We start from the raw sequence: 83,155 nt of genomic DNA on the forward strand, positions 1-83,155 counted from the left end.
CTACCTGCCCGGAATGCTCGCCGCCGGCATGCTTCTCTCCGGTGTGCAGAACCTCGCCGTCGATATCGCCGGCGAGAAAAGCGACGGCACCCTCAAACGCCTGGGCGGCACGCCGCTGTCCCCGCTGAGCTATTTCCTCGGCAAGATCGGACAGGTGTTCGTCACCGCAATTCTTCAGGCCGGCCTCCTGCTTCTCGTGGCGCGGCTGGTGTTCGATATCGCACTGCCGAGCGAACCGGAGAAGTGGGTAACCTTCGCCTGGGTTTTTGTGTTCGGCGTGATCACGAGCGCGTTTCTCGGCATCGCGCTGTCGGCGGTGCCTCGGTCGGGGCGCAGCGCCACGGCTGTTGTGGCTCCCGTGGTGCTCGTGCTGCAGTTCATCTCGGGCGTCTACCTGCAGTTCACGACGCTGCCCGAGTGGATGCAGAACCTGGCGAGCATTTTTCCGCTCAAATGGATGGCGCAGGGCATGCGTTCTGTCTTTCTTCCGGAAAGCTTCGCTGCTGCCGAGCAGAGCGGCACCTGGGATTTGCCCTGGGTGGCCGGCGCCCTCGGCGTCTGGCTGGTGCTGGGGCTCGTGCTGAGCCGGGTGACGTTTCGTTGGATTCGACGCGACGCGTGAGCCTGGCCTGAGGCCCGGGCGCTAAAGCAGTTTGCGCGCGAGCGCCCAGGCCGTCAGTTCATGGCGGCTGGACAGTTGCAATTTGCGCAGCACGGCGGACACGTGGGTTTCCACGGTCTTGGCGGCGATGAAGAGGGTGCTCGCGACTTCTTTGTAGCTGTAGCCGCGGGCGATGAGGCGCATCACCTCGGTCTCGCGGGCGGAGAGCCGGTCGAGTTCCTCCGTGGTTTCGGCGGTCTCGCCGGCGACGGCGCCGAAGGCGTCGAGCACGAACCCGGCCAGGCGCGGCGAGAACACGGCATCACCCTCGGCGACGCGGCGGGCGGCCTCGGAGACCTCGGCCCCGGAGGCGCTCTTGGTGATGTAGCCGCGGGCACCGGCCCGAATGACGCTCACCACGTCGTCGGCGGCATCCGACACGCTGAGCGCCAGAAACAGGGTGTGCGGGGCGTGCGGCGCCGCCTCGCGAATGACTTCGGCGCCGCCCCCGCCGCGGCCGCCGGGCAGGTGCACGTCGAGCAGCACGACTCGCGGCTGAAGTTCGATCACGCTCAAGATCGCGGCGTCGACCGTCGCCGCCTCACCAAGCACGACGATGTTCGCGTCGAGCTCGGCGCGCAGCCCCGAACGGAAGATGGAGTGATCGTCGACGATGAGTACGGGCAGGCCAGCGGATGCCGCGGCCGGCGTTGTGGCCGCAGGGCCGCTTTGGCTCGGGTCATGGTTGGTCATCGCACGCTCGTTTCGGTGTGCTGCTCATCATTCGTCTGCGTGGCGGCCGCAGCGGGCAGGGTCAGCAGAATCTCGGTTCCGGTGCCGCCGGGGCCCGGGCGCACGGCGGCGTTGCCACCAGCCCGGCGCATCCGCCCGAGAATGGATTCGCGCACGCCGAGCCGATCTTTGGAAATCTGGTCAAGCCGAAAGCCTGGCCCGCGGTCGGTCACGCTGAGTTCAACACCCCGGGCGCCGGTCTCGAGATACACCGATACCGCTCCGCCGGCATGCCGAGCCGCATTGAGCATGGCCTCACGGGCGGCGGCGGCGAGTGCTTCTCGGGCGTCGGCAGACGGCGAGTCGGAGCTGCCGGCCGATCCCACGCCCATACCCGCTCCGACCGTCACCACCTCGAAATGCACTGCGAAGTCCTCTTCGATCTCGCCCGCGATGCGGCGCAGCGCGGTGGCAAGGTCGGTCTCCGGTTCGCCGCTGCCGCCGCGAGTTCCGGTGAACAGCCACTCGCGCAGTTCGCGTTCCTGAGCCCGAGCGAGCCGCGCGACGTCACTGTGCGGGCCAGCCTTCTGCTGAATGAGCGCGAGAGTCTGCAGCACGGAGTCGTGCAGGTGCGCGGCAATGTCGGCCCGCTCGGCCTCGCGCGCCCGCGCGGCGCGTTCGTCGGCGAGGTCGCTCCACAGGCGCAGCAGCCACGGAGCGGTCACCACTGCCACTCCCAGCAAAACGGATGCCGCCGCCAAAATAACCGTCCACGCGTTCGGGTTGGTGCCGGTCACGAAAAATAACAGAATGCCGACGGCGACCAGCACGAGCGCCCCGAGAATGCGCACGAGCAACGCCGAGGATTGCTGCGCCGCACCACTGCGAATGTCAGCGAACTGGCGCCAGGCCAGCGCGGTTCCGGCGAGTACGACAATCGCGGGAACCACCACGGCGAGCGGAATGTCGGCGCCGAGGCGGCTCGCTACGAGGGCACCGCCGGCGGCCAGCAGGGCGAGCCCGAGCAGGATTTCGGTGACGGGCGCGGCGCGCGCGGAGTCGGCATCCGTTTTAACGGCGGGCCCAACGGGACTGGCGAACCGGGAGCCGCCGGGTGACACAGCGCCGGGTGACACAGCATAGGGTGACACAACATAGGGCGACACGACACCGGGAACCGCGGCGGAGCTGGCCAGGGGCGCCAGGCCGCCGGGTGACACCGACGAGACGCGACTTGCTCGGGCCAGGCTCGACTTGGGCAGCGGGTCGGCGTCCACCCCGCCCGACGGAACCGTGCCCCAGAGCCACGCATAGAGCAGCACGCCGAAACCGCCGCAGAGGCTCAGCAGCACGGTCAGCAACCGAACGGTGGCCACCGGAAAACCGGTGTGCTCGGCGAACCCCGCGCACACGCCGCCCACCAGGCGCAGCCGGGGCCGAGTCATCCGTTCTGTTCTCACGTGTTTATCCAAGCACGCCCCACCGACACGACGGAACCCGCGCAGAATCAATCAGGGTTCAATCAGGGTCATCCCCCATGGCCGCGGTTTGGGCGCGCTGCCAGACTCGAATCATGACCGACGCACCGAGGGCCCAAACACCTCACCCCGACCAAATCACCCGATTCTTCGACTGGATTCGCGGAAGCGGACTGGGCCGTGACGGCGACCGCTGGATCGCCGGCGTCTGCGGTGGCATCGCCGCCCGCACCGGGCTTGACCCACTGATCGTGCGCGGCATCGCCGTCGTGATCGCCATCCTCGGCGGCCCCGTCGTTTTCGCCTACGCCGTGGGCTGGGCGCTCATGCCGCGCGGCGCCGGCCGCATCTACGCCGAAGAGGCCCTCCGCGGCCGGTTCCAACCCGCCATGATCGCCATCGGAGCGCTGCTCCTGGTCACGGTCGTGCCGCTGTTCCGCGGCTTGTGGTGGAACGGCCCGACCGGATTCTGGGCCGTCCCCGACTGGCTCAACGGCATCTTCTCCTTCGGCTGGGGCCTGGCCGTTCTGACCGGCATCGTCTGGCTGATCGTGTATCTGGTGCGCCGCGCCAGGAAACCCGGCAGCACTGGCCCCGGGTTCGGCCCGCTCGCTTCCCCGGCCGGCCCGTTCGGCCCGGGCAGTGTCTACGATCCGAAACCGCCGTCGGGCACCGGCTACAGCCCGCAAACGGATGCCCCGGCCCCGCCGACAGCGACCAGCGCGTCCACCGAAACCGACCAGAGCAGCGCCCCGAGCACCGAAACGGCAACCGCGCCGACGCTCGCCTTCGCGGCCACGCCGGCTTCGACCCAGAACCCGTTCGTCACCGGCGCAGCCCCGGTCGGTGCAACTTATCCGCCGGCCACCCCGTACGCATCGGACTCGGCCCAGAACATCCGCTCGCAGCAGAATCGGGACTGGCAGGAGCAGAACCGGGCCCGCCAGGCTGCCCACCGTGCCCGGGTGCGTGCCCGCCGTCCCGGCGCCGGCTACAGCGCCATCGTGCTGGGGCTTGCTCTGGCCACGGGCGCGGTTGCCGCCGGTGTGTACTCGACCGGCGTCTGGTCGCAGGATGCAATTTTGCTCGGTGTCGCCTTCGCCCTCGGAGTGCTCGCGCTCGGCATCGTGATCGCCGGAATCCGCGGCCGCACCGACGGCGCCATGGGCGGGTTCGCCTTTCTGGCCGCGGCCACCCTGGTCGTGCTCGGCGTGTTTCCGCAGGGCACCCAATTCACTGCGGTCGGCGACACCGTCTGGCCGCTCAGCACCAATGACGCCGGCGTTGACTCGTCGACGAGCTACGTCATGGTTGCCGGGGAGTCCACGCTCGACCTGAGTGATTTCGACAACCCGGGGCTGGACGAGGATCGCATCTTCGACGTCTGGCTCGTGGCCGGCGTCACCAATATTCAACTCCCGACGGATGCCCCGGTGCGCGTCGAAACGCACTCACTGGTCGGCGGCGTGGAGTACTCGGGTCGGGCGGTGGACGCGGAGAACGGTGACCGCACCGGAGTATTCGCCTCCGATCAGCGCACCTTCAACGCGAGCAGCCGCAGCGACGGCCCGCTGCTGCGCATCTGGACCATCGCCGGCGTCGTCACGCTCGATTCCTCCAACGCCTAGGACCTCACAATGACCACTCCACTTTCTCCCGCGAACTCCCGATCCGACCACTCTGACGCACCGACCGAGGTCTTCGCCGCAAATTCGCCGGCAGGCGACACGCCCGCCACCGAAGCAAACCCGACCGCGCCTTACGCCGCCGCGGCCAGCCCCGCACCGGAGTCCGACCCGACGCCGAGCTTCTTCAGCCCGAACCAGGCCGCGCCGTTCGGCGAGGCGACACCATCCGCTCCCCGCTTGCGCCCCCGCTTCGGCACGATCCTCTGGGGCATTCTGCTGCTGGCGTTCGCGACTTACATGGTCGTGTTCACCCTGCTTCCGGTGCCGCCGGATCCCACGCTGTGGCTCCTCGGCGGCGTGATCGCGGTCGGGCTGGGCCTCGTCGTGGCCGGCATCGCGGCCGCAGCGCGTCGCGCCGACTGACCGGCCGCGTAAGGCGCCCTCACATCACCGAGCCGTGAGTTCACGTCACCCAGCCGTGAGTTTGAGCCCGTTTTTCGCGCAGAATGGGCTCAAACTCACGGCTCGGTGGAAGAAGGGGCGGCCGCCCCTGGCCGACTCGAAGCTAGAGCGTCAGGCCGACCAGAACCGGTTCGGGCTGCAGGTTCACGCCGAATTCGGCCTGCACGCGGCCGAGCACGTAGCGGGCCAGTTGGGCCACCTCTTCGGCGGTCGCGCCGCCCGTGTTCGTCAAGGCGAGGGTGTGTTTGCTCGACACGGCCGCCTTCGACCCGGGCAGCCGGAACCCGCGGTAAACGCCGGACTGCTCGATCAGCCAGGCGGCACTGAGCTTGACCAGGCGTACCGGTTCCGCGCCGGGAATCGGCCCGACACCCATATATTCCTCAATGGGAATAACTCGATCCGGCAGCTCCGTCGTCATCGGCCACTGTGGCGCCGATGCCGGCAGGGAACGCGCAAACGCCTCGGTTACGATCGGATTGGTGAAAAAGGATCCGGCGCTATACGTGTCGGGGTCGCTCGGGTCGAGAACCATACCCTTGCCGGCCCGCAGGGCCAGCACCGTGTCGCGCACGGTCTGCAGCGGCACGCGATCGCCGAGCTGCACCCCGAGCGCACCGGCGAGTTGGGCATATTTCAGCGGCTGACCGAGCGTACTGCCCAAAACGGATGCCTCGGCGGCGGTATCGTGCAACTCCAGTTCGATCGCCAGGACAACTCCGCGCACGCCCTGTTTGAGCACCGAGGTGCGGTAGCCGAGGCCCAGCTCGGCCCGTTCGAGGCGTTCGACCTCGCCGGTTTCATAGGAGAGAAAGTCAATCGCGACGAGGCTGTCCGAGATTTCCTGCCCGTAGGCACCGATGTTCTGCACCGGCGCGGCACCACACGATCCGGGAATGCCGGAGAGCGCCTCAATACCGGCCCAGCCGTGCTGGACGGCAGAGGCGACCAGCTCGTCCCAGGGCTCGCCGGCCTGCACGCGCAGCCGCACACGGTCTGCGGGACCGGCGCCAGCGGCATCCGCTTCGCTGGAATCATCGAGCACCTGGATGCCGCGGGTCACCACGTGAATGACGATGCCGTCGAAGCCGTCGTCGGCGACGACGGTGTTGGATCCGCCACCGAGCAGCAGCCAGTTTTCGTCCATGCCCCAAACAACGAGGGTTTCGTTGATGAGGTCCTGCTCGGCGACCGGTGCCACCCGTGCTGCGGGCGGGCCGCCGACACGAAAGGTCGTGAGCGTGCTCAGGGCAACGGGTTCAATCATGGGTTCAGGCCAGGTTGACGCGCGCCTGCGCCTTGCCGAGAACGGTCGCACCGTTGAAGGTCACGGTCAGGTCGATACGGGCCACACTCGCCTCGACATCGAGCGCGCCGACCTTGGCGACCACCATCACGACGGCGCCGACGGTGGCGTCAACGAAGACCGGACGGGTGAATCGCACCTGATAATCGACGACGCGGGCCGGGTCGCCAGCCCAGTCGACGACGGGCTGCACGGCCAGACCCATGGTGAGCATGCCGTGGGCGAGCACGCCAGACAGACCCACCGACTGCGCGACATCGTCGCGGTAATGAATGGGGTTGAAATCGCCGGATGCCCCGGCGTAATGCACGAGCGAATCGCGCGTCAGCGAGAAACTCGCCTCGGCGACGACGCTACCGACCTCGAGGTCGGCCACTGACCTGATAGATGAGGCGGGGATCATTCGTCTCCCCTGACGACGAGGGTGGAGGTGGCGGTCACAACGTGGCCGCCGGTCGCATCGACGATGGTGGACTCGGCCGTCACCATCGAATGACCGCCCAGCGACTTGATGCTCGTGACCGCGAGGGTCGCCGTGAGCTCATCACCGGCCACGATCGGTCGGGTGTAGCTGAAGCGCTGATCGCCGTGCACAACCCGGGTGAAGTCGATGCCGCCATCCGGTTCGGCCAAAAGCTGGGCCAGGGTGGCCTCCTGCAGGACCACAGCAAACGTGGGCGGGGCGACGACGTCGGCGTGGCCGGCCGCGCGGGCCGCTTCGGGATCGTGGTTGATCGGGTTGGTCGCGAACACGGCGCGGGAGAATTCGCGCACCTTTTCGCGGCCGACAAGATACGGTGCGACCGGCGGAAAGACCCGCCCCTGCAACTCTGGGTTCACTGACACCCGTCGAGTCTACTAAGTACACTCCCGCGGCCGGTCACGAGCACGCCTCGCCAGGGCGCACACTTATAACCGTGAAATGTGTATCCGTGCGCCTCGGTGATCCCGAGGTTGCCCCCCTTCTGCTTGACCTGCACCGTGAATATGAAACCCGATACGGCACGGGCGATTCCGTGCACGACGTCGACGGCACCGAGTTTGATCCACCCTTCGGCGGCTTCCTTGTGCTGGTCGACGGCGACACGACCGTCGCCGGCGGCGGCCTGCACCGGTTCAACGCCACGACCGCCGAGGTCAAGCGCATGTGGACCAACCCCTCCTTTCGCCGCCAGGGCCACGCGAAAACAATTCTGCGCGAACTCGCGATCCTGGCGCGCGGCCTCGGCTATGAGCGGATGCGCCTGGAAACCGGCTACGCCCAGCCCGAAGCGCTCGCCCTCTACCGCGGCCTCGGCTTCACCGAGATCGGCAACTACGGCATCTACGAGCACGCTTCCGGCTTCGAGCTCGACCTTTGCCCCGAACCGGCGTCGTAGCGCCCAACGTCGCGGGCCGACAGAAGTCCGCCCGCGGAATCCTGTGCTTGTCGACGAGGACCGCCCACCACCGACGCCGGTTCCGCACGATTCGCCGGTAGATCGCCGTCAGGGAACGGTTTCGATGGCTCAGGGCGCGCCGGGGAGGTAGCGTTAGAGGGCTATGCAAAACAAATTGACTCCGCACCCCGACCTTCCGATCGACAGCCCGACCGAGGAACGCATTCGCGCCGCCGTCGCGCACTACGGCGAGAGCGTCGTCATCGACAATTCCGTGGCCCTGCTGCGCGCCAAGAACGCCGGAAAAGACTTTCTGCTCTACGCCGGCGGGCGCCACGCCCTCGGCATCCTCGAAGGCGCTCCGGCCCTGTACTGGCCCGAGCTGTGGGGCGCCCGCGCTCTGCTGCACGTCTGGGGCGAGCAGGCGGCGCCGTACATCGTCGTCGGACTCAACAACCAGGCCTGGCGGGTGCGCGAAATGTGCGCCAAAGTCGTGCTGCTGCGCGGCCTGCAGGTCGTGCCCAAGCTCGTGCGTCTCACGACCGACGAGCACCCCCGCGTGCGCGCCGCCGCCCTGCACGCCCTCGCCGACCAGGGCACCACCGCCAACATTGCCACGATCGAGGTGCGCCTGCGCGACCCCGACAAGGAGGTGCGCCGCGCGGCCCAGCAGGCCCGCGACGCGATTCGCACCCGGCTGAAGTTCACCGATCCGGTTCCTGAGACGAGCGCCCCTGACACAAGCGCGCCTGAAACAAGCGCGCCTGAAACAAGCACCGAGGCGTAAGCGCGGCGCGGCGCCCGACGAGCAGTCCGTCGCAGCATCCGCTCTGCCGGAGGTCACGGGCGTCGGAGCAGGGCGCCCTCCTGCCGGCAGGTCGCCGCGGCGGTGAGCATGGCGTCGGTCAGCAGCGCCTGCCAGCCGGCGGCATCCTGTGGCACACCGCCGTGGACGATGGTGCAAACGGATGCCGCGAGCGTCGCGTCCCCGGCACCCATCGTGTCGACGATCGGGCCGTCAAGCTCAGCGATCGGCACACTGACCAGCTCATGTTGGCCGACGGCCACCGACGCGCCGAGGCGCCCGGCCGTCGCGAGCACGGTACCCGCCCCGGCGTCAACCAGGCGGGCCCGCAGCTCCTCGAGGCTGCTGTCGTAGAGCAGGTCGGCGTCTTCGTCGCCCACCTTCACGAGCAGGCTGCGAGCAGCGAGTACCTCGAAGTTACGCACAAACCGCGGCCCGTCGCGCAGCATGCCGGCGCGGGGATTGGGGTCGATCACGAGGCGCTTCTCCGGGTCGCTCACACAGGCGGCGAACGCCTCGGTCTGATCGGTATCGTCGAACGGAAAACAGCTCACGACGACCAGCTCGGCGGCGTCGAGCGCGGCCCGCTCGGCAGCCCCGAACTCGATGCGGCGCGCTTTCGCGGCGTCGTTGAAGAAGTAACGCGGTTCGCCGTCGGTGCGGTCCGAAACCGCCCGGGACGATCCGAGCGGGCCCGGTGTTGCGATCAGTTGCACCCCATGCTGTTCCAAAAACGCCCGGATCACGGCGCCATCGGCATCCTCACCGACCATCGCGATCAGAGTCGTGGGCACGCCGAGCACGGCCAGCCCGACCGCCACATTGAGAGCGGCGCCCCCGGCAAACTCGCGGCTCGCCTCCGAATCACGCAGCACGTCGATCAGCGCGTCGCCAACGACGACGACACGGGTGGGAGCGTTCAGTCCAGGCACGAGGTCCAATCTTGTCGCACGCCGCAGACGGCGAGCGCACAGGGAGGTGGTCGCACCGATTGTCAGGGGCAATCCACCGTGATTTTGCGTGCCTTGACTCTATAGTAAAAGTTCTGCCCTGATTGATTGAGTGGCGGCCGAGGCAGGTCCGGGCCGCTCACACCGCTAACACCGCTAACACCGCTAACACCCTGGAAAGTTACACCCATGATTCTCACAACGGATGCCGCGACGACAGTGACCGAAGCGAGCGCGGCATGAGCGGTGCCGTGATCGCCCTCTACGCCGAGTTCACAGCCCTGCCCGGTCAAGAGACGGAAGTCGCTCATTTGCTGCGCGAGCTCACCGCGCACGTGCGCCGGGAAGCCGGTTGCGTCCGCTTCGACCCGCATCAGCTGGAAACCAATCCGGCGGCGTTCTTCGTCTATGAGGAATACCGCGACCTCGCCGCGTTCGACGCCCACCGTGCCGCCGCCTATGGCGCCGAGTTCAACCGCGCGCTCGGACCGATCATCGAGGGCGACGGCTCGACCCTGACCTTTCTGGCCCCACTGGTCTGAATCCCGGCCCGGGCGTCACACAAAAACAGCCGACAGAAGGAGTCAGTCTCCTTCTGCCGGCTGGTGTCGATGCTACTGGCTAGGCGCCCTTGCGCCCCGACATTGACCGCATCAGGAACATGATCACCGCGATGATCGCGAGCACGATACCGACCCAGAGGAGAAACTGCAGAGACTGCACCAAGCCACCGGTAATGAGCAGCACGACCGCAACGATGGCCACAATAATTAGAAGCGGATTCATGATCCGACCTTTCCCTTCATGCGCGGGTAATTCCCGATTGCCCCGATCGTACCCCCGAATGAGGTTCAGACGCGGATACCGCACGCGGCATCCGCATCCTTGTCGCATTGGCTCGTCGTGCTCAGATCGAGCCCGCCGTCACTACGCGCCGAGGTACGCGTCGATGATGCGCGTCGATGATGCGGGGGTCGTTCAGCAGGTCAGCATCCTGCCCCTCGACCGTGGTGACGCCGCTCTCAATCACGTAGGCGCGGTCGGTAACCCGCAGCGTGGTGGGAGCGGGAATTGAACCCGCGACACCACGATTAGCTTGGGGTAACCATATCGCGGTCACCACGCGCCAAATCAATCCTCACAGCCTTGACTGCGTATGTGGTAAAGCACATACTGAAGGTGAACGGAGGCAGCATGTCGAAAGATTTCAAAGACCTCGCCACCCGTGCGAAAGCCGCGTGGTCTGAGGAGACACGAGCGGTGTACGAGGCCGTCAGCGTCTCCTTTGACGCCGAGCTTGCGAGCCGCGTTGAACTGGGCGCACTGCTCGCCGCAGCACGCAAGACCCAGGACCTCACCCAACCAGCCTTATCGAGTGTCACCGGGATTCAGCAGGCAGAAATCAGCCGAATCGAACGCGGCATCGGCAACCCTACGGCGGACACGCTCAGCCGCCTGGCCGCGGCCCTCGGTCAGAAAATTACGCTCACACCGATTCAATGACCGGCGGGTGCATGCTCAGACGCTGAGTCGGCCACATCGGTGCTTTGCGGACGCAATGGCCACGGTAACCATATCCCGGCAGGAGGTAGCCCTTTGCGTGCAAATTTCACCCGCGCAGGAGATATCTCTCCGATCCGACTGCGGCCGGAGCCCATCCGAACCCCGGGCTCGTTGAGTTTATTCTCGACCCACTGGCCCGGCCAGAGATCCAACCGCTCGGAGTAGCCCCCGGACACGACGGTCCGTACCGTCCACTCGAGGTCGTCCATAAGGTCTGTGACGTCATCATCGCAGGCGTCACAGCCGCAGACTGGAAAGTGGAAGTCATAAAGCAGACCGGCATGTAGAAAGATCCCCCGAAACGGCGTGAGAACAAAAGTCAACGAGGCCGCTGTTGGCTTGCGCGGAACAACCCGGACCGCTTTAGCGACATCGTCGGGTACGCGGAGAAGATCCGTCGCGACATCCAAATTCTGCTCGACATCCACGATGAAGGTTGCCTCCAGCCACTCGACGAGAGCGGTTGCCCTGCCCCCGACGACTGCCACGCGAGCGTTCCAATGCCCGGAACTACGGCGCTTACGAAAGTCGGCGACAGCAACTCAATCTGCGGGGTTTATGCGGGGTTGTGACAGTGAACATGCCGCACGATTGACCGCACCGAATTCCCCTCAAACAGGCCGCTCGGAGGTGGAAATATCCGTCTCAATGCAGCCCGGTGAAACGATGAAATCGAAAGAACCCGCTAATTCAATGTGCGGGGTTGATGGTGGCAAAACCGCATTTCGGCGAAAAAATACCCCGGACTTCCGCAGAAGTCCGGGGCGATTTTAGTAAATACCGTGTAGCGGGAGCGGGAATTGAACCCGCGACACCACGATTATGAGCCGTGTGCTCTAACCAACTGAGCTACCCCGCCGCGACTTGTCGGCTGTTCGCTTCCAAGCCTGAGCCCCCTGTGGGAATCGGACCCACTACCTCTTCCTTACCAAGGAAGTGCTCTACCAATGAGCTAAGGGGGCAGAGCAACCAAAAAACAGTAGCAATGCCGCGTTTTTGGCAACCTAGAAACTTTATCACCCCAGCAAGGCGATCGAGACCACTTAGCCCACACCGAGCATCCACTACCGATGCCGTAGCATTTAAATATGACTGGCACCAAACTGACTTCCGGCACCGAATGGTGGCGCACGGCCGTTATCTATCAGATCTATCCGCGGTCCTTCGCCGACGCAAACGGTGACGGCATGGGCGACCTCGCCGGCATCAGCTCGCGACTGCCCCAGCTCAAAGAGCTTGGCATCGACGCCATCTGGCTCTCTCCCTTCTATACGTCGCCGCAACGCGACGCCGGCTACGACGTCTCCGACTACTGCGACGTCGACCCGCTGTTCGGCACCCTGGACGACTTCGAGGTGCTGCAGCGCACCGCCCACGACCTGGGCATTCGCGTCATCGTCGACATCGTGCCGAACCACTCTTCGAGCGACCACGGCTGGTTTCAGGCGGCCCTCGCCGCCGGCCCGGGCAGCGCAGAGCGCGCCCGTTACACCTTTCGCGATGGCAAGGGCGAGAACGGCGACCTGCCGCCGAACAACTGGGAGTCCGTCTTCGGCGGCCTCGCCTGGACCCGCACGACCGACCCCGACGGCACCCCCGGCCAGTGGTACCTGCACCTGTTCGACACCAGCCAGCCCGACTTCGACTGGGACAGCGAATGGGTGCGCGAACAGTTTCGCGCGGTGCTGCGCTTCTGGCTCGACCGCGGAGTCGATGGTTTTCGAGTGGATGTCGCGCACGGCATGATCAAGGCTCCCGGCCTCCCCGATTACACGCCACCCGCCGAGGGCGGCAGCATGGGCGGCGCCCCGGCCACCCTCGAGCCCGGTATCAGCGCCGAATCGCCCGTGACCGCGCCCTACTGGGCGCAGGACGGCGTGCACGAGATCTACCGCGACTGGCACAAGGTGCTCGCCGCCTACCCCGGCGACCGCGTCCTCGCGGCCGAAGCCTGGGTCGACCCGCTGAGCCAGATGGCCAAGTGGGTGCGCCCGGACGAGATGCACCAGGCCTTCAACTTCGCCTACCTTGAGACGCCTTGGAACGCAGCAAAGCTCAGGAGCGTCATCGACGAGTCGATCGAAGCCTTCGGCAACGTGGGAGCCCCGAGCACCTGGGTGCTCTCGAACCACGACGTGGTGCGGCACGCTTCCCGGCTCGCCCTCACCGGCGAAAACCTGCAGGGGCACGGCATTGGGCCCAAGACCGTTGGACTGCCGGACACTGCGGTGGGGCTGCAACGCGCGCGGGCAGCATCCGCTTTGATGCTGTCGCTGCCGGGCTCGAGCTACCTCTACCAGGGCGAGGAACTCGGGCTGCCCGAGGCCGTCGACCTGCCCGACCACGCCCGCGAAGACCCCACCTGGTTTCGCACCAACGGTGAGCGGTACGGGCGAGACGGATGCCGCGTGCCGATTCCGTGGGAAGGTGCGAGCGCGTCGTTCGGCTTCAGCACCGGCGCGAAGAGCTGGCTGCCACAACCGGCTGAGTGGGCCGGACTGGCCCGCGACCAACAAAACGGTGTAGCCGGATCCACCCTCGAGCTGTACAAGCACGCGCTCAACCTGCGCCGGGAGCACTCCCTCGCCTCCGGCACGGTGGAATGGATCGACGGCTTCGGGCCGGACGTCGTGGCCTACCGCAACGGCGACGTGACGATCGTGGCGAACACGGGCGCGGCATCCGTTCAACTGCCCGCCGGCGACGTGTTGCTCGCGAGCGAAGACCTCGTCGGCCGCACCCTGCCCGGTGACGCGACCGCCTGGTTGCGCGCCGTAACAGCATGACCGACGCGCTCGACCAGCCAGACGATGCTGCAAACACCGCGCTGGGGACCATCGCCGCCATGCGCGAGCTCAAGCTCGAATTGACCCGATTCATGATGTCCTACAAGTTCGCGACCGACGAAATGCTGACCAAGATCAATATTTTGAAGGAAGAATTCAGCTCGATTCACGACTACAGCCCGATCGAGCATGTCAGCTCGCGGCTCAAGTCGCCGGAGGGCATTCTCAAGAAGGCCATCCGCAAGGGGCATCCGCTCGAGCTCGACGGTATTCGTGACAATATCCAGGACATTGCGGGAATTCGCATCACCTGCAGCTTCATCTCCGACACTTATCGCATTCGCGACCTGCTCGCCGGACAACGGGATGTCACGGTGCTGCAGGAGAAGGACTACATCCGGGAGCCGAAGGCGAACGGCTACCAGAGCCTGCACCTGATCGTGGCGATTCCAGTGTTCATGTCGGACCGGGTGCAGCCGGTCACCGTGGAAATTCAGATTCGTACGATCGCGATGGACTTTTGGGCCAGCCTCGAGCACAAGATCTTCTATAAGTACAATGGCGCCGTACCCGACACGCTCGTCGAGGACCTGCGGCAGGCAGCGGATGCCGCCAATCGCCTCGACGTGAAGATGGAGCTGCTGCACGACCAGGTCGTGGCGCGGGGGCCCGCTGCCGATGACGCCGACCTGTTCAGCTTTGACGGCCTGCCGCCGTTTCCGCTGCCAAAGGGCCTGCTCGAATCCTTCATGCGCGGGCGCACGGAACCGGAATAGCTAGTTCGTGTTGGCGTAAAGCCACTCGAGGGGGTCGATCTTGGTGCCGTCCTTGCCGCCGATTCGGATGTCCAGGTGGAGGTGCGGGCCGGTCGACATGCCTGTGCTGCCGGTCTTGCCGATGACCTGGCCGACCTTGACCAGGTCGCCCTCCTTGAACAGCATCGATCCGTGGATCATATGCGCGTAGACGGTCGTGACGAGCTCGCCGTTGATCATGTGGTCGATCATCATGTGCACGCCGAGGCTGGCTTCGCCGTCTTCGGCGTAGCTGACCACGCCGTCGGCGATGGACTGGATCGGTGCGCCGACCCCCGGGTTGAAGTCCTGGCCACCGTGGTTAGCGGAGCATCCGGAGCAATTGCGCGGGCCGAAGCGGTCGCCGATGTGCACACCGACGGCAAACGGCCACTGAATGGTTCCATTCGGGTTGTTGGTAAAGGTATCTTCCAAACGGATGCCGCTGGCCGCGGCCACCTCGGCGATCGAGCTTGACTCATACCCGTCACGTTCGACGGTGAGAGTGTCGCCGTCGGCCAGGTCCATGCTCTGAATGTCTTCGGCCGGCAGAACGCGCTGGGCTTGCAGAGCTGAGGCCTGCACGTCCTGCGCCGAGAGCAGCGCCTCAGCCGGAAGGGACGTGGCGACGGCCATCAGGGCGACGAAGGACATCGCGAGGATCGACGCACCCTTGGCGGCGCGCTTGCGCATGCTGCTGCCGAGCGGGCGCGACGGGGCCGCGCGACGGGGCAGCGTGCCGGCCGGAACGAAATCGCGGGCTGGCGCGAAGGACTCCCCCGCCGTCTGCTCGGTGCGCTGGCGGCGGCGAGGCCGAGCGCCGGCCGGGGGAATTACGGTCGGAATCGACTGGGTGGCACCGAGAACCAGCAACTTTTCGTAGTCGGTGGGCTCGGCATCGGCGACCGCGACGGCCGCGACGATGCGGTCGGTCTCGGTCACAACGGGCGGTTCGAGGTCGGGTTCGGTCAGGTCTGCAGCGACGATCAAATCGGCGGCAGGGCTGAGCCGCACGACCTCTGCGACGTTTTCGTCGACCGGCGCTGCGGTGGCGAATGCCACGCGCTCGCGCTCGCGCAACTGACGCCGGGTCAGGGCCGCAGGTTCCACGGGGGGAAAGACAGCGTCGTCACTCTCGCTGGACACGGAAGTATCCAAGGATGGAGTGTGACGTGACAAAATGCAGCTTTCGGCGAGGCGGACGGGAACTGGTGCTCGTACTGGACAACGCCAAACAACGACTGGCCAATATAACGAATTGATTAAGGATAGCGCGCAAACCTGAGAGTAGCAGAGGAACGCCGCGGATCACACCCCTAGTTGGGCAAGTGGGTAAAGAGTCAAGCTTCCTGCGCGGGAGCCGGAAAACGGTCGAATAGCTCGGCCAGCACCGGTTCGAACTGACCGTAGAGGCGGGGAGCAGCGGCGATGAGCAGGTCGCGACCCTCGGCATCCGCTTGCAGAGCGCCGACCCGGGCACCAGCCTCGCGGGCGATCAGGGCGCCGGCGGCGTGATCCCAAGGGTTGAGTCCGCGTTCGAAATAGAGGTCGAGCCGCCCGCAGGCGACCGAACACAGGTCGAGTGCGGCCGACCCGATGCGACGGATGTCCCGCACCTGGCCGATGAGACCACCCACGACGTTCGCCTGCCACACCCGACGCGCAGCCTCGTAGCCGAAGCCCGTGCCAGCCAGGGCGAGCGAGAGCGGTACATCCTGGTTCACGTGCAGGCGCTGGTCGCCGAGCCAGGCGCCCGACCCTTCGGAGGCGGTGAAGACCTCGCCGAGGGCCGGGTTGACGACCGCGCCGGCGAGGGTGTTCCAACTGGCCGGATCGGGATCGCCCTGCACCACAGCGATGCTGATGGCATAGAACGGGATGCCGTAGAGGTAGTTGACGGTACCGTCGATGGGGTCGACCACCCAGGTGAGCCCGCTCGTTCCGCCGGTCGCGTCGGATTCTTCGCCGTAGAATCCGTCGTTCGGGCGAGCGTCGGCCAGCAATGCACGAATGTGCCGCTCGACCTCACGGTCGGCCGCGGTGACGATGTCTTCCGGCGAGGACTTGGAGGCGGCGATCTCGACCCCCTCGGCGCGGCGCCGGTGGGCGAGCGCGCCCGCGGTGAGGGCGATGGTGCGTGCGAGGTCCAGCAGCTCGGTCGGGGCAGGATACGTCATGCCCCCACGCTACAGGTAGCTGTGTTAACGAGAACAGGCAGGCCCTGAGGCCTGCCTGTTCTGCTGGTGGCGAGTGCGAGGTTCGAACTCACGAAGGCTACGCCGTCTGATTTACAGTTTGTTCCAAGTCGGATTAGGTGGGTTCATCAAGTCTTAAAACGCCGTAAACACTGGGATCAACGGCACACCAATCGGGTCTATATGTTGCCTAGAATTACCTGATCGTGTGCCTTGTGTGCTCACAACGTGCGCACAAAACCCCCTGGTCGTCGTCATGACGGCCAGGGGGTTTCTGTCGCGCGGTCGAGGCTAGACCGTGGCGGCCTTGATCTTCTGGATAGCCGCGGGCTGCGTGAAGCCCCATGAGACGCGCATGGTGGCACGAATGGCGGTGCGGTCGCTGGTGAAGTAGGCCGACTTGTCCGTCTGCAGGTCAACGTCGTTGCGGCGCACGATGACCGAGCGAATGTTCGGGATGCCCCAGACGGTGCCCGTCGCAACGGCGAGCGACGTAATGAGCGGCACACCGAAGATCAGGCGCCGGGTCGGGTTGGTCGGGTCGGGGGTGAGCAGGCCGCGCTTGGAGCTGGTGGACTCCTTGAGCTTGGAGAGCAGCAGCACGTCGGCGGGGCTCGCGACAAAGCCCGTGAGATCGAGTCCCAGGCCCTCCGCGTTTGCGATTGCCTCCGCGAACGGGTCGAAGTCGGCCCAGGCGGCCGGCTTGACGACAGCGCTGAATCCCACGAGGTCTTCGAGGCCCGCAGGCTGCACGAGGCTCGCGCCCTTGGTGCCGAAGAATGCCAGGTCGATCTTCTTGGCGAAGTCGCGGGTGAGGCCGTCACCGATGATGCCGGACGCGGCCGGGGAGGTGTCGGCGGCGAGCTCGTTGGTGATGACGGTAAGACCGGCGATCTTGGCCGGCTCTAGCACGATGTCGTCGACGGTGGGATCGGATGCACCGATCTCGTCGCCCTCTGCGACCCACGAGACGGACGGGTCGGCGGTCACGCGCGGAACGTGTGTGCGGGTGGAGCTGGTGGGGATGATGGTCGAGACCTGCATGGCGACGGATGCGCGCTGCACGGGCAGGACGATCAGCTGAGTAATGGTGTCGGGCGAGATCGCCTTGGCGCCGGTCGTGGTGGTGGTAAGCATGAAAATAGCCTCCAAAAGGCAGTCAGAATGAGCTTCGAATGACTGCCTCGCATGGAGGCCGATCAGGTGGGGCGCAGGGCCTTACTTGACATAATACTCTGCACCCCCTGACATAGCTACCCGCCGATCACGTCACCCCAGCTCGCAGTCGGCGCGGTCACCTGTCCACCAGTGGGAGGAGTGCCCCCGGAACTCGGCGGCGCGACGTGCTGGGGGAAGTAGTGCGGCCGGTCGGCCTTGAGCGTGGCGAGCGCCGCGGTGACCTTCTCCGGGTCGATCAGTCCGTCGTCTCCGAGCACGTCGGTGACCTTCATTCGAGAGTCGAGGTCGTCGAGCGCCGAAGGGAGCACGCCGCCCGCCGCGGCGAGGGTGTGCAGGCTGTCGAGCTGGAATTTGCTCACAGTGCCGGCGAAGGCGTCGCGTTGGGTTTCGGTCTCGCGCAGTTTCGTGCGCACGCCCGCTTCGGCCTTGCGCTTGTCGCGGAGCATCTGCACCAGGCGTTCGACCGGCACGGCGGCCAGCTCGTCGTCTGCCACATCGTCGGTGTTCAGGTTGTCGGTCATCAGTTCCCCTTTCCAAGGGTTTCAGCGTTCTCGACGACATCAGGCCGTCGAAGTGTGTTTGAGGTGAAGGTGGCGAGGCTGAGGGCGCTCACGAGGTCGCCGTGGCCGTCGCCGGGGTTGCGGTGGTATTCGTAGGTGTCGCGGCCGGATGCGGTGATCTTCTGCCGAAACGAGGTGAATTCGTGCTCGAGCATGGGGCCGAGCGCCTGCCCCTCTGCCACCTTGAGATTCCCCTGTTGCAGCGGGACCAGGATGGACGCCATGAGGTCGTTCTTCGGGACGTTCCAACCGTTGCGCTGCAGCCCGCCCGTGATCGTCACGGCAATGGGCACGTTGCATCCGAAGTCGGCGCGGCGGTACTCGTCGCGGAACATGTCCATGACGGCCCGCCCCACGCCGGTCGCGTCGATAAACAGGATGCCGTCACGCATGGCCGGGCTGCGCATCAGGGTTGAGACGTCCGACACGATCGAGGGGTAAGGGGTGCCCAGCTCCCAGCGGCGCAGGTGACGCACGTGAAGCGCCTCCGCCATGGCAGGCTCGAAAACCTCCGGGCGTCGGTAATACTGCCCGATGGAGACCGACGGCGGGAGGGTCAGCACCCGCTCCACGACCACGAGCGCGGAAAAGTCGGCGCCCTGCCCCAGGTCAAGGCCGACAGTGAAACAGCTCATGTGAACTCCAATGGTTTGACTGCTCGCGAGAATGCGGCGCGTACGTGCTCAGTGCCGAATAGCTGGGTGTCGGTATCCCCGAAAATGCACTCATAGTCAGAGCCGAACACGAACGATCCGAGAGAGTCCCGAACCTCTTTGATCCGTGCCGGCGTGTACTGCTCCGACTCGTAGACCGTGACCTTGTGACGCTCCCAGGCGTTCACTGGATCCTCGTGCAGGTCGTAGAACCAGCCGCGGCGCCCCCACGGTGTAGAGAGGGCCAGAATCTGCCCGTCGCTGGCGACCATCGGGAGCACCGAGGCGAACACGTCGTCATCAATGCGGGATGCCTCATCGAGAATGAGCAGCTTCACGCCAGAGAAGCCACGGATGCCGCCCTCAGAGCCAGGGAGAGACACGACCCGTGAACCGTTCGCCAGACTCATCTCAGACGCGTTGTCGCGCTTGAGTCGAGGTTGCTCCCGCATCCCCTTGAAGAGGGATGACACCCGCAGCAGCATCTCGTCGGACTGGCGCTGAGTCGGGGACACGATCAGCACGTCACGCTTCGGGGTGTAGAGCGCCGTGTGCAGCGCCTTGTGACTGACCGTCTGAGTCTTGCCGACCTGCCGAGCACAGAGAACCAGGGCGCGCTTGGCCTGAGACCTCAACAGGCGTTGCTGCCACGTCTCCGCATCGAACCCACTGCCCCGGGCGAACACCACAGGATCGAGGGCCGACGCGAGGTCACCGGCAAGGGCGCTCACTGCTCCAGCTCCCCCAGGGCACCGGCAACCGCGAGGTGAGCTTCGGGGAAGGGACCGAGAGCACCGAGCAGCACCCCGCGCAGCTGCGACCACTCCGGGGAGGTCGAGACGTTCAGCACCTGCACGGTAGGCCGCTCGTCAAGCTCACCGGTTAGCTTGGCCAGCAGCTCCACAATGCCGCGCAGCTCACGGATAGCCGCGAGGGACAGCGACGCCTTGCCCTCCAACTGCGCAGCATCGAGCAGACCCTCAGCCTTGCTGTACAGGGCCTCAGCGCGGTCGATAGCCTTCACGGCACCGCCCGTCTCGCGCTGAGCTGTGACAGCCATGAGGGCCTTGGACAGGTGGGAGGCACGGTGCCGGCGCACTGCATCCTTCGACATGCCCCACCGCTCCCCCGCTGCCACGTTGGTCGTGCCGGTGGCCAGTGCCGCGTCGATCTTCTCCCGGTCAGAGTGAGCACAGACCTTGCATCGAGCCTCACTCACCGGGCGATTCCTTCGAGGGCATCGAGCCGGCCTTTGAGGTAGGCAATCCGCTGCCGATCGTTGACAGCCTGAACGCGCATAGCCGCGCACTCACCGCGCAGGGCGCGCACGTAGTCTCGGAAGGGTGCCGCGGCCTCGTGATCCTTGACATTCAGGGCCGCGATAGCCCGCCCGTACTGGCCCTGTAGCCATGCCAGGCGGCTCTTGCCCTCACGCACAAAGCGCGGATCGGCGCTCATAGTGCGCACCCCTCAGTGCCTGATAGACAATCAGATACCCGGCCTGAATCCCTTGTGTTTACTGGGGTCTGAGAGTCGGTGAGCACACTGTGAGCACAGCCCGAGTCAGTCGCTGCGCGGTCAGTGGGCGACTCTGCGCGGATAAGTGCGCCGGTTGCGCTCTCTTCTCCCTCTGCCCCAAGGACTTCGGCTGAGTGCCTGTCCCATTCGTCTCGTTCTGCTTGGGTGATTTGTTCGGCTGCCTTCTTGAATTCGGCGGCCATGCGGTCGATTCCTTTGAACACGTCTCCCCCTTCTTGGGCTACGAGGCCGTCGATCCATGCTCCGAGTCCGGGGCTCGTGACGGTCATGCTTGCTGCACGCTGTCGGGCTCGGTGGTGGAGTGGTACAGGCGGCCGTCTGCAGGGTCGATGTAGAAGTTCGGGACTGGCCAGCACTGGTAGAGCCGGTCCTTGACTGTCCCGTTCGTCCCGTCACCGATGTGCACATTCGCTTTGAAGACGTTGGAGGGCCTGGCGGTGACCGGCAAGGTGTCCACGTCGATGTCGATCTGTTCGCCATATCCGGGAGCGTCCGGGTCGTCATTGGTCCACAGGTAGTGTCCGAGCGTCACGAGTGCTCCTTCGGTTTTCTGATCTCGTCGGTGAGGGTGTCGAGCACCACAGCGAGGTTGCTGAGTGTGGCTATGGCGACCGAGGCCGCTCCCCGGTCGTCGAGTCCGATTCCTGCCAGGTGGGCGAGGATTGCTTCTCGTGCCTGATCGAGGTCGTGGCGTACACACGCGGCGGTCACGATCTCTTTGGTGAGCGCTTCGGCACGGCGGCTGATCTCGTCGAGGTCGACGAAGGCGAGGGGCATTCCCCCCTGGTCAGTGACAAGGATTGGTGTCTTCATGCTGCGAGCCTCCCGGCCTTATGTTCGTTGTCTCGTTTGCCGCAGATACCCGCGGTCTTGGATGCTGGGGCGAGTAGGGGAGCTGCGCAGACTCGGCAGGTCTCGCCGTCGGTCTTGGCGGCTCCGTCGGCTCCGTCGGTTCGAATCAGAGGGGTAACTCCCATGCGGCGCCAGGTCGGAGCGATCGTGCTGCGGTGGTAGCCGCGGGCGCTGTCGCCCTGGCGTTCAGAGTGCAGCTTGAACTTAGTCACCATCATTCGACCGAACCGCTGCACGGTGAGGTCCTTGCCGAACGTGCTTTCAGAGCTCCACATCTGGGGGTTGTGGTGAATCAACCGCTCTACAAGTTCCACTGTCGGGATGAATTGGAGGCTATCGGGCCATGCGGCGTACACGTCACGGAGCAGCGCTACGGCAGGGGGCACATTGTTGATGCCATCCTCGCGATCGAGTGCCGTGGCCGCTATGTCGCGAATGATGAGATCGTCAGCGATTCCGGCCCACTTCTCACTGGCTGCGGACGCAACCCGCTTGATCGGGTACCAACGTTCTTTGATGCGACCCACGGTCCCCTCCGGGATGCTCGGGCGGGCGGTCCGCACGAGTTCACGCACGGTCTCGGCTGCGGCTGCGAGGCGGGCTCCTAGCGCTTTCGCATCCTCTTCGATCTCTTCCCAGTCGGAGGACTCGACTACTCCTTCAAGGTCGGGGAGCAATAGCACGGTGATGCAGCGGGAACGGGTGTCATCGGGCAGGGCGGGCGAGTTGCCAGCCATTGCCACGGGGGAGAACGTGGACATCTCTGCAACCTCCCAGTTGCCACCCTTTACCGGAACGAGCACGGGGCGAGTTGCGCCGCGCTTGTAGCCGGAGTTCAGAACGGCGATCAGGTCCTCTACTCCCGGCTTCTTGGGATCGAGGGATCGGTCTACCTCGTCAATCAGGATCGTTCTCATGCCCGCGTTCAGCATCCGCGTGAGCAGAGCGGGAGAGGACAGAGACGCCGCCTGAATCGGGCTGAGGCAAAGGCGCGAGAGGTGCTCCAAGACCGTCGTCTTGCCTGAGCCGTGCATCGGAGAATCGAGCACGAGCCGGGGGGTCGAGTAGGTCTCGAAACACAGGTGCGTGTGGGCCGCCCAGAGAGTGAGTAGGTCGAGGTCGCGGTCATCCATGACGCAGACAAACCGCGCGAACCACGCTCGCACCTCGTCAAGGACCCTCCCTAATGAACCGACGGAGCCGACGGGACCGGCAGAACCGACGGCAGCCAGAACGGTGACCGAGCCGAGTGATTCTGTCGGGCTGGTCTTCGGCGCGGTCATCGTGCGCCGCCTGAATACAGCTCGTGTCGGGTCTTCTGAATGTCCACGTACGACGGTCCGATCTTGAGAGGCTTGCGGGGATTGAAGAGAAGCTGGTAATACCTGTCTGCGTCTGCTCGTGCCTGGTCGCGATCGATCTCCGCGCGGGTCATTTCAGGCAGCGTCGACGCCAGCGCGAGCCCGTGACCGTGGAGCACAAAACCCTGCAGTGCTGGCGTGAGATCGTCAAGCGCGATCGTGTCGGTTTGCAGTTGTTCGAGCACGACGGCGAGTCTCGTTTCGATGGTCGCGCCGATCAGCGCGGCCGCGGTGGTGGAGAGAGGAGCCCCCTGTAAGGCGCCACTCTCTCCCCCGGTCATTCGACAGCCTCGAGGCGGTCGGCGTAGGCGAGCAGCGCGGCCGCCAAATTTCGGGCATCTGCGGCGGTCAGTGTTCCATCCATGGCTACGCCCCTACTGTGATGAGGTATCGGCTGCGGTCGAGACTGCGTGCCTCGTCGGCGTTGCAGAGCGATCTGAGCAACAGGCTGTCGGGCTTGATGACGAGGCCGTCAGTCGTGGCGACCGTCGCATTCCTGCGCAGCTCTGCGCGCTTTGCGCAGGCGATTTCGTGCATCTCGTCGAACCGATCGAGGATCAACATCCATACGCCCTCGCGGTTATCGCGCATGGCAGACGACAGCAGCACGTTCTCGGGGTGCGGGTGCTCATCAAACCATGCCTGAGCGTCGCGCTGGTCTGCGGTATTGGAGGTTGTCGAGAGAGTGTTCATGATGTGCGGCTCCTGGTCGCTTGTGGCCGTGGTGGCCGGGTGGGTCAACGGGTGATGCCGAGTTGCTTCAAGACGGCGGCGATCGGGACAATGAGCTTCTTACCGATCCGCAGCGTGGGGATCTCTCCTCGGCGTGCTGCGGCGTAGCTCGAGGATGAGCCGAGGCCGTAGAACATGCGGCCGGCTGTCGGCACGTCCGTAGATGCCTCGCGCTTGAGGTCTTCGAGAGTGAGAGGCACCCTCACCGGTTCGAATGGAATGGTCATGTCAACTCCAGTTTCATGCGATATTCGGTATTTCCGCTTATTCCGCAATACTTGATAGTAGACACAGCGTCAGCAATATGTCAAGATACCGATACGAGGGAATTTCCCGAATATCGCAAAGGAGTCCAATGCCCACCGAAGACGAAGATCGAGGCAGCGATGAGATCGACCTTGAGAGCCTGGTTGCGAAGTTCCTCGAACGACAGCGCAGGCTGAACAATTGGACCTACGAAGAGTTGGCCCTGCGCCTGTCCCCGTACATCAAGGTCCATCCCAGCGCCCTTCAGAAGGTGGTCAAGGGCACCCGCAGAATTACCGTTAATGAGCTTGCCGCCTACGCGAAGACTTTCAGCGTTCCCGCGGTGAAGTTCTTGGATGAGGCCGCATGGAAAGAGCCAGTGAGGCCCAGCGCAGACCTGGTGAAGTACTCCCAGGATCAGCTTTACAAGATCAAGGCCACGATGAACCGGCGAACCCACAAAATCGAGCAGATTGTCGAGCAGCTCGAACAGATCCAAAAGGACGATGCTCAGGCCGATCGCTCGCTCGCAATCCAGATTCAGAAGATTGAATCGGCCAAGTTCGGCGAGGGAATAGTCAACTTCACCCCATTCGACGACAGCCCCGTGGCGGGTGAACCCAATGGCTGACCTCTCACGCCGTTGCGGATGCCGCGACGAGAACGGCAAGCAGTACGGCGCCAAGTGCCCGAAGCTCAAGAACAGCCGGCACGGCACCTGGGGTTATCGCCTGAGCGCAGGATTCCACCCCGAGACGGGGAAGCGGCGCTACGTCACCGAGTTCACCTTCGACAGTCAAGACGCCGCGAAGACAGCGAAGCTCGAGGCCGAAAAGAAGCTGCACGCCGGCACCTTCAAATTCGAGAAGCAGCTACTCGGGGAATATCTCACAGCGTGGATTCGACGCGCGATCAAGAACGGTGACCTCAAGCCTTCGACAGCGAATTCCTACGACCGGTACATAACGGCTGACATTGTGCCAGCGCTCGGTTCCCTTCAAATCACCGCCATGCGGAAATACCACGTGGCCAACTTCATCGACGACCTGATCGACAATGGCCGCGGCGCCACGACCATTCGACGGATTCACGCGACGCTGCGCAGCGCCCTGAATGACGCTCTCGAGCGCGATCTCATCGACTACAACCCAGCGGCACGGGTGAAGCTCCCTCGCGTGGAGAAGACGAAGCTGCGCCCGTGGGAACCGTCTGAGGCTGGGGTGTTCCTTGACGTAGCAGCAGAGCACCGGCTGAGCGCTCTATTCGAGACAGCGATTCTTACCGGACTGCGCCGCGGCGAGCTCGTGGGCCTCCGGTGGTCCGACATAGACCTGGCATCCCGCAAGCTCACGGTGAGCGTGCAGGTGGTCCGCGTCGGGAAGCAAGCCCTGGAGGGAAGCATCAAGACCGAGGCCGGCCAACACCGCGTCGTGCCCCTCGATGATCGAGTGGTGGGCGCCCTCGTCGCCTGGCAGATTCAGCAATCAGTAGAGCGCGACCAATGGGCCGAGCTCTACGAAGACAGCGGCCGAGTGTTCACCATGGAAAACGGTGCCGGGCTCCGTCCTGAGTATCCGTCCCGACTCTTCGAACAGCTGCAAGCGAAGACCTCCCTCCGATCTCAGCGATTCCACGACCTCCGGCACCTATTCGCCTCCCTCGCGCTCTCCAACGGCGAAGACATGGGCATTGTGTCGAAGATCATGGGGCATTCAAACAGCCAGATCACACGTGACCTTTACGCGCACCTGGTGGGCGACAAAGCACGCGACACGATGCAGGGCGTTGCGTCACTCTTACCGCCGCGGCGCCTTAGTGTGCTCACAAGTGTGCTCACGGAGACAAAAGAAGCCCCGCTCGGAACCTCCGTGGAGGCCCTTGCGGGGCTTACTTCCCAGTAAAACTGGGGGTGTGGCGAGTGCGAGGTTCGAACTCACGAAGGCTACGCCGTCTGATTTACAGTCAGATCCCTTTGGCCGCTTGGGTAACTCGCCAGACGCTCCCGACCAGGTGTAATCACTTGACCGGAGACGCGGGGTTAACAATACAAGACGAAATGCCTCACCGAGAAATCAGCACGTTTGACAAGGCGGGCGTCTACCCGGCGGGCGGCCCAACCATACCGGCCGGCGGGGTGCGCAGCTCGGTCGACGTGTCGCCGCCGAGGCCCGCGAGTCCGCTCGCGGTCTCGGTCTCGGAGCTGGCGATGGCGGCATTCAGATCGGCCAGAATCACCGTGTCACCGATATCGATTCCCGACCTGATCTCGGTCAGTTCGGAACCGACCGCACCCACCGTCACCTCGGTACTCATCGAAACGCCATTCTCGAGCAGATCGACCGTGTAAATCGCATCGGCCAGGTGCACGGCCGAAGTCGGCACGGTAAACACCTCGTCGAGGCTCGCCACCGCAACGGCGACCGCGGCCGAGCCGCCGTTCAACAGGGCGGGGTCGGTGCTCTCCAGCGCAATCTGCACCGTGTAGGACGGCGTTGACGACGATGACACGTTCAGGATTCCGATCGCGCTGACCCTTCCGGACAACTCGTCGTCAACGCTCGCGACATCGACGGCTGCGCTTTGGCCGACGACGACCCCGGCGATGTCGGGGAGCGAGACGGTCGTGCTCACCACGAAACCGTCCTCACCGATGATGGTGATCCCGGCACTGGACGATGACGCCGTGACGGTGTCACCGACCGCGAGGTCGACAGCCGCGACGGTGCCGGCGATCGGGCTGGTCAGCGTCGCCAGCGTCAGATTGCGCTCAGCGATCGCCAGCTCCGCGACGGCCGCGTCGATCTCGGCCTGGTCGGCCACAATGGTTTCGGCCGAGGCGACCGTTGCGGCCGCAGCGCCACCCGCGGTGGTGCTCGGCACTTCGGCAGCGGATGTCGCAGCCGCGCTGGTCGCCGACGCGGCGCTTGATCCGGCGCTCGCGCTGGTGCGCGGAACCGTGGCGGCGGCACTCCCCGTCGATCCGGACTTCGCCGTGCCGGCTACCGCGTTCTGTAGCGCGCTGACGGACTGGTTGAGGTCATCGACGAACGTGAGCACGCTGGCCTGAGCCTCGTTGGTCGCGGTCTGGCCGGCGAGCACTGCGGTGATGGCGCTCTGGCAGTCGGCGAGGGCGAGTTTCGCAGCCGCAAGCTTCTCGGCTGCGGTCAGGGGGGTAGCGGCGGTCGTATCGGTCGTCGTATCTGCAGTCGTATCCGCGGTCGTATCCGTGGTTGAATCCGCGGTCGTATCCGTGGTCGTATCTACGGTTTCATCCGCCGCAGCTTCGTCAAACGCGGCTTCCAGGAAAGGCAGGCACACGTCGGTCGTCGACGCGATGGCGGCGTCGGTCGCAGCGAGCGCGGTTACGGCCACGTCGTACTGGGCGAGCAGGGCGGCTTGCGCAGCGCCGACCGCCGTGACGGCTTCCGTCATCGCGGCCGAGACCGCGCCGGTCGAAGCAGAGGTCGAAGCAGAGGAGGTCCCCGAAGTAGCGCCGGCACCCGACGCAGCCGACGTCGTCGACGTGGCCGCAGCATCCGTGGTCGATGTCGTGCTCGTCGCCGTCTGCGAGTCGAGGTCACTCTCGAGAGTGAGCTGGGCGCTCGCGACATTCGCCTCTGCCTCGTCGATCGCGTCGTTCAGGCTAGCAACGTCGAGGGTGGCGAGGGTCTGCCCGGCGGCCACCGTATCGCGCAGGCTCACTGCCACGCTGCTCACCGTGCCGGCGACCGAAAACGATGCGTCGCTGCGGCTGGCTGAGGCCAGGGTCCCGACCAGGTCGAGCGATTCGCTGACCGAACCGAGCGCGGCTGCGACCGTTCGGTAGTCGCCGCCCTCGGCACGGATCAGGGCGTAGGCGACGCCACCGCCGGAGGCGACGAGCACGGCCGTGACCGTTCCCACAGCGAGCAACCGCCGGTGCTGCTGCCGGGCTGCCCACAGCTTCTTCGCGGATGGCTGGTGCTGCACAGCGGATGGCTGGTTCTCCACAGCGGATACCGCCGCGCTCGTGTTGGTCGCGGTGCGCTTACTCATTTGCGTCGCCACCCATTCGGCCACCGGGGCCGGCCATGGCACTCACGCAGCCGTCGTCGCCGGTCGCCGAGAGTGCGACAGCACTAGCCGCAAAGCTTCCGGTGTCGTCGGCCTCGCCCTGGGCGCTCGCGCACAGTCCGACCGAAAGCGCCGATGCATCAGAAGCGGATGTCTTGATGTAGCTGGTCGCGTCGTCGACCGTCACCGTCTCGCTCGCCACCACACCGTCAACGTCGGTCGAATCGACCGTGATGGCGGTTGCGGTGACCGCGGTGACGAGGCCGCTCGTGCGGGTACCGAAGCCGCCGGCATCCGCTGGCAGATCGGTCGGCATACCGGTCGGCGCGGTCCCGTCGGCACCCATCGTCATATCCTCGGGCATATCGCTTGGCATATCGGTCGGCATATCGGTCGGTGGCGTGCCACCGGGCATGCCACCGCCACCCAGTCCGCCCAGGCCCAACGCGCATGCGCCGTCGACCGCGTCGGTGACGGCGATGCTCGTCGCGACGGTTGCGGCATCCGTGCCGTCGGCCGCTGCCGCACTCGACAGATTCACGCACTGGCCAACAGTCACGTCGGCCAGTGTCGCGGCGAGCGTCGAGGTGAAGGTCGTGGCGTCGGAATAGGTCACCGCGGTCTGCGATTCGCCGTCCTGCAGCTGAAAGGTTTGCCCGGTCAGAGCCGCGATCTCGCCGTTCAGGCCGGGCGCGAGTCGCTCTTGTCGTGCAGCGGTATCGCTCGAGGTCGCCGCAGCGGCGGTGGAGTCAGAGGTGCCGGCGCAGCCCGAGAGCAGCAGCGCGCCAGCGAGGGCGAGTGCCCCGCCCGCGAATGCCGCCCGGCGCTTGAGTTTCATCATGTCAGTGGTCTCATTTCGTTCGAAAGCATGGAAGTTATTCACTGCGCAGGGCGTCAATGGGAGCGAGGCGGGCGGCCCGGGTTGCCGGGTAGACGCCGAAGCTGATGCCGATCACGATGGCGACGCCGATGGAGAGCCCGACCGCGGCTGGCGAGACGACGATCGAGCTGCCGATCACACCCGGCAACAGCAGGGCCGCGGTGACCCCGAGTATCGCGCCGAGCAGTCCGCCGCTGAGGCCGAGAATGGCCGCCTCGATCAGAAACTGCCGGCGGATGGCGCCTGGCGGCGCCCCGAGGGCCTTGCGGAGGCCGATCTCGCGGGTGCGCTCCGAGACCGAGACGAGCATAATGTTCATGACGCCGATGCCGCCGACCAGCAACGACAGCGCCGCGACGCCGGTGAGCAGAATCGTGAGCGTCTCGTAAACGGCCGTTGCGGTGCTCACCAGGGCGTCCTGGCTGCTGATGGTGAAGTCGGCGGCCGTGCTGTCGGTGATGGAGTGCAGGTTCAGCAACAGGCTTTCGGCCTCCTGATACGCGGCGGAAAGTTGCGTGTCACTCGCGGCCTGCAGGTAGATGGTCGACACGGCGGAACTTTCGGTGCCGCCGACCAGCACGCTCGCCGCAGTCGAGAACGGCACGATGGCCATATCGTCGAGGTTGGCCGAGGAATCCGACCCGGCGGACTCGAGCACCCCGATCACCTGGAACGTTTTGTCGCTGATCACCACGGACTGGCCGACCACCCGCTGGGTGCCGAATAGTTCGTCGGCGGTCTCAGGGCCGAGCACCACGACCGCGGCCGAGGTTTCCTCGTCGTCGTCACTGATGAACGCGCCCATGCTGAGAGTGCGGGCGCGCACGTCCAGCCACGACGTGGTCGTGCCGGTAACGGATGTCGTCCAGTTCGTATCATTCGCTTCGAGCGACAGCGACAGGGTCTTTTCGGCGGCGACCGCGGAAATATCGGGAGCGTTAACGCTCGACGTAAGCGCCTGCGCATCCGCTATGGTCAGCGTCGAAGTCGAGCCGAAGCCGCCGCGCAGGCCGGCGGTGTTGGTGCTGCTGCCGGGGGCGATGATCAGCAGGTTGCTGCCGAGCGAACTGATCTGCGCGCTGACGTCTTTCTGGGTGCCGAGGCCGAGGCCGACGGTGAGGATGACGGCGGCGATTCCGATCAGAATTCCGAGCACCGTAAGGATCGACCGCAGTGCGTGCGAGTAGACAGCGCTCCAGCTGGTGCGGAAGGATTCGAGCCAGCTCATACGGCAACCTCCTCGGTCAGTTCGTCCCGGAGAATTTCGCCGTCGCGCACCCAGACGATGCGGGCGGCCCGGCGGGCGACCTCGAGCTCGTGCGTGATGAGCACGATCGTGCGGCCGCGGGCGTGCAGTTCGTCGAACAGGGCGAGCACGTCCTGGGTCGAGACGGAGTCGAGGTTTCCGGTCGGTTCGTCGGCCAGAATCATGGTCGGCTCACCGACCAGGGCGCGGGCCACGGCCACGCGCTGTTGCTGTCCGCCGGAGAGCTCGCCCGGCCGGTTCTCGAACCGGTCACCGAGACCGACCCGGTCGAGCGCCTGCTCGGCGCGGGCTTTGCGCTCGTGCCGCGGCACTCCCCCATAGATCAGCGGCAATTCCACGTTGCGCCAGGCCGTCAGCGACGACAGCAGATTAAAGCCCTGAAACACAAACCCGATCTGGCGGTTGCGAATCTCGGCGAGTTCGACCTCGTCGAGGTCGTTCACGTCGGTGCCGCCGAGGCGGTATTCGCCGCGGCTGAGGGTGTCGAGGCAGCCGAGAATATTCATGATGGTGGACTTTCCCGACCCCGATGGCCCCATAATGGCGACGTATTCGCCCTCATGAATGTCGAGGTCGATGCCCGTGAGGGCTTCGAATTCGATGCTGCCAGAGCGGTAGGTCTTGCCGGCGTTACGCAATTCGATGACCGGGGCATCCGATTTAGTTTTCGCGTTAACCATTGTCGGGACCTCCAGGCATCTGACCGGCCGGCATGTCGCCGCCGGGGGGCATCATGCCGGTGCGGTCGGTGCCGGTTTTGCCGCTGCCGGGGGTGAAGGATGCCATGACGACCTCGTCGCCCTCGGCGAGTCCCTCGGTGATCTCGGTGAGGTTGCCGATCGTGGCCCCGACGGTGACCGGCGTCGAGACCTCGTTACCGTCGGCGTCCAGTACGGTCACAACGGATGCCCCATCCACGATGGTCACAGCGGCGCTAGCCACCGTCAGCACGTCGGTGCGGCGTTCGTACACGATGTCCGCGGTCACCGCGACGCCGTCATAGAGGCCCTCAGTGGATCCGGTGACCACGACGACGACCGGGTAGGCGGCCACACCGGTGCTCGTTGAGGGCAGCAGGCCGACCTCGGAGACGGTGCCGAAAAACTCAGTGCCGTCATCGAGTGCCAATTCGACCTGGTTATCGGCCGCGATGAGGGCGGCATCCGTCTCACCGACGGTGAAGTCAACGGTCCAGGAGTCGGTGCCGGCGATGGTGAAGGCGGCGCTGCTGGCGGTGGTCGTCGCGCCGGCTCCGGTTTCCGCCGTTCCGGCCGCTGCGCCGCCGCTCGCTGCGCCGCCGGTCGTGCTGCCGCCCGAGACGGCCTCGCCGACGGCGACGTTGACCACGGTGATGAGTCCGGCGACCGGCGCGGTGAGTGTGACGGCAGCTTGCGCGGCCAGGGCCTCATCGACACCGTTCTGTGCCGTGGTCACGCTCGCCTCGTTGGCGGCGATCTGGGCCAGATCGGCCGTGCTTGTGTCACTCGCATCCTCGCTGTCGGCCAGTTTCGCTGCAGCGGAGGCGCGGGTGGCGCGGGCCGCGAGCAGCTCGGCGTCGACGGTGAGGGTGTCGACGGTAGCGAGCACGTCGCCCGCCGAGACCACCGTTCCGACGGCCACGTTCACCCCGGTGACGTTTCCGGATGCCGCGAAGGACACCTCCTCCTGCACGGTCGGGGTGAGGGTGCCGCTCACCGTGACGCTCTGTTGCATGGTCTCGAGACTCGCGGCAACGGTCTGGGTGGCCGGAGTGGCCTCGGCACTGGTCGGCTGGGCGGCAATGAACCACCAGGCCCCGCCGCCGATCAGGGCGAGCACGATGACGCCGCCGCTGAGCATCCACCACCGGGCTTTCATTTGACGGATGCGTGTGCGCAGCTTCATTGTTCTCCTCAGATATTCACCTTCGGCACGTTGTTCCCTGTGCCGCTACAACGAACCTAAGGACGCTGTCTATGCCCGAGGCATCCGTGGCCTATCAAACGCCTATCAGTAACGCGAGAGCGCGTTCGGAGTGCTTAATCGCGCACTTCGTGCGCTCTCGCGGGTCAGATACCATGGGGGAATGGCAGATTCAACGTTCGACATCGTCAGCAAGGTCGACCCGATGGAGGTCGACAACGCCCTCAACCAGGCGCACAAGGAAGTCGCGCAGCGCTACGACTTCAAGAACGTGGGGGCCTCGATCGCGATGAGCGGCGAGAAGGTGCTCATGAAGGCAAACACCGAGGAGCGCGTCAAGGCGATCCTCGAGGTCTTCGAGTCCAAGCTGATCAAGCGCGGCATCTCCCTGCGCAGCCTCGATGCCGGCGAGCCGTTCGCCTCCGGCAAGGAGTACCGCATCGAGACCTCGATGAAGGCCGGGATCGACCAGGAGAACGCGAAGAAGATCAGCAAGATCATTCGCGATGAGGGGCCCAAGGGCGTCAAGAGCCAGATTCAGGGCGACGAACTGCGGGTCAGCTCGAAGAGCCGCGACGACCTGCAGGCGGTCATGGCCCTTCTCAAGGGCAAGGACCTCGACGTGGCCCTGCAGTTCACGAACTTCCGCTAGCCGCACGCCCGCACCTCCCGCACCTCCCGCACCATTTGGTCGCCGGGCCCACCTTATGGAAGCGGGCCCATGATGGATCATGGGCCCCGTTTCCGGGCCCGGGCCCGGTCAGAATAGGAGTCTTGCTCGGCGCGAGACACCGGGCATTCTGTGCCACCCGGCGTTCGCGAACCCCCCTCGTGAAAGACCGTCGCCGGGCCCACCTTATGGAAGCGGGCCCATGATGGATCATGGGCCCCGTTCCCGGGCCCGGGCCCGGTCAGAAGAGAGGGGCGGCGCGGGCTACTCCGCGCGGGAGACCGCGACCATTTCGTCGCGATCGACGACCTTAATGCGGAGGCGGCCGGCCGCCTCACCGAGCGCGAGCTCGTGCTGGTCAAGGTTGTGCCAGCCGTCAAGTCCGGTGTAGCGCACGCCGCGATCGGAAAGCAACGCCACGATGCTCTCCTCCGACGGCGACTCGGGCCGCCACCAGTTCCCGAGGTCGTTAATCAGGTGCTTGATGGTTTCCATCGCGTCGCTCTTGGTATGGCCGATCAGGCCGACCGGCCCGCGCTTGATCCAGCCGGTCGCGTAGACGCCGTACATCTGCTGGTTGAACAGCCCGCCGGTCCCGGCCGAGGGGTCACGCCGCAGCACCTGACCCTCGCGGTTGGGAATCACACCGCGCTTCTTGTCGAACGGCACGTCGGCCAGCTCGGACCCGAAGTAGCCGACCGCCCGGTACACGGCCTGAACCGGGATCTCCCGAATCTCACCGGTGCCGACGACGCCGCCGGCGGCATCCGTTATGGTGCGTTCCCAGCGAAACGCAGCCACCCGGCCGGTGCCGTCATCGACGACCTCGACCGGCTTGGCGAAGAAGTGCAGGTGCAGGCGGCGGCTGGCCGTGCCGGTCTCGCGGGCGCGCCACGCGTTCAGCGTCTTGTCGATCACGAAAACCTGCTTGTTGCTCGCGACGGCATCCTTGGCTGCTTCGTCGTAGTCGAAGTCCTCGTCGTACACGATCATGTCGACGTCGTTCAGCTCGCCGATCTCGCGCAGCTCGAGCGGCGTGAATTTAACGGATGTCGGCCCGCGGCGCCCAAACACGTGCACGTCGGTCACCGGTGACGCCGCGAGCCCGTCGTACACGTTTCCGGGAATCTCGGTCGGAAGCAGGTCCTCGGCGTGCTTGATCAGCATGCGGGACACGTCGAGGGCCACGTTGCCGTTGCCGATCACGGCGATCTCGCGCGCCTCGAGCGGCCAGGTGCGCGGCACATCGGGGTGACCGTCGAACCAGCTGACGAAGTCGGCTGCGCCGTAGGAACCGTCGAGCGAGGCGCCCGGAATGTTGAGGTCGGCGTCCTGCACGGCCCCGGTCGCGAAGATGACCGCGTTGTAGTGCTTCTTGAGGTCGTCGAGGGTGATATCGACACCGAACCGCACGTTGCCGAACACGCGAATATCGCCGCTGTCGAGCACCCCGCGCAGGGCGGTGATGATGCCCTTGATGCGCGGGTGGTCGGGCGCGACGCCGTAGCGCACCAGCCCATACGGCGCGGGAAGGTGGTCGAACAGGTCGATCGAGACCTCAAAGTTGCGCTCAGCCTTGAGCAGAATATCGGCGGCGTAGATGCCGGCCGGGCCTGCGCCGACGATAGCCAGTCTCAATTTGGTCACGGAAGTTTCCTTACTGCGCGAGCAGTCGGGGCAAGCCCCAACCCGCTCTAGCTGGAGCGCTCGACGATGGTCTCGGCGAATCGGGTGAGAGCTTTCTTAACCGAGCCCTTCGGCAGCGGGGCGAGGGCAGCTACCGCGTCGCGGGCCCAGCCGTGCGCCTCGGCGAGGGTTTCGGCGGTGACGGCGTGCTCGCGCAGCGCGGTGATGGCCGCATCGGCAGCCTCACCCTGTTCGGCGCCGGCCGACATGACGTCGCGTTCGAGTCGCTGCAGCAGATCGGCGGATGCCCCATCGCTCACGGCGCGTTCCCGCAACCGAAGCAGCGGCAACGTCACCACTCCCGCCCGGAGGTCCGTTCCCGGCACCTTGCCGGTCTCCTGCGGCTGCGGCGACAGGTCGAGCACATCGTCGATGAGCTGAAAGGCCACGCCGATCTTTTCGCCGAAGTCGACGACAGGCTGCTCGAACTCGGCCGGAGCGTTGGAGAACACCACCCCGCCCTGCGCGGCTGCCGCGATGAGCGAGCCGGTTTTGCCGGCGAGCACCTGAATGTAATGCTCGACCGGGTCGTCGCCGGCGCGCGGGCCGACCGTCTCCTGAAACTGGCCCATCACGAGGCGCTCGAAGGTGGTCGCCTGCAGCTTGATGGCGCGCTCACCGAGCCGGGCCATCAGCTGACTGGCACGGGCAAACAACAGGTCCCCGGTGAGGATAGCGATGGAGTTGCCCCACACCGTTTGGGCGCTCGGTACGCCGCGACGCTTGTCGGCATCGTCCATTACGTCGTCGTGGTAGAGCGAGGCGAGGTGGGTCAGTTCGATGGCCGTCGCCGCGGTGACCACGTCGGGCAGAATGCCCTCGCCCAGGTGCGCGGTGAGCAGCGCGAGCATGGGACGCACCCGTTTGCCGCCCGCGTTGAGCAGGTAGCGGCTGGTGACCGTGGCGATTTCGTTGGCGTAGACCAGTTCGGCGAGCAGGGCGGCTTCGACCTGTTCAATGCCGGAATCGATGTTCGCGGCCAGGCCACGATCGGCGGAAGTCGAGAAGATACGATCGCCGAGGCCCGCCTGGCTAGTCACCGACGCGCTGCGGCGGATCACGGGGGCTCTGGATTTCACGTAAGTCAGCCTATCGAGTTGATCAGGATTTGGTTCCACGGTGCAGCGCCACGATGCCAAGCGTGAGATTGCGGTAGGCGACGCTGGAGTAGCCGGCCGAGCGCAGCCATCCGCTTAATACCGGCTGGGTCGGCCAGGCCGCGATGGACTCGCCGAGGTAGTCGTAGGCCTCGGCGTTCGACGAGGCGAGCCGCACGACCCGCGGCATCACGTGGTTGAGGTAGGCGAAATAGCTCTGGCGCACGAGCGTGAGCGGCGGGGTCGAGAACTCGCAGATGACGACGCGGCCGCCGGGCTTGGTCACCCGGTAGAACTCGGCGAGCGCCTTCTTCGGTTCGACCACGTTTCGCAGCCCGAAGGAGATGGTGACGGCGTCGAATTCGTTGTCTTTGAAGGGAAGCGCCGTGGCGTCGGCCTGCACGAATTCGATGTTCGGGTTGTGCGCGTGACGGGTCTTGCCGACCTCGATCATGCCGGCCGAGAAGTCGGCGGCCACGACGTGGGCGCCACTGTGGGCGAGGGCTGCGCTGGACGTTCCGGTGCCGGCGGCGATGTCCAGAATGCGCTCCCCGGCCTGCGGGTTGACGGCCTTGGTGGTGGCGAGGCGCCAGAGCGACGCGTTGCCGACCGACAGCAACGCATTTGTGCGGTCATAGTGGGCGGCCACCTCGTCGAACATGGCAGCCACCTGCGCGGGCCGTTTGTTCAGGTCTGCTCTATTCACCCCATCATTCTAGGTCGCGCGGGCGGGGCGAAACTGCATGGTTGCCGGGGTACGCGTTCGTATAGGAGCAGCGGCGCGGGCGTAGGCTACAGAAGTGAATGTGCAGGCCTTGACGGTCGAAACCTCCCCGATAGCCGATATCCGCCAACTGATCCTGCTGCTCGATGGCCGCACGCCCCTGCTCTGGATGCGTCGCAACCAGGGTTTGGCTGGCATCGGCTGCGCGCTGCGGCTCGAATTCTCCGGCCCGACCCGCATGACGGATGCTGCGGCGGCGTGGAAACAAGTCGTCGCGCTGGCCACCGTGACCGACCCGCTGGCCCGCACCGGCACCGGGCTGCTGGCCTTCGGTGCGTTCGCCTTCGACGAGTCCTCCGCGCAGACCAGCGTGCTGATCGTGCCCGAAATCATCGTCGGCCGCGAAGACGGCCAGTGCTGGGTGACGCGCATTCACGTGACCGGCCAGAGCGCCGGCGCGAACCCGCTCGCGCTGCATCCGCTCGGCGACGAGTATCGCATCGCGCTGCTCCCGGGAGCGTTACCCCCCGCAGACTTTCGCACCGCGGTCAGCTCCGGCATCGAACGCATTCGCGCGCAACAGGTCAACAAGGTCGTGCTCGCCCGCGACCTGGTCGGGCGGGTGCCGGCCGAGTCCGACCTGCGCCGCGCCATCAGCAAGCTCGCGCTCGGCTACCCGGACTGCTGGACCTACGCCGTCGACGGCCTCATCGGGTCGAGCCCGGAAACCCTCATTCGCGCCGACCACGGCTCGGTCAATGCCCGGGTGCTGGCCGGCACGATCTCGCGGGGAGCGGATGCCGAAGACGACCGCGAGGCAGCCCTGACCCTGGCGACCTCGTCGAAGGACGGCGACGAGCACGAGTTCGCCGTGCAGAGCGTGCTCAAGTCGCTGCGCCCGCACACCTCGGTGCTCGCGACCAGTGAGATTCCGTTCACGGTGAAGCTGCCGAACCTGTGGCATCTCGCGACCGACCTCGAGGGCACGCTGAGCGACGGGTCGACCTCGCTCGACCTGATCGCTGCGTTGCATCCGACGGCCGCGGTCGCCGGAACGCCGACCCTCGAAGCCCTGAGCCTCATTCGCGAGCTCGAACCGTTCGACCGCGGCCGCTACGCCGGGCCGGTCGGCTGGGTCGGCGCCGACGGCGACGGTGAATGGGCGATCGCTCTGCGCTGCGCCCAGGTCGCCCCCGAGGGCGGCATTACCGCCTACGCCGGCTGCGGCATCGTGCTGGACTCCGACCCCGACCGCGAGCTGGCCGAGACGAAGATGAAGTTTCGCCCGATTGTCGAAGCCTTCGGCTAGCTCGCGGCTATTTCCAGCGCCAGGAATCGATCGCGGCGGCAATGATTTCCTCACCGTTGTCCTCGGGAATGACGAAGGAGATCACGAAGAACTTCACCGGATCGGCGGCGAACTGGTAAGCCTTCGGCGCGAGGACGGTGAGGAAGGCCCTTGTCCGGGTGTTTTCGGCGGTGCCGTTCAGGCGCGTGAGGTTGGCGTCGACGCCGTCGAGGCTGACGGCCTCTTTCGGGCTCGTGACCTCACCGGCTTCGGGATAGTAGGTCTCGATCACAGACTCGACCACGTCGTCGAGGCTGCCGTTCCGTACCCCTGCGTCGGTGATCATCATCGCGTCCGGTGTCACCATTACGCGGCCTAAGACGCTGCCAAACCCCGTCTTGTGGATGACACCGTCCGCGTCGCGTTCGCCCAACAGTTCCAGCGCCGTGACGCAGGCCCGCGTGTTCCCAAAAGAATTGGTGTAGTCGCGGGGCCCAGTGAAGGAGTAACAAGGGGTGACAATGGGTTGGCCCCCGGCCATGATCACCGCGCCGATTCCCGAACTCGCCAGCGAGATCACGATCACCATGGTCACCAGCACGTTGGTGACCCCGGCCAGCGCCGAACCGATCAGGCCCGCTCGCCCGAAGGATTTACCGGCCGGTCTGCGCATGGCGAGGACACCGAGGACGATCCCGTTGATGCCCAGGATCAGACCCAAAACTGGAATCCAGCCGGTGACGAAGGCGCCGATCCCCACGATGAGCGCTGCGAGGGCAATGCCGCCTGGCCGATTGGAATTTGGTCGGGGATCCTGTTGGAGCGCTTCTTCAGAAGAGCCGCCCGGCTGAGCGTTGTCCTGGTGCGAGTCTGTGGTCATCTTGGCCTCCCGGCATCCGTGTGCCTCACAAAGTAGCAAGCCGCCGGTTTGCAATACCGCCTACGGCAAACCTGTGGATAACTCAATTCCCGGCCTCAATTCACCATTTCTCATATTGTGCGAGCGGTGTCGGTCCAAGCCCGATCGCGAGCTCGCCGAGACGAAGATGAAGTTTCGGCCGATCGTGGAGGCCTTCGGCTAACCCTCGACCGGTGCCACACTCGCTACGCGGGAGTTGCGCCGCTGCGCGGGAACTCGACGAACCCCCGCGCACCGGCGGAGGTCCCGCGCGGCGCGCGTGGCGGCGCAGCGCCCACCGCGCGAGGGTTCGCAAGTCGACCTAGACCCGCGCCGGAAGAGCGATTTGCACCCCCTCAGACTCAGCGAACGAGCGGAACCTCGAGGATGGCCGGACCAGTCGGGGCGCCGGTGAGGGCGCGCTCCAGGTCGGCCCGCGTGGCTGCGACCTCGTACTCCCAGCCATAGGCAGCAGCGAGGGCTTGAAGGTCGACGCTGCGCGGCGTGTACAGCACCCGTTCCATCGCCTCGGCCGGAGCCGTTGCCGCGACCTCGAGGCCGTCGAAGATACTGCCGCCGCCGTCGACTCCGACAATGATCTGCAGCCGCGGCCGCGGTTCACCGGGAGCGAGCAGCAGCGAGCCAACGTCGTGCAGAAACGTCAGGTCGCCCATTAGCACCCGTGTCACTCCGACCGAGCGCGGTTCCGGTTCGGCCTGGCTGGCCAGCGCCACTCCGAGCGCCGTCGCCATGGTGCCGTCGATTCCGGCCAGCCCTCGGTTCGCCAGCACGGTGATCTTCTTGCCGGGAACGCGCTTGTCCGCCTCCCGAATGAGCCGGGAGGCGCCGAGTACGAGCCGGTCGTGCGGCCACGACGCCCGCCACACCGCGTCGACGAGCAGCGCCCGGGTCAGCGGTGCCCGCAGCACGGCCAGCTCGGCGCGGGTGATACCGCGTTTGTCGATCGGGGCCCGGCCCTCATCGGCCGCCGCCTCGGCGAGGGCCCGGCTGGTCATCACCCAGCGCCCCAGCCACGCCCGACCGGCCGGGGTGCGCGCGGCCGCAGCGCACGAAGCATCCGGTCCAATCGAGCGGGTGAAGGCGCGCGCGGAGCGGCCGGGGTTGTACCATTCGAGTCCGGTCGGGGCGACCACGATTGTCTCCACACCGGGGCGTTCAATGAGGGCGGGAATTTCTCGGCTGAGCGTGGGGTGGCCGAACACGATCACGCGCTCGACCTCGCCGCCCAGATCCACGGCGCCAAGCAGCTCGCGATAGTGCACAATCAGGTTCGGGCCGAACCGAGCCCCGCTGGACACTTCGGCCAGCAGCGGCCAGCCCCCGGCGTGGGCGAGTTCTTCGGCCTCCGGACCGGCGCCATCGCCGGCAACGACAACCGTGCGTGGTCCGGGGGCGATCAGCATGGTCGGGCCGTCGGTCGAGACGGCAGGTGCAACGGGGGCAGCCGGAGTCACCCTCGGCAATCCAGCAGGAAGCGCGGCCGACAACGGCTCCCGAAACGCCAGATTCAGTTGCACCGGGCCGGGTGCGGCGGTGCTTTCCCCGGTGGCGGCATCCGTCGCCTGGCGGGCCAACGCTTGGGCAATGCCGGTCTCGTCGGGTTCGCCGACCGGCGCCGGAACGTCAAGGCACAGTCGGGTGGCGACACCGAAGATGCCGGGCTGCACGGTGGTTTGGTTCGAACGGATGCCGCGCAGCTCGGCCGGACGATCGGCCGTCAGCAGGATCATCGGCACCCCGGCGTGGTGCGCTTCGAGCACGGCCGGGTGCAAATTGGCCACGGCCGTGCCCGACGTCACGACGACAAGGGCGGGCCGACCGGTCTCGAGCGCAAGGCCGAGCGCGAGAAAGCCGGCGCTGCGTTCATCGGTGCGCACATGCAAGCGGATACCGCCGGCCCGTTCCAGCTCGGCCGCGGCCAGCGCGAGCGCCTGCGAACGCGCACCGGGACAGAGCACGAGGTCGCGCAGCCCGAGACGTATAAATTCGTTTAGAAGGGAGAAACTAAAATCGGTCGCCGGGCTACCGTTGAACGGCTCAGGCATCCCGACGGCCAGGCTGCTCGCCTTCGCCCGGTTCCTTTTTCTTCTTCTTCGGGTCTACGCCGGTACCATTGCCCGGTGTCGGATCGTTCTTGTCGAGATCGGCGAGGTCCTGCTCCATCCGACGGATGCGCTCCTGCTGGTCTTTCTCGTTGAATGGCCGGTTTTCGCCGGTTGCTGTGGCCACGCCGCCGCCGTTCAGGCCGCGCAGAAAATCGAGGTCGTCATCGGGAGCGACCGATCGGTACGACCGGGTGGTGGGGGTGGAGCGTCCGTGGCCGACCAGCAGCCAGAGCAGCGGGCCGATCAGCGGTACCAGAACGATGACGAAAATCCACACCCAGCGCGGCAAACCTCGAATGCGTTTGCGGTCGAAGACGGCGCAGTCTACGAGGGTGTAGACCGTGAGAATGACCAGGGCCAGTCCTAGTCCGATCAAGAGCTTGGGCATGTCTTGATTGTATGGCGCTTGGCCGTGAGAGACATGTGCGGATGCTCAGGCGCGGCGTTCTAAACTTGGCTCATGAAATTCGTGGCCCCCTGGCTGTACTACTCCGTGATGCGCGTGCTGATGTTTGCCGTACCGCTGGCGATCCTGCTCTCCCTCGGTTTCTGGCCCTGGGCTGCGGCCGTCATCGCTGCCATGCTCGGCCTGTGCCTGTCCTACCTGTTTCTCGGCAAGTCCCGCGAGAGCGTGGCGCGTGACCTGTACCGGGCGCGGCACCCCGGCAAGGAGCCGGTAAACCCGGATTCTGAGGTCGAGGACCAGGCGCTGAATGCCGAAGAAACCACCAACTCAGAACGCGAAAGCAAGTCCCAGTAGCAGCCCGTAGGCCAGCGCCGCGAGGCTGGTCAGCTTCAGCGCAAGGATGAGTTCCCTGGCCGACGTCGCGGTGACCGTAATGAGGCAGGCCGGCAGCGCCAGCAGCAGCACGAAGAACGTGAAGATCCCGAGCGGATAAACCAGGCTGAACAGTCCGGCGATCACGAACGGCAGCAGCAGGAAGACGCAGAAGACGACCCGGGAAGCCGTGCGGCCGATGCGCACCGCGAGGGTGCGCTTGCCGGCGGCCTGGTCGGGCACGATGTCTCGCAGGTTGTTGACCATGAGCACGGCACAGGCGATCAGTCCCATCGCCACACCGCCGAGCACGCTCTCGGTCGTGAAGTCGCCGACCTGCACGTAGGTGGTGCCGGCGGTGGCGACGAGCCCGAAGAAGACGAACACGAACAGTTCGCCGAGGCCGAGGTAGCCGTAGGGCTTTCTGCCACCGGTGTAGAACCAGGCCGCCACCAGGGCGACGACGCCGACGAGTAGCAGCCACCAGTACTGGGTCAGAATGACGAGGGTCAGGCCGGCCACGGCGGCGAGGCCGAAGAAGACCAGGGCGACGCGCAGCACGGTACGGGGGTTGGCAACGCCGCCGCCGGTCAGCCGGGCCGGACCGACCCGAAAAGCGTCGGTGCCGCGAATGCCGTCGGAATAGTCGTTGGCGTAGTTGACGCCGATCTGCAGCAGCAGGGCCACCGCGAGGGCGAGCAGCGCGCGCACCGGGTGGTAGACGCCGGGGCCGGCCGCGACGATGGCGGCTCCGGTGCCGAGCAGCACAGGAGCGATGGCGAGCGGCAGGGTGCGCAGGCGCGCACCGGCGATCCAGTCTGCGGCCGTGGCCGGCTTGACCGCGGCGGGCCCCTTGCGCGGCACGTTTTTGAAGGCTGGATGGCCTGACTTGCCGTTGGTCTTGCCGCCGGAAGCGGCACCCGCCAGCGTCGCCGCAGGGTTCAGTCTTTGTTGTTTGGGCCTGACCGGCCGAGCTCCTTGTGCCACGCCACCATGCTACTTGTTGGCCCAGGACCGGCCAACACAGTACTGGCCAACACAGTACCGGCCAACACAATACCGGCCAACGCCACCCGGTCGGGCTTACCCGAGGCCAGCAGCGGGATCTGCTCCACTCGCACGACGCGCGCGGGCCTGGCGGCACGCCCCAGCAGCGCCACAACGGATGCCCCCACGACAGCCAGATCCGCCGCCGCGCTTTCCGGCCCGGCCACCACCAGAACCGGCACCTGGCCCCATTGGGCGTCATCGCCACCGAGCACAACCGCCGTCTCGAAGCCCACACAGGACCGCACGATCCGTTCGACGGCGTCGAGGGACACCTTCTCGCCGCCGGAGATGATCACGTTGTCGGCCCGGCCGCGCACCGTGACGCGACCGCTGAGGGGATCGACCTCGCCGAGGTCGCCGGTGCGATACCAGCGCACCCCCTGCTCCACGATGAACCGGTCAGCGGTGCGCGGTGCATCGTCGAGGTACCCCTCGGCGAGCACCGCGCCCGACAGCTCGAGCTGCCCGTCGACGAGACGCACGAGGGTGTCCCCGATCGGAACCCCGTCGTAGACGCACCCACCGGCCGTCTCCGACGATCCATAGGTGCGCACGACCCGCACCTCCAGTTCGGCCGCCCGCGCGATGAGCTCGGGTCGGATGGCCTGCCCGCCGACCAAAATCGCGGTGAAGCGCCGCAGCACGGCCAGCAGGGCCGGGTCATCCGCTGCGTCGAGAAGCCGGGCCAGCTGCACCGGAACCAGCGCGGTGTAGCGCAGCGGCTCGGTCATGGTCTCGGCCAGACGAAGAAAATTCTGCGGATCGAAGTGGCCAGGCGGTAGCACGATCGGGGTGGTCTCGGCGGCGATCGAGCGCACCAGCACCTGCACCCCGGCGATGTAGTGCACCGGAAGGGCCAGCAGCCACTGCCCCGGTCCACCGAGGGCGACCGCCGACGCCGCGGCACCGGCCAGCAGCGCATTGGTGGCGAGCATGGCCCGTTTCGGCGCCCCCGTCGACCCGGAGGTCTCGATCACCACGGCGACCCGCTTCGGCACGTCGCCGAGGACCGGCATTCCGGCAGCCCGATCGGTCGACAGCGGCAGCACGGCCGGCCCGCTGCCGGCGAGCGCGTTTCGCAGCACGGCCAAAAAGTCGAGCGGATGCTCCGGCGCGACCGCGAGCAGCGGCCTCACGTCAGTACTGCCACGGGTACGGCGACCAGTCCGGTTCACGCTTCTCCAGGAAGGAGTCTCGGCCCTCGACGGCTTCATCGGTGCCATAAGCGAGGCGGGTGGCCTCGCCGGCGAACACCTGCTGGCCGACCAGCCCGTCGTCGACGGCGTTGAAGGCGAACTTGAGCATGCGAATCGCGGTGGGCGACTTGGTCAGAATCTCTCGAGCCCAGTCCAGTGCCACGGTTTCCAGTTCGGCGTGCGGCACGACGGCGTTGATCGCGCCCATCTCGAGCGCACGCTGGGCCGAGTATTCGCGAGCCAGAAAGAACACCTCGCGGGCGGCTTTCTGGCCGACCTGGCGGGCGAAGTAGGCGCTGCCGTAACCGGCGTCGAAGGAGCCGACATCGGCATCCGTCTGCTTGAATTTGCCGTGTTCGGCGCTGGCGATACTCAGGTCGCAGACCACGTGCAGGGAGTGCCCGCCGCCGGCCGCCCAGCCGGGTATGACCGCAATGACGACCTTGGGCATGAAACGGATGAGACGCTGCACTTCCAGAATATGCAGGCGCCCGGCGCGTCCGCGGTCGATGCCCGCTGCCGTCTCGCCCTCGGAGTACTTGTAGCCGTCCCGGCCGCGGATGCGCTGATCGCCACCGGAGCAGAAAGCCCAGCCGCCGTCCTTGGCACTCGGGCCATTACCGGTGAGCAGAACGACGCCGATTTTCGAGTTCAGCCGAGCGTCTTCCAGAGCGCTGAACAACTCGTCGACCGTGCGCGGGCGAAAGGCGTTGCGCACCTCGGGCCGGTCAAAGGCGATGCGGGCGATTCGGCCGCTCAGATCCTGGTGGTAGGTCAGATCGGTGAGGTCTTCAAAGCCGGCAACGGCCTTCCATTGGCTCGCATCGAAGATTTCGGATACCTGTTCGCTCATGCTGTCAGCCTACGGGGGCAGACGCGCAGCTTGCGGCTTCACCAACTCGTAATACCCACGGTTGTAAAGACGAAATAACCTCAGGTAACCTGTACCAAACAATATGTCAAGCCCTTGATCGCCACCCCCCTTCGGGGGTGTACTAATGACTTGGAATACACGGGGAGGTGGCCATGAATATCACAGACAGCAGCAGCCAGTGCGGGGGCAAGCGCTCATGACGACGACTGTTGAGAGAAACACCAACACCGCTCCGCTGGCGCGCCCGGCAGCGAATACCGCGCCGCGCCGCGCCGCGGCATCGGCCAGCTACAGCGCCGCATCAACGGATGCCTTCGGCGATTACCTGCGCCGCATCGGCAAGGGGACCTTGCTCAACGCCGAGCAGGAGGTTGATCTGGCGCGCCGCATCGAGGTGGGTCTGTTCGCTGAGGCTCGACTGCTGCGGGACGGCGATGCCCTCCGGCGCGATTCGGTGGAGCAGCGGGACCTGGCCTGGCTCGGGCAAGACGGGCGCCGCGCCAAGAACCAGTTCATCGAGGCCAACCTGCGCTTGGTCGTCAGCATCGCCAAACACTATTCCGGTCGCGGGGTGCCCATCATGGACCTCGTTCAGGACGGCAATATGGGCCTGGTGCGTGCGGTCGAAAAGTATGACTTCATGACCGGCTACAAGTTCTCCACCTACGCCACCTGGTGGATCCGCCAGGCCATCCACCGCGGCATGGCCGACAAATCGCGCATGATCCGCATCCCGGTGCACACGGCCGAGAAGCTGAATAAGATCAAGCGGATCCGTCGTGATCTGACGAGCGTGCTCGACCGCGACCCGACAGCACGCGAGATCGGTGAGGCCGCGCAGCTTTCAGTGCGCGATGTGCTGCGGCTGCTGCAGTACGACAACGAACCGATCTCCCTGCACACCCCGGTCGGCGATGGCGCCGGCGATATGGCTGAACTCATCATCGACGACGACCTGCCCCAGCCCGACGAGCACGCCACCCTGACCCTGCGTGCCGCGGACATCCGCTTCTTTCTCGAAACACTGCCGCCCCGAGAACGCTCCATTCTGCGGGCCCGGTTCGGCCTCGACGGCAACGAGCCCCGTACCCTCGACCAGATCGCCCACATCGAGGGCGTCACCCGGGAACGCGTGCGGCAGATCGAGAAACGCGCCCTGGCTCTTCTGCACGTGCCCCGGCTGGAACACTACCTGCGCGACTAGCGAGGTCAGGATCAACCGAATGCACGCGAGCTGGAGCGAGACATGGGAAAGCTGACCTACGACTCGACCCTCACCGCGGACTTCGACGATCGAGTTCTGGCGCATATCCAGGTGGTCATCGGAGCCAAGTTTCGGCGCGGCGAATCGTTCTATTTCACCTGGCGCAATGACCCGCAGGCGGGCAACGGGCGGACCACCATCTGGCTGCACCCCGGCATCCCAATCGCATACAAGTATTTCGGCAGCCGCTCCCCCACCCTGAACCGCGAGTGGATCGAGGCGCTCATGGCCACGGCCAACTCCTCCGGCGGCCTGCAAATTGTTCCAGAACCCCGCTCCCCGTTCGCGCCACTGAGCTCGAAGGACGAACCATGAACCGCATCGACATCGTCTATGGCGGCAAGCCCTATTCCCTCGGCGGCCGTTCGGTCGAGTCGATCCAGGTGGAGATCGACGGCGCCATCGCTGCCGGGCTGCCGTACTGGTTGCGGGTAAACAGCGGGGAAGGCCGGTTCGAAGACGCCTATCTGCTCATCGCCCCCGGAATCGCGGTCGCCCTGGTCAATGTCAGGCCGAACGGCATCGACCACGATCATGAGGGCGATGACCTCGATCAGGATTCGCTCTGACCAACTACCCAGCCGGAGACTGCCAGACTGGAGCCATGATGACCTCACTGGATGCCACGGTCCCCCCCTTGGAAGAGCTTCTCGGTTCCGCGCACGTCGTCTCCCTGAAACTGTTCGACCGGTTTCGAGGCCTGGACAGCCGGGAAGCAATGCTGCTCGAGGGGCCGCAGGGCTGGACGGAGTTTTCTCCCTTCGTCGAATACGACGACGCTGAGGCAGTCAACTGGCTGCGGGCCGCGATTGATTTCGGCTGGCAGGACTCGCCGCACCCGCTGCGCACAAGCATTCCGGTCAACGCCACCGTGCCCGCCGTCTCCGCCGACAAGGTCGCCGAAGTGCTCGCCCGTTTTCCCGGCTGCCGCACAGCCAAGGTGAAGGTGGCCAGCCCCGATCAGACTCTGGCCGACGATGTTGCCCGGGTCGCCGAGGTGCGCCGCGTGCTCGGCCCGGAGGGACGCATCCGAATCGATGCGAACGGACTGTGGAATGTGGATGAGGCGGAGCATGCCATTCACGCCCTGAGCGCCTTTGATCTCGAATACGTCGAGCAGCCCTGCCTGACCGTGCCGGAACTGGCTGAGATTCGCCAGCGCACGACCTACCTGAGCGTGCCGATCGCCGCCGACGAGAGCGTGCGCAAGAGCAGCGACCCACTCGCCGTGGCGAGGGCCGGCGCCGCCGACATCCTGGTGATCAAGGCGCAGCCACTCGGCGGCATTCGCGCCGCCCTGTCGATCATCGGCCAGACCGGTCTTCCGGTCGTCGTCTCCAGCGCCCTCGACACCTCCGTCGGGCTGTCCATGGGCGCCCACCTGGCCGCATCCGTTCCCGGCCTGTACTTCGACTGCGGACTGGGCACGGCCTCGCTGCTGGCCGAGGACGTCACGACCCACCCGCTGCTCCCGGTCGACGGCGCGATTCCGGTGCGCCGGGTCACCCCCGACCCTGCTCTGCTTACGCAGCACGCGGCCAGTCCGGAGCGCCGCGACTGGTGGCTGGCGCGCCTCGCGCGCACCCACGCGCTCCTCGCCGCCGCCGAGTAGCGCGCAACCTAATCGCGAAAGCGGGTGACTGCGGGCTACAAGCCAGAGTAGGCGTGCAGGCCCTTGAAGAACACGTTGACGATGCCGAAGTTGAACATGACGGCGCTGAAACCGATGATCGACAGCCAGGCCGAGCGTGATCCGCGCCAGCCGCGGGTCGCACGGGCGTGGATGTAGCCGGCGTAGATGACCCAGATGATGAAAGTCCAGACCTCTTTGGTGTCCCAGCCCCAGTAGCGGCCCCAGGCCTGTTCGGCCCAGATCGAGCCGGCCATCAGGGTGAAGGTCCACAAAATGAAGCCGACGATATTGATGCGGTAGGACAGATTCTCCAGTGTCACTGACGACGGCAGCGTGGCCAGAAAACGCAGGCGCAGAGCGGATGCGATCGCCCCGCGCGGCGCGGCAGCTCCCTCGAGCACGTGGTTCTCCCGCCGCGACTGCAACAGCTGAACGGTCGACAGGGCGAAGCCGAGCGCGAACATTCCGGTGCCGAGGGACGCCACGAAAACGTGGATCACCAGCCAGGCCGACTGCAGCGCCGGCGGCAGCGGGGCGACCTCGACGTAGAACTGCAGGGCGGCAATTCCGAGCAGCACGAGCACGAGGCCAGTGACGAAGGTTCCGAGAAAACGCAGGTCCGAGCGCACCAGCACGAGCAGAAACACCGTCATGATGAGCAGGGTTCCGGTCATGGCGAATTCGTACATGTTCGCCCACGGCACCCGGTCGGCGGCGAAACCGCGCATAACGGTTGCCACGAGGTGCAGTGCCCAGGCGAGCACGGTGAGCGAGACGCCCACCCGCAGGCTCGACGAGCGGCCGTAGGGCATGGCCGCATCGTTGTCCATCCGCGCGCTGAGGCGGGACAGCACCGGCCGTTTCAGGGCCGGTCGCTCAAGGGTGCGGGTACCGCCAGCGGATGCTGCGGCGCCGGCCGAAGCAGCGGCATCCGTTTCCGCCAGGTCGGCCGCCTCGATCACGCCGACCGCGCTCGAGCGGCGGGCGAGGTCGATCGCGAAGGCGATGAAAGCGAGGGCGTAGACGCCCATCGCCGAATACAGCGCGTAGAGCGAGTACGAGTTGAGCAGTGCGGGGTCAGTCAGATTCACGATCTAAGCCTAAGTCGTTTCGGGGGTGGCGACGATGGGTTGGTGGGACTTGAGCAGTTTCAGATGTCGGTCGGCCAGGGCCGTGACGGCGCTGCCGAGGGCTGGGTCGTCACCACGGGCGAGGCCGGCATATTCGAGGTGAACCGTTCCATCGGCACGCGTGGTCGCCTTGACCCAGACTCGGCGACGCGGCACGAGCAGTCCGGTGAACAGGCCGAACAGCACGAGTGCGGAGAAGGAGATCAGCCAGATCTGGGTCGGATCGTGGTGAATGTCGAAGCTGGCAAAGCGCGGAACCGACTGCTTGAGATCGCCGGCCGCCGAGGCGGCCGGGTCGTTGTCGATGAAGCTGACCGTGCCGAGGTCATTCGGCAGCTCGGTGGACTCGCCCGGCTTGAGTTCGATCGAGTCGACTCCGGTGGTGCCGCCGTTCTGCTGGGTCAGATCGTCGGTGACGAGGGCATAAACGGATGTCGGCACGCCGTCATCGAGACCGAGGTCGCCGGTGTACACGTTCAGGGTGAGCAGCGGATACTCGAGGTCGGGGTAGCTGGAGAAGTTCGCCCCGGACTCGGCCTTGTCCTGGGTGGGATAGAAGAAACCGATCATGCCGAGCTGTTCGGCCAGACCGTCTGGCACCTTGACGATGCCGAGCGAGGTGAGGTTGGCGTCCTGCGGCAGAAACGGTACCGAATCGGAGAACACCACGGTGCCGTCGGGGGCCGTGACCTGAATGGTCGGTGCGTAGCCGTTGCCGAGCAGGTAGATGCTCGTGCCGTTCGTGCGCAGCGGCCCATTGACCTTAACCACGCTGGGCTCCGCTTCTGCGCCCTTGGGGGTGACGGTCACGTCGGCGGTGAAGTCGATCGGCTGGCCGTAGGCCTGCAGGTTGAGCTGCTCGTAGGCCACCGCGAAGTCGTCGAGGCTCAGGGTGTAGGGGTCGAGGGTTCCGTCGTCGAAGAAACGTCCAGGGTTGAAGGAGTCGTACGCGAGCAGCGTGTTCACGAAAGTCTGGCCTTCGACCAGCACGCGCTGGCCGCTGAAGCCGTAGCCGCCGCCGAATCCGACGGTGACCAGAACGCCTACCAGGGCGCCGTGAAAGATCAGGTTCCCGGTCTCGCGCAGGTAGCCGCGTTCGGCCGAGACCGATGACTCCCCCTCAGCCTCGAACCGGGCGACGCGGTAGCCGCTGGATTTCAGGAGGGTGCGGGCGTGGGTGATGGCGGCGGAGGCATCCGTTTCAGCCGGCGCGTCATGCTCGATGAAACCCGACAGGCGGGAGAGCCGCGCCGGAGTGGTCGGCGGCTTCGCACGCAGGGCCAGAAAATGGTGTTTGGTGCGCGGAATGACGCAGCCGATGAGCGAGATGAACAGCAGCAGGTAGATCGCCGAGAACCAGGCCGAGGTGTACACGTCGAAGGCTTGCAGCTGGTCGAGGACCGGTGCCAGGTCGGGGTTGTCGGCAAAGTACTGGGTGACGCCGTTCGGGTCTGAGCTGCGCTGCGGCACTAGCGATCCGGGAATGGCGGCGATAGCGAGCATCAGCAGCAGAAACAGGGCGGTGCGCATACTCGTGAGCTGACGCCAGAACCAGCGCAGCCAGCCGGTCAGGCCGAGCTTGGGCTGCACGACCCCCGGTGTCTGCGGGCGGGAATCGTAGTGGTCAGATGGCCGGGACAAAGCTGCCAATCACCCCTTGCAGGTCGAGGAGCCAGGCATTCCAGATGCCGGTCACCATGAGGACTCCGATAACGACGAGCAAAACGCCGCCGAACAGGTTGATGGCACGTATATGCCGTTTCAGGAATGCGACCGATCCGGTGGCCCAGTTGAGGCCGAGGGCGATCAACAGGAACGGAATACCGAGGCCGAGGGAATAGAACAACGCGAGCAGACCGCCCTGCCAGGGTGAGCCGGTGCCAAGGCTGAGGGAGTTGATGGCGGTGAGGGTCGGGCCGGTGCACGGCGTCCAGCCGACCGCAAACACCGCGCCGAGCAGGGGCGCTCCGGCCAGGCCCATCTTGGGGCGCCAACTGGTTTTGATGGTGCGCTGCATCGCGCCGAACTGGCCGACGAAGACCAGGCCGAGCAGAATGACCACGACGCCGGCGATCCGGGTGATCAGGTCGCGGTAGGAGTTGAGCCAGAATCCGGCCGCGCCGAAAACGACGCCGGTGAGCACGAACACCACGGTGAAGCCGAGCACGAACAGGCCGACCCCGGCCAGCAGCCGGTTGCGGCCGCGCCGATCCCGTTTGGAGGTTCCGGTGCGCCCGTCGGTGAAGCCGCCGATGTAGGCGAGGTAGCCGGGTACGAGCGGCAAAATGCACGGGGAGGCGAACGACACCAGCCCGGCCAGGAGCGCGATGGGAATAGCGAAGAGCAGCTGCCCGCTGAAGACGATCTCTCCGAAGGGATTGTTCACTCGCCGGTGCCGCTGTCAATGATCGGGCCAGTCTCCGCGATCGTGTCGCGAATCAGGGTTTCCAGAATGGAGGGCGAGGTGACCTGGCCGAGAATGCGGGCGGCAACCCGGCCTTCGGCGTCGAGCACAAGTGTGGTGGGCACCGCGTTCGGCGGGATGCTGCCGCTGAAGGCGAGCTGCATGGCGCCGGTGTCGACGTCGAGCACCGAGGGGTAGGTCACGCTGTAGGTCTCGTTGAACGCGATCGCGTTCGGCGCCTGGTCCCGCACGTTGACTCCGAGAAAACTCGCGCCCTCATTTTCGAATTGCGCGTTGATGCTTTGCAGATCGGATGCCTCGGCCCGGCACGGCGCGCAGCTCGCGTACCAGAAATTGACGACCAGAACCTCGCCAAGCTTGTCGGCGCTGGTGACTGTTTCACCGGTCTCGGTCACGCCGGAGAACTCGATGGCCTCGCCGCGGCTTTCGAGGGGGATCTCGGTGACGCTGCCGTCGCCGGCGATGAAGCCCTTGCTCGAGCCCTCGCGGTACTGCTCGGCGAGCGGGTCAGAGGAGCAGCCGGCGAGCAACAATGCGGCTGCGGCGAGACCGGCCACCAGCGGGGCGACCCGGCGACTCTTCACGCGGCTCATACGGCACCCACGTCGTTGCTCGGATCGAGAAGTTCTGCGGCCGGGCTGGCATAACCGGTTTCCGCGAAGTGGTCGCCGCGCCAGGACAGCGTCGTGATGCTCGACAGATCGCACCGCCGGTTGCGCGGGTCGTGGGCGAGTCGTTCATGGGCGAGGGAGCGGTGCACCATCCAGATCGGCAGCTGGTGGCTGACCAGCACAACATCGCCCTCGTCGACCGAGTTCCAGGCGTCATCGATCGCCGCGAGCATCCGCTTCGAGACAGCCCGAAACGGTTCGCCCCAGCTCGGCCGGAGCGGGTTGACCAAAGCCGGCCAGTTGCGGGGGTCGCGCAGCGCGCCGTCTGGACCGCGCATCCGCTTGCCTTCGAATGCGTTGGTCGGTTCGATAATGCGTTCCTCGCTGTCGACCGGCAGCCCAAAGGCGGCGGCGATCGGTGCGGCTGATTCCTGCGCACGCTGCAGCGGCGAGGCGATCACGCGCACGACCGGGCGGCCGCGCTCGACCAGTTCGGCGGCGGCGGTGGCGGCCATGAGCACACCCTGCTCGGACAACCGGTAGTTCGGCAGCCGTCCGTAGAGCACGCGTTCGGGGTTAAAGACCTCACCGTGACGCACGAGATGCACTTGACTGGCTACCACCCGACCAGTCTACGGAGGCCCCAGCCTTGAAACCGCCGTGAGAGCGCTCAGACGTCAACGATGCTGATGCTCCGGGCGAGGTCATCCACGATCGGCAGCAACTTCAATACTTGTACACCGGGCTCCCCTCGGCGGGGACCCTGGGCGGCTCCGGCTAAGCTCGAACAGTGACTTCGCGCGTATTAATCAAGAACCTGTCCGCTCTCGACGACGGCCCCGTATCGGTGTCCGGTTGGGTCGATACCGTTCGAGACCAGAAAAAAGTGCAATTCGTCGTACTGCGCGACGAATCCGGCGCCGTGCAGCTGGTCAATCCCCGCACAACGGATGCCGATGGCCAGGTCGTCGCCGACGAGCCGGCGACCAGTATCTCGGGTCTCGCCCAGGGCACCTTCGTGACGGTGACCGGTGCGCTCAAGCACGACGAGCGGGTCAAGCTCGGCGGCATCGAAATCAAGCTGGCCACCCTCACCGTCGTGTCGGCCGCCATCCCCGAGACACCGATCGCGGCCGACTCGAGCCTCGACAAGCGCATGGACTGGCGCTTCCTCGACCTGCGCAACCCGAAGCAGAACCTCATCTTCCGCATTCAGACCACGTTCGAGCACGCGCTGCGCACGTACTGGATCGAGCACGACTTCATCGAGCTGCACACCCCCAAACTCATGGCCAGCGCGAGCGAGAGTCGCGCCGAACTGTTCGAGGTGGGCTACTTCGAGACGAAGGCGTACCTCGCGCAGAGCCCGCAGTTCTTCAAGCAGATGGCGCAGTCGGCCGGCTTCGGCAAGATCTTCGAGGTCGGCCCGGCATTCCGCGCCGACCCCTCGTTCACGAGCCGCCACGCCACCGAGTTCACCAGTGTTGACTCCGAGATCAGCTGGATCAACAGCCACGACGACGTCATGCAGCTGCACGAAGACCTCATGGTCGCCGGCTTCACCGCCGTCAAGGCCCGGCACGGCGACGAGGTCAAGGCCCTGTTCGACGTCGAGGTGACCGTTCCGAGCACGCCGTTCCCGCGCATCCCGCTGGCCGAGGCCAAGGAGATCGTGAAGAGCCGCGGCTACGAGGTTCCCCGCGACGACGACGACATGGACCCGGAGGGCGAGCGTCAGATCGCCGCCTACGTGGCCGAGAAGTACGGACACGAATTCGTGTTCCTCACCGACTACGCCTCGAGTATTCGCCCGTTTTATCACATGCGTCACGAGGGCGACGCGTCGATTACCAAGAGCTACGACCTCATCTTCAACGGCACCGAGATCTCGACCGGAGCCCAGCGCGAGCACCGCATCGAGGTACTCGAAGCGCAGGCGATCGAGAAGGGCCTTGACCCGAAGGAGATTGAGGGCTACCTGGACTTCTTCCGCTACGGCGTGCCCTCGCACGGAGGGTTCGGCATGGGCCTCGCGCGCGTACTGATGCTCATGCTGCACCAGGCATCGATTCGCGAGGTCACCTACCTGTTCCGCGGCCCGACCCGCCTCGAGCCGTAAGGATCAACTAGACCTCGAGGTCGACCGCCAGGCGGTCGGCGACGACGGTACGGATGAACGCACCAGCCTTCTTGTGCTCCGGGTGCTTCTGGTAGCGGTCGAGGGCCTCGAGGTCGTCGAAGTCGGCGATCAGCGCGACGTCCCAGTTCTCGTTACCGGCAACATCCGGACCCACCGTCAACGCGCGAATCTCGGGCACAACCCCGACGAGGGCGTTCAGGCCGGCAGCGATCTGGGCCGCGTCGTCGGCCTTCTTGCGCGGGGTGAGAGCGCTGAGTTTCCAGCAGACGATGTGACGAATGGTCATGAGACCTCCAGTAGGGCGGTGCGCAGGCGCACCGGATCGATGCGCCAGTAATTGTGCACCTGGCCGTTAATGAGGAGCACCGGGATGTCCTCCAGGTAGCGCTCGTGCAACTCGGCGTCATCGAGAATGGAACGTTCCTCGAGCGTGATAGTGAGGGCCGATGCGTCATCGGCGAGCTTGGCCACAACGCTGCCGACCACGTCGCGTGCGTCATCGCAGAGGTGACAACCGGGCTTGCCGATCAGGGTGAGGTGTGCGGTGGGCATGGGTCTAGCCTACGAGGCCGCGGTTACTCGACTAGACCATGCTCTGCTAGATGGAACTGCCGGTTCGGAACGTCCAGGTTTTCGTTGCAAGGGGATTGCCGGCCGCATCCCGCACCGCACTGGTACCGCCCGTAATCGTCACCCGGTACAGCGTGTTGGACGCGAGCGTCACGGAGGGATTGATCGTGAGAACTTTCGTCGTCGAATTGAAGTTCCTCACTGCCGTAATAACCGTGCCGGTCGAAGCATTCGTCAATTTCACCGTTGACGCACTCACTCCGATGATCGCTTCGCTGAAGGTCGCCGTCGCGTTGGCGGTACGGCTAACGGATGTCGCCCCCGATGCCGGGCTGACACTGGTAATAGTGGGCACCGGCCCCGACGTGAACGACCAGGAGGTGGGCACTAACGGGTTGCCGACGGCGTCCAGCAGGCCAGACACGTTGACCGAGAAGAGTCTGTCGGCGCCGAGGGTGGCTGTGGGGTTGAGCGTCGCCGTGCGGGTTGTCGCGTCATACGTGACGGCCGCTGGCACGAGCGTCGTTCCCGTCTTCATCGTGATCGTGGTCGTCGAAACCTTCGTCACCGGCTCGCTGAAGGTGACCGTGACGTTGGCGGTCCGGCTGATTGCGCGGGCATCCGCTCTGGGGACCGCCGCGATGATCGTGGGTGCCGGACCCGACTGAAACGACCAGCTCGTGCCGGCGATCACGTTGCCGGCAATGTCACGCACACCGGTCACGGTCACGGTATAGAGCGTGTCCGCTGCGAGGGTCGACGACGGGTTGAGTGTGGCGACGTTTGTCCCCGAGGCGTAGGTCACGGCCGCAGCTACCGTTGCCGTTTGGGAGCGCAGTGAGAACGAGCTCGCCGTCACATTGATGACCGGTTCGCTAAACGTCGCCGAGATGTTCGCCGTCTGGCTGATCGACCGTGCATTGACGACCGGAACCCGGCTAGTCACGGTCGGCGGGGTGACGTCGCTGTTCCCCGGCGAGACGTCGCTGTTCCCCGGCGAGACGTAGAGCAGATAGTTGCTCGTTGACCGAGCGTCGAAGACCACCCCCTGCGTTGCCTGTGCGGAAAGAAAGTCGTCGATTTGCGCGGGAGTTGACGACGCGTTGACCTGTAGGTACCGCGCTACGGCACCAGCAACATGGGGCGCTGCCATGGATGTACCGCTCATCAGCGTACTGTCAGTATCCGACCCGATGAAGCTGGAGCGAACCCCGCTACCGGGGGCAAACAGGTCGATGCACTCCCCGAAATTGGAGTAGCTCGACCGATAGTCGCCCTCGTCGGTTGCGCCGACGGTGATCGCCGCCGGCGTCTCGGCCGGAGAGGTGGTGCCGCACGAGTCCTGCGACCTGTTGCCCGCAGCGACGACGACCGGCACGCCGGCTGCCGAGGCGTTTTCCACTGCCTCGTCCAGCAGGGCATTGGACTCGCCGCCGCCGCTAATGTTAATGACCGAGGGGCCTGACCGGTAGGTAACGACCCAGTCAACGGCAGCGATCAGGTCCGAGACGTAGCCGCTCCCTCCGCAATCGAAGACGCGGAGGGCGACCATGCTCACGGACTTCGCAACACCGTAGGTCGTACCGCCAATGGTGCCGCTGACATGCGTGCCGTGGCCGTTGCAATCGCTGGCGTCGCTGTCATCATCGACGAAGTCATAGCCGCTCGTCGCACGGCCACCGAACTCGGTGTGGGTAAGCCGGATTCCCGAGTCGATCACATAGACCGTCACGCCAGCCCCTGACGTTCCGTAGTCGTAGGTGCCAGAAAGAGCCGAAGAACGCTGGTCGATGCGGTCTAGCCCCCATGGGGCATCCGGCTGCAACGTGTCGATGTGAGTTGCGGTATCCAGCTCGACCCGCTCGACCAGGGGGCTGCTGCGCAAGTGCGCGATTTGGGCCGCGGTGAGCTTGGCCGAGAAACCAGCGAATGCCGCGCGGTAGCGGTTGTCAATCCTGACGCCCGCCCGGCTCTGAGCCTCGGCGAGGGCGACGCCGGCAGCGGATGACGCCGCCTGCACGATCACTGATTGGCGGGGATCAGCAGGATTCGCAGCCATGGCAGCGCCTTGCGCGCTCGCTGCGAGCGTGGCGGCCGGGCTAGCCGCTTGTGCCGTGAAAGTGCTGGTAGGCAGTACAATCCCAGCAAGTACCAGCAGCGGGATGATTATGGCAGCAGTACATCGACGCAAGAGCGCCGAGGGAGCGTGGTTCACGGGGGTAGCCTCTCGGACGCTAACGCCCACGTATTCCATCAATAGTGATGCCGCGCACCATGGCACCGCCACCCCCATTCGGGGTAATGGCACATCGACGCTATGCTACCGGCGCAACGCGCAGGAACACCACTCCGCCCAGCCGTCTCTCAGGCAAGCAAAAAGCGCCAGTCCCGAAGGGCTAGCGCTTTGCTCACAGAACGACGAGGAGTCGCTCTACTTCTTATTACGACGCTGGTGGCGAGTCTTGCGAAGCAGCTTGCGGTGCTTCTTCTTCGCCATACGCTTGCGTCGCTTCTTAATTACAGAACCCACACGGACCTCACAAGTATTGGTTTAGTCGCGGGGCCCGCGACTGACACGAAAACACCATTCTATCGGACAAAACGCTCTCCAACTACTCAACCGTCGGATCGGGCCGGTCGCGGGAACGCGAAACGCCCGATTTCAACCGTTTCTGCGCCACTTCTTCGCGGTCGCATCCTTGACCACCTGGGACATCTGCGAGGCGTCGGCGAAAGCCTTGCCGATGGCCGAGGCGAAGGCGCGCTGCTCGTCTTTCAACCCCTCACCCTCCAGATCGGCGGTCTTGACGGCCTGATCGAAGTCGACGCTGAGGAACGGGATCAGCCAATCCTCGATCTCCTCGAGCGGCGAATATTCCAGTCGGTAGAAGCGGTGTTGCCCGTCTTCGCGCACGGTGACCAGACCGGCTTCACGCAGCACCTTGAGGTGCTTGGAGACCGTCGGCTGGCTCAGCCCGAGATGACCGACGATGTCGGACACGCTCAGTTCGCTGCGCCCCGCGCTCCCGGGCTCGCCGGGGGGATCAGCCCGCTCCAAGAGGATGCGCAAAATGTCGCGTCGCGCCGAGTCTGCCACCACGGTGAAGATGTCTGCCATACCCTCAGGGTAGTCATTCGTACTGGGTAAAAACCACCGCTGGGTAGTGCCATGTCAAACTGGCACAGGTCGCAGGTCAATCGGGGGTTCCAGGTGTTGTCGAGAACCGGGACAGGCCCGTCCCTCCCCCACCCACTCTCTATTTTGGTGCGCAGCCGGGACCGCGTGAGGGCGTGATTGTTCACACACGGTTTCAATGAGCTTGCCCTGATCGATATCGTTGGCAGTTGCGCACCAAGGTCACGACTCTCGGACCGATGGCGGGCCGGATCGATACCTGCGGCTTAATTTAGTCATTAGAGTGTCGACGAGTTTGGTCAGCGACCCTCATCGTCGAGCGGAGAATCCCCATGCACCACGCCCACTCCGAACCAAGTCAAACGCAGGAGCCTCGGTCCCTGATCCGCGAGTTCGTGAAGCGTTCGCCCTCCCGGGCAGCAGCACTCATCTTCGTCGCGGCCGCTCTTTTCTTCGCCATCGTCTTGTCTCTTCCGATCGCTGCGGCAGATGGGAACCGAACACCCCTGCCCGATGCCATCTTTACCGCCGTCTCGGCCGTGACAGTGACGGGCCTGACGACGCTGGACACAGCAACTCACTGGTCTTTCTTCGGACAGGCGATGATTCTGCTCGCTATCCAGATTGGCGGGCTCGGCATTGTCACGATTGCCCTGCTCCTGGCGCGGGCGGTTACTCGGCACCTGGGCCTCGGCGACAAGGTCTTCGTTCAGCAGAGCCTCGGCACGTCGAGGCTCGGTGAGGTCGGCAGTCTGCTTCGCACCGTGGTGCTGACCACGCTAGCGATCGAAGCGGCACTCGTGGCAGTCCTGATCCCACGGTTCGTGATGATCGAAGACAACTGGTGGGACGGCGTCTGGCACGGACTCTTCTACGGAATCTCCTCGTTCAACAACGCCGGCTTCGTCTCGCATGCGGGCGGCCTCGGCCAGTTCGATGGCGACTACTGGATTCTGACCCCGATCATGATCGGAGTATTCGTCGGAAGCTTCGGCTTCCCCGTGTATCTGACCTTGATCCAACACAAGTGGAATAGAAAGCGCTGGACCCTGCACACCAAGCTAACCCTCGGCACGACCACACTTCTGCTCATCGCCGGAGCGGTTGCCTGGGGAGCCATGGAATGGGGAAATGAACGGTCAATCGAACACCTCAGCATCCCGGACAAGCTCTTCCACGCCTTATTCGCCTCGACCATGATGCGTTCCGGCGGATTCGCCATCACGGACACGAGCGAATCGAACCCGATCACCCTCCTCATGACGAACGCATTGATGTTTGTCGGTGGCGGATCCGCATCGACTGCGGGAGGCATCAAAGTGGTCACGCTCGCGGTCCTCTTCCTCGCCATCGTCGCGGAAGCGCGTGGCGATAGGCGCGTCATGATCAGCGGACGGACGATTCCCGACGGCACCCTGCGGCTCGCCATCAGTGTCACATTCCTAGGCGCCACGCTCGTGCTCGTGGCGACCGGGCTCATCATGATGGTCAGCGATGAGCCGCTGGATCGCATCCTCTTCGAAGTTATCTCCGCTTTCGCTACCTGTGGCCTGTCTGTTGGGCTCAGCGAAGAGCTGCACCCGGCGGGAAAATACGTGCTTAGCCTCCTCATGCTGGCCGGCCGGATTGGCCCGATCGGTCTGGCTGCTGCCCTTGCGCTCAAACAACGCAATGTTCTCTACTCGCTCCCGGAAGAACGCCCGATCATTGGGTAGTCCGTTCAGTCAGGCAACTTTGGCCCGGCTCGCTGGCCGTCGAACCGCTCGATCGCCCTGTTGATTTTCGGCATGGTGGTTTACCGGAAAGCGTGTACGTGATGGCGGCCACGATGTTCATGGGCCGGGTTGGTACAGTGATTCTCGCGGCAGCATTGGCCGCAAGCCAGAGCAGGCCACTGTTTAAACACCCGGAAGAGAGGCCCAACGTTGGTTGATCGCATCAAACACGACGCTCCCGTACTCATCGTCGGGCTCGGGCGTTTCGGTGCTGCCACAGCCGGCCAGCTCGACCGTCTCGGCCGCGAAGTGCTCGTGGTCGACACGAGTGAGGCGCTGGTGCAGAAATGGTCGGAGCGAGTCACCCACGCTGTGCAAGCGGATGCCCGCTCCCTCGAGGCGCTGCAGCAAATCGGCGCCCAGGACTTCTCCATCGCCGTCTGCGCAACCGGTGCCTCGGTCGAAGCGAGCGTGCTCATCGTGGCGAACCTGGTTGACCTGAAGATCCCGCAGATCTGGGCCAAGGCCATTTCCAAGTCACACGGCAAGATCCTCGAACGCATCGGCGCTAACCACGTGATCTACCCCGAGGCCGAGGCCGGGGAACGCGTTGCCCACCTCGTGTCGGGTCGCATGCTCGACTTCATAGAGTTTGATGATGACTTCGCCCTCGTGAAAATGTACCCGCCGAAGCAGATCCGCGGCCTCAACCTGGTTGACTCCGGCGTGCGTCGCAAGTACAACGTCACGGTGGTCGGCGTGAAGAGTCCGGGAAAGCCGTTCACCTATGCCACCGCTGAGACGGTGGTCTCCAACCACGACCTCATCATCGTGTCGGGCGCCGAAGCCGACATCGAGCGGTTCGCGGCGCTCGGATCTTAGCCGATCAGCATCCGTTCTGGCGGAATGCACCCGGATTCGGTGAATAATCCTCCAATTCGTGGACGGCGACCGGCTATTCTCCTACTACGGACATAACTCGTCGCAGCTCGGCGAGGCTGCCTGTGGCGTCATGTCCGAGGACGGAAAGGCTCATCCATGTCACGAAACGTTCCCGCGCTCCCCGATACCGTTGCGCCCGAGGCCGGATTCACGGTACCTGACACCACCGCTGACATCATCGCCGAAGTGCAAACCGGTACGACGGGCGAGGTCACCATCAACGGCGCAACGCGCACGGTGACCGGCAACGATGAAGCCGGCGTGCGCGAGGAGATCATCGGTCTCGTCGTCGAGACTGCCCGCACCCGCGGGCAGTCTGTGCTGCTGCAGGTCAGCGACGAGCAGGGCGACTGGCCGCTGACGGTGCACCCGAACGGACGCGTCGAGTCCGCCGGACCGGTCGTCGTCGGGCGGCATCCCAAGCCGGCGCACACCGTGCCGCTCCCCGTGCAGAACAGTTCGCCGCGGCCTGCCGTGCCGATCGAAGCGGATGCGCGCACCCCGTTTGCTGCGCTGCTGCAGCCGCCCGCCGCAGAAGCCGCCGCCGATGAACCCGACGATGAACCCGTCAGCCTGTTCGAATCCCTGCTCGCTCCTCTGGCTGTTGCCGCGGAGCCGCGGGCATCCGTCGGCGGAGCAGAGCGGACACCGTCGCTGCCAGTCGCGTCAGCGCCGGTCACATCAATGCCGGTCACATCGGTGCCGGTCACATCACGTCCAGCCACCTCGCCATTCGTAACCTCGCCCGCTGCCGCCGCCGCGGCCGCCGCGACATCGACCACCGTCCCGCCCAACCTCGCCGATTTTCTGAGCTCGCGGCCGCCGGCACCGACCGGTCCGGCCGAGCACGGCTGGCAGGGCGCCATGCGCCGCCTCACCGGCGGGCTGGTCTCGCTCGCGCCGAGTCCCACCGAGCAGATGCAGCGCAGCGCCATCAGCGCCGTGCAGCGCAGCCTGAACGGCCCCCGCACGATCGTGGTCCTCAACCCCAAGGGCGGGGCGCACAAAACAACCGCAACGCTGCTCATTGCGGCAACGTTCGGCATCTATCGCGGCGGCTATACCCTCGCCTGGGACAACAACGAGACCATGGGAACCCTGGGCGTACGCGCCCAGGCCGCTCGGCACACCAATACGGCCGTCGATCTGCTGCGCGACCTGGATCGCTTCGGTGATGCTCGCTCCCGGGTGGGCGACCTCGACAACTATGTGCGGTCGCAGGGCGACGCCCAGTTCGATGCACTCGCCTCCGACCTCGATCCGGCCGGAGCGGCGAGCATCGACGATGTCGCATTCCGCAAACTGCATACAACGCTCAGCCGCTTCTACCGGGTGCTGGTCATCGACACCGGCAACAACATGCGGGCCAGTAACTGGGAGGCGGCCGTGGAGACCGCCGACCAGCTCGTGATCGTCTCGACCATCCGCGAGGACACCGGTTACGGTGCAGCCTCGCTGCTCGACGGCTTGCGCCAGAAGGGGCACGCCGACAAGGTCGCCCAGGCGGTGACCGTACTCGCTTCACCGTCGAAGACCGCGGATGAGCAGTTGTCCGCGCGCCTGCACGACCACTTTCGCCAGCTCACCCGCACCGTCGTCGACGTTCCCTACGACGCTTCGCTGGTCGGCGGCGGACCGCTCAACGTCGACGCGCTGGCGCCCCGCACCCGCTCAGCCTGGTTGCAGGCGACGGCCGCCATCGCCGAGGGGCTGTAGGCGCTAGGAGGCGGCGAGTTCCTTCGCACGCGCCAGGGCGGCATCCGTTGCGGTGTCGAAGAGTTCCTTGAGGCCACCCTTTTCGAGCTCCCAGACGGCGCGCTCGGTGGTGCCGGCCGGACTCGTGACCAGGCGGCGCAGTTCGCTCGGCGACTTGTCCGAAACGGCGAGCAGCGAGCTCGCACCGAGGAAGGTTCCGTTGACCATGATGGCCGCTTCTTCGGGCGTGAACCCCTTGGCGATGGCCGTTTCGGTGAGCTGCTCGATCAGGTAGAACACGTACGCGGGGCCGGAGCCGCTGATGGTACTGAGGGCGTCGAGCTTGCTCTCGGGAACGACCAGAACGTCGCCGACGGTCGCGAACAGGGCACGGGTGAGTTCGAGGTCAGCGTCGCTCGATCGGGTGCCGGCGCTGATGCCGGTGACGGCCATGCCGACGACGGCGGGCGTGTTCGGCATGGTGCGGACGACGTGTACGGTGCTCGGCAGGAGCGATTCGAAGGTGTCGATGGTGACGCCGGCCGCGACGCTCAGCACGAGCGTGCCGGGAGCGAGCGACGTGCCGATTTCCGCCAGCAGATCGGCGACCATGTACGGCTTGACGGCGATAATGACGATCTGGGCGCCGTCGATGGCTTTGAGGTTCGCGTCAGCGTCGATTTCGGTCGCGTAGGCGGTGACACCGTCGGTGTCGGCCAGCTCGGCGGCCTTGACCGCGGTGCGGTTGGTGACGCGAATGCCGCCCTCAACGGTGACGCCGGGCTTCAGCAGGCCGGCCAGAATGGCGCGAGCCATGGAGCCGGCGCCGAGGAAGGCGATCGTGGGCAGAGTCACATTCGGGGAAGAAGTCATCCGACCAGTCTACTTTTTCCGTCATCGAGGTGCCCAAAACGCCCCACCTGAGCGCAGCCTCCGCCAGCTGGCGCCGGTTCTAAGATGATCCCATGAGCGCATCGGGCGGAAACAAGGCAATCGTGGCGGCCTTCGCGGCCAATCTGGGCATTGCCATCACCAAGTTCGTGGCCTGGGCTTTTTCCGGCTCCTCCTCGATGCTGGCGGAGGCGGTGCACTCGGTAGCGGATGCCGGCAACCAGTTGCTCCTGCTGCTCGGTGGTCGCAAGGCTAAAAAGCGGGCCGATCTGGAGCATCCGTTCGGCTATGGGCGCGAACGCTACGTCTACGCCTTCGTGGTGTCGATCATCCTGTTCTCGATCGGCGGTGTGTTCTCGCTCTATGAGGGTTTCGACAAGCTGCAGCACCCGCATCCGCTCGAAAATGCCTGGCTACCGATTCTGGTGCTCACTATCGCCATGGTCCTCGAGGGCTATTCGCTGCGCACCGCGATTCGGGAATCGAACCATGTGCGAGGGAAGCAGAGCTTGGTGCAGTTTGTGCGGCACGCGAAGGCGCCCGAGCTGCCCGTCGTACTGCTCGAAGATGTCGCGGCGCTCACCGGCCTGGCCTTCGCCTTCGTGGGTGTCGGCCTGACCATCATCACCGACGAGCCGATCTGGGATGCGATCGGCACGCTCGCCATTGGCGCGCTGCTCGTGCTGGTCGCGATCATTCTCGGCATTGAGACCAAGAGCCTGCTGGTCGGCGAAGGCGCCAGCAGGAGAGACCTCGATGCCATCGAGGCAGCCATTCTCGACGGCCCGGAGACCAGGCGCATCATTCACCTCAAGACCCTCTATCTCGGCCCGGACGAGATTCTGGTCGGCGCCAAACTCGCCTTTGACGGCGACCACCGCTTTACCGACGTCGCCGCGAATATCAACGCCGTGGAGACCCGCATTCGAGCCGCCGTGCCGTTGGCCCGCACCATCTATCTCGAGCCGGATATCTACTTCGACCCGAACCTGGCCGACCCGCCGACCGACAGCTTCGTGATCAAGGGACTCGAGTAGGACTCAGCGCCGGCTTCTGCGCGCCGGATCCTCGAAGAATTCCCGCAGAATGGTGCCGCACTCGACCTCGTTGACGCCAGCGAAGACCTCGACCCGGTGGTTGAGTCGGCGGTCGCGCAGCACGTCGTAGACCGACCCGGCCGCTCCCGCTTTTTCATCCCAGGCGCCGAAGACGACCGTGGGCAGCCGGGCGGCGAGGATGGCGCCGGAGCACATGACGCAGGGTTCGAGCGTGACGATCAGGGTGCATTCGGTCAGGTGCCAGTCCCCGGTGTGCGCGGCGGCCTGGCGAATGGCGACGACCTCGGCGTGCAGGGTGGGGTCCTGGTGCAGTTCGCGCTCGTTGCGGCCCCGGCCGATCACCTGGCCCGCGCTGTCGACGATGATGGCGCCGACTGGCACGTCGTCGGAAGCCAGGGCGGCGCGCGCCTCGGTCAGGGCCAGCAGCATCCACTCATCGTGTTGGTCTCGTGCACCCATGTCTCACCTCAACCCGTCTAGTAGAATCGAGCCTATGCGAGTCCACGTTGCCGACCACCCGCTCATCACGCACAAGCTCACCGTGCTCCGCGATAAGAACACGCCGTCACCGCTGTTTCGATCGCTGGTCGAAGAGCTCATGACACTGCTCGCCTATGAAGGTACGCGCGGCGTGCGGGTGGAAGCCGTGACCGTGCAGACCCCAGTATCGGCCGCGCAGGGCGTGCGGATCAGCGATCCGAAGCCGCTCGTCGTGCCGATTCTGCGCGCCGGCCTGGGAATGCTGGAAGGTATGGTCAAGCTGCTGCCGACCGCCGAGGTCGGTTTTCTCGGAATGGCCCGCAACGAAGAGACGCTGCAGCCGACGACCTACGCCGAACGCCTGCCCGACGATCTGTCGGATCGGCAGTGTTTTGTACTCGACCCGATGCTCGCCACCGGCGGCTCGCTCATCGCCGCGATCAATTTTCTATTCGACCGCGGCGCGGTCGACGTGACGGCGATCTGCATCCTGGCGGCCCCCGAAGGCCTCGCCGCCGTCGAGGCGGCACTGGCCGGCCGCGAAGTCACGATCGTGCTGGGCGCCGTCGACGAGAAGCTGAACGAGCTGGGCTACATCGTGCCCGGCCTCGGTGATGCGGGCGACCGCCTGTACGGCCTCGTCTGATCTCATGCAGGTCCTGCGACCGACAACACGCTGGGCCCGGGTCACATCAATAATCTTTGATCGATCCACGTTTCATCATGCAATATTTCACAAAGACGTGATTTTGCACGGAATCGCCTAAACGGGCAGCACGCTGCGAACGTGTTGCACGTCATTCGGCGACTTGCCGCGACGCCAAATTGACACGCGGCGTCACATTCCGCTTTACTCACAGTTATGACAACCAGCGCACGCCCCCTGACCTCCCTCGAGGCCCCCGGGACTGCCGCCATGATGATGGCCGGCACCCCCGCCATCCGCTGTTGCCGAATGTGCCGCTAACCGCGACGTTCCCCCTCGCGTTCACTGCCTGACAGTTCAGGCTGACGCCCCGAATGCTTTTCGATGCATTCGCCTTCCGGCCCCACGGGCCACACCTCGAGTCTCCGGCACGGAATAGGCGCTTCGCGCATCCGTCGGGCTCCCGTCGATCGAACAGTCAAGGACCTCTCCCATGTCTCTCGCACACATCCACGCCACTCGCCCCACGTTCAACCGCCCCGACCTGACCCTGGCCCCGCCGGTGGCCACCCCCCGCATTCGCGCCGTGCCCAGCGGTACCGAGGCTCGCGGCTTCGTGCTCTACGTCGGCATCGATGAAGCCAAGGCGGCCGCGGCCGGCACAAGCCTGAACCGCATCGTCGAGGCGCTCAAGTCCCTCGCCGCCGACATCGCCCCCTCGTCCGAGACCTACGCCGCCGTCGCTTTGGCCCCCCAGGGCGCCGGCGGCCGCGACGTTGACGTCGTGCGCCTGGCCCTGCAGGATCCGGCCGCACTCGCCGCCCACCGCGCCGAGCCCGAAGAACTCGACCGAGCCCGCAGCGGTGTCGTCGTCGACATCTCCCGCAAGCGCGTCATTCTCGATAACGAGACGGCAGCACTGACCTACAAGGAGTTCGAGCTGCTGCAGTACCTCGTGCTGCGTGAGGGCCGCACCATTGACCGGGCCGAAATCATTTCGTCGCTGTGGAACTCCGCCGACGAGGAAGACACCCCGAACGAACGCACCATCGACGTGCATGTTCGCCGTCTGCGCTCCAAGCTCGGCCGCTACGAAGACATCGTGCGCACAGTGCGCGGTGTCGGCTACCGCTTCGACCGCCACGCGGACGTCGCTATCCGCCAGTCGACCACGCCGAGCCCCGACCTGTTCTGAACGGCCGCTCACGTGCTGCCGGTTAAAAGGACTGAGGGCCAGTCGCAGAGGCTACGACTGACCCTCTTCCCTTGCACCAAGAGTGTCCTGCAATCACATTTCACGTCGTCCGCCACAGCAAACGGTTGACGCACCTAAAACATATAACGAATAGGTAACGGGCGCCACCTTTGGGCCAGAAAATCACCTGCGAGTTTCATGCACGGCATCCGTTTTTTCTCAGCAAGCGGATGCTCCCGGCCCAGCCACCGACCCTGGCCCGGCCTGCCCCGCCGAGTCTCTATCCTTGATAGAACGAGGTTAGGAGCCGCAGGTGGTGGATCGAACAATCGCGGTGGGCGCGTGGGAATCGCTGTTTCGCGCCCAGGTGGCCATCATGCGCAGCCTGGCCGCGAATTTTCCGTCCAAGGAGATTTCGCTCAACGAGTACGACGTGATGTTCAACCTGTCTCGGCAGCCGGAGCGACGCATCCGCTTGCGTGATCTCAATCAGCACGTGCTGTTGACTCAGCCGAGCGTGAGTCGCCTCGTTGATCGGCTCGTGTCGCGCGGATATCTACACAAGCTCAGCGACCCGAGCGACGGGCGCGGCGCGATCATCGAGCTCACCGAGGCAGGCCTGGCTCTGTTTCGACGGGTCGCTGTTATGCACATGGGCGCGATCACCGAGCGCATTGGCGAGTCCCTGACTCAGGCCGAACTGCTGCAGCTCGCCGCACTGTGCGACAAGCTGCGCGTCGGCTGCCCTGGCGAGCGTGACGAGGACCCAACACTCGACGTTTAACCCACGCCGGCCATCGAAAGGTCGGGCGATGGAACGAGGGCCCTACCCCTCGTCCCACCGAGGCAGTCCCTCGCAGGAATGCCTTCCTCACCGTGCGCCCGAACATTGCCCGGCGAGAAAATCGGGTGCAACCACGTACCGGTCCCTGGGAACAAAACGAACGCCGACAAGTTGAGGAATGCTCGCTTTGGTCGATGCTATCCCAACTTGGGGACGGAAACCCTAATCTTGCGCATGCACTCAGCATCTCGTTTATCATGAAGCCATGGCTTCCCTCTCCGGTTCATCCGTTCTTATCGTCGGCGCTACCGGTGGCTTGGGCCGCGAAATTGCCCAGCTTCTGAGCGAAGAGGGCGCTCTGCTCACCCTGCACGGGCGCAGCGCTGAGCGTCTCGCCGAACTCGGCATCTTTGGAGCGACGGTCACTGGCGACCTGAGTGATCCGAGCACGGCCGCACAGCTCGTGTCCGCCGCCCTAGCCGCACACGGCCGCCTCGACGGAATCATCAACGCCGCCGGAGTCGTAGCGTTCGGCCCCCTAGCGGATGTCGCTGACGAAACAATAGATACGCTGATGGCGGTGAACGCGACGTCACCGATGCGCCTGCTCCGGGCCGCCCGTCCCGCTCTGACCGAATCATCCGGCGGGCATCGTGATCCGTTCTTTGTCACGCTCAGCGGCATTGTGAGCGAGCGCCCAACCGCGAACATGGCGGCATACTCGGCCTCGAAGGCAGCCCTCGCGGCCTTCGCGCAAGCGGCGGGCCGGGAGATGCGACGGGACGGCATCCGCTTTCTTGATGCACGACCCGGCCATACCGAAACGGGACTGGCCACCCGACCGATCCAGGGGTCAGCACCGCCACTACCTACCGGCTATCAGCCAGCGGATGTCGCCCGACGCGTCGTCGACGCGATCATCTCCGGCGAACGCGACCTGCCGAGCACCGCCTTCGCCGGATAGTCCCTACCAGTCCGTGCGCGTGCGCTCCTGAGCCACAACCTCGTCGCGGTCCACAAGACGCCTCAGGCCGGCGAGCGGCTGGGCCATGCGGTGATTACCGCGGATGCGCGGCTCCACGCGATCCAGGAATGCCCAATATCCGGCCGTGAACGGGCAGGCCTCCGGACCCAGCCGAATTTTCGGATTGAACCGACAGCCCCCGCAGAAATCAGTCATCTTCGAGATATAGGCGCCACCGGCGGCGTAGGGCTTCGTCGCGACAATGCCGCCGTCGGCGTGCTGCGACATGCCGACAACATTGGCCGGCATGACCCACGGTGTTCCGTCGACGAAGGCATTGATAAACCAATCCGACAGTGCCGACGGTTCGTAGCCTCGCTGCAATGACCAGTTGCCCAGAATCATGAGGCGCTGAATATGATGCGCGTACCCGGTGCGGGAAACCTCATCGAGCACGTGGCTCAAGCACCGCGCTTCGACGGCGGCACCGTTCAATTCCAGAAACGCTGGCGGAAGCGGCTCGTGGGCTCCAAGAAAATTGCTCTCCGCGACGTAGTTCTCACCGAGGTGCCAGTACAGGTGCCAGACCCAGTCCCGCCAGCCCATGATTTGGCGCACCACGGCCTCGGCGCTGGGCAACGGAACCTGACCGGAGTGGTACGCCAGGACGACCGCGTCGATGACTTCCTGCGGATGCAGGAGGCCGAGGTTGAGTGGGACGCTCAACCTCGAGTGGGCCATCGTGCTATCCCCGATCAGCGAGGCATCCTCGAAGGGCCCGAAGTCCGACAGTCGCGTTTCGACGAAATCATCCAGCGCCGCGAGCGCTTCCTCGCGGGTGGCCGCAAATCGGCGCGGGCCATCCGCTCCGATCAAGTGCACTCGGCCCTCGGCGACGAGGCGGTCAAGGTCTCGGCGCACCTCCTCGTCGATGTCGTCTTCGACCGGGGCCCACGGGTCGGGCAGGCCGAGACTGGCCGCACGTTTCGGTGGCGGCTGTCGATTCTCGTGATCGAAGTTGAAGCGCCCGCCCTCCGGCTCAGGGCCACGCATAAGTGTGCCGGTGGTCGTGCGCACGTGGCGGTAGAACTGCTCCATCACAAGCCGGGATGCGGGCCGGCCGTCGGCCCAACTGGCGAAGTCCTGTTCGCTCGTCACGAAGCCTCGACTCGGCAGAACGGATGCGCCCAATTCTGCGACCAGCGCGCGTGCGCCCCACGAGGTGGGGTTGATCACCTCGAGATTACGGCCCTTGAGCACGTCCCGGTAGTGCTCGGCTCGCAGAAACTCTGCGCGATCACCCAACTCCCGCGCGCGGTGGCGAAGTGCGCTCAGGATGAGGTGGGCTTTAGCCCGGTGATACGTGCGTCGCCCCAGAACGGCAGCCGCCTCGACCAGCACAATGGGCCCACCGTCGTCGTAGTGGGGACCGAGCTGGTCGACAAACAGAAAGCGCGGCAGGGACATGATGCCGATTCTATCCCCGCCGATAAAAGACACAAAGCACCCCGTCCGACACGTGGCGAACGGGGTTAAGCGGTGCGCCGGAAGGGATTCGAGCAGTGCTCCCGCCAACATCAAGAATCCAAGACCCACTGTCTTCGTCCATGTAAATACCGATACTGCCTTCCGTATTTTTATGAGTATGCGATGACGAACGTGGAGATAGTGTGGCGCACTTTGGCCGATGCCGCGCTGGACGGTCAACGAGACTGGGCCAGCATCCGGATATCGCTGGCGCAGCTTCTGTCGCGCCGTCCACCACAACCTGCGTGCCGACACGATGGTGTCAACGACCCTGCCCGCTACCCAAAACCTCTTTGACGGCATCGAGGTCGACTACGTTCAACTCGGCATCTACCTGCTCTACGAATCTCAATTCGGCGCAAACTGCGCCCAAAGGTTGAAGTCTTCGCGGAATACCCCGATGAGCTCTCGTTCGGTGGAATACCCGTTGGGACCATCCTGCTGCCGTGATCCTTTACACGAGCAACGGTCTCTGCCGCGACGGGGACCTCACCAGCAGGAACCTGTCGTGGCGGAGGGACAAAGCACGCCGCAGTCGAACCGCCCTCCCGGCCACCGAACAACGCGGATTTGTGGCATTACGAACAGGTGGCTTAGGGGTCCGGGTGCCAAATTTTCGTCGCTTTCAGAAAATCTGCTCCTCACGGCCGTCGTCGCGCGAGCCCGCTTTCTCAAGCTCATACAAAGGTCGCCCGCTCCGGGCAGCGGGGCGTGCTGAAGAACTATCCGCGAACAGCCGATCTGGCGAACCGACTCAGCCGCGGGCGAATCAACGTCACTTTGCGGGTCACGAACTTATCGTAATGACGACACGGATGCGCCGTCGTGCAAAACGGCGTCGGCTTCCTCGTCGTCGATGACTTCCGGATGCCGCTTGAGATTGAGCAGGGCCATCCCCAGCCCTCCCCATACGGCCAACAAAGCGATGATCATCATGACGACCGCGGAGGTACTCATGGGTTCTTCCTTTCCCCCGCTGCGGATCCGGATGCGGCGGTTTCGGGCAGGCGAGTTTCGCCATCCATGATCTTATCCGTGGCGGATTTATTCGCATCGAGTTCGGCGTCCAGGATCGGTTCATGGATATTTATCTCATAAGCGGCGGATCGATGACTCCACGGAATCTTCGAAAGCAGGTAGGCGATCAGCACCAAGGCAATCACCATGCCCCAGCCGAAGACGCCGACAAACCAGTCCGGTAAACCGCCGTAGCCCTCGCTGATCCTGGTGGTGACGGTGTCGATCAGGATGTAACCCAGGACCACCGGAGTGACACCGCCGATGAAAATCTGCCAACTGCGGCCCAGCTTAACCGAGGACGTTGCATTGATGTGTTCGCGCAGCCGGGGAAGAGCGCTGAACCCAGCGGACATCGCCACTACGGCCACCAGTGCGACGGCTACAATTCCGAAGCTATTGACAAAGGCATCGGTTACATCGAGCAGGTTCAGGCCCGTCGTCGTTGGAAACAGCAGGATCGATATCAGGGCAATAGGGATGCCGACGACCAGCACTGCCTTCACCCGCCGCCAGCCTAACTTGTCCTGAACGGCGGCAATGATGACTTCGACGATACTGATCAGCGACGTTAGACCGGCGAACACAAGCGAACCGAAGAACAGCACTCCCAACAGAACACCCGCCGGCGCCTGCGCAATGATGGTCGGGAACGCAATGAATGCCAGACCGATACCGCTGACAGCGACTTCGTCCACACCAACCCCGCTCGATGCCGCCATGAATCCCAAGGCCGCGAAGACCCCGATGCCGGCCAGCAGCTCGAAGCCGGAATTGGCGAAGCCGACGACGAACCCGGAACCGGTCAGATCGGTTTTTCGCCGCAGGTAGGAGGCATACGTGATCATGATCCCGAAGGCCACCGACAGTGAGAAGAAGATCTGCCCATAGGCAGCCACCCAGATAGAACTGTCACCGAGTCGGGTCCAGTCCGGCGTGAAAAACGCGTCCAGTCCGGTCCAGGCACCCTCAAGGAACAGCGCTTGGACGACCAGAATGAGGAACATGATCAATAGCAACGGCATAAACACGATGGAGGAGCGGGCAATTCCCTTTTGCACTCCCAAAGCGAGGATGGCGATAACCACGCCCCACACGAGAATCAGCGGAATGAGCACGGAGGGCACGAAGTCGAAGCCCAGGTTCACCTGATCGCTGACCTGGAGGAACTCGCCGGTAAAGAAACCCGCTGCGTCGTCGCCCCAAGCGGTGGTGAAGGAGAATATGAAGTACATGCCGGCCCAGGCAATGATCACCGCGTAGTACACAGCAATGACGAAACAGATTCCGACTTGCCACCAGCCAATGGCTTCGGCTTTGGGATGCAGTCTCCGCATTGCCAGCGGAGGTGACCCACGAAATCGGTGCCCGATGGCATAATCGAGGAAGAGTAGCGGTATTCCGGCTGTGAGCAAGGCGACCAGGTACGGGATAATGAACGCCCCGCCGCCGTTTTCGTAGGCAACGTAGGGGAAGCGCCAGATATTACCCAGTCCCACGGCGGACCCGATGGCAGCGAGAATGAACACTCTCCGCCCGGACCACATTTCACGTTCCGGCCGCGCACTCACAGTCGAGGGCGGTTGTTGTGTCTTTCCCAATGCACTCACAATTATGATCCTCGCTACAGAAACTCTTGGTAGGTAACCTTCTTCACGGTATCCCCGCCCCAGAAATCATGTCAAGACGCACGGCTACATTGATTCGTAGAATCATTCGAAAGAGAACCTCACATAAGTCGATATCTTCTGATTTCATTTCTCGTTATCGGTGTCACTGGTGCTTGCGAACGCGTAGTCATGCGTCTTTTACGGGAGGCTGAGTGGGACTGTCTCTTAAACGGTGTTTCCGGCCTGACGCGCTGGACGTGGGTCTGGCGGGTACGGTGCCGTGATGACGACGCTTGATGCTGTGACGAAAAAACGAAATCTGAGCCGACCCGTGAGGCGGTGGCGGCGAAGGAATGGGTGCGCCTGGCTAAGGAGCAAGGCTTGGCCCTGGACGGTCCGAATGGGCTGCTGGGCCAGTTCACGAAAACATTTCTTGAGGCCGCGCTGAACGAGGAAATGACCGATCACCTTGGCCATGAAAAGAACCGTGCCCCGGACGAGCGCGACGACTCGAACGTGCGCAACGGGACTCGGCCCAAAACGGTGATCAGTCCCACGACAGGGCCGGTGACCATTCAGGTGCCCCGCGACATGGACGCCACGTTCACTCCGGTGATCGTGCCGAAACGACAACGCCGTTTGACCGGGGTCGATGAGATCGTGCTGTCGTTGTATGCCCGCGGCCTCACGACCGGGGAGATCAGCGCACGCTACAACCAGATCTATGGTGCGCAGGTATCGAAAGAGACCATTTCCCGCATCACGGACAAGGTGATCGCGGAGATGCAGACGTGGCAGGCACGCCCGTTGGACGGCGTCTACGCGGCGATCTACGCGGCGATCTACGCGGCGATCTACGCGGCCATCGGCGCGACTTTAGATGGTGATAAGGATATTCTCAGGTTGTGGGCCGGCACTGGCGGTGAGGGCGCCAAGTTCTGGATGTCTGTCCTGACCGATATCAAGAATCGTGGTGTGTCCGACACGTTCTTCCTGGTCTGTGACGGGTTGAAAGGATTGCCGAACGTTGTCGGGAACGTGTGGCCGTTGACACGGTGCAGACGTGCATCATTCACCTGATCTGGAACACGTTCACGCTCTCCGCCAAGAAGGGTTGGGATGCGATGAAACGAGCGGTGAAACCGATCTATACCGCTCCGACCGTTGACACGGCGCGGGCGGCGTTGGATGATCTGACCGAGATCTGGGGCAATAAATACGGTGCGATCATCCGGTTATGGGAATCGGCGTGGGAAGAGTTCACTCCGTTCTTGTCCTACGATCCCGAGATTCGTCAGGCGATCTGCTCCACCAATGCGATCGAGTCGCTTAACGCCCGGTACCGGCGGGCGGTGCGTGCTCGAGGGCATTTCCCCAGCGAGCAGGCCGCACTGAAATGCTTGTATCTGGTCACGCGAAGTCTCGACCCGACCGGGGTCGGCCGACTGCGGTGGACGATGCGTTGGAAGCCAGCTCTCAACGCGTTCGCCATCACCTTCCGAGACCGCTGGCCGAACGCAGAATCCTACTAATGAAAAACGCCGGAAACACCGTTAACGAGACACTCCCGAAAAGCGTGCCGGCTCCTCGACCAGCGGGGCGGCGGCGACCAGCGGGCGGGGAGCTGCGGGCGGGGCTAAAGGGTGGGGTGCTTGGGGACTTGGATTATGGGGATAGGGAATTGGGAAGCGCGAAGAGGGTCGAGAAGGTCGTCGGTGATGCCGGCGGTGAAGTCTTTCACCTCGAGAACCTTGAAGAGTGCCTCGCGACCGAACTTGGAACTATCAGCCACGAAGAAGGCCTCTTTGGCGATGGATCGCATCAGCCGTTTGAGCTCCACCTCGTAGCTGCTCGTGTGGTACAGCCCGTCGTCGCAGACGGTGTCTGCCCCAAACACGGCCACATCCACCCGCAGGTTGGAGAGCTGCAGCACGGAGGCGGGCCCCCACATTGTGTATACGTCGGGGAGCAGTTCGCCGCCGATGAACACCAGGTGCGCCGACCGCTTCTGCGCGATTTCCATGGCCACGGCCAGGTCGTTGGTCACCACAGTCAGGCGCCGTTTTGTAAGGTGACGGGCGACCTCGAGCGTGGTCGTTCCGCCATCGAGCAGCACAATCTGGCCGTCGAGAATGCGATCCGCCATGGCCTGCCCAATGGCCGACTTCTCGGCGTGGTGCAGCGGACCGGTGAACGTGTCGAAGGCATCCGCTGGCTCAACGGGAATGGCTCCGCCGTGTGTGCGCTGAATGAGCGACTTCGATTCGAGTCGTTCCAGGTCTCGCCGAATGGTGGAGGTGGTCACGGCAAAGTGCGTGGCGAGGCTGTTGACGGACTGGAACCCTTGAGCTTTGAGAATCTCGGCAATCTCTAGCTGTCTGGACATGCGTGTGGCTCCCCTGAGGTTGTTCTGACGAATGTTCGCTGCGCCATCATTCCACTGTAAACCTTCTGCGCGAAAACGCGCACATTTACGAATAAAAACGCGCAGACGAAGGTTTGTGAGATTTCTTTTCTCGTGATGACATCCAGCGGCCTTGCTCGTGATCTGGCACGAATACATAGATGATCAGGATTTTTCATGCACTCAACCCGGCGGATGTGGCATTCGTGCGCGTAGAATTTGGTCACAGTACGCACACAATTGCGTGAAACTGCGCAAATTATGCTCGTTATCGCTTGACGTACCGTGCAGTTTGCGGATAAGTTCCTCGAAGAGCGCGCATCGCAAACGTGCCGCCCCCGATCGTGGCCGAGTCACGAAGCGTTTACAAAGGAGTTAACGGAATGAATCACAAGCACGCCCTTCGGGGCACGGCACTACTCGTCGGAGCCGCTCTCGCTCTCACCGGTTGCTCTTCAGTGGGCAGCGTTGCAAGCGGATCGAGCTCCACGCCGGCCGCTGACGACATGGTGATGGTGACGGTCGTGAAGGCCCAAACCATCCCGTGGTTTCAGCGCATGGAGGTGGGCGTCAAGTCCTTCGCCGACCGCACCGGGATCGATGCACGTCAGGAGGGCGCCGACGACGTGAGCCCCGAGAAGCAGGTGCAGATCGTTCAGGACCTCATTGCGCAGCAACCCACGGCCATCACCGTGGTGCCCAACTCGCCCGAGGCGCTCAGCTCGGTGCTGAAGCAGGCACGGGACCAGGGAATCATCGTGGTCTCGCACGAGGCAACGGGCATCGAAAACGTGGACATCGACATTGAGGCGTTTGACAACCCCTCCTACGGTTCCGAGATCATGGACAACCTCGCCGAGTGCATGGGTGACACGGGTGAGTACGTGCAGTTCGTGGGTGGACTGACGGCCAAGACCCACATGGAGTGGGTGGGTGCCGCCTACGACAACCAGCAGGCGAACTTCCCGAACATGACGCGCGTGGAAACGCCGATCGAAAGCACGGATGACCAGGGCACGGCCTACGAGCGAGCTAAGGAAGTTCTGGCCAAGTACCCGAACATCGCTGGCTTCCAGGGATCGGCCGGAAACGACGTTCCCGGCATCGCCCGCGCCGTGCAGGAAGCCGGCCTCGAAGACCAGGTGTGCGTGATGGGAACCTCCATCCCCTCGGTCGCCAACCAGTACCTGGCCGACGGCTCCATCGACAAGATCTTCTTCTGGGATCCTGCTCTCGCCGGTGAAGCACAGCTGGCCATCGCCTTGATCCTCGCCGACGGTGGAACCATCGAAGACGGCACCGACCTCGGCATTGAGGGCTACAACTCGCTCAAGAAGCTGGACGGCTACGACAACGTCTTCGTCGGTGCTGCTTCGGTAGCAGCTGACGCGGCCACGGCGGCCAAGTACAACTTCTAAGTAGTTCGACCGGCTGGGGTGTGCACGATACACGTGCACACCCCAGCGCTCTGGTGAGAAAGGTAGTGCTGTGGATTCCACGACGATTGCTTCGACGACAACCCCGTTCGTTTCGGCACGAGGAATTAATAAGAGTTTCGGGGGCGTGCCCGCACTCAGAGATGTGTCCATCGATCTGATTCCCGGCGAGGTGCACTGTCTCGCCGGCGAGAACGGCTGTGGCAAATCCACCCTGATCAAGATCATTTCGGGCGCCGAGCGACCCGACTCCGGTGAAATCATCATTGATGGTGTCTCGTTCGACCACATCAATGCGCATGCGGCCATTCAGGGCGGCATCCAGGTGATCTACCAAGACTTTTCGCTCTTTCCCAACCTGACCGTGGCCGAGAACATCGTGCTCACGGCCGAGGTCGCCGGCGGGCGGCGCCTGTATTCGGCCCGCTCCGTGCGGCCCCGTGCGGCGGCCATCATTCAGGAACTCGATCTGGACCTCGATCTGGACCGCGAAGTGGGCTCCCTGTCGGTGGCCGACAAGCAGCTCACCGCCATCTGCCGCGCACTCGTGAACGATGCGCGCGCCATCATCATGGACGAGCCCACCACGGCCCTCACTCACACCGAAGTCAGTCGACTCTTCGCTCTCGTAGAGCGCCTGCGCGCCCGGGGCGTCGCGTTGATGTTTGTCTCGCACAAGCTCGAAGAGGTGCTCGCCATCTCCCAACGGCTCACCATCATGCGCTCGGGTCAACGCGTCGTGAGCGGTCCGACATCCGATTTCGATCAGCGATCCATTTCACACCACATGACCGGGCGTCAGGTTGATGAATCCCGGGTGGTAAGTGAGCTCGATGCCTCCGCACCGCTCGCTCTCGAAGTCAGCAACCTGTCTCTGGCCGGTGCGTTTCGTGACATCTCCTTCCAACTGCGCCGCGGCGAAATCCTCGGCGTCACGGGTCTGCTGGGATCGGGCCGCACCGAGATTGCGGAGGCGCTCTTTGGCGTGACGCCCGCCGACGCGGGGGAGATTCGGGTGGGCGGTGAGGTGGCGACCATTCGCACCATTCAAGACGCCGTTCGGGCCGGAATCGGTTACGTACCCGAAGACCGCCTGTCCCAGGGGTTGTTCCTGAACAAGTCCATTGCCGACAACATCGTGGCCGCCTCACTCAACTCCCACCGCACCCGGTGGGGGATGCTGAGCCGCACCGCAACCGCGGCCACCATCAAACGCTTCTTTACGGGGCTGAAGATTAACGCCCCCCACGCAGAAGCACCCGTTCGAACGCTGTCGGGCGGAAACGCCCAGCGTGTGGTTCTCGCCAAGTGGTTGGCCACGGCCCCCACGGTGCTCATGCTGAACGGCCCCACTGTGGGTGTCGACATCGGCTCGAAGGAAGAGATTCTGGAGTTGCTGCGCGGTGAGGCGGGCACGGGCATGTCGGTGATCATCATCTCTGATGACGCCCCGGAACTCGTGGCGTCATGCCACCGCGTGTTGGTGATTCGAAATGGTCGACTCACCCACGTTCTCGACGGAGATCAAATCTCTGTCGACACCATTCAAGAGCGGATGTCGGCCTAATGGATCTCGTGCGCAAACTCCGCGGCACCAACAACGAAGGCGTCCTCGCCCTGGTGCTCCTCGGGCTCATTGTGGCGATGTCGATCGCCAACCCCACATTCTTTACCCTGAACACCGGGTTCTCCATCTTGAGAAGCTCCATCGTTCCAGTGATCTTTGCCCTCGGCGTTCTGATCGTGGTGATTACCGGCGGCATCGATGTGTCCTTCGCCGCGATCGCCATCTTTGCCGGCTACTCCACGGTGACGTTCTGTCTGAGCGCCGGCTTCGACCCGGGTTTGCCCGGCATCTTCCTCATCGCCATTGCGGTGGGAGCGGCACTGGGGCTCATCAACGGCGTGGTCATTGCCCGGTTCAACCTGCCCACGCTGATTGTGACCCTCGGCACCCAGGGGATCTTCTTCGGCGCGATGTACACCTACGTGGGAGCCACCTACTACGCCGACCTGCCCAAATCGATGGCCGACCTCGCCACCAGCAACCTGTTCGACATCACCACCGACATTGGGCGGGCCTACCTGCACGTGCTGGTTGTTCCCGTTCTGGTGCTGTGCTTGGCCGTGGGGTGGATGTTGAAGCGCACCATGTTCGGGCGTTCCCTCTATGCCATCGGCGGCGACATTGAAGCTGCCCGCCGCGCCGGGTTTCAGGTGAAGCGCACACAGATCTCGGTGTACATGCTGGTCGGTGCACTCGCCGCGATCGCGGGTGTCATTCATATTGTGCTGAGTCGCAGCGCCAATCCCCGTGACCTGGTGGGTGGAGAACTCGACATCATCGCCGCCGTGATTCTCGGTGGTGCAGCCATCTTCGGTGGTCGCGGTTCGGTGACCGGCACCGTGCTCGGGGTTCTCCTCGTGCAGGTGATCAAGAACAGCCTGCTGCTCGTGGGCGTGCAGAGCGCCTGGCTGCGCACCGCCGTAGGCGTGTTGCTCGTCGTGGGTGTGGGTATCCAGGCCATTGCCGGGAGACGGGACGCCCGACGCATGCGCGTGATTCAGGACCTCGACACGGAGCAGAAGACAGAGCAGGAGATGGCCTCATGACGCCGACAACAGACAAGCGCGCCAGGGCATCCGCTCCGAACCCCCCGCCGCTGCGCAACCTCAATGATCAGCTGGGGCGCTTCACGAGACGCCTCGTGCGCCCCGGCGGCGCTCAACGGGGAGCCGGCCGCATGGTGGCGGCGCTCCTGCTCGCCATGGCCCTCTTCACGTTTCTGAACCCGCGGGTGTTTTTGAGCCCGATCAACCTGCAGAACATTGCCGTTGCCGCTCCCGAAATTGGCATCATTGCCATCGCGATGATGCTGGTGATGCTCACCGGCGGTATTGACTTGTCTCTCGTGGCCATTGCCAACTTCTCAGCCATCACCATCTCGACCCTGCATACGGCCATTGCCGCCACGAACCCGGATCTGGCGAACAGCCTCGGGTTTCTGATTGTGCTGGCCGGGATCGTGGCGGGGATGCTCGGGGGAGCCTTTAACGGATTCCTGGTGAGCGTGGTGGGGATTACGCCCATTCTGGCCACGTTGGCCACCATGCAGATCTACAACGGGATCGCGATCGTGTGGACCGGCGGGTCGACCCTCTACGGGGCGCCGACGGTGCTGGGCGCCATCGGTCAAGCCGCGCTCGCCAACGTTCCGGTGCTGTTCATCATTTTCGTGATCACGGCCATTCTGGTGGCGGTGCTCGTGAACCGCACGGCGCTGGGTCGCATGATTCAGCTGGAGGGCGCCAACCCCGTGGCAGCGCGCTACTCGGCCATCCCGACGCGCGCCGTGCTCATGAAGACCTACACCGTGGGCGGCATGCTCGCGGGCCTGGCTGGTGTGCTGTTTCTGGCGCGCAACCCCACCGCATCCGCTGATTACGGCTCGTCGTACGTTCTGCTGGTGATTGTGATCGCGGTGCTCGGAGGTACGAATCCCACCGGCGGCTTTGCCTCGGTTTTCGGCGTTGTGCTGGCCACCCTCACCCTGCAGGTGGTGTCGAGCGGATTCACCGCCATTCGACTCTCGTCGTATGAGTACGCCATCGCCCAGGGTGTGATCCTCATTGCGGTCATGATTCTTGACTCGGTTATGTCAACGCGAACGAGACGACCCCACAAGACCATCCCTCCGACTGGTGTTGCGACGCCGACGTCTGACACTTCCCTGATACGAACCTGAGCTGGAAAAGGACCAAGATACGCATGAAAAAGATAATCAATGAGCCGAGCGCCTTCGTGGACGAGTTCGTCGAGGGCATCCTGCTGGCTCACCCCCGCCTTCTCAAAACCCCGGGAGAAGACCGACGCGTGCTGGTGCGAGCGGATGCGCCCGTCGCCGGCAAGGTAGGCATCGTCACGGGTGGCGGTTCCGGACACCTTCCCCTCTTCAAGGGCTACGTGGGCCGCGGCCTGTGTGACGGCGTGGCGATTGGAAACGTGTTCTCGTCACCCTCGTCCGCTCAGGTGCTCGAAGCGACCAAAGCCGTGAGCGGCGGGGCTGGAGTGCTCTACCTCTACGGCAACTACGGCGGCGACGTGTTCAACTTCGACCTCGCAACCGACATGGCGGAACTGGAAGGAATCGCCACGCTCACCGCGGTGGGCCGTGACGACGTGGCGAGCCAGCCCAAGGAACGCGCGGCAGACCGCCGCGGCGTGGCCGGGATCATGTTCGCCTTCAAGGCCGCCGGCGCTGCTGCCGAGCGGGGAGATTCCCTCGAGCAGGTTGCGGCGGTGGCGGAAGACATCATCAACAACACCGCCACCATGGGCATTGGCCTGTCGCCGACGATTCTGCCCACCACGGGCAAGGCGAGCTTCGACCTCGATGACGGTGAGATGGAGGTGGGCATCGGCATCCACGGGGAACCCGGTTTTCATCGTGGAGCCGTGGAAACAGCCGACCGAATCGCGGAAACCCTGATGGAACGCCTCGTTGCCGACCTTGGAATTACCGCGGGCGCCCGCGTGGCCGTGCTCGTGAACGGCATGGGAGCGACACCGCTCGAGGAGCTGTACCTGCTCTTTCGCCGCGTGCACCAGCTGCTCACCGAGCAGGGAATCACCATCGACAAGAACTACATCGGTGAATATGCCACAAGCCTGGAAATGTCCGGAGCCTCCATCTCGCTGCTCGCGCTGAACGACGAGCGCCTCGCGCTGCTCAACGCGCCAGCGGAATCCCCATTCTTCAAGGAAGCGTGACACCCATGAACGGAAACGACCTCAGTACCGCAATTCGCAATTGCCTCGGGGATTTCACCAGTTATTCGGACGAACTCGGCGAGCTTGACCGTGCCCTCGGCGATGGTGACCTCGGTATCACCGTGTCGCTCGGAGCCGCAGCTGTGGAAGAGGCCCTGGCCGTGCTTCCGGCCGACTCGACTCCCGCCGAGGTGGTGCTGGCCTGCGCCAAGGCGTTCGCCAACGCGAACCCGTCCACCATGGCTGCTCTGGTAGCCGGTGCACTGCTGGCCGGCTCGAAAGTGTGGGGTGCCTCCACCTCGCTCGCCGATGGCCAGATTGGTGCCTTCGCGGTGGCCGCGGCGGAATCGATCAGCCAGCGAGGCAAGTCGAAGATCGGCGACAAGACCATTCTTGATGCCATGTTCCCGGCCGCGGACGCCCTGGTGAACGCTGCGGCGGGCGAGAGTGCCCTCGACGCGGCGATCAACGCCGCCGAAGCGGGAGTCATCGCATCAAAGGAACTGCAGTCCCGTCGAGGCCGTGCCTCATGGCTGCAGGAGCGCAGCATTGGGCTGCAGGATCCGGGCGCCACAGCATTCCTTCGTTTCTTACAGTCCTGGAAAGCCACGAACACCCCGGCAGCGCTCATCACAGTAGGAGAGAACACAAAATGACCACGATCGCATTCCTCGGCCTCGGAACCATGGGGCTCGGCATGGTGAAAAATCTGCTCGCTGCTTCTCACACCGTGACGGTATGGAACCGTTCGGCGGCTCCGGTGGCAGAAGCGGTTGCCGCGGGCGCCACCGCTGCCCCGAGCGTCGCCGCCGCCGTGGCGGGGGCCGACATCGTCATGTATTGTCTGAGCAATGACGCCGCCGTTCGCGCGGTGGTGCTCGGCGAGGGTGGTTTGGCTTCCGTCGTGGAGACCAGCTCGATCATAATTGACCTGTCGACCATCAGCCCCGAGGTGAGTGCGGCTGAGCGTACGGCGTACGACGCGCGCGGCATCCGCTTTCTCGATGCACCCGTTTTCGGTTCCCGCGGTGAGGCCAACAGTGGCGGACTGTGGATCGTGGCGGGCGGTGACGCGGACGTGTTTGCGGAGGCGGCGCACGTGTTCGAGCCGATCAGTGAGACGGTGCATCTGATGGGCCCCGGCGGCTCGGGAGTGCGCATGAAGCTCGTGGGCAACCTGGTGGTGGCCTCGCAGCTGCTGGCACTGGGGGAGTCGCTCGCGCTCGCCGCGAAGGCGGGGCTGGATCTGCCGAAGGTGCTTGAGGTGCTGAAGGTGACCGATTTTCGGTCGCCGATCTTTGATGGCGTCGGCCCGGCGGTCCTTGCCGACGACTACGCGCCGTCATTTGCACTGAAGCTGATGCAGAAAGACGTGGGCCTGATTCAGGACTTTGCGGCGGGACTCGGGGTAGCCGTACCCAGTGTCACCGCCGCAGCACACTATGTGGATGCTGCCGTGGACGCGGGGTGGTCGGAGGAGAACGCATCTGCTCTGATCAAGGCGCTCGCCGCCGAGTCGGGCGTGTCCCTGGCCCGCGGCTAGCGGCTGCTCGCCCTCCTCGCGCGGCTCATGAGGTCTCGAGGCGCCGGCGAGGTGCGTGCCGCTGGTTGAGCGCGAGCGTGCGAGCAGTCAAAACCTGGTGAGCCGACCTCGAGACGCCGGGGAAGTGCGTTCCGGCTCCTCGACCAGCGGGGGGCTACTCAGGCTCGGACGGCGACGCGTCGGGCCGGGTCTTGCTGGAGCGCACGCTGAGGATGGGAAGATCGCTGAGTCTGCTCTCGATCAGGGCAATGCGTTTTGCGCGGCTCCAGCCTTGGACCTGCTTTTCGCGGGCGTAAGCATCTGCTATGTGAGAGCACTCTTCGAGGTAGACGAGCCTGACGGGTCGGCGGCGTTTTGTGTACGCGGCGCCCTCGCCGGCGTTGTGCTGCCAGAGGCGGCGGTCGATGTCCCAGGTGCTGCCCACATAGAAGGAGCCATCGTGGCATTCGAGGATGCACATGTAAGGCATGCGGCGATCGTGGCACGGGGTGCGGCCATGGTGGGGGTTATGCACAGGAGGATTGTTGGCTCGCGGTGTCTCTGTAATGGTTGTAGCTGGTCTGGTTATCAGCTGGCAGGCTGGTCATGATTCGTGTGGGCTGCGTGACTCTTTTGGTCTCTGACTGAACCGTCCCTGATTTCCTGCCGCTTTCTTTCTGGTGAAAGGATTCGGTTATGCCCAAGAAACACCCAACAGAGGTTCGCGAACGAGCGGTCCGTATGACTCTTGATCGTTTGAAGGATTACCCGTCAATGTGGTCCGCGTGCCGCGACTTGGCCCCCAAGCTCAACATCGGCGCCGAGACGCTCCGAAAGTGGGTCACCCAGGCGTAGACCGACACCGGCGAACGCACCGGTCCCACGACCGAGGAGCTCGAGGAAATCAAACGCCTCAAGCGCCAGCACCGTGACCTGCGCGAGACGAACGACATCCTCAAAGCGGCCGCGTCTTTCTTGAGCTCAGGGAGCTCGACCCTCGCAACCGTCCCTAGTCGCTTTCATCGTCCAGATGAAGGCGAACGGCCATGGAGTCGAGTTGACGTGCGGCGTCCTGCGCGGGCAGGGCGTCACGGTCACTTCACGGTCATTTCGGGCATGGAAGACTCGCGCCGCCGCGGCCCGAGTTCAGAGTGACGGGGTCCTTGTCGACCGGCTCAATGCGTTGAAAGCACTAGGAGCGTGGGTCAGTAGTACCAAAGTTTAAAACGCCGGTCGATTTCCCGGGGTTGGGGTGTTGGTCTGGGAAAATTGATTATGAGCGATTCTGATGGCCTGTTC

The 83,155-nt window shown here is 64.7% G+C and carries 88 protein-coding genes, 3 tRNA genes and 1 pseudogene (1 of these 92 running past the window's edge); 35 read left to right on the top strand and 57 right to left on the bottom strand.

All coding sequences use genetic code 11. The features are described 5' to 3' along the window. Window positions 1-622, top strand: the 3' portion of a protein-coding gene (locus E3O45_RS14990) for an ABC transporter permease (protein ID WP_134444149.1). The gene continues 233 nt to the left of window position 1, outside the view; the window shows 622 of its 855 coding nt (coding positions 234-855); its start codon lies off the left edge, out of view; the stop codon is at window positions 620-622. Between the two features lie 21 nt (window positions 623-643). Here E3O45_RS14990 and E3O45_RS14995 read toward each other — a convergent pair whose 3' ends face one another. Both E3O45_RS14995 and E3O45_RS15000 read right to left on the bottom strand, forming a co-directional pair. Further along, window positions 644-1,354 (bottom strand): response regulator transcription factor, encoded by a 711-nt coding sequence (locus tag E3O45_RS14995; protein ID WP_134444150.1) that lies wholly within the window; start codon window positions 1,352-1,354, stop codon window positions 644-646. Beyond that, window positions 1,351-2,793: an ATP-binding protein gene (locus E3O45_RS15000; protein ID WP_134444151.1), complete on the bottom strand. Its 1,443-nt coding sequence runs from the start codon at window positions 2,791-2,793 to the stop codon at window positions 1,351-1,353. The genes E3O45_RS14995 and E3O45_RS15000 overlap by 4 nt, the downstream gene beginning before the upstream one ends. 113 nt (window positions 2,794-2,906) lie before the next feature. Between E3O45_RS15000 and E3O45_RS15005 the strand changes: the two genes are divergently transcribed. Further along, window positions 2,907-4,439 carry a PspC domain-containing protein gene (locus E3O45_RS15005; RefSeq protein ID WP_166789513.1) on the top strand — a complete coding sequence of 511 codons (1,533 nt, stop codon included), beginning with the start codon at window positions 2,907-2,909 and terminating at the stop codon, window positions 4,437-4,439. Between the two features lie 9 nt (window positions 4,440-4,448). Then, a complete protein-coding gene (locus E3O45_RS15010; RefSeq protein WP_134444155.1) occupies window positions 4,449-4,862 on the top strand; it encodes a hypothetical protein in 414 nt (137 codons plus the stop codon). A 142-nt stretch (window positions 4,863-5,004) separates the two neighbouring features. Here the strand turns inward: E3O45_RS15010 and E3O45_RS15015 are convergent, their stop codons facing one another. Genes E3O45_RS15015 through E3O45_RS15025 form a run of 3 tightly spaced genes read right to left on the bottom strand, consistent with a single transcriptional unit; the run spans window position 5,005 to window position 7,053 of the window. After that, window positions 5,005-6,168 (bottom strand): UDP-N-acetylmuramate dehydrogenase, encoded by a 1,164-nt coding sequence (locus E3O45_RS15015; RefSeq protein WP_134444156.1) that lies wholly within the window; start codon window positions 6,166-6,168, stop codon window positions 5,005-5,007. Window positions 6,169-6,172: 4 nt separating this feature from the next. Next, a complete protein-coding gene (locus tag E3O45_RS15020) occupies window positions 6,173-6,610 on the bottom strand; it encodes a MaoC family dehydratase (protein ID WP_134444158.1) in 438 nt (145 codons plus the stop codon). Further along, a complete protein-coding gene (locus E3O45_RS15025) occupies window positions 6,607-7,053 on the bottom strand; it encodes a MaoC family dehydratase N-terminal domain-containing protein (protein WP_104132140.1) in 447 nt (148 codons plus the stop codon). Before E3O45_RS15025 ends, E3O45_RS15020 begins: the two co-directional genes overlap by 4 nt. A gap of 71 nt (window positions 7,054-7,124) precedes the next feature. Here E3O45_RS15025 and E3O45_RS15030 point away from each other — a divergent pair, with 71 nt between their 5' ends. Then, complete coding sequence (locus E3O45_RS15030; RefSeq protein WP_166789514.1) at window positions 7,125-7,586, top strand: GNAT family N-acetyltransferase; 462 nt, start codon at window positions 7,125-7,127, stop codon at window positions 7,584-7,586. 163 nt (window positions 7,587-7,749) lie between these two features. Then, window positions 7,750-8,373, top strand: a complete 624-nt coding sequence (locus E3O45_RS15035) for a HEAT repeat domain-containing protein (RefSeq protein WP_134444160.1) — start codon at window positions 7,750-7,752, stop codon at window positions 8,371-8,373. Between the two features lie 53 nt (window positions 8,374-8,426). On the opposite strand, the gene E3O45_RS15040 is transcribed toward E3O45_RS15035, so the two are convergent. After that, the gene (locus E3O45_RS15040) at window positions 8,427-9,323 is read right to left on the bottom strand and encodes a carbohydrate kinase family protein (protein WP_241985387.1); all 897 of its coding nucleotides are present in this window, start codon (window positions 9,321-9,323) and stop codon (window positions 8,427-8,429) included. Between the two features lie 257 nt (window positions 9,324-9,580). Between E3O45_RS15040 and E3O45_RS15045 the strand changes: the two genes are divergently transcribed. After that, a complete protein-coding gene (locus E3O45_RS15045; protein ID WP_134444162.1) occupies window positions 9,581-9,883 on the top strand; it encodes a putative quinol monooxygenase in 303 nt (100 codons plus the stop codon). 79 nt (window positions 9,884-9,962) lie between these two features. Here E3O45_RS15045 and E3O45_RS17600 read toward each other — a convergent pair whose 3' ends face one another. Then, a complete protein-coding gene (locus tag E3O45_RS17600; RefSeq protein WP_166788335.1) occupies window positions 9,963-10,127 on the bottom strand; it encodes a DUF2207 domain-containing protein in 165 nt (54 codons plus the stop codon). Window positions 10,128-10,248: 121 nt separating this feature from the next. After that, complete coding sequence (locus tag E3O45_RS15050; RefSeq protein WP_134444164.1) at window positions 10,249-10,464, bottom strand: hypothetical protein; 216 nt, start codon at window positions 10,462-10,464, stop codon at window positions 10,249-10,251. A gap of 71 nt (window positions 10,465-10,535) precedes the next feature. Here E3O45_RS15050 and E3O45_RS15055 point away from each other — a divergent pair, with 71 nt between their 5' ends. Beyond that, window positions 10,536-10,844 carry a helix-turn-helix domain-containing protein gene (locus tag E3O45_RS15055; RefSeq protein WP_134444165.1) on the top strand — a complete coding sequence of 103 codons (309 nt, stop codon included), beginning with the start codon at window positions 10,536-10,538 and terminating at the stop codon, window positions 10,842-10,844. Here E3O45_RS15055 and E3O45_RS15060 read toward each other — a convergent pair. The 3 genes from E3O45_RS15060 to E3O45_RS15070 all read right to left on the bottom strand — a co-directional run bounded on the left by E3O45_RS15060 (window position 10,838) and on the right by E3O45_RS15070 (window position 11,866). Then, window positions 10,838-11,392 (bottom strand): DUF6226 family protein, encoded by a 555-nt coding sequence (locus tag E3O45_RS15060; RefSeq protein WP_134444167.1) that lies wholly within the window; start codon window positions 11,390-11,392, stop codon window positions 10,838-10,840. The two genes, E3O45_RS15055 and E3O45_RS15060, sit on opposite strands and share 7 nt — an antisense overlap. 297 nt (window positions 11,393-11,689) lie before the next feature. After that, window positions 11,690-11,763 (bottom strand) — tRNA-Met (locus E3O45_RS15065). 31 nt (window positions 11,764-11,794) lie between these two features. Continuing rightward, window positions 11,795-11,866: transfer RNA gene (locus tag E3O45_RS15070), tRNA-Thr, on the bottom strand. 126 nt (window positions 11,867-11,992) lie between these two features. On the opposite strand from E3O45_RS15070, the gene E3O45_RS15075 reads away from it, so the two are divergent. After that, window positions 11,993-13,690: a glycoside hydrolase family 13 protein gene (locus tag E3O45_RS15075; RefSeq protein ID WP_134444168.1), complete on the top strand. Its 1,698-nt coding sequence runs from the start codon at window positions 11,993-11,995 to the stop codon at window positions 13,688-13,690. Continuing rightward, the gene (locus tag E3O45_RS15080; RefSeq protein ID WP_198416952.1) at window positions 13,687-14,466 is read left to right on the top strand and encodes a GTP pyrophosphokinase family protein; all 780 of its coding nucleotides are present in this window, start codon (window positions 13,687-13,689) and stop codon (window positions 14,464-14,466) included. The genes E3O45_RS15075 and E3O45_RS15080 overlap by 4 nt, the downstream gene beginning before the upstream one ends. On the opposite strand, the gene E3O45_RS15085 is transcribed toward E3O45_RS15080, so the two are convergent. The 14 genes from E3O45_RS15085 to E3O45_RS15150 all read right to left on the bottom strand — a co-directional run bounded on the left by E3O45_RS15085 (window position 14,467) and on the right by E3O45_RS15150 (window position 23,782). Further along, a complete protein-coding gene (locus E3O45_RS15085; RefSeq protein WP_134444170.1) occupies window positions 14,467-15,642 on the bottom strand; it encodes a M23 family metallopeptidase in 1,176 nt (391 codons plus the stop codon). A gap of 182 nt (window positions 15,643-15,824) precedes the next feature. Next, window positions 15,825-16,661 carry an inositol monophosphatase family protein gene (locus E3O45_RS15090; protein ID WP_134444171.1) on the bottom strand — a complete coding sequence of 279 codons (837 nt, stop codon included), beginning with the start codon at window positions 16,659-16,661 and terminating at the stop codon, window positions 15,825-15,827. A gap of 309 nt (window positions 16,662-16,970) precedes the next feature. Further along, window positions 16,971-17,816 (bottom strand): phage major capsid protein, encoded by an 846-nt coding sequence (locus tag E3O45_RS15095; protein WP_134444173.1) that lies wholly within the window; start codon window positions 17,814-17,816, stop codon window positions 16,971-16,973. A gap of 116 nt (window positions 17,817-17,932) precedes the next feature. Then, window positions 17,933-18,379 (bottom strand): hypothetical protein, encoded by a 447-nt coding sequence (locus tag E3O45_RS15100; protein WP_134444174.1) that lies wholly within the window; start codon window positions 18,377-18,379, stop codon window positions 17,933-17,935. Further along, window positions 18,379-19,053 (bottom strand): hypothetical protein, encoded by a 675-nt coding sequence (locus E3O45_RS15105; protein ID WP_134444176.1) that lies wholly within the window; start codon window positions 19,051-19,053, stop codon window positions 18,379-18,381. Before E3O45_RS15105 ends, E3O45_RS15100 begins: the two co-directional genes overlap by 1 nt. After that, the gene (locus tag E3O45_RS15110) at window positions 19,050-19,802 is read right to left on the bottom strand and encodes a terminase large subunit domain-containing protein (RefSeq protein WP_166789515.1); all 753 of its coding nucleotides are present in this window, start codon (window positions 19,800-19,802) and stop codon (window positions 19,050-19,052) included. Before E3O45_RS15110 ends, E3O45_RS15105 begins: the two co-directional genes overlap by 4 nt. Then, on the bottom strand, window positions 19,799-20,290 hold the full coding sequence (locus E3O45_RS15115) for a hypothetical protein (protein ID WP_134444179.1): 492 nt from the start codon (window positions 20,288-20,290) through the stop codon (window positions 19,799-19,801). Before E3O45_RS15115 ends, E3O45_RS15110 begins: the two co-directional genes overlap by 4 nt. After that, window positions 20,287-20,529 (bottom strand): hypothetical protein, encoded by a 243-nt coding sequence (locus tag E3O45_RS15120; RefSeq protein WP_134444180.1) that lies wholly within the window; start codon window positions 20,527-20,529, stop codon window positions 20,287-20,289. Before E3O45_RS15120 ends, E3O45_RS15115 begins: the two co-directional genes overlap by 4 nt. 346 nt (window positions 20,530-20,875) lie before the next feature. After that, entirely contained in the window at window positions 20,876-21,142 is a 267-nt protein-coding gene (locus tag E3O45_RS15125) for a hypothetical protein (protein ID WP_134444182.1), read from the bottom strand. Continuing rightward, on the bottom strand, window positions 21,139-21,423 hold the full coding sequence (locus E3O45_RS15130) for a hypothetical protein (RefSeq protein ID WP_134444183.1): 285 nt from the start codon (window positions 21,421-21,423) through the stop codon (window positions 21,139-21,141). The genes E3O45_RS15125 and E3O45_RS15130 overlap by 4 nt, the downstream gene beginning before the upstream one ends. Beyond that, the gene (locus tag E3O45_RS15135; RefSeq protein ID WP_134444185.1) at window positions 21,420-22,745 is read right to left on the bottom strand and encodes a DUF3631 domain-containing protein; all 1,326 of its coding nucleotides are present in this window, start codon (window positions 22,743-22,745) and stop codon (window positions 21,420-21,422) included. Before E3O45_RS15135 ends, E3O45_RS15130 begins: the two co-directional genes overlap by 4 nt. Then, complete coding sequence (locus tag E3O45_RS15140) at window positions 22,742-23,104, bottom strand: hypothetical protein (protein ID WP_134444186.1); 363 nt, start codon at window positions 23,102-23,104, stop codon at window positions 22,742-22,744. The genes E3O45_RS15135 and E3O45_RS15140 overlap by 4 nt, the downstream gene beginning before the upstream one ends. Window positions 23,105-23,189: 85 nt before the next feature. After that, window positions 23,190-23,564, bottom strand: a complete 375-nt coding sequence (locus E3O45_RS15145) for a hypothetical protein (RefSeq protein WP_134444188.1) — start codon at window positions 23,562-23,564, stop codon at window positions 23,190-23,192. Next, complete coding sequence (locus E3O45_RS15150; RefSeq protein WP_134444189.1) at window positions 23,561-23,782, bottom strand: hypothetical protein; 222 nt, start codon at window positions 23,780-23,782, stop codon at window positions 23,561-23,563. The genes E3O45_RS15145 and E3O45_RS15150 overlap by 4 nt, the downstream gene beginning before the upstream one ends. 128 nt (window positions 23,783-23,910) lie before the next feature. On the opposite strand from E3O45_RS15150, the gene E3O45_RS15155 reads away from it, so the two are divergent. Together E3O45_RS15155 and E3O45_RS15160 are read left to right on the top strand one after the other, a co-directional pair. After that, window positions 23,911-24,432, top strand: a complete 522-nt coding sequence (locus tag E3O45_RS15155) for a helix-turn-helix domain-containing protein (protein ID WP_166789516.1) — start codon at window positions 23,911-23,913, stop codon at window positions 24,430-24,432. Next, the gene (locus E3O45_RS15160; protein ID WP_134444192.1) at window positions 24,425-25,702 is read left to right on the top strand and encodes a site-specific integrase; all 1,278 of its coding nucleotides are present in this window, start codon (window positions 24,425-24,427) and stop codon (window positions 25,700-25,702) included. Before E3O45_RS15155 ends, E3O45_RS15160 begins: the two co-directional genes overlap by 8 nt. 11 nt (window positions 25,703-25,713) lie before the next feature. Here E3O45_RS15160 and E3O45_RS15165 read toward each other — a convergent pair. The 6 genes from E3O45_RS15165 to E3O45_RS15195 all read right to left on the bottom strand — a co-directional run bounded on the left by E3O45_RS15165 (window position 25,714) and on the right by E3O45_RS15195 (window position 31,885). Beyond that, a tRNA-Tyr gene (locus E3O45_RS15165) sits at window positions 25,714-25,795 on the bottom strand. 103 nt (window positions 25,796-25,898) lie between these two features. Then, the gene (locus E3O45_RS15170; RefSeq protein WP_166789517.1) at window positions 25,899-27,836 is read right to left on the bottom strand and encodes a biotin/lipoyl-binding protein; all 1,938 of its coding nucleotides are present in this window, start codon (window positions 27,834-27,836) and stop codon (window positions 25,899-25,901) included. Beyond that, window positions 27,829-28,695 (bottom strand): DUF5666 domain-containing protein, encoded by an 867-nt coding sequence (locus tag E3O45_RS15180; protein WP_134444195.1) that lies wholly within the window; start codon window positions 28,693-28,695, stop codon window positions 27,829-27,831. Before E3O45_RS15180 ends, E3O45_RS15170 begins: the two co-directional genes overlap by 8 nt. A gap of 34 nt (window positions 28,696-28,729) precedes the next feature. Continuing rightward, window positions 28,730-29,962 (bottom strand): ABC transporter permease, encoded by a 1,233-nt coding sequence (locus E3O45_RS15185; RefSeq protein WP_134444196.1) that lies wholly within the window; start codon window positions 29,960-29,962, stop codon window positions 28,730-28,732. After that, window positions 29,959-30,681, bottom strand: a complete 723-nt coding sequence (locus tag E3O45_RS15190) for an ABC transporter ATP-binding protein (protein ID WP_134444198.1) — start codon at window positions 30,679-30,681, stop codon at window positions 29,959-29,961. The genes E3O45_RS15185 and E3O45_RS15190 overlap by 4 nt, the downstream gene beginning before the upstream one ends. Continuing rightward, the gene (locus E3O45_RS15195) at window positions 30,674-31,885 is read right to left on the bottom strand and encodes an efflux RND transporter periplasmic adaptor subunit (protein WP_241985388.1); all 1,212 of its coding nucleotides are present in this window, start codon (window positions 31,883-31,885) and stop codon (window positions 30,674-30,676) included. Before E3O45_RS15195 ends, E3O45_RS15190 begins: the two co-directional genes overlap by 8 nt. Before the next feature lie 181 nt (window positions 31,886-32,066). Between E3O45_RS15195 and E3O45_RS15200 the strand changes: the two genes are divergently transcribed. Beyond that, window positions 32,067-32,555: a YajQ family cyclic di-GMP-binding protein gene (locus tag E3O45_RS15200; RefSeq protein ID WP_092448417.1), complete on the top strand. Its 489-nt coding sequence runs from the start codon at window positions 32,067-32,069 to the stop codon at window positions 32,553-32,555. 282 nt (window positions 32,556-32,837) lie between these two features. Here the strand turns inward: E3O45_RS15200 and E3O45_RS15205 are convergent, their stop codons facing one another. Genes E3O45_RS15205 through ubiE form a run of 3 tightly spaced genes read right to left on the bottom strand, consistent with a single transcriptional unit; the run spans window position 32,838 to window position 36,062 of the window. After that, complete coding sequence (locus tag E3O45_RS15205) at window positions 32,838-34,220, bottom strand: FAD-dependent oxidoreductase (protein ID WP_134444199.1); 1,383 nt, start codon at window positions 34,218-34,220, stop codon at window positions 32,838-32,840. A 47-nt stretch (window positions 34,221-34,267) separates the two neighbouring features. After that, entirely contained in the window at window positions 34,268-35,338 is a 1,071-nt protein-coding gene (locus E3O45_RS15210; RefSeq protein ID WP_241980695.1) for a polyprenyl synthetase family protein, read from the bottom strand. 22 nt (window positions 35,339-35,360) lie between these two features. Further along, window positions 35,361-36,062: a bifunctional demethylmenaquinone methyltransferase/2-methoxy-6-polyprenyl-1,4-benzoquinol methylase UbiE gene (gene ubiE / locus E3O45_RS15215; RefSeq protein WP_104131648.1), complete on the bottom strand. Its 702-nt coding sequence runs from the start codon at window positions 36,060-36,062 to the stop codon at window positions 35,361-35,363. 94 nt (window positions 36,063-36,156) lie between these two features. Here ubiE and E3O45_RS15220 point away from each other — a divergent pair, with 94 nt between their 5' ends. Then, entirely contained in the window at window positions 36,157-37,389 is a 1,233-nt protein-coding gene (locus tag E3O45_RS15220; protein WP_241980697.1) for an isochorismate synthase MenF, read from the top strand. A gap of 7 nt (window positions 37,390-37,396) precedes the next feature. Here E3O45_RS15220 and E3O45_RS15225 read toward each other — a convergent pair whose 3' ends face one another. The 3 genes from E3O45_RS15225 to E3O45_RS15235 all read right to left on the bottom strand — a co-directional run bounded on the left by E3O45_RS15225 (window position 37,397) and on the right by E3O45_RS15235 (window position 40,780). After that, entirely contained in the window at window positions 37,397-38,302 is a 906-nt protein-coding gene (locus E3O45_RS15225) for a hypothetical protein (RefSeq protein ID WP_134444201.1), read from the bottom strand. Between the two features lie 326 nt (window positions 38,303-38,628). Then, window positions 38,629-40,332 (bottom strand): 2-succinyl-5-enolpyruvyl-6-hydroxy-3-cyclohexene-1-carboxylic-acid synthase, encoded by a 1,704-nt coding sequence (gene menD / locus E3O45_RS15230; RefSeq protein WP_134444203.1) that lies wholly within the window; start codon window positions 40,330-40,332, stop codon window positions 38,629-38,631. Then, window positions 40,325-40,780 (bottom strand): PLD nuclease N-terminal domain-containing protein, encoded by a 456-nt coding sequence (locus E3O45_RS15235; protein WP_134444204.1) that lies wholly within the window; start codon window positions 40,778-40,780, stop codon window positions 40,325-40,327. Before E3O45_RS15235 ends, menD begins: the two co-directional genes overlap by 8 nt. A 72-nt stretch (window positions 40,781-40,852) precedes the next feature. Here E3O45_RS15235 and E3O45_RS15240 point away from each other — a divergent pair, with 72 nt between their 5' ends. Further along, a complete protein-coding gene (locus tag E3O45_RS15240) occupies window positions 40,853-41,152 on the top strand; it encodes a DUF4229 domain-containing protein (RefSeq protein WP_134444206.1) in 300 nt (99 codons plus the stop codon). Here the strand turns inward: E3O45_RS15240 and E3O45_RS15245 are convergent. The 3 genes from E3O45_RS15245 to E3O45_RS15255 are packed head-to-tail and all read right to left on the bottom strand — an operon-like array spanning window position 41,126 to window position 44,269. Continuing rightward, complete coding sequence (locus E3O45_RS15245; protein WP_370449933.1) at window positions 41,126-42,157, bottom strand: 1,4-dihydroxy-2-naphthoate polyprenyltransferase; 1,032 nt, start codon at window positions 42,155-42,157, stop codon at window positions 41,126-41,128. The genes E3O45_RS15240 and E3O45_RS15245 overlap by 27 nt on opposite strands. Continuing rightward, window positions 42,112-43,356 (bottom strand): AMP-binding protein, encoded by a 1,245-nt coding sequence (locus E3O45_RS15250; protein ID WP_241985389.1) that lies wholly within the window; start codon window positions 43,354-43,356, stop codon window positions 42,112-42,114. Before E3O45_RS15250 ends, E3O45_RS15245 begins: the two co-directional genes overlap by 46 nt. Window position 43,357: 1 nt before the next feature. Further along, the gene (locus tag E3O45_RS15255) at window positions 43,358-44,269 is read right to left on the bottom strand and encodes a 1,4-dihydroxy-2-naphthoyl-CoA synthase (protein WP_134444208.1); all 912 of its coding nucleotides are present in this window, start codon (window positions 44,267-44,269) and stop codon (window positions 43,358-43,360) included. A 217-nt stretch (window positions 44,270-44,486) separates the two neighbouring features. Here E3O45_RS15255 and E3O45_RS15260 point away from each other — a divergent pair, with 217 nt between their 5' ends. Genes E3O45_RS15260 through E3O45_RS15275 form a run of 4 tightly spaced genes read left to right on the top strand, consistent with a single transcriptional unit; the run spans window position 44,487 to window position 47,166 of the window. Continuing rightward, window positions 44,487-45,494, top strand: coding sequence for an RNA polymerase sigma factor RpoD/SigA (locus E3O45_RS15260; RefSeq protein ID WP_166789518.1), 1,008 nt, complete (start codon window positions 44,487-44,489; stop codon window positions 45,492-45,494). Window positions 45,495-45,536: 42 nt separating this feature from the next. Next, window positions 45,537-45,869 carry an ATP-dependent DNA ligase gene (locus tag E3O45_RS15265; protein ID WP_134444211.1) on the top strand — a complete coding sequence of 111 codons (333 nt, stop codon included), beginning with the start codon at window positions 45,537-45,539 and terminating at the stop codon, window positions 45,867-45,869. Then, window positions 45,866-46,123: a hypothetical protein gene (locus E3O45_RS15270; protein WP_134444212.1), complete on the top strand. Its 258-nt coding sequence runs from the start codon at window positions 45,866-45,868 to the stop codon at window positions 46,121-46,123. Before E3O45_RS15265 ends, E3O45_RS15270 begins: the two co-directional genes overlap by 4 nt. A gap of 35 nt (window positions 46,124-46,158) precedes the next feature. Next, on the top strand, window positions 46,159-47,166 hold the full coding sequence (locus E3O45_RS15275) for an o-succinylbenzoate synthase (RefSeq protein WP_241985390.1): 1,008 nt from the start codon (window positions 46,159-46,161) through the stop codon (window positions 47,164-47,166). Between the two features lie 35 nt (window positions 47,167-47,201). Here the strand turns inward: E3O45_RS15275 and ccsB are convergent, their stop codons facing one another. From ccsB to E3O45_RS15300, 5 genes are all read right to left on the bottom strand, one after another. Further along, window positions 47,202-48,218, bottom strand: a complete 1,017-nt coding sequence (ccsB, locus tag E3O45_RS15280; RefSeq protein WP_134444273.1) for a c-type cytochrome biogenesis protein CcsB — start codon at window positions 48,216-48,218, stop codon at window positions 47,202-47,204. 69 nt (window positions 48,219-48,287) lie between these two features. Then, window positions 48,288-49,958 (bottom strand): cytochrome c biogenesis protein ResB, encoded by a 1,671-nt coding sequence (locus tag E3O45_RS15285; RefSeq protein WP_104131642.1) that lies wholly within the window; start codon window positions 49,956-49,958, stop codon window positions 48,288-48,290. Further along, entirely contained in the window at window positions 49,942-50,703 is a 762-nt protein-coding gene (locus E3O45_RS15290) for a cytochrome c biogenesis CcdA family protein (RefSeq protein WP_092448428.1), read from the bottom strand. Before E3O45_RS15290 ends, E3O45_RS15285 begins: the two co-directional genes overlap by 17 nt. Continuing rightward, window positions 50,700-51,335, bottom strand: a complete 636-nt coding sequence (locus tag E3O45_RS15295) for a TlpA disulfide reductase family protein (protein WP_134444214.1) — start codon at window positions 51,333-51,335, stop codon at window positions 50,700-50,702. Before E3O45_RS15295 ends, E3O45_RS15290 begins: the two co-directional genes overlap by 4 nt. Then, complete coding sequence (locus tag E3O45_RS15300) at window positions 51,332-51,976, bottom strand: histidine phosphatase family protein (protein WP_134444215.1); 645 nt, start codon at window positions 51,974-51,976, stop codon at window positions 51,332-51,334. The genes E3O45_RS15295 and E3O45_RS15300 overlap by 4 nt, the downstream gene beginning before the upstream one ends. A gap of 167 nt (window positions 51,977-52,143) precedes the next feature. Between E3O45_RS15300 and aspS the strand changes: the two genes are divergently transcribed. Beyond that, a complete protein-coding gene (aspS, locus tag E3O45_RS15305) occupies window positions 52,144-53,472 on the top strand; it encodes an aspartate--tRNA(Asn) ligase (protein ID WP_104131640.1) in 1,329 nt (442 codons plus the stop codon). 7 nt (window positions 53,473-53,479) lie between these two features. Here aspS and E3O45_RS15310 read toward each other — a convergent pair whose 3' ends face one another. The 5 genes from E3O45_RS15310 to E3O45_RS15330 all read right to left on the bottom strand — a co-directional run bounded on the left by E3O45_RS15310 (window position 53,480) and on the right by E3O45_RS15330 (window position 57,181). Continuing rightward, entirely contained in the window at window positions 53,480-53,779 is a 300-nt protein-coding gene (locus E3O45_RS15310; protein ID WP_104131639.1) for a Dabb family protein, read from the bottom strand. After that, window positions 53,776-54,045 (bottom strand): glutaredoxin family protein, encoded by a 270-nt coding sequence (locus E3O45_RS15315; protein WP_134444217.1) that lies wholly within the window; start codon window positions 54,043-54,045, stop codon window positions 53,776-53,778. The genes E3O45_RS15310 and E3O45_RS15315 overlap by 4 nt, the downstream gene beginning before the upstream one ends. Window positions 54,046-54,091: 46 nt before the next feature. Continuing rightward, on the bottom strand, window positions 54,092-56,122 hold the full coding sequence (locus E3O45_RS15320) for an Ig-like domain-containing protein (protein WP_166789519.1): 2,031 nt from the start codon (window positions 56,120-56,122) through the stop codon (window positions 54,092-54,094). A gap of 372 nt (window positions 56,123-56,494) precedes the next feature. Further along, window positions 56,495-56,593, bottom strand: coding sequence for a 30S ribosomal protein bS22 (locus E3O45_RS15325; protein WP_003792170.1), 99 nt, complete (start codon window positions 56,591-56,593; stop codon window positions 56,495-56,497). A 132-nt stretch (window positions 56,594-56,725) separates the two neighbouring features. Next, window positions 56,726-57,181, bottom strand: coding sequence for a helix-turn-helix transcriptional regulator (locus tag E3O45_RS15330; RefSeq protein WP_134444220.1), 456 nt, complete (start codon window positions 57,179-57,181; stop codon window positions 56,726-56,728). Between the two features lie 413 nt (window positions 57,182-57,594). On the opposite strand from E3O45_RS15330, the gene E3O45_RS15335 reads away from it, so the two are divergent. The 3 genes from E3O45_RS15335 (at window position 57,595) to E3O45_RS15345 (ending at window position 61,572) form a co-directional block, all read left to right on the top strand. Further along, window positions 57,595-58,914 (top strand): TrkH family potassium uptake protein, encoded by a 1,320-nt coding sequence (locus E3O45_RS15335; protein WP_241985391.1) that lies wholly within the window; start codon window positions 57,595-57,597, stop codon window positions 58,912-58,914. Between the two features lie 210 nt (window positions 58,915-59,124). Continuing rightward, a complete protein-coding gene (locus E3O45_RS15340; protein WP_092448437.1) occupies window positions 59,125-59,796 on the top strand; it encodes a TrkA family potassium uptake protein in 672 nt (223 codons plus the stop codon). 156 nt (window positions 59,797-59,952) lie between these two features. After that, complete coding sequence (locus E3O45_RS15345; protein ID WP_241985392.1) at window positions 59,953-61,572, top strand: chromosome partitioning protein; 1,620 nt, start codon at window positions 59,953-59,955, stop codon at window positions 61,570-61,572. A 3-nt stretch (window positions 61,573-61,575) separates the two neighbouring features. On the opposite strand, the gene proC is transcribed toward E3O45_RS15345, so the two are convergent. Beyond that, complete coding sequence (gene proC, locus E3O45_RS15350; RefSeq protein WP_134444223.1) at window positions 61,576-62,424, bottom strand: pyrroline-5-carboxylate reductase; 849 nt, start codon at window positions 62,422-62,424, stop codon at window positions 61,576-61,578. Between the two features lie 92 nt (window positions 62,425-62,516). Here proC and E3O45_RS15355 point away from each other — a divergent pair, with 92 nt between their 5' ends. Further along, the gene (locus tag E3O45_RS15355) at window positions 62,517-63,479 is read left to right on the top strand and encodes a cation diffusion facilitator family transporter (RefSeq protein ID WP_134444224.1); all 963 of its coding nucleotides are present in this window, start codon (window positions 62,517-62,519) and stop codon (window positions 63,477-63,479) included. A 3-nt stretch (window positions 63,480-63,482) separates the two neighbouring features. Here the strand turns inward: E3O45_RS15355 and tadA are convergent, their stop codons facing one another. Beyond that, window positions 63,483-63,959 carry a tRNA adenosine(34) deaminase TadA gene (tadA, locus tag E3O45_RS15360; protein ID WP_206750280.1) on the bottom strand — a complete coding sequence of 159 codons (477 nt, stop codon included), beginning with the start codon at window positions 63,957-63,959 and terminating at the stop codon, window positions 63,483-63,485. Window positions 63,960-63,993: 34 nt separating this feature from the next. On the opposite strand from tadA, the gene upp reads away from it, so the two are divergent. From upp to E3O45_RS15380, 4 genes are all read left to right on the top strand, one after another. Continuing rightward, window positions 63,994-64,626, top strand: coding sequence for a uracil phosphoribosyltransferase (gene upp, locus E3O45_RS15365; RefSeq protein WP_134444226.1), 633 nt, complete (start codon window positions 63,994-63,996; stop codon window positions 64,624-64,626). A gap of 493 nt (window positions 64,627-65,119) precedes the next feature. Next, the gene (locus E3O45_RS15370; RefSeq protein ID WP_134444228.1) at window positions 65,120-65,821 is read left to right on the top strand and encodes a winged helix-turn-helix domain-containing protein; all 702 of its coding nucleotides are present in this window, start codon (window positions 65,120-65,122) and stop codon (window positions 65,819-65,821) included. A 376-nt stretch (window positions 65,822-66,197) separates the two neighbouring features. After that, complete coding sequence (locus E3O45_RS15375) at window positions 66,198-66,605, top strand: MarR family winged helix-turn-helix transcriptional regulator (protein ID WP_134444277.1); 408 nt, start codon at window positions 66,198-66,200, stop codon at window positions 66,603-66,605. 265 nt (window positions 66,606-66,870) lie between these two features. Continuing rightward, on the top strand, window positions 66,871-67,569 hold the full coding sequence (locus E3O45_RS15380) for an SDR family oxidoreductase (protein WP_134444230.1): 699 nt from the start codon (window positions 66,871-66,873) through the stop codon (window positions 67,567-67,569). Window positions 67,570-67,572: 3 nt separating this feature from the next. Here E3O45_RS15380 and E3O45_RS15385 read toward each other — a convergent pair whose 3' ends face one another. The 3 genes from E3O45_RS15385 to E3O45_RS15395 all read right to left on the bottom strand — a co-directional run bounded on the left by E3O45_RS15385 (window position 67,573) and on the right by E3O45_RS15395 (window position 71,660). Further along, window positions 67,573-69,036 carry a cryptochrome/photolyase family protein gene (locus E3O45_RS15385; RefSeq protein WP_134444232.1) on the bottom strand — a complete coding sequence of 488 codons (1,464 nt, stop codon included), beginning with the start codon at window positions 69,034-69,036 and terminating at the stop codon, window positions 67,573-67,575. 855 nt (window positions 69,037-69,891) lie between these two features. Then, the gene (locus tag E3O45_RS15390; protein ID WP_134444234.1) at window positions 69,892-70,053 is read right to left on the bottom strand and encodes a methionine/alanine import family NSS transporter small subunit; all 162 of its coding nucleotides are present in this window, start codon (window positions 70,051-70,053) and stop codon (window positions 69,892-69,894) included. Beyond that, window positions 70,050-71,660 (bottom strand): sodium-dependent transporter, encoded by a 1,611-nt coding sequence (locus E3O45_RS15395; RefSeq protein WP_134444278.1) that lies wholly within the window; start codon window positions 71,658-71,660, stop codon window positions 70,050-70,052. The genes E3O45_RS15390 and E3O45_RS15395 overlap by 4 nt, the downstream gene beginning before the upstream one ends. A 402-nt stretch (window positions 71,661-72,062) precedes the next feature. On the opposite strand from E3O45_RS15395, the pseudogene E3O45_RS15400 reads away from it, so the two are divergent. Then, window positions 72,063-73,255 (top strand): annotated as a pseudogene (locus E3O45_RS15400) (IS256 family transposase). Window positions 73,256-73,359: 104 nt separating this feature from the next. On the opposite strand, the gene E3O45_RS15405 reads toward E3O45_RS15400, so the two are convergent. Beyond that, on the bottom strand, window positions 73,360-74,109 hold the full coding sequence (locus E3O45_RS15405) for a DeoR/GlpR family DNA-binding transcription regulator (protein ID WP_092448447.1): 750 nt from the start codon (window positions 74,107-74,109) through the stop codon (window positions 73,360-73,362). 401 nt (window positions 74,110-74,510) lie between these two features. Here E3O45_RS15405 and E3O45_RS15410 point away from each other — a divergent pair, with 401 nt between their 5' ends. The 7 genes from E3O45_RS15410 to E3O45_RS15440 all read left to right on the top strand — a co-directional run bounded on the left by E3O45_RS15410 (window position 74,511) and on the right by E3O45_RS15440 (window position 81,877). Continuing rightward, window positions 74,511-75,545, top strand: coding sequence for an autoinducer 2 ABC transporter substrate-binding protein (locus tag E3O45_RS15410; RefSeq protein WP_092448448.1), 1,035 nt, complete (start codon window positions 74,511-74,513; stop codon window positions 75,543-75,545). 145 nt (window positions 75,546-75,690) lie between these two features. Continuing rightward, window positions 75,691-77,130 (top strand): sugar ABC transporter ATP-binding protein, encoded by a 1,440-nt coding sequence (locus E3O45_RS15415; protein WP_241985393.1) that lies wholly within the window; start codon window positions 75,691-75,693, stop codon window positions 77,128-77,130. A gap of 8 nt (window positions 77,131-77,138) precedes the next feature. Then, complete coding sequence (locus E3O45_RS15420; RefSeq protein WP_370450386.1) at window positions 77,139-78,176, top strand: ABC transporter permease; 1,038 nt, start codon at window positions 77,139-77,141, stop codon at window positions 78,174-78,176. Further along, window positions 78,173-79,309: an ABC transporter permease gene (locus E3O45_RS15425; RefSeq protein WP_241985394.1), complete on the top strand. Its 1,137-nt coding sequence runs from the start codon at window positions 78,173-78,175 to the stop codon at window positions 79,307-79,309. Before E3O45_RS15420 ends, E3O45_RS15425 begins: the two co-directional genes overlap by 4 nt. Window positions 79,310-79,332: 23 nt before the next feature. Further along, window positions 79,333-80,334, top strand: coding sequence for a dihydroxyacetone kinase subunit DhaK (locus E3O45_RS15430; RefSeq protein ID WP_170851528.1), 1,002 nt, complete (start codon window positions 79,333-79,335; stop codon window positions 80,332-80,334). A gap of 5 nt (window positions 80,335-80,339) precedes the next feature. Beyond that, window positions 80,340-80,990: a DAK2 domain-containing protein gene (locus E3O45_RS15435; protein ID WP_134444237.1), complete on the top strand. Its 651-nt coding sequence runs from the start codon at window positions 80,340-80,342 to the stop codon at window positions 80,988-80,990. After that, window positions 80,987-81,877 (top strand): NAD(P)-dependent oxidoreductase, encoded by an 891-nt coding sequence (locus E3O45_RS15440; RefSeq protein WP_092448452.1) that lies wholly within the window; start codon window positions 80,987-80,989, stop codon window positions 81,875-81,877. The genes E3O45_RS15435 and E3O45_RS15440 overlap by 4 nt, the downstream gene beginning before the upstream one ends. A 154-nt stretch (window positions 81,878-82,031) precedes the next feature. On the opposite strand, the gene E3O45_RS15445 is transcribed toward E3O45_RS15440, so the two are convergent. After that, complete coding sequence (locus tag E3O45_RS15445) at window positions 82,032-82,346, bottom strand: GIY-YIG nuclease family protein (RefSeq protein ID WP_092448453.1); 315 nt, start codon at window positions 82,344-82,346, stop codon at window positions 82,032-82,034. Window positions 82,347-83,155 lie beyond the last annotated feature (809 nt).

The sequence above is a fragment of the Cryobacterium sp. TMS1-20-1 genome (assembly GCF_004402355.1).
GTDB classification, from domain to species: Bacteria; Actinomycetota; Actinomycetes; order Actinomycetales; family Microbacteriaceae; genus Cryobacterium; species Cryobacterium levicorallinum.

Bases quoted from the DNA above. Each gene is read 5' to 3' on its own strand.
- E3O45_RS15330 (WP_134444220.1), bottom strand. From the start codon at position 57,181: ATGGCAGACATCTTCACCGTGGTGGCAGACTCGGCGCGACGCGACATT.
- E3O45_RS15160 (WP_134444192.1), top strand. From the start codon at position 24,425: ATGGCTGACCTCTCACGCCGTTGCGGATGCCGCGACGAGAACGGCAAG.
- E3O45_RS15375 (WP_134444277.1), top strand. From the start codon at position 66,198: ATGCGCAGCCTGGCCGCGAATTTTCCGTCCAAGGAGATTTCGCTCAAC.
- proC (WP_134444223.1), bottom strand. From the start codon at position 62,424: ATGACTTCTTCCCCGAATGTGACTCTGCCCACGATCGCCTTCCTCGGC.
- E3O45_RS15130 (WP_134444183.1), bottom strand. From the start codon at position 21,423: ATGAAGACACCAATCCTTGTCACTGACCAGGGGGGAATGCCCCTCGCC.
- E3O45_RS15185 (WP_134444196.1), bottom strand. From the start codon at position 29,962: ATGAGCTGGCTCGAATCCTTCCGCACCAGCTGGAGCGCTGTCTACTCG.
- E3O45_RS15405 (WP_092448447.1), bottom strand. From the start codon at position 74,109: ATGTCCAGACAGCTAGAGATTGCCGAGATTCTCAAAGCTCAAGGGTTC.
- E3O45_RS15410 (WP_092448448.1), top strand. From the start codon at position 74,511: ATGAATCACAAGCACGCCCTTCGGGGCACGGCACTACTCGTCGGAGCC.
- E3O45_RS15190 (WP_134444198.1), bottom strand. From the start codon at position 30,681: ATGGTTAACGCGAAAACTAAATCGGATGCCCCGGTCATCGAATTGCGT.
- E3O45_RS15435 (WP_134444237.1), top strand. From the start codon at position 80,340: ATGAACGGAAACGACCTCAGTACCGCAATTCGCAATTGCCTCGGGGAT.
- E3O45_RS15095 (WP_134444173.1), bottom strand. From the start codon at position 17,816: ATGCTTACCACCACCACGACCGGCGCCAAGGCGATCTCGCCCGACACC.
- E3O45_RS15345 (WP_241985392.1), top strand. From the start codon at position 59,953: ATGTCACGAAACGTTCCCGCGCTCCCCGATACCGTTGCGCCCGAGGCC.
- E3O45_RS15155 (WP_166789516.1), top strand. From the start codon at position 23,911: ATGCCCACCGAAGACGAAGATCGAGGCAGCGATGAGATCGACCTTGAG.
- E3O45_RS15055 (WP_134444165.1), top strand. From the start codon at position 10,536: ATGTCGAAAGATTTCAAAGACCTCGCCACCCGTGCGAAAGCCGCGTGG.
- E3O45_RS15355 (WP_134444224.1), top strand. From the start codon at position 62,517: ATGAGCGCATCGGGCGGAAACAAGGCAATCGTGGCGGCCTTCGCGGCC.
- E3O45_RS15195 (WP_241985388.1), bottom strand. From the start codon at position 31,885: ATGAAGCTGCGCACACGCATCCGTCAAATGAAAGCCCGGTGGTGGATG.
- E3O45_RS15170 (WP_166789517.1), bottom strand. From the start codon at position 27,836: ATGAGTAAGCGCACCGCGACCAACACGAGCGCGGCGGTATCCGCTGTG.
- tadA (WP_206750280.1), bottom strand. From the start codon at position 63,959: ATGGGTGCACGAGACCAACACGATGAGTGGATGCTGCTGGCCCTGACC.
- E3O45_RS15255 (WP_134444208.1), bottom strand. From the start codon at position 44,269: ATGAGCGAACAGGTATCCGAAATCTTCGATGCGAGCCAATGGAAGGCC.
- E3O45_RS15320 (WP_166789519.1), bottom strand. From the start codon at position 56,122: ATGGCTGCGAATCCTGCTGATCCCCGCCAATCAGTGATCGTGCAGGCG.
- E3O45_RS15150 (WP_134444189.1), bottom strand. From the start codon at position 23,782: ATGACCATTCCATTCGAACCGGTGAGGGTGCCTCTCACTCTCGAAGAC.
- E3O45_RS15080 (WP_198416952.1), top strand. From the start codon at position 13,687: ATGACCGACGCGCTCGACCAGCCAGACGATGCTGCAAACACCGCGCTG.
- E3O45_RS15005 (WP_166789513.1), top strand. From the start codon at position 2,907: ATGACCGACGCACCGAGGGCCCAAACACCTCACCCCGACCAAATCACC.
- E3O45_RS15120 (WP_134444180.1), bottom strand. From the start codon at position 20,529: ATGAGCGCCGATCCGCGCTTTGTGCGTGAGGGCAAGAGCCGCCTGGCA.
- E3O45_RS15385 (WP_134444232.1), bottom strand. From the start codon at position 69,036: ATGTCCCTGCCGCGCTTTCTGTTTGTCGACCAGCTCGGTCCCCACTAC.
- E3O45_RS15265 (WP_134444211.1), top strand. From the start codon at position 45,537: ATGGGAAAGCTGACCTACGACTCGACCCTCACCGCGGACTTCGACGAT.
- ccsB (WP_134444273.1), bottom strand. From the start codon at position 48,218: ATGGGCGTCTACGCCCTCGCTTTCATCGCCTTCGCGATCGACCTCGCC.
- E3O45_RS17600 (WP_166788335.1), bottom strand. From the start codon at position 10,127: ATGAATCCGCTTCTAATTATTGTGGCCATCGTTGCGGTCGTGCTGCTC.
- E3O45_RS15200 (WP_092448417.1), top strand. From the start codon at position 32,067: ATGGCAGATTCAACGTTCGACATCGTCAGCAAGGTCGACCCGATGGAG.
- E3O45_RS15275 (WP_241985390.1), top strand. From the start codon at position 46,159: ATGATGACCTCACTGGATGCCACGGTCCCCCCCTTGGAAGAGCTTCTC.
- E3O45_RS15010 (WP_134444155.1), top strand. From the start codon at position 4,449: ATGACCACTCCACTTTCTCCCGCGAACTCCCGATCCGACCACTCTGAC.
- E3O45_RS15430 (WP_170851528.1), top strand. From the start codon at position 79,333: ATGAAAAAGATAATCAATGAGCCGAGCGCCTTCGTGGACGAGTTCGTC.
- E3O45_RS15135 (WP_134444185.1), bottom strand. From the start codon at position 22,745: ATGACCGCGCCGAAGACCAGCCCGACAGAATCACTCGGCTCGGTCACC.
- E3O45_RS15395 (WP_134444278.1), bottom strand. From the start codon at position 71,660: ATGTGGTCCGGGCGGAGAGTGTTCATTCTCGCTGCCATCGGGTCCGCC.
- E3O45_RS15180 (WP_134444195.1), bottom strand. From the start codon at position 28,695: ATGATGAAACTCAAGCGCCGGGCGGCATTCGCGGGCGGGGCACTCGCC.
- E3O45_RS14995 (WP_134444150.1), bottom strand. From the start codon at position 1,354: ATGACCAACCATGACCCGAGCCAAAGCGGCCCTGCGGCCACAACGCCG.
- E3O45_RS15020 (WP_134444158.1), bottom strand. From the start codon at position 6,610: ATGATCCCCGCCTCATCTATCAGGTCAGTGGCCGACCTCGAGGTCGGT.
- E3O45_RS15075 (WP_134444168.1), top strand. From the start codon at position 11,993: ATGACTGGCACCAAACTGACTTCCGGCACCGAATGGTGGCGCACGGCC.
- E3O45_RS15315 (WP_134444217.1), bottom strand. From the start codon at position 54,045: ATGCCCACCGCACACCTCACCCTGATCGGCAAGCCCGGTTGTCACCTC.
- E3O45_RS15105 (WP_134444176.1), bottom strand. From the start codon at position 19,053: ATGAGCTGTTTCACTGTCGGCCTTGACCTGGGGCAGGGCGCCGACTTT.
- upp (WP_134444226.1), top strand. From the start codon at position 63,994: ATGCGAGTCCACGTTGCCGACCACCCGCTCATCACGCACAAGCTCACC.
- E3O45_RS15045 (WP_134444162.1), top strand. From the start codon at position 9,581: ATGAGCGGTGCCGTGATCGCCCTCTACGCCGAGTTCACAGCCCTGCCC.
- E3O45_RS15380 (WP_134444230.1), top strand. From the start codon at position 66,871: ATGGCTTCCCTCTCCGGTTCATCCGTTCTTATCGTCGGCGCTACCGGT.
- E3O45_RS15015 (WP_134444156.1), bottom strand. From the start codon at position 6,168: ATGATTGAACCCGTTGCCCTGAGCACGCTCACGACCTTTCGTGTCGGC.
- E3O45_RS15390 (WP_134444234.1), bottom strand. From the start codon at position 70,053: ATGAGTACCTCCGCGGTCGTCATGATGATCATCGCTTTGTTGGCCGTA.
- E3O45_RS15295 (WP_134444214.1), bottom strand. From the start codon at position 51,335: ATGAGCCGCGTGAAGAGTCGCCGGGTCGCCCCGCTGGTGGCCGGTCTC.
- E3O45_RS15100 (WP_134444174.1), bottom strand. From the start codon at position 18,379: ATGACCGACAACCTGAACACCGACGATGTGGCAGACGACGAGCTGGCC.
- E3O45_RS15235 (WP_134444204.1), bottom strand. From the start codon at position 40,780: ATGCCCAAGCTCTTGATCGGACTAGGACTGGCCCTGGTCATTCTCACG.
- E3O45_RS15140 (WP_134444186.1), bottom strand. From the start codon at position 23,104: ATGACCGGGGGAGAGAGTGGCGCCTTACAGGGGGCTCCTCTCTCCACC.
- E3O45_RS15440 (WP_092448452.1), top strand. From the start codon at position 80,987: ATGACCACGATCGCATTCCTCGGCCTCGGAACCATGGGGCTCGGCATG.
- E3O45_RS15270 (WP_134444212.1), top strand. From the start codon at position 45,866: ATGAACCGCATCGACATCGTCTATGGCGGCAAGCCCTATTCCCTCGGC.
- E3O45_RS15425 (WP_241985394.1), top strand. From the start codon at position 78,173: ATGACGCCGACAACAGACAAGCGCGCCAGGGCATCCGCTCCGAACCCC.
- E3O45_RS15310 (WP_104131639.1), bottom strand. From the start codon at position 53,779: ATGACCATTCGTCACATCGTCTGCTGGAAACTCAGCGCTCTCACCCCG.
- E3O45_RS15445 (WP_092448453.1), bottom strand. From the start codon at position 82,346: ATGCCTTACATGTGCATCCTCGAATGCCACGATGGCTCCTTCTATGTG.
- E3O45_RS15035 (WP_134444160.1), top strand. From the start codon at position 7,750: ATGCAAAACAAATTGACTCCGCACCCCGACCTTCCGATCGACAGCCCG.
- E3O45_RS15370 (WP_134444228.1), top strand. From the start codon at position 65,120: ATGTCTCTCGCACACATCCACGCCACTCGCCCCACGTTCAACCGCCCC.
- E3O45_RS15090 (WP_134444171.1), bottom strand. From the start codon at position 16,661: ATGACGTATCCTGCCCCGACCGAGCTGCTGGACCTCGCACGCACCATC.
- menD (WP_134444203.1), bottom strand. From the start codon at position 40,332: ATGCCTGAGCCGTTCAACGGTAGCCCGGCGACCGATTTTAGTTTCTCC.
- E3O45_RS15240 (WP_134444206.1), top strand. From the start codon at position 40,853: ATGAAATTCGTGGCCCCCTGGCTGTACTACTCCGTGATGCGCGTGCTG.
- E3O45_RS15260 (WP_166789518.1), top strand. From the start codon at position 44,487: ATGACGACGACTGTTGAGAGAAACACCAACACCGCTCCGCTGGCGCGC.